Below are 114540 nucleotides of genomic sequence, written 5' to 3' on the forward strand. Positions count from 1 at the left end.
CATCTGCATGGTGAAGGGAATCAGGCTCCAGAAGCCGTCGCCGAAGGCATTGACGGTGACGGCGGGCGTGGCGCCGAAGGCCAGGGCGGCGGCGGCGACCAGGATCACGCCGAGCGCGGCGAACACCCACGCATCGGGAAACCAGCGCTCGGCCCAGGCGGAGCTGCGCAGGGCCGCGCGGGCCAGTGCACCTTCGTTCGCATTTTGCATCGACGTTTCTCCCCGCGATGACGTAAGCCCCTCTCCCTCCCGGAGAGGGGTTGGGGTGAGGGTACGGCCGGAGCGCAAGGGTGAAGTGCACCGCTCCGCCCGCACCCTCATCCGGCTGCCGCCACCTTCTCCCGGTGGGAGAAGGGTTCAACCGTGAAGATTGAGGCCAGATCCAAACGTGGGGATGGTGGATGAGTGCTGGAGCAGCGGCAATACGATCTTCGTCGTCAACCCTTCGCGCGCTGCTTGAACAGCGTGATGATCGCCACGCCGAGCAGGATCACCGCCATGCCGGCGATGTCGTAGGGGCCGACATGCTCGCCGGCCAGCAGCACGCCGAACAGCACCGCCACCGGCGGGTTCACATAGGCGTAGCTGGTGGCCACCGCCGGGCGGGCGTGCTTGAGCACGTAGAGATAGGCGCTGAAGGCGATCAGTGAACCGAACAGCACCAGGTAGCCGACGGCGAGCGTGGCGTGCAGGGTCGGATGCGCCGGCAGCCGCTCGCCGGTGCCGAAGCCGACCAGCAGCAGGGCCACGCTGGCGCAGAGCATCTGCGCGGCGGTATTCATCGGGCCGGCGGGCATGTCCTGGCGCTTGCTCCAGATCGAGCCGAAGGCCCAGCTGGCCGCGGCCACGATCAGCGCGATGGCACCGATGCGCGAGGCCGACAGGCTGCTGCCCAGGTTGAGCACCACCACGCCGGCGAAGCCGATCACCAGGCCCAGTGCCTCGCGTCCGGACGGCCATTGCCCGTACATGCCCGAGAACAGCGCGGCGAACAGCGGCATGCTGGCCACCGCCACCGCGGCGATGCCCGAGCTCACGCTCTGCTCGGCGAAGCAGACCAGGCCGTTGCCGAAGCCCAGCAGCAGCACGCCGGTGACGGCGGCGTTGCGCCACTGGCGTGTGCTGGGCATGGCCACGCCGCGCAGGCGCAGGAAGCCGAACAGCAGCACGCCGGCAAACAGGAAGCGGATGCCGGCGAGCAGGAACGGCGGATAGCTTCCCAGCGCGTAGCGGATGCCGAGGTAGGTGGAACCCCAGATGATGTACAGCGCGAACAGCGCGAGCGGAATCATCACGCGCGTGTCGGTGAACGGGCCTTGCGCCGCGCGGGCGGCGTTGGAGACGGACTGATCGGTCATGGCGGGGATGGCGCGAGAGGGTGGGCGCGACGGCTAGTCTGGCGATCCAGCAAGATAATGCGCTGTCAGGACGGCGAGTAGCGAGCGGTTTGCAAGGCTACCTTGAGGCGCGATCAAGCCGGGCGCGGATCGGCCCGTTTTAAGCTCAGGCCGAAGCCCGCCGCCGCTCGCGCGCCAGCAGCTCGCGCTTGCGCTCCACGCCCCAGCGCCAGCCGCCGATCGAGCCGTCCTCGCGCACCACGCGGTGGCAGGGCACGATCAGCGCCACGCGGTTGTTGCCGCAGGCCTGGCCTACCGCGCGGGCGGCCTTCGGGATGCCCAGTTCCGCGGCGATTTCGCCATAGCTGCGCGTGCTGCCGGCGGGAATGCGGGTGAGGGCGTCCCACACCCGCCACTGGAAGGCGGTGGCGGCGACGTCCAGCGGCGGCAGTGCCGGTGCGGCGGCGTCGGTCCAGCCCAGTTCCGCGGCGATGCGTGCGATCACCGCGTCCAGCCATTCCTCGCGGCCGGCGTCGACTCGCTCGAGTTCCGCCTGGGGGAATTCCCCGCGCAGCCGCTGTTCCAGCTCGCCATCGTCGTCGCCCAGCGTCACCGAGCAGATGCCGCGCGCGGTGGTCGCCACCAGCAGGCGGCCCAGCGGCGTGTCGGTGGTGGTGTAACGGATGCTGGCGCCCAGACCGCCGGCGCGGTAGCTGGCGGGGGTCATGCCGAGCAGGCGGTTGCTGTGCTCGTAGACGCGGCTGCCGGAGCCGAAGCCGGCGTCGTAGACCGCGTCGGTGACCGCCGCGCCGTCGCGCAACGACGCCTTGAACTGGCCGAAGCGCCGGGCGCGGTGGTACTCGGCCGGGCTCATGCCGTAGCGGCGGCGGAAGGCGCGCTGCAGATAGGTGGGGCTGAGTCCGGCGGCCTCGGCCAGGACCTCGAGGCTGGGTGCCTGCTCGGCGCGCTCGATCAGCGCGCGGGCGCGTTCGAGCGCGGCTTCGGTGCCTTGGCGATGATTCATCGGAACGGTGCGGATGTCCATGCCATCAGGCTAGCCATCCGGTGCGGGCGGGACTATCCGCTTCTTGCGCGACCATGCTCGGCAGGCGCGGGCTCGGCAGGCGGGGCTCAGTGGGCCGCGTGATGGTGGGTCTGGTGCAGCACCACGAACTCGCCTTCCAGGACCTCCGGCTGGCGCGCGTCCATGCCGGCGCGCGCGGCACCGGCCGAGGCATTACTCTTTCGGGTCCAGTGGCGCAGGGCCAGCCATACGCCGCCGCCGACCAGCAGCACGCCGGCCACGACCAGACCGAACACCAGCAGCACGCCCACCAGCGCCACGCCGACTAGCAGCGACAGGGCACGGACCAGCGGGTGGCGGGAACGACGCGGAGACGGCAGCGTGAAGCGCATGTGTTAAAAATCCGTGTGGTAAAATCAATGACTTACGCGCGTAACGATGGGGCTTTCACGCCCGAGAGACAAGTGCCGATGGATACAACCGCCCCCGCCCCGCCGCTCTGCCGCCTGGACGACATCCCCGATGGCGAGGCGATCGCCGTGGACGCCGCGCTGCCGGAAGGGGAGGAAAGCCTGATCGTGATCCGCCGCGACGGCGTGGCGCACGCCTATCTCAATATCTGCCCGCATGCGGGACGGCGGCTCGACTGGGCGCCGGGCAAGTTCCTGGTCAAGGACGGCGTGCTGGTCTGCGCCGCGCACGGCGCCAGCTTCAACACCGGCGACGGGCTGTGCATCGGCGGGCCTTGCCGCGGCGAGCACCTGCACGCGGTGGCGGTGGCGGTGGTGGACGGCGAAGTTCGCCTGGACTGACTCAGCGGAACATCAGGTTGATCGCCACCAGGGTGATCAGCAGCACCATCGCGGTCAGCGGCAGGCCCACGCGCAGGAAATCCTTGCCGCGGTAGCCGCCGGGGCCGGCCACCATCATCAGGGCGGGATGGCCGGAACTGAGCAGGAAGGTGTTGGACGAGGACACCGCCACGATCAGCGCATACGCCGACGGATTGCCGCCGGTGGCCACCGCCACGCTGATCGCGATGGGCACCATCATCACGGTCGCGCCGACATTGGACATCACCTGCGAGAACAGCAGGGTGAGGATCGCCAGCGACAGCTGCAGCACATAGGGCGAGGCATTGCCCAAGTGCTGCAGCACTTCCTGCGCCAGCCACGCGGCGGTGCCGGTGGCGTCCATCGACCAGCCCAGCGGGATCAGGCAGGCGGTGACGAAGATGGTCTTCCAGTTGATCGCCTTGTAGGCCTCGTCCATGTTCAGCACGCCGGTGAGCAGCATGCCGATGGCGCCGGTCATCATTGCCACCGACAGGTCCAGGTGGGTGAACAGGGCCAGACACTTGGCCAGCACGAAGAAGCCCACCGCCTGCCAGATCTTGCCGGGGCGCTGTTCTTCCTTCGGGATGTCGGTGACCACCACCAGGTCCTTGTCCTCGCTGGCCAGCGCCAAGTCGCGCCAGCTGCTGTGCAGCACCAGGGTGTCGCCGGCGCGCAGGCTGACCGCGCGCACGTCGTCACGGAACACCTGGTCGCCGCGGTTCACCGCCAGCACCGAGATGCCATGGCGCTTGCGCAGGCGCAGCTCGCCCACGGTCTGCTTGATGAAGCGCGAGCTGGGCGGGATCACCGCCTCGGAAATACCGGCGCGGCTGGGATTGAACAGCTCGCCCAGCTGGCGCATGCGCGGCGACAGCTTGCACAGCTGGTTGTTGGCGAACTGTCCGAGCTGCTCGCGCGGACCGAGCACGCCCAGCACCGAACCCACCCAGATCACATGGTCCACCGGTGGCGCCATGCGCGCCTCGGTGCCGCTCTTGATCGCCAGGATCAGCGGCGCGCCGTACAGCTGCTCGACCTCGCCGATGCTCATGCCGACCAGCGGGCTCTCCGCGGTGACGGTGAGCTCGGCGGTCTCGCCGCCGATGCCGTAGGTGTCGGCGAAGTAGCTCTCGGTGCGGCCCGGCGTCACTTTCAAGCGCTCGTCCTCGCGCTCGGGCAGCAGCCTGGACGTGAACAGATAGAAGAACAGCACGCCGAACAGCGCCAGCGCGAGGCCGATCGGGGTCACGCTGAACAGGCCGAACTTCGGGATGGTATGCGCGCCCGGCGGCAGGTTGGCGTTCGCGCTCGCGATCAGGTCGTTGAGCACGATCAGCGGCGAGTTGGCGATCAGCGTGGTGTTGGTGGCGGTAAGGATGCAGAACGCCATCGGCAGCAGCAGGCGCGACAGCGGCACGCCGGTGCGCGCGGCCAGGCGGCTGGTCACCGGGATCATCAGCGCTGCCAGCGCCTGGCTGGGAATCACCGCGCTGAACAGGCTGGTGACCAGGTTGATCACCACGCCCAGGCGCGATTCCACGCCGCGCGCCATGCGCATCACGAAGTTGGCGGTCAGGCCGAGCACGCCGGCGCGGTCGAGCCCCGCGCCCATGATCATGATCGCGATGATGGCGATCACCGCGTTGCCGGCGAAGCCGTTGAACACGCGGTCGGAGGGGATCAGGCCGGTCAGGCCGATCACCACCACCACCAGCAGCGCCACCATGTCGGCGCGGATCCACTCCAGCACCAGCATCAGCATGGTGAAGCCCACCAGCCCGAGCACCAGGATCATTTCGGGGGTGAGCGAGAGTCCCACTAGCTGGCTTCCTGTCGGACCAGAGGGCGAGGGTGGATGGAGTTGGGCAGTGCCTGCATCACGCTGCGAAGACTCGTCCCTGTTTTTAGCAGGCCGGCTCTGGTCGGCTTGCTTTGGTCGGCGAGTATAGGCGTTGCGGCTGCTGCACTGGTGAATCGGAGCCGTCCCTGGGGGTGGGCCGCGTGCTAGACACGGCGATACAGCAGATCCCACACGCCATGGCCCAGCTTCAGGCCGCGCCGCTCGAAGTGGGTCTCGATGCGCCACGCCGGCTTCTCGGCGTACTGGCCGGGGCCGATGTCGTTGCGCCAGTCGGGGGCGGCCTCCATCACGTCGAGCATGTATTCGGCATAGGGCTGCCAGTCGGTGGCCAGGTGCAGCAGGCCGCCCGGAGCCATGCGCGAGGCGAGCAGGGCGACGAACGGCGCCTGCACGATGCGGCGCTTGTTGTGGCGCTTCTTGTGCCAGGGATCGGGGAACCAGATGCGCGCCTCGGCCAGCGTGCCGGGGGCGATCTCGTGTTCCAGCACTTCCACCGCGTCGTGCTTGTACAGCCGCACATTGGCCGCGTCGCGCGCGGCCAGCGCATTCATCAGGCGTCCCACGCCCGGGCCGTGCACCTCGATGCCGAGGTAGTCGCGCGCCTGATCGTGCTCGCTGGCCCAGGCCAGCGCCTCGCCGTTGCCGAAGCCGATCTCCATCACCAGCGGCGCGCTGCGGCCGAAGCGCGCGGCGTAGTCCTGCACGCTGCCGCTGTAGTCGATGCCGAAGCGCGCCCAGTGTTCGTCGAAGGCGCGCTGCTGCGCCGGCGTCATGCGGCCCTCGCGCAGCACGAAGCTGCGGATGCGGCGCAGGTACGGGGCGGTGTCGTCGTCGGTGCGGTCGCTCATGCGGGGCCTGGCTCTCGATGAAAGGGCGCCCGGTCGGTGACCGGGCGCCCCAGGGGTGTGACAGCGGCGGAGCGTTCGCCCCGCCGGAGCTCAGCCGATCGTGCCGTCGATCGGGCTCGACGCCGAGGCGTAGCGCTTGCGCGGGATGCGGCCGGCGCGGAAGGCGGCGCGGCCGGCTTCGATCGCCAGCTTCATCGCGTGCGCCATCAGCACCGGATCGCGGGCGCCGGCGATGGCGGTGTTCATCAGCACGCCGTCACAGCCCAGTTCCATCGCGATGGCCGCGTCCGAGGCGGTGCCGACGCCGGCGTCGACGATGATCGGCACCTTGGCCTGCTCGATGATCTCCAGCAGGTTGTAGCGGTTCTGGATCCCCAGACCCGAGCCGATCGGCGCGGCCAGCGGCATCACCGCCACGCAGCCGATCTGTTCCAGGCGCCGGGCCAGGATCGGGTCGTCGCTGGTGTAGACCATCACGTCGAAACCGTCGGCGACCAGGGTCTCGGCGGCCTTGAGGGTTTCCACCACGTCGGGGAATAGGGTGCGCTCGTCGCCGAGCACTTCCAGCTTCACCAGCTTGTGGCCGTCCAGCAGCTCGCGCGCCAGCTTGCAGGTGCGCACCGCGTCGACCGCGTTATAGCAGCCGGCGGTATTGGGCAGCAGGGTGAATTCGTCCGGCGGCAGCGCGTCGAGCAGGCTGGGCTGGCTGGCGTCCTGGCCGATGTTTACGCGGCGGATCGCCACGGTCACGATCTCCGCGCCGGCGGCCTGGCTGGCGCGGCGGGTCTCGTCGAAATCCTTGTACTTGCCGGTGCCGGTGAGCAGGCGCGAGCCGTAGCTCTTGCCGGCAATGATCAAGGGATCGGCGACGTCGTGGGTCTTGGTGTTCATGGGGTCTCGAGGGCGCGGGGAGAGGGGCGGGGCATCAGCCGCCGCCGATGGCGTGCACAATCTCCACCTGGTCGCCCTCGGCGAGGACCCAGCGGATGTGCATGCTGCGGGGGACGATTTCGCGGTTCACTTCCACCGCCACGCGGCGGTCGCCGTAGCCGGCTTCCTGCAGCAGTTGGGCGACGGTGATGGCGTTGGCGCAGTCGCGTGGGCTGCCATTGAGCATGATCTGCATCGCGGCATTGTAGCCGCTGCGACGGCGATGCCCAAAAAGAGAGCCCGGCGTGTGCCGGGCTCGTGGGCGATCAGTTCTGGTGCTCGTCCTTGCCGCGCGGCGGCCGGTGCTCGCCGCCGCGGTTCTGGTTCTGGGCCGGCTGCGGGCGGGCCTGTTCGCGCTGCTGCGGCGGCTGCGCCTGCGGCGGGTTGGGCCGCTCGTAGGCCGGGCGGGCCTCGCGCAGGCTGGGCTGCGGCATCGGTTCGGCCCGCTGCGGCGGCGCGCGCTCGATCCGCTGCTGCTGCACGGGTTCGCTGCGCTCCTGGCGGAACGCGGGCTGCTGCTGCGGCTGGGGCTGCGGCGCCTGGCGGAACTCGCGCTGGGCGGGGTTCTCCTGAGCTGGCTGGCGCTGGACCTGGCGCTCGTCCTGGCGGTTCAGCGGCTGGTCGAAGCGCGACGGGCGCGAATCGGCGGGCGCGGCGCCGGGCTCGTCGCGGCGGTTGAAGCGCGGCGCGTCGGGCAGATTGCGCGGCTGCGGCGTGGCTTGCGGCTGGGCCTGCGCCTGGCGGGCGCGGTCCTGCTCGGGGCTGGTCACATAGCTGACGCCGGGGCGCGGATTGTTGTTGAGCCGGTTGTCAGGTCGGCTGTTATCAGGCCGGCTGTTATCAGGCGTGTCGTCGCTGCGGATCGGCTGCCCGCCGTCGCGGCGGTTCTGCCACGCGGCGCGGTCGCCGGCGTCGGGATGGGCGAAGCGGGCCGACGGCAGTTCATTCGGGCGCAGGTCGGGGCGCGCGTTCGGCGGATTCGCGCCGTTGTCCGGGCGGCCGGTATCCGGGCGGTTGTTGGCCTCGAAGCGGCGCGGCGCGTTGTCGGCGGGCGCCGCGTTGTTGTCCGCACGACTGCCGACCGGCGGCAGGCGCGCCGGCACGGTGGCGGCGGTATCGCGCCCTGGCATCGGACGGCCCGGGCCGGCGCTGCCGAGCACGCGCACGTTCGACGGCTGCGCCGCCGGCATGCCCGGACGCTGGCCTAGGCGGTTCGGCCGCACATCGTCGGCCACCGGACGCCCCGCTGCATTGACCGGCGGCGCGCGGCGCGCGACCACCTCGCGCTGGAAGCCGGCCGCCGGCAGCGGACGGGCATTGGCCGGGCGCGGCGGCGCGAAGCTGGCGCGGCTCGGCTGGATCGCCACGCCACGGGTCAGCACCGGCGCCGCGGCGAACTGGCGCGGGTCGCCCTGCACCAGGTTGCGCCGCACGTTCTGCGCGCTGGCGAAGCTGCGGCCCGGCACCGCGCTGAAGGCGTGCGGCGCGCCGCGGTTGGCGTAGGCGACGTTCGGCGCCGGGCGCCCGTTGCGGAAATAGTTGTACTGGTTGTTGATGTTGTTGATCACCGTGGTGCGGTTGACGTTGCGCACATAGATATTGGTGACGTTGACGTTGGTGTAGTAATGCCGGCTGGCGCGATACCAGGGGTTGTAGACCTCGCGCGGGCCCAGCGGGAACCAGCCCACCGGCGCACCGCCGCCAATGCCGATCGACACGCTCCAGTTGCCGCCGCCGACGAAGGCGACCAGCGCCGGCGCATATACCGGGCGTACCGCGACCGGGCCGGGGACCCAGCCCCAGCGGCGGCCGACATAGGCCCAGCGGCCGTAATGGAACGGGGCGAAGCCCCACGGCGCGTCGTCGACCCAGGTCCAGCCCCAAGGCGCGACCCAGGCCCAGTGGCCGTCGCGGTACGGCGCCCAGTCCACTGCCACGTTCGACGGGTACCACACCGCGCCGTAGTCGGGGTCGGTCTGCCAGTCGCCGTGATCGTCCAGGTCCTGGTAGCCGACCACCTCGTCGGAGACGTAGCGCCGGCTCGGCGAGTTCGCATAGCGCTGGTCGCGCTGGTAGCACCAGTCGTCGAAGGCGTCGCCGCGGTCGCCGATGTCTTCCAGCGAAACCTGGTTCAACGCGGAATCGGCGATGACGTAGCGCGTGCCCGCGTTGACCCGGCGCTGCGCGTTGTTCTCGCCGTACAAGGTCGCCTGGCCACGGAACACGGTGACGTCGGTGGTGCGGCCGTCGCGGTCGATGTCGACGCGGAAGGTGCCCGGCTGGTCGATCACCAGTGCCGCGGTGGGCGTGTCGATCTCGTAGCTCTCGCCTTCGCCGACATTGCGCACGGTCAGGTTGAGCGTGCCCTGGGTCAGTTCGACCTGGGTCACCTGGTCGTTCAGATCGAGCAGGCCGAAGTCGGTGTTCTGCGCCATGCGCAGAGTGCCGCCGCCGAGTTCCAGTTCGGCGCGGCCGTCCGCGCCGGTGGACAGGCGGTCGCCGCTGGTGAGCGGGCGGTTGAGGCTGGCGTCGCTCCAGTCCTGCGTGCCCGACGGGAGCAGTCCCAGATCGCCGGATTGATAGGAAAGCCTCGCCACGCGCGAAGGCGGATCGCCGGCGTCGCTGTCGGGCTGTTGCGACTGGGCCTGGACCAGGCCCGCCGCGCACCACAACAGCGCCGCGGCGAGCAACGGCCAGGCGCGTGTCGTGAATCGGTAGGGAAGACGCATGACGTTCTCCAGAGCGTTGCGCATCGATGACATCCGTAAAAACGCATGAGTGGACCGGACGCCGACGGCCGGATTATGTGCATGCCTCCACCGGCGCCGTGCGCAAGGAAAACGTTCATTTGGCCGGGCGATTCAGCCGGCCGCCATGTGCGGTTCACGGCGCGTTAGGACGAGGCGGCCGCAGGCCCGTCGCCGGGTTGTTCCCAAGCGCGCGGCTCCCGGTTACCATCCGCGGCGATGCGGGTGTAGCTCAATGGTAGAGCTGTAGCTTCCCAAGCTACTGACGAGGGTTCGATTCCCTTCACCCGCTCCATTGCCGCCCTCGCCCCACCGAGCCCCTCTCCCGAATCAGCGCGCTGAAGATGGCGGATGTGATCACACTCGGCTGGCGGGAGCGCCTGGCACTGCCGGACCTCGGCATTCACTCGCTCAAGGCCAAGCTCGATACCGGTGCGCGCAGCAGCGCGCTGCACGTCGAGGATCTCGATGTATTCGAACGCGACGGCGCCACCTGGCTGCGCTTCGTCGTGCGCACCGGTCGTGGCCATCGCGTGGGCCGGGTGTGCGAGGCGCCGGCGCACGATCGCCGCGTGGTCACCGATACCGGCGGCCGGCGTACCGAGCGCTGGTTCATCCGCACCGGCCTGCTGCTGGCCGGGCGCAGTTTCAGCGTCGACGTCAACCTGACCGATCGGCGGCATATGCTGTTCCCCATGTTGCTGGGACGCACGGCGCTGCAGGGGCGCTTCGCGGTGGACCCGGCCCTCTCCTACACCCAGCCGCGCCATCCCCTCGCGGCCACGGATGTCCCATGAAGATCGCCATCCTCTCCCGCAACGCCCGCCTGTATTCCACCCAGCGCCTGGTCGAGGTGGCGCGCGAGCGCGGCCACGTCGTGCGCGTGCTCGACCCGCTGCGCTGTTACGTGCGCATCGCGCCGGGCGACGTGGCGATCCGCTACAAGGGCAAGCCGCTGAAGGACATCGATGCGGTGATCCCGCGCATCGGCACCACCAGCACCTTCTACGGCACGGCGGTGCTGCGCCAGCTGGAGATGATGGGCGTGTACACGCCCAATCCCTCCGACGCCGTGCTGCGTGCGCGCGACAAGCTGCGCGCGCTGCAGATCCTCGCCTCGCAGGGGCTGGACATGCCGGTGACGGTGTTCGGCGACAACCCGGACGACACCGCCGACGTGCTGGCCATGCTGGGCGACCCGCCGCATGTCATCAAGCTCAACGAAGGCAGCCAGGGTACCGGCGTGGTGCTGGCGGAAAAGCGCAGCGCCTCGCAGAGTGTGATCGAGGCCTTCCGCGGCCTGTACGCCAACTTCCTGGTGCAGGAATTCATCGGCGAGGCGAACGGCAGCGACCTGCGCTGCTTCGTGGTCGGCGGTAAGGTGGTGGCGGCGATGCAGCGCGACGCCAGCCCCGGCGACTTCCGCGCCAACCTGCACCGCGGCGGCAGCGCGCAGTCGGCCACGCTCAGCACGGAAGAGCGGCAGATCTCGATCCGCGCGGCCAAGGCGCTGGGCCTGGGGATCGCCGGCGTGGACCTGCTGCGCTCCAGGCGCGGTCCGTTGATTCTCGAAGTGAATGCGTCGCCGGGCCTGGAAGGCATCGAGGCGGCCACCGGCGTCGACGTTTCCGGCCACATCATCAAGCATCTCGAACAACATGCGCGGAAGTGACGGCGCGAAGTGACGCTTTGTCGGTGCCACGCTGAACGGTTAACGATGGCGTGAGTACGGGTTAACCACACCGTAACTCCGCCGCCCCTATAAAGGTCCCACTGCAATTTGCTCGGCACTTCAACCGCTATGGTCTAGTGACAGCAGATTTCGGTATCGGGGCAGTAGCTTGGGCCCGGATGGAGCGGCTTCCCGCCGCGCCTCCGGGCCTTTTCTTTTGGGCGGTCCGCGCGGTCGCCGAAGGAATTCAGCCTGCTGCCGGCCTCGCGCCCACCTTCCCCGGCGCAAATTGTTAAGCTTGCCGCCATGGCCGGCTCCAGCCGGCGGCGACACGGAGTGGCGTATGCGCGTACTGGTCATCGAAGACAACAGCGATATCGCAACGAATATCGGCGATTACCTGGAAGATCGCGGCCATGTGGTCGACTTCGCCGGCGACGGCGTGACCGGGCTGCATCTGGCGGTAGTGAACGAATTCGACGTGATCGTGCTGGACCTGACCCTGCCCGGCATGGACGGCCTGGACGTGGCGCGCAAGCTGCGCCACGAGGCGCACAAGCAGACCCCGGTGCTGATGCTGACCGCGCGCGATGCGCTGGAGCAGAAGCTCACCGGCTTCGAGTCCGGCGCCGACGACTACATGACCAAGCCGTTTGCCCTGCAGGAACTGGCCGCGCGCCTGGAAGTGCTCGCGCGCCGCGGCAAGGGTCCGCAGAGCCGCGTGCTGAAGGTGGCCGACCTCACCTACAACCTCGACACGCTCACCGTCACCCGCGACAGCAAGTCGATCCAGCTCAACCCGATCGGCCTGAAGCTGCTGCAGGCGTTGATGGAGGCCAGCCCGTCGGTGGTGACGCGGCAGGATCTTGAGCAGCGCGTATGGGGCGAGGAACTGCCCGACAGCGACAGCCTGCGCGTGCACATCCACGGCCTGCGCGCGGCGATCGACAAACCTTTTGACAAGCCGCTGATCCATACGCGGCACGGTATCGGATATCGCATGGTCGACCCGGATGCGGTCCAGACGTAAGCTGCGTTTTCGCCTGGTCGTTTCCTTCGCGCTGTTCGGTTTCGGGCTGAGTGCGCTGTTTGCTTTCGCGGCGCTCAATATCCGCTCCCGTGTCGAGGACCAGCTGGTCAACAGCAGTCTGCTCGACGACGCCAAATGGGCCAATCAACAGGCGCACGCGGGCGTGCCCAGCGGGTCGCGCCTGCTGACGGGCAGCGTGCTCAGCGACCGCACGATCTACAAGGCCCCGCTGTCCTGGCAGAACCTGCCCACCGGCGTGCATGACATCAACGAGCCGGGCGACGACGGCCAGATGCATCACTACAAGCTCGCGGTCTACCGCGAGAACGGCATCATCAGCTTCATTCGCTACGACGTATCCCGCGAGGAACTGGGCAAGCGCCAGCTGGTGACCAGCGTCGTCGCGGCGGTGTTCCTGTTCGGCCTGATCTCGCTGGCGCTGGGCCTGTGGCTCTCGCGCAAGGTACTCAAGCCGGTCAGCGAACTGGCGCAGCGCCTGCGCGAGTTCCGCAAGAACGGCAAGGTCGAGGCGCTGGCCCCGCATTTCGCCGACGACGAAGTGGGCGAGCTGGCGCTGGCGTTGGACGAATACGCCAACCGCCTCACCTCGATGGTCGAGCGCGATCGCGAATTCAATTCCGATGTGAGTCACGAGCTGCGCACGCCGCTGGCGGTGATCGCCAGCACCACCGAACTGCTGCAGGGCTCGCCGGATCTCACCGACAAGCTGCGCGAGCGCCTGAAACGCATCGAGCGCGCCTCGCGCCAGGCCACCGAGCTGATCGAGGCGTTGCTGCTGCTGTCGCGCGCCGAGCGCCGCGGCCCCACGCGTGGCGAGACCACCGACGTGGCCAAGGTCGCCGCCGACGTGATCGAGAGCCAGCGTCCGCAGATGCGCGACAAGCCGCTCCATGTGGAGCTGGTGGTGAACGGAGCGCTGAGCATCAACGCGCCGGGCTCGGTGTTGTCGGTGGCGCTGACCAACCTGATCGGCAACGCGATCAAGTACACGCTCGAAGGCCAGGTCACGGTGAGGGTCGAAAAGGACCGCATCGACGTGATCGACACCGGCCCCGGCATCAAGCCGGAAGATGCCGAGCGCCTGTTCCAGCGCGGCGTGCGCGGCGAAGGCGCCGGCGGCAGCGGTGCGGGGCTGGGCCTGGCCATCGTGCGGCGCCTGTGCGAGCTGTACGGCTGGGATGTGTCGATGCGGCCGCGGCCGGATACCAACGGCGCCATCGCCAGCATCGTGTTTCAGTAAAGCGGCATGGCGTGACTATTTATAAGTCACGCCCGGCTAATTCACATTAGTGAATTGACGGCTATTTCATGGCCTGCCTGTTAATGCGGATTGATAATCGATGTAGTTGACGCGATTTTCATGCACTTGCAATTTAGTGCATTAATCCGGGTTGCCGTTGACAAATCCTTCGCTATTAATTTCTCAGTTTTTCGGCCACGCCTTGCTGCGCCGCACAAGCTGTGATCCAAAGCACATTTCTCCCAGTGGACAAGCTCCCGTTCAGGCATGGACACTCCAAGCCGGGAATGGGGTAGGGGATTAGTCTTAGCGTATTTTCCATACGCCATGCGGAATTCCTCATGCCGTTGCCGGGCGTCATCCCGCAGACCAGTCGTGGTTAATGGCCGCACCTGAAGGCATCGGTGCGGGTAGCGGTCTGCGCACAACAAAACAGCGTCACGCGGCATTTTGAAACATGGCCTGTCATGGCCGTGGCGGTCTGATTCGGCCGTAATTATCGGTGCTTTCAAATGCATTACCCGGCCAATCGGGCCGGTTAATGGTTTTCGCGAATGCAACGTGATGCGTGCGGCCATGACGGCCGCCAGGGGAATGCGATGACTGACGTGCGCGACGACGTATTGCTGCCGTTGACGACGGCCCAGCGCGGCCTGTGGATGAACCACAAGATCGGTGGCGACGGCGCCATCATGAATATCGCCGAGGCGGTGGATATTCACGGGCCGGTCGACCCGCCGCTGTTCCGCCAGGCCTTGTATCGGCTGGTCTACGAGGCGCAGATGATGCGCGCCAACGTGATCGAGCGCGACGGCAAGCCGCTGCTGGCGATCCGCCAGGTCTACGGCGGCCAGTTCCCCTATTTCGACATGAGCGGCGAAGCCGATCCGCGCGCGGCGGCCGAGGCCTGGATGCAGGAGGAGTACTCGCGCAATCCGCATCTCGAACACGATCCGCTGTGGGTCAGTGTGCTGTTCAAGCTCGCCGCCGATCACTACATCTGGTATCAGCGCGCGCATCACATCGTGCTGGACGGCCACGGCGGCGGCCTGCTCGCGCGGCGCCTGGCCGAGCTGTACACGGCGCTGGTGCGCGGCGAAGAGCCGCCGCCCTGCGCATTCACGCCCGCCGCCACCGCCATTACGCTGGAAAACGCCTACCGCGAATCCGACCGCTTCCGTCGCGACCGCGACTACTGGAAGGAGTTGCTCGCCGGCCTGCCCGAAGCCGTCACGCTGTCACGCCGCCAGCATCGTCCTGGCCTGGCCGACCGCCTGTGCCGCAGCACGGCGTATCTGTCGGCGGAAACCTCGCGCCGGCTCGGCGAACTGGGCAAGGCCACCGGCGCCAGCCTGCCGCAGGTGCTGATCGGCCTGGTGGCTGCCTACTATCACCGCGTCACTGGCGCGGACGACCTGGTGATCGGCATGCCGGTGACCGCGCGGCTCAATGCCGACGCGCGCCAGATGCCGGGCATCTTCGTCAATGTTGTGCCGATCCGCCTGCGCTTCGCGGCGGACCTGACGCCCGGCGAATTGTTCGAACAGGTCGCGCGCGCGGTGCGGCAGACGCTGCGCCACCAGCAGTATCGCTATGAAGACATGCGCCGCGACCTTGGCCTGGTCGGGCAGGGACGCAGCCTGGCCTGGCTGGGCGTCAATATCGAGCCGTTCGACTATCAGCTCGATTTCGCCGGCGCGGGTACGTCCTCGCACAACATGTCCAACAGTTCAGCCGAAGATCTGATGATCTTCGTCTACGACCGCGGCACCGACGCCGGCCTGCGCATCGATCTCGACGCCAATCCGCTGTTGTACGACATGCCCGAACTGGACGAGCACCGCCGCCGGCTGTGCCGCCTGATCGAAGGCGTGCTGGTCCAGCCGGAAGCGCGCCTGCAGGACCTCGACCTGCTCGGCGAGGAGGAGCGTCAGCGCGTGCTGGTGAACTGGAACGAGACCGCCGCCGCACTCGATCCGCGCAGCCTGCCGGCGCTGGTCGCGCACCAGGCCGCGCTGCGACCCGACGCGCCCGCGGTCATCCATGGAGACACCGTGCTGAGCTATCGCGAACTGCACCGGCGCAGCGTGGCGCAGGCACGGCAGCTGCTGGCCGATGGCGTCGCACCCGGCGATATCGTTGCGGTGGCGTTGCCGCGCAGCGAACAGCTGCTGGTGGTGTTGCTGGCGATCATGCGCAGCGGCGCGACCTATCTGCCGATCGATCCGGACGGTCCGGCCGAACGCACCGCGCTGCTGCTGGACGATGCCGCGCCGATCGCACTGATCGCCACCCGCGCGATCCACGACCGCCTGCCCATGGGCGGCGGCCTGCAGCTGTTGCCGGAGCAGTTCGACGCGGCGGTGCTGGAGTCGACGCAGGAGCCGGACCTGAGCCGCCCCGACGGCGTCGCCTACGTGCTGTACACCTCCGGCTCGACCGGCCGGCCGAAGGGCGTGGAAGTGACGCACGCCAATCTGGCCAATTTCCTGCAGGGCATGGCGCGCCTGCTGGAGCCCGCGCCGGGCCAGCGCTACCTCGCGGTCACCACGGTGATCTTCGACATCGCCGGGCTGGAGCTGTACCTGCCGCTCACCGCCGGCGCCTGCGTGGTGATGGCCGGCAGCGGCGCCGCGCAGCAGCCGCTGGAGCTGGCGCGGCTGATCCGCGACAGCGGCGTGACGCATGCGCAGGCAACGCCTTCGCTGTGGCGCATCCTGCTGGCCGGCGCGGAAACGCGCTTGGAAAACGTGCATGCACTGGTCGGTGGCGAGGCGCTGGGGGCGGAACTGGCCGCGCGGCTCAAAGCCGCCGCGGCGCGCGTGACGCAGTTCTATGGCCCCACTGAAACCACGGTGTGGTCCACCGCCTACGAGCTCGAGGAAATCGGCGCCGGCATCCCGCCGATCGGCCGTCCCATCCTCAATACCCGCCTGTACGTGCTCGACGCCGCGCGGCGCCCGGTGGTGACTGGTGCGACCGGCGAGCTGTACATCGGCGGCGCCGGCGTGGCGAAGGGTTATCTGCATCGCCCGCAATTGACCGAGGAGCGCTTCCTGCCCGATCCCTTCGCCGCCGACGGCAGCCGCATGTACGCCACCGGCGACCTGGTGCGCTGGCGCGACGACGGCCTGCTCGAATTCGTCGGGCGCGCCGACAGCCAGGTGAAGATTCGCGGGCATCGCGTCGAGCTGGGCGAGATCGAGAACCTGCTGACCCAGCACGCCGCGATCGCCGCGGCGGCGGTGACCGCGACGCGCGACGGCCACGGCAACATGGCGCTGGCCGCCTATGTCGTACCGCGCGACGTCGATGCGCTCGATCCCGACCAGTTGCGCGTCTTCCTCAGCCGCCGCCTGCCGGAGCCCGCGCTGCCGTCCAGCTTCACCGTGCTCGATGCGCTGCCGCTCACGCCCAACGGCAAGCTCGATCGGCGCGCGCTGCCGGAGCCGGACCGCGTCGCTCGCGCCGCCTTCGTCGAGCCCGGCACGCCGGTCGAGCGCAAGCTGGCCGAGCTGTGGCAGCGCCTGCTGCGCATCGAGCGCGTCGGTCTGCACGACAACTTCTTCGAGCTGGGCGGCGATTCGCTGACCGCGGCGGAGATGGCCGTCGGCTTTCCCGCGGAGTTCGGCGTGGAGCTGCCGCTGGGCAGCCTGTTCGAAGCGCCCACGGTGGCCAACCTGGCCGCCTTCGTCGAGCGGAGCGGCGGCGAGAGCGACGACCCGCTGGGCGAAGTGCTGGCGCTGCGCGCACCGCCGCGGCTGCGCGAGGTCGGCAAGGAGGCGCCGCGGCCGCTGTTCTGCATCCACCCGATGATGGGCCTGAGCCTGGGCTTCACGGCGCTGCTGCGGCATCTGGACCCGACGGTGCCGGTGTACGGCCTGCAGTCGCGCGGTCTGCGCGGCGATATGCGGCTGCCCGGCAGCATCGAGGAGATCGCCACCGATTACCTGGCGCAGATCCGCCGCATCCAGCCGGAAGGACCCTACCGCCTGGCCGGCCGTTCGATGGGCGGGCTGATCGGCCACGCCATCGCCGAGCAACTGCTGGCGATGGGCGAGCGGGTGGAACTGCTGGCGATGATCGACAGTTACCTGTTCACCGCCGGCGAGCGCTCGCGTCCGCGCGAGGAAGCCAAGGAAGTGCGCGCCGCGCTGAGCTTCCTCGGACTGCACCAGCATGTGGGCGAGCACGCGCCGCAGACACTGAAGGAGCTGGCCTCGCTGCTGCTGCACAGCTACAACGCGCGCTCGATCCCGCTGGTGCAGGAGATCATCAAGAGCCATCCGCAGTTCATCGAGCACCTGTTCGCGGTGATGCGCAACAACCTGGAGCTGGCGCGCCAGTACACGCCGCGCCGGATCAACCTGGACCTGCTGTTCTTCCAGGCCACCGAACGCGAAGGCAGCCTGGACGGCATCCTCGACCACCGCCCGTCCGCATGGCGGCCCTTCATCGGCTGGCGCATCGAGGTGCACGAGCTGGCCTGCCACCACGAAGCGGTGCTCGATGCGGCGCCGGCGGAGAAGATCGGCAGCGTGCTGCGGCACCGCCTGTCCGACATCCCCGACGAGCGCATGCTGTCCGCGCCGCTGGCGCCGCAGCCGGGGCTGGCCGCGGCATGAGCGCCAGGCCGATCGTCATCTTCACCATCGGCACCCAGGGCGACGTGCGGCCCTGCGTGGCACTGGGACAGGGGCTGCGCCGCGCGGGCTATCCGGTGCGCATCGCCACCAGCGGCAACTTCGCGCCGCTGGTGCGCGAGGCGGGACTGGAGTTCTTTCCGCTCACCGCCGATTTCCAGGCCATGCTGGAGGCCGACCGCAGCATCGCCGAGCAGGGCCTCAACCTGCGCGCGATGGCGCGCATTTTCCGCCAGCGCTATGCGCAATGGGCCGAGCACTGGGCGGAGGAGGGCATGGCGGCGAGCGCAGGCGCCGGCCTGCTGATCGGCGTGAGCAACAGCACCTTGCTGGCCAAGGCGCTGGCGGAAAAACGCGGCGTGCCGTTCGCCATCGCGCGCCTGCAGCCGCTGACGCCCTCGCGCCTGCAGCCGCCGATGGTGCTGAGCGGTTCGCGCGACCGCCTGCCCGGCCCGCTCAGCCTGGCCGCGCACCACCTGCTGTGGCTGCTGGTGTGGCATGTGATGCGCCCGGCGATCAACGACATCGTGCGGCCGCGGCTGGGCTTGCCGCGCTATCCGTGGCATGGCCCCTACCTCGGGCGCCATGCGCTGGAGGCGAAGGTGCTCAACGGTTTCAGTGGGCAGGTGCTGGCGCGGCCGGCGGACTGGCCGGACAGCTCGCAGCTCACCGGCTACTGGTTCTTCGATCCGCCGGCGTGGACGCCGCCGGCCGGGCTGGCCGATTTCCTCGCGGCGGGACCGAAGCCGGTCTATATCGGTTTCGGCAGCATGGTCAGCAGCAGCGCCGCCGAGTTCACCCGCATCGTGCTGGACGGCGTGCGCAAGAGCGGCCGCCGCGCGGTGCTCGCGGCTGGCTGGGGCGGCCTGGAGCTCGACGAAGGCGCGCTCGACGAACAGATCTATGGCTTGCGCCAAGCGCCGCACGACTGGCTGTTTCCGCGCATGGCCGGCGCCGTGCACCATGGCGGCGCGGGCACCACCGCGGCGGCGGTGCGCGCGGGCATTCCTTCGGCCGTCGTGCCGTTCTACGGCGACCAGCCGTTCTGGGCGCGCTGCCTGCAGCGCCGCGGCGTGGCGCCGCCGGCGCTGGACCGCCGCCGGCTCGATGCGGATGCGCTGGCCGCGGCGTTGATCGCCATGCAGCAACCGCAGATGCTGCGCGAGGCGGACGCGCTGGGCCGGGCGATCCGCGCCGAGGACGGCGTGGGTGAAGCCGTGCGGCTGCTGCGGTACTGGGGCCTGCTGGAGCAGCCGGACAGCGTCGAGATCGCCGAGCAGCCGCAGCGGAGCGTGGCATGAGCGCGCGCCGCCCCTTCGCCCTGTTCGAGCGCGGCATGTACCTGGATGGGCAGCGTGCCGTCGCCTTCGTGCTGCCCGCGACATTGGCCGGCACGCTCGACGAGCCGCGCCTGCGCCTGGCGCTGGATCGCGTGCAGGCCAGGCATGCGGTGCTGCAGTCGCTGGTCGAGCATGCCGCCGATGGGCATCCGTGGTTCGTGCAACAGGAAGCACCGCCGCCGATCGCGCTGCGCATCGTCGAGCGCCAGGGCGAGGACGATTGGCAGGAGCAGGCGCGGCTGGAATGCGAGCGCCTGTTCGACGGCGCGCGCGAGCCGCTGGTCCGGCTGGTGTGGCTGCGCGGCCACGGACGCAGCGACCTGCTGTTGAGCTGCCACCACTGCATCTGCGACGGGCTTTCGGCGGTCGGCCTGCTGCGCGACATCCTCACCGTCTGCGGCCGCCCCGACGCGCGGCTCGGGCCGCGTTTCGAATTGCAAGGCGGCGCAGACGTCGTGCCGCCCGAGGCGAAGCGCAACCGCTGGCTGCAGCGGCGCGCGCAGCTGAAGGCGGCACTGTTCAAGGGGTTCATCCGGCTGCAGCGGATCGGCCCGCCGGTGAGCTACGGCGCGGCGTATACCCTGCGCTGGTCGATCGAGCCGGCGGCGGTGCAGGCCCTGGTCCGCCGCGCCAAGGACGAGGACGTCGGCGTATTCGCGGCGCTGTGCACCGCCTTCATGCTCGCCTGCTGGTCGGTGCGTGGAGTGCGTGGCGTGGACAAGTTCGTCGCGCCGGTCGATGCGCGCCGCTATCTGCCGTCGCTGCAGGGCGGCGCGTTGTTCACCATGGCGCCGACCGTGCGGCTCGGCTTCGGCGGCCGCAAGCCGCGCGCCGCGGATTTCTGGGGCCTGGCGCACGCGTTGCAGGCCGACATGCGCCGCCAGGTCGATCGCCTCGCGCCTGCCGTCTACGAGCAGCTGCTGGGCCTGGAACGGCTGCATCCGCTGTTCGACCGGCTGATCGCGTTCTCGCGTTCGCGGCCTGCCGGTCGTGGCGTATCGCTGTCGTACCTGGGGCGGCTGGACGATTCCTCGCGCGACGAGGGCGGCCTCCGCCTGGAAGCGATCCACGCGCCTTCGGCCATGCTCGAGCCGACGCCGGCGAGCCTGATCACGATCGTCGGTTTCGCCGAGCGGCTGGACCTGGCCTTCATTTCCGATGAGAGCTCGCTGCCGGGCGTGCAGGCGGCGCAGATCCGCCAGCTGGCGATGGAACTGCTGCAGGCGGCCAGCGCGCTGCCGGCCTTGGCCACATCCGCGCCCGGTTCCGCTTCCTTGCCTGTGGAGAGCGTATGAAAAGCTATGGCGTGATCTTCGTGCTCTACCACCCCAACGAAGCGTTCCTGCGCAATCTCGGCAAAGCGGCGGCCGCAGGGCAGAATGTAGTTGCGGTCGACAACTCGCCGCAGCCGGACGCGGTGCTGTACGACGCGCTGCAGCGCCAGGGCTGCACGGTGCTGCACAACGCCAACCGCGGCGGCCTCGCCGGCGCCTACAACCGCGGTGCGGAACGGCTGCTCGAACGCGGCTGCGAGGTGATCTTCCTGCTCGACCAGGACTCCGACATTGGCGAAGACTTTTTCGCGGCGATGATGCAGGCCTGCGAGCGCGAACCAGGCGAGGCCTTCGTGCTGGGCCCGAAGATCTACGAGATCAACCTGGAAAAGTTCATGCCGGTGCTGCCGCCGGGACCGCGCTGGCCCAAGCCGCAGAAGATGCGCGAGCCCACTGAAGGCGTGTTCGATACCTTGTTCGTGATCTCCTCCGGCTCGGCGATCTCGGCGCAGGCGTACCGGCGGCTGGGCGCGTTCCGCGAGGACTACTTCATCGAGTACATCGACATCGAGTACGGCCTGCGCGCCAACAGCCAGGGCATTCCGGTGCGCATGAACGCGGCGGTGCAGATGCGCCAGACCACCGGCCAGATCGAGCGCCACGGCCGCCTGTTCACCACCAACCATGCGGCGTGGCGGCGCTACTACGGCGCACGCAACGGCGTGTTCACCCTGCGCCTGTATCGCCGTCGGTGGGCGCTGCACTGGTTCGGCGGGCTGCTTGCGCTGCACCAGGCCTTCAACGTGCTGCTGTTCGAGCCGCAGAAACTGCGCAAGGTACTGGCGGTGGCCTGCGGCTATGTCGACGGGCGGCGGGGACGGCTGGGCACGTTCGAAAGCCTGCATCCGCGCCTCGCCGCGTTCTGCAAGAAGGAGCCGGCGCAGCGCGGTGCGCTCGGCGCGGCGCCGGTCGCCACGGAATCCAGCTCATGATGCGCAAGCTCACCACCATCGAGCAGCTGATCGACGGCAACATCACTTATCGCCTGACCCTCGACGGCTCCTTGTCGATCGAACGCCTGCGCGCGGCGCTCGATCGCGTGCAGCGCAAGCATCCGGCGCTGCGCATGCTGCTGCGCGAGGAAAGCGACGGCCTGTACTACGCGCTGGACGCGGCCGGCCCGGTGCCGTTGCGCGTCGCCATCTGCACCTCGGAGCAGGTGCTGGCCGGCGAGATCGCGCGCGAGGAAGCGGCCGCCTTCGCTCCCGACGAGCCATTGCTGCGCGTAGCGTGGTTGCGCACCGGTCGCGGTGGCGTGCTGCTGATCACCACGGTGCATCGCATCTGCGACGGCATGAGCATCCTGACCCTGGCGCGGGAGCTGCTGGCCGCCACGCATCGGGAGACGCCGCTGCTGCCGTACGCCCCGATCAGCCCGCTGGACATCGCAGGGCCGCCGGGCGGTCCGGGTGAAGGCAAGCGCCGCATGATCGCAGCGGTGATCAACGGGCTGGTCAGCCTGATCCCGGCTTCGCGCCGGCCGCTGCGGCATGACAGCCTGTGGCGCGAGTGGCACGTCGACGCGGGCCTGACCGCCGTGCTGAAACATCGCTGCCGGGCGGAGCAGGTGTCGATGCATGCGGCCTTGCTGGCGATCCTCGACCAGGCCCTGCAGGCGGCGCTCGGCAAGCAGGCGCCGACGCGCATCGACAATCCGTTCGACGCGCGGCGCGGCCGGCTGGCCCAGCTCAAGGACGACATGCTGTTCTTCGGCGGCGGCAGCTTCAAGATCGAGGTGGGCCGCGAGCGCGGCGGCGACCTGTGGGAGCGGGCGCGCGATATCTATCGGGAGATGAGCGGGAAGATCGAGCAGGAGCTGCAAGATATTCCCGGCAAGTATCGCTTCTGCGAGATGCTCAGGCCGCCTTCGGAGGGCAAGCTGCGTTCGATCGTGCGGCTGGGCGATGCATTGAGCCGCAACGGCAACTGGAACCAGTTTTCCTTCTCCAACCTGGGCCCGATCGAGTTGCTCGACGCGGATGCGCCATTCCGGTTGGAGGACTTCACGCTGTCGGTGCGCTCGTTCGGCATCCGTCCGCTGGGTCTCATCGCCTTCGCGCTGCACGGGCGGCTGCGCTTCGTGTTCATGGGCGAGGAGCAGTGCATGAGCACGGCGCAGGTCGATGCGCTGGAGCGGGTGTTCATCGGGTTGCTGCGGGAGCAGGCGACGCAGCGCAGGCGCGAGGTCGAACCGGAGGTGGCGTTGGCGGCGGATTGAAGATTGCCGTTGTTTCCCCTGCGCCGGAATGACGGGTGAAAGGGTGTGGCAGGAGCGAGGCACGTTGGGGTTCGCTGTGCTCACCCCAACCTACGTCGGCTGTCGCCGGATCAGACCGGCTCCAGCCAACCCCACTGGTCATTGGTCTTGCCGTTGAACAGCCCAAAAAACAGCTCCTGCATCCGGCGCGTCACGCGGCCGGCCTTGCCCGAGCCGATCTTCTTGCCGTCGACCGAGCGGATCGGGGTGATTTCCGCGGCGGTGCCGCACATCAGCAGCTCGTCGCACAGATACAGGTACTCGCGCGGGATGTCGCGCTCGATCACCTCGATGCCGTCCTCGCGTGCCAGCGTGATCAGCGTGTGGCGGGTGATGCCGGTGAGGATCGAGGCGCTGGCCGGCGTGGTGTGCAGCACGCCGTCGAAGACCAGGAACAGGTTCTCGCCCGCGCCTTCGCTGAGCAGGCCGGTATTGGCCAGCGCGATGCCTTCGCCGAAGCCCAGGCGGCGCGCTTCGCGCGCGATCAGCTGGCCGGAAAGATAATTGCCGCCGGCCTTGGCGCCGGCCGGAATGGTGTTCGGCGCGAAGCGCTGCCAGCTCGACACGCAGGCGTCGATGCCGCTTTCCAGCGCCTCCGGCCCGAGGTACGGACCCATCGGCCACGCGGCCACCGCCACGTCGATCGGCGTTTCCGCCGACAGGCCGAAGCCGCCGAGGCCGCGGTAGGCGACCGGGCGCAGATAGGCGGCGCCCAGGCCGTTCTGCTTGATCACGTCGCGGCAGGCGGCGGCGATCTGGTCCTGCGAATAGGGCAGCACCATGTCGTAGATCTTGGCCGACTGGTACAGGCGCTTGAGATGGTCGGTCAGCCGGAAGATCGCGGCGCCGTCGGGCGTGGCGTAGCTGCGGATCCCCTCGAACACCGACGAGCCGTAATGCAGCGCATGCGACATCACATGCGTGGTGGCCTCGCGCCAGGGCTTGATCTGGCCGTTCTGCCAGATCCATTCGGGATACTGCTGCGCCATGTCGATTCTCCGAAAAATGAGCGACATGATAACCGCTGCGGGGCGGGCTCATCTTTCAGCCGGCTTGCACCTGTTCAAGCGCCCGTTCGAATGCGCTCGCCGGCGGCGGCTCAACCGGCGCTGCGCAGCCACAGGCAGCCGGAGCGGCGCACGATGTCGAAGCGCGTTTCCCGCGGCACACCGCTGCCGTCGTCGGCGGCGGTATGCACCACCAGCTGGTGTTCCGGCGGCGCGGCGGGATGCTCGGCGGGCGCTGCGTCGGGATCGGCGGCGGCCTGGTCTGCCGCGTTCTGTTCGCCGAAATCCAGCAGCGGGCGCTTCATCAGCGCGCTCAGCGTGCGGATATCGGCGACCACCGCGTTGCGCCCGGCGCCTTCCCACAGCATCAGGCCGGCGAGGCGGTTGGGATCGCGCGTGGCGAACGCGTCGGTGACGCTCTGGCGCAGTTCGGCGACGGTGGAGGCGCACAGGATCGGCGGCGGTGCCGACGGCGGCGTATTGGGTGCGGGAGCGGTCGTGGATTTGGGAGCCGCCTGCACCGGCGTGGCTTTCAGCGCGGCGCAGGGCTGGTCGGTGAACAGCGGCGTGCCGTCGGGGCCGATGCAGCGATGCACGCCCTCCTGCGCGGTGGCGGGAGCGGGCAGCAGCCAGCAGGAAACGAGCAGTGCGGAAGCAACAATGAAGAGACGCATGCCGCGCAGGATAACCCGCGCGGCCTGACTGGAAGTTCGAATCCGCGCTTGATCGATACGCGCTTAGATCGACAGGCGCTCCAGCACCGCCTGCGTCGCCTTGGCGCGGTTGAGCGTGTAGAAGTGCAGCCCCGGCGCGCCGCCGTCGAGCAGGCGCTGGCACAGCTGCGCGACGACGTCGGCGGCCAGTTCGCGGATCGCTTCGGCATCGTCGCCGTGCGCCTGCATGCGCTTGGCGATCCAGCGCGGGATCTCCGCGCCGCAGGCATCGGAGAAGCGCTTGAGCTGCGAGAAATTGCCGATCGGCATGATGCCCGGCACCACCGGCACTTCCACGCCCAGGCGGCGCACGTCGTCCAGGAAGCGGAAGTACGCATCCGCGTTGTAGAAATACTGGGTGATCGCGCCGTCGGCGCCGGCATCGACCTTGGCCTTGAAGTGCTGCAGGTCGGCCAGCGCATCGTCGGCCTGCGGATGCGTTTCCGGATAGGCCGCCACTTCGATATGGAAATGCCGGCCGCTGTGCTGGCGAATGAAACTGACCAGTTCGGCGGCGTAGCGGAAGTCGCCGGGCGAAGCCATGCCCGAGGGCAGGTCGCCGCGCAGCGCGACGAGGCGGCGGTAGCCGGCGGCGCGATAGCCGTCCAGCAGTTCGGCGATCTCGGCGCGGGTGCCACCCATGCAGGACAGGTGCGGCGCCACGTCCAGGCCGTGCTCGCGATGCAGGCGGGCCACCGTCTCGCCGGTGTAGCTGAGCGTCGAGCCGCCGGCGCCGAAGGTCACCGAGACGTAGTCCGGTCCGCGGCCCTTGAGCAGCCGGGCGGTGCGGTCGAGTTGTTCGCGCTGTTCGTCGGTCTTGGGCGGGAAGAATTCGAAGCTGATGGCCGGCATCGCGGGGCTCTCGATGAGGAATGCGGGCGATTATATATCTCTTGGTCGCGATGAAGCGATATATGTGAATCAATCTTCCAGGATGAAGTCCTTCTCCCTCCGGGAGAAGGTGGCGGCAGCCGGATGAGGGTACGGGCGGAGTGAGGTGCCGCACTCTGCCCGTACCCTCACCCCAACCCCTCTCCCGGTGGGAGAGGGGCTAATGCCAAGGCACAAAAAAGCGCGCGGTTCGCACCGCGCGCTTTTCGTTGCAGCTGGACCGCCGCTCAGTAGCGGTAGTGGTCCGGCTTGTACGGGCCTTCCACCGGCACGCCGATGTAGGCGGCCTGGTCCGGGGTGAGCTTGGTCAGCTTCACGCCGATCTGCTCCAGGTGCAGGCGGGCGACTTCCTCGTCCAGCTGCTTGGGCAGGCGGTACACGGTCTTCTGGTAGACGTCCTTGTTCTTCCACAGGTCGATCTGCGCCAGCGTCTGGTTGGAGAAGCTGTTGGACATCACGAAGCTCGGATGGCCGTGCGCGCAGCCGAGGTTCACCAGGCGGCCTTCGGCCAGCATGTAGATGCTGTTGCCCGTCTTGGCGAAGGTGTAGCGGTCGACCTGCGGCTTGATGGTCTCGCGCGACACGTCCTTGGCGCCGTTCAGGCGGTCGATCTGGATCTCGTTGTCGAAGTGGCCGATGTTGCACACCAGGGCGTTGTTCTTCATCGCCGCCATGTGCTCCAGCGTGATGATGTCCTTGTTGCCGGTGGTGGTGACGTAGATGTCGGCCATGCCGAGCGTGTCTTCCACGGTGGTGACCTGGAAGCCTTCCATCGCCGCCTGCAGGGCGTTGATCGGGTCGATCTCGGTGACGATCACGCGCGCGCCGAAGCCCTTCAGCGAGTGCGCGCAGCCCTTGCCCACGTCGCCGTAGCCGCATACCACGGCGACCTTGCCGGCGACCATCAGGTCGGTGGCGCGCTTGATGCCGTCGGCCAGCGACTCGCGGCAGCCGTACAGGTTGTCGAACTTGCTCTTGGTGACCGAGTCGTTGACGTTGATCGCCGGCACCAGCAGCTTGCCGGCTTCCATCATCTGGTACAGGCGGTGCACGCCGGTGGTGGTCTCCTCGGAGACGCCCTTCCAGTCGGCCGCGACCTTCTTCCAGAAGCCGGGACGCTCCTTGGCGGTGCGCTTGAGCAGGTCCTTGATCACCTGTTCCTCATGGTTGCCGCTGGGCGTGTTGACCCAGTCGTCGCCGTTCTCCATGTCCAGACCCTTGTGGATCAGCAGGGTGGCGTCGCCGCCGTCGTCGACGATCAGCTCCGGACCTTGCATACCGGGGTGGGTGAGCATGTCCAGCGTGCAGTCCCAGTACTCCTCCAGCGTCTCGCCCTTCCAGGCGAACACCGGGATGCCGGCGGCGGCGATCGCCGCGGCGCAGTCGTCCTGGGTCGAGAAGATGTTGCAGGAGGCCCAGCGCACCGAGGCGCCCAGGGTGCTCAGGGTCTCGATCAGGACCGCGGTTTCCTTGGTCATGTGCAGCGAACCGGACAGGCGCACGCCCTTGAGCGGCTGCTCCTTGGCGTAGCGGGCGCGGATCTGCATCAGGCCGGGCATTTCCTCTTCCGCCATGCGGATGCGGCGGCGGCCCAGTTCGGCGAGGGCGATGTCGCGGACCTTGAAGTCCTGGCCGGCGGCTTCTTTGCTGACTGCGTTCATGGTGTGGCTCCGGAAGTTTGTGCGGCAGGAATGCCGCATCGGTTGACCGGGCGCCGTTTGACAATGAAAACCGCCGAGCCTGGCCGGACTTGCGCGGACCTCACCTTGGGTGGGATCGGCACAGCCACGGTCGCAGCGCCCCTCGACGGGAGCTTGCAAGTATAGCGGCTGAGGCGTTCGGGATTCGTCAGGCAAGGCATCCGCAGCGGCCTGAACCGTGACGGATGGCCTAGGCCCGGCCGGCGCCGGGCGGCTAAGGTCGCAAAATTCTTCGAACAGGGATCGTCTGCCCATGAACCGTCCGCTCCGGCGCCTCGCCCTCGTTGGCTTCCTGCTGGCCGCCTTGCCGCTGGCCACCTCCGCCCGCACTCCGCAGGCCGCGCCGGCGCCGGCCGCGGCCACCGGCGGTTATCGGCTGCCGCCCGCGCCCTTGCAGGCCCTGGTCGACGCGCCGCGCCCGCCGCAGCTGTCGATCAGCCCGCACCGCGACCTGCTGGCGCTGATCCAGAGCCCGGCGCTGCCCGGCATCGACGTGGTGGCGCAGCCGGAGCTGAAGCTCGCCGGCCTGCGCATCAACCCGCGCACTTACGCGCAAAGCAAGTTCTCCTTCGGCACCGACCTGTGGCTGCAGGACGTCGCCAGCGGCAAGGAACTGCGCCTGCAGGGCCTGCCCGCGCCGCTGTCGATCGCCACCACCAGCTGGTCGCCGGACCAGCGCTACCTGGCCTTCAACCAGGTGGACGCGAAGTCTGGCCGCAACGAACTATGGGTCGTGGACGTGGCTGCGCGCAGCGCGCGCCGCCTCACCGGGATGCCGCTCAATACCGTGGCCGGCCGCGGCTATCGCTGGCTGTCCGACAGCCAGCGCCTGCTGGTGCAGCTGCGGCCGGAGGGGCAGGGCGACGCGCCGGCCGGCGGCGGCATTCCGACCGGCCCGAACGCGCAGGAAACCAAGGCCGGTGGCGGCGTGAAGGCGACCCCCACTTACCAGGACCTGCTGCACAACGAGGACGATGCGCGCCTGCTGGAGCACTACCTGCGCGCGCAGGCCGCCCTGGTCGACCTGGACGGCAAGGTGACGAAGCTCGGCGAGCCCGCGCTCACCCTGTCGCTGGCGCCTTCGCCGGACAGCCGCTATGTGTTGCGCGAGCGGGTCGAGCGGCCGTTCTCCTACACGGTGCCGGTGGAGAACTTCCCGCGCCGCATCGAGGTGCTGGATCTCGACGGCAAGCCGGTCAAGGAGATCGCCCGCCAGCCGCTGGTCGATGGCCTGCCCACCGGCAACGACGCGGTGCGCACCGGCGTGCGCGACATCGACTGGCGCGGCGACGCACCGGCCACCCTGGTCTGGGCGGAGGCGCAGGATGGCGGCGATCCGGCGCGCCAGGCCGAGGTGCGCGACCTGGTGAAGATGCAGGCGGCCCCGTTCGCGCAGGAGCCCGTGGTGCTGGCGAAGCTCGCCAGCCGCTATGCCGGCGCCTATTGGGGCAATGGCGAGCTGGCGCTGGTCGAAGAGTTCTGGTGGAAGACGCGCAAGGTGAAGGAATGGCGCGTGGCGCCGGACCATCCCGAGCTGGCGCCGAAGCTGCTGCGCGAAGGCTCTTCCGAGGATCGCTACAAGGATCCGGGCCTGCCGGCCACCGCCATCGACGAACGCGGCGAGCAGCGCCTGCTGGTGGCCGCCGACGGGCATGGCATCTTCCGGCTCGGCAAGGGTGCTTCGCCGGAAGGCGATCGTCCGTTCGTCGACAAGGTCGACCTCGACAGCGGCAAGAGCGAGCGCCTGTTCCATTCGCAGGCGCCGTACTACGAAGCGCCGCAGGTGCTGCTCGATGCCGAAGGGCGGCGTGCGCTGACCTCGCGCGAATCGCCCACCGAAACGCCGAATTTCTATGTACGCGAACTGGCTTCCGCCGCCGCGCCGCGTGCACTCACGCATTTCCCGCATCCCACGCCGCAGCTCAAGGACGTGAAGAAGGAGCAGATCCGCTACAAGCGCAAGGACGGCGTCGAGCTCACCGCCACGCTCTACCTGCCGCCGCACTACGACCCGAAGCAGGACGGCCCGCGCCCGATGCTGATGTGGGCCTATCCGACCGAGTTCAAATCGGCCGATGCGGCGGGGCAGGTCACCGACTCGCCGTACCGTTTCAACCGCATCAGCTACTGGGGGCCGCAGGCCTTCCTGGCGATGGGCTATACGGTGCTGGACGATTTCTCCGTGCCGATCGTGGGCGAAGGCAGCAAGGAACCGAACGACACCTACGTGCCGCAGCTGGTCGCCAGCGCCGAGGCGGCGGTGGACGAAGTGGTGCGCCGCGGCGTGGCCGAGCGCGGGCGCATTGCGGTGGGCGGCCATTCCTACGGCGCCTTCATGACCGCCAACCTGCTCGCGCATACGCGGCTGTTCCAGGCCGGCATCGCGCGCAGCGGTGCGTACAACCGCAGCTTGACGCCGTTCGGCTTCCAATCGGAGGAGCGCAATTACTGGCAGGCGCAGGACGTGTACAACACGATGTCGCCGTTCAACTACGCCGACCACATCAAGGACGCGCTGCTGCTGATCCACGGCGAGCAGGACAACAACTCCGGCACCTTCCCGATCCAGAGCGAGCGCCTGTACGCGGCGGTGAAGGGCCTGGGCGGCACCGCGCGGCTGGTGCTGCTGCCAAACGAAGCGCATGCCTATCGGGCGCGCGAATCGATCATGCAGATGCTGGCGGAGTCGAACGATTGGCTGGAGCGGTATCTGAAACAGCCCGCACATTGAGAGCCAGGCAACGGCGTAGGTTGGGGTGAGCGCAGCGAACCCCAACAGACCTTACGCCCGAACGCCACGTTGGGGTTCGCTGCGCTCACCCCAACCTACGCCGGCTTATTCGTTTCACACGCAACTTTACGAGCTCATGCGGCGCTGCACAAAAAGCCGTTCGTTCGGGGTAGTCTTGGACGTCCAGACATCCGCCGACGTAGCTCCGATGACCCAGCCGCGCAGTCCCGAGTTCGCTCCCCACGATGCCCCCCTGCGCGAAGACGTCCGCCGCCTCGGCACCCTGGTCGGCAACATGCTGGCCGAGCAGGTGGCGCCGGCCTTCCTGGATGAAGTCGAGCGCGTGCGCACCGCGGCCATCGCGCGCCGCCATGAAGGCGCGCCGCTGGCGTTGCTGGCCGAACTGCTGACCGGCGTCGAGACCGCGCATGCCGAGGCGCTGGCGCGCGCCTTCGCCACCTATTTCCAGGCGGTCAACATCGCCGAGCGCGTGCATCGCATCCGCCGCCGCCGCGACTACCAGCGCGAGGATCGCGCGCCGCAGCCCGAATCGCTGCTCGATGCGCTGGGCCGCCTGAAGGAGCAGGGCGTCGGCGCGGGCGAGCTGCTGGAATGGCTGGCGCGGCTGCGGGTGGAACCGGTGTTCACCGCGCATCCGACCGAGGCGATGCGCCGCTCGCTGCTGGAGAAGGAACAGGCGATCGTGCGCGCGCTGATCGACAACTTCGATCCCAGCCGCACGCCGCAGGAACGCAAGGAGGACGACGACCGCATCTTCATGGCGCTGTCGTCCGCCTGGCAGACCGCGGAAGCCTCGCCGGTGCGGCCCAGCGTGCAGGACGAGCACCATCACGTCGGCTTTTACCTGGCCAATCCGATCTACCGCATCGTGCCCGCGTTGTACGAATCGCTGGGCGATGCCCTGCAGCAGGTCTACGGCGTGGCGGTGGCGCTGCCGCGCGTGCTGTCGTTCGCCACCTGGGTGGGCGGCGACATGGACGGCAATCCCAATGTCGGCGCGGATACCATCGCGGCCAGCCTGTCCACGCAGCGCGCGCATGTGCTGGAGCATTACATCGACGACATCGCCGGCCTCGCGCGCCTGCTCAGCCAGACCGAGGGGCGGATCGGCGTCGACGACGGCCTGGCCAGGCGCCTTGCCGATTATCGCCAGCGTTTTCCCGAAGCCGCCGCGCAGGTACGCCCGCGCCATGCGGACATGCCGTACCGCGCCTTCCTCGCCGTGGTTCAGGCGCGCCTGCAGGCCACGCATGATGACGACCATCCGGAAGCCTATGCCTCGCCGCAGGATCTGCTGGCCGATCTGCAGCTGATCGCCGACAGCCTGATCGATCACCGCGGCCTGCATGCCGGCGCCTACGCGGTGCAGCGACTGATCTGGCGCGTGCGCAGCTTCGGCTTCCATCTGGCGCGGCTGGATGTGCGGCAGGATTCGCGCGTGCATGACGATGCGCTGGCCGCGTTGTTCGGCGAGGCGGAGTGGCCGGAGCGCGATGAAGCGTCACGCGCGGCGGCATTGCAGCCGTATGCAAGCGGCGAGCGTTCCTTTGCCGACAGCGACGATGCGGGTGCGCAATCGCTGAAGGCGGTGTTCGCCACCATGCGCGATGCGCGCAAGCGCTACGGCAGCGACGCGGTGGGCCTGTACATCATCAGCATGGCGCGCTCCGCCGCCGACGTGCTCGCGGTGCTGGCGCTGGCGCGGCATGGCGGTCTGGTCGCGGATGCGGACCGCGTGCCGCTGGACGTGGCGCCGCTGTTCGAGACCGTGGACGACCTGGCCAATGCGCCGGCGACCTTGCGCGCCCTGTTCGATGACCCGGTCTACCGTGCCCATCTCGAACAACGCGGCGGCCGCCAGTGGGTGATGCTGGGCTATTCGGACAGCGGCAAGGACGGCGGCACGCTCGCTTCGCGCTGGGGCCTGCAGCGTGCGCAGGTGGAACTGCTGGAGGTGGCGAACTCGGCCGGCGTGCGTCTGTCCTTCTTCCACGGCCGCGGCGGCTCGGCCAGCCGCGGCGGCGCGCGCATCGCGCCGGCGCTGATGTCCTCGCCGCGCGGCTCGGTGGCCGGCGTGCTGCGCGTGACCGAGCAGGGCGAGGTGATCCATCGCAAGTACGGCATCCGCGCGCTGGCGCTGCGCAACCTGGAGCAGACGGTGGGCGCGGTGCTGCGCGCCAGCCTGCGTCCGCGCGAGCAGGACGAGCGCGAGGCGGTGTGGCGCGAGCGCATGGGCCAGCTGGCGGCGGCGAGCCGCAAGACCTATCGCGCCTTCATCGATCGCGACGGTTTCATCGAGTATTTCCGCAGTGCCACGCCGATCGACGTGATCGAGCGCATGACCCTGGGCTCGCGTCCCGCGCGCCGCCGCAGCATGCGCGGCGTGCAGGACCTGCGCGCGATCCCATGGGTATTCGCCTGGACCCAGTGCCGCTCGATCATCACCGGCTGGTACGGGTTGGGTGCCGCGCTGGAGCAGGGCGCGCAGGCTTATGGCGAGGAGGCGCTGGCGGAGATGGCGCGCGACTGGCCGTTCTTCGCCAACATGCTGGACGACGTGGAAATGGTGCTGGCCAAGAGCGACCTGGATATCGCCGAGGCGTTCTCGCGCCTGGCGGGCGACCTGCACGAACCGTTCTTCGCGCTGATCCGCGAGGAATTCGAGCGCACCACGCGCTGGGTGCTGCGTTTGAAGGGCGCCAACGAACTGCTGCGCGATGCGCCGAAGCTGAAGGTGTCGATCCGCCTGCGCAATCCCTATATCGATCCGATGAGCCTGCTGCAGGTGGACCTGCTGCGGCGCTGGCGCGCGGGCGGCAGCGAGGACGATGCGCTGCTGCGGGCGCTGGTGGCCTGCGTCAACGGCGTGTCGCAGGGCTTGCAGAACACCGGTTGAAAGGCCCGCCGGGAGCTTGCGCAAGTTCTTGCGTGATGGCTAGGCTGGTTACTTTTCCGCTGCGAGCTTGTTTCCCCATGCACGATTCCTCGTCCCGTCCCCGCCTCGGTCCGCTGCCCTGGCTGATCTTCGGCTCCCGCTGGCTGCAGCTGCCGCTGTACCTGGGCCTGATCGCGGCGCAGTGCGTCTACGTATTCCTGTTCGCCAAGGAGCTGTGGCACCTGATCCACAAGGCACCCTCGCTGGGCGAGCAGGAGATCATGCTGATCGTGCTCGGCCTGATCGACGTGGTGATGATTTCCAACCTGCTGGTGATGGTGATCGTCGGCGGCTACGAGACCTTCGTGTCGCGGCTGCGCCTGGAGAATCATCCCGACCAGCCGGAGTGGCTGTCGCACGTGAATGCCTCGGTGCTGAAGGTGAAGCTGGCGATGGCGATCATCGGCATCTCCTCGATCCACCTGCTGAAGACGTTCATCGCCGCCGGTGCGCTGACCGGGCTGCCGTTCTGCTCGGCCGAGATGCTGGCCAGCATTGCGGAGAACGGTCCCGGCAACGCCTTGAAGTGCGCCGCGCTCACCCCGGTAGGCGTGATGTGGCAGACCATCATCCACCTGGTATTCATCGTGTCGGCGATCGGCATCGCGTGGACCGACCGGTTGATGCAGAGCGCCAAGCGCGAAGAGCACTGAACAAACGCCCGGCGCAGGTTGGGGTGAGCCGCAGGCGAACCCCAACGTTGCGAGGCGTGTGCCTGTTGGGGTTCGCCTGCGGCTCACCCCAACCTACGTCGGCTTGGGCTCAGCCTTCCAGCTCGGCCCAGCGCGCGTAAGCCACCTCGAGCTCCGTTTGAATCTTCGCCAGCGCATCGTTATGCCGCTGGATCGCCGCGTTGTCCTGCTGATAGAACTGCGGCTGGTTCATCGCCGCCGAACGCTCGGCCACTTCCGTCTCCAGCTGCTCGATCCGCGCCGGCAGCTGCTCCAGCTCGCGCTGGTCCTTGTAGCTGAGCTTGCGTTTGGGTTTTTCCGCTTCCGGCGCGCGCGGCGTCCCGGCGGGCGTCGCGGGAGTGGGCGCTACTTCGATCGCACGCGCCGCCGGCCGCTGCCGCAACCAGTCGCTGTAGCCGCCGACGTAGTCGCCGACCCTGCCTTCGCCCTCCAGCACCAGCGTGCTGCTGACCACGTTGTCGAGGAACTCGCGGTCGTGCGAGACCAGCAGCAGGGTGCCCTGGTACTCGGTGAGCAGCTCTTCCAGCAGCTCCAGCGTTTCCACGTCCAGGTCGTTGGTCGGTTCGTCCATCACCAGCAGGTTGGACGGCTGCGCGAACAGCTTGGCCAGCAGCAGGCGGTTGCGCTCGCCGCCGGAGAGGCGGGTGATCGGCGCGCGGGCGCGCTCGGGCGAGAACAGGAAGTCCTGCAGGTAGCCGATGATGTGCTTGCGCTGGCCGTTGAGCTCGATGTATTCGCGCCCTTCGGCGACGTTGTCCAGCGCATTGAGTGCGTCGTTGAGCTGGGTGCGGTGCTGGTCGAAGTAGGCGATCTGCAGGCCGGTGCCGAGCATCACCTCGCCGCGCTGCGGCTGCAGTTCGCCGAGCAGAATCTTCAGCAGGGTGCTCTTGCCGGCGCCGTTCGGGCCGACGATGCCGACGCGGTCGCCGCGCATGATCACCGTGTCGAGGCTGTCGATCAGCACGCGGCCGCCGTAGGCCTGGTGTACGCCGCGCGTCTCGATCACCTTCTTGCCCGAGGCCTGCGCATTGGCCAGGGTGATCCTGGCATTGCCGCCCAGCTCGCGCCGCTCAGCGCGCTCGCGGCGCAGCGCCTTCAGCGCGCGCACGCGGCCTTCGTTGCGGGTCCGGCGGGCCTTGATGCCCTGCCGGATCCACACTTCTTCCTGGGCCAGCTTCTTGTCGAACAGCGCATTGGCCTGCGCCTCGGCGTGCAGGCGTTCCTCGCGGCGGCGCAGGTAGTTGTCGTAGTCGCCGGGCCAGCTGGTGAGCTGGCCGCGGTCGATCTCCACGATGCGCGTGGCCAGCGAGCGCAGGAAGGAGCGGTCGTGGGTGATGAAGATCAGGCTGCCGGCGAAGGACTTGAGGAAGCCTTCCAGCCAGCCGATCGCTTCGATGTCCAGGTGGTTGGTCGGCTCGTCCAGCAGCAGCACGTCCGGCTTGCGCACCAGCGCCTGGGCCAGCAGCACGCGGCGCTTCATGCCGCCGGAGAGCGCGGCGAAGTCGGTGTCGGACGGCAATTCCAGGCGCAGCAGCACCTCGTTGACGCGACGGTCGAGGTCCCAGCCGTGGCGTGCCTCGATCTGGGCCTGCACGTCGCCCAGCGCGTCGAAGTCATGCTCGGCCAGCAGGTGGTGGTAGCGCGCCAGCAACTGGCCGAGGTCGCCCAGCCCCGCGGCGACCACGTCGAATACGCTGCCGGCGGTGTCCTGCGGCACTTCCTGCGCCATGCGCGCGACGACCGTGCCCGCCTGCAGGCGCAGCTCGCCGTCGTCCGGCTTCAGGTCGCCGGCAATCAGCTTGAGCAGGGTGGATTTGCCTTCGCCGTTGCGGCCGACGATGCATACGCGCTCGTTCGCCTCGATCGACAGATCGACGTGTTCGAGCAGGAGAGGGCCGCCGACGCTGAAGTCGACACGCTGGAGTTGGATCAGGGACATCCGCCTATTGTAGCCGTTGCGCGGCTGCCCCAACGAAAACGGGCCGCTCGCGCGGCCCGTTTCCTCAAGCGAACGCGAAGGTCCGCTTACTTCAGCTTGGCATCGGCGCGCAGCGCCTCGGCCTTGTCCGTCTTCTCCCAGGAGAAGGCGGTGTAGGTCTTGCCGTCCGGGCCCTTCACTTCGTACGGCGAGCGGCCGAAGTGACCGTAGCTGGCGGTCTGCTGGTACATCGGATGGATCAGGTCCAGCATCTTGATGATGCCGTACGGGCGCAGGTCGAAATGCTTGCGGATCAGCTTCTCGATCTTGTCGTCCGCGATCTTGCCGGTGCCGAAGGTGGTCACCGAGATCGAAGTCGGCTCGGCCACGCCGATGGCGTAGGAGACCTGCACTTCGCAGCGGTCGGCGATGCCGGCGGCCACGATGTTCTTGGCCACGTAGCGCGCCGCGTAGGCGGCCGAGCGGTCCACCTTGGACGGATCCTTGCCGGAGAACGCGCCGCCGCCGTGACGGGCCCAGCCGCCGTAGGTGTCGACGATGATCTTGCGGCCGGTCAGGCCGCAGTCGCCCACCGGGCCGCCGATCACGAACTTGCCGGTCGGGTTGATGTGGAACTTGGTGCCCTTGTGCAGCAGCTTGGCCGGCAGCACGGGCTTGAGGATGTGCTCGCGCACGGCCTCGACCAGGTCCTTCTGCTTGACGTCCGGATCGTGCTGGGTCGACAGCACCACGGCGTCGATGGCGGTCGCCACGCCGTCTTCGTAGCGCAGGGTGACCTGGCTCTTCGCGTCCGGGCGCAGCCACGGCAGCGGGGAGTTCTTCTTCTTGCGGACCTTGGCCTGCTGCTCGACCAGGCGGTGCGAGTAGTAGATCGCCGCCGGCATGAAGTCCTTGGTCTCGTTGGTGGCGTAGCCGAACATCAAGCCCTGGTCGCCCGCGCCCTGTTCTTCCGGCTTCTTGCGGTCCACGCCCTGGTTGATGTCCGGCGACTGCTTGCCGATCAGGTTGAGCACGCCGCAGGTCTCGCCGTCGAAGCCCACCTCGGAGGAGTCATAGCCGATGTCCACGATCACCTTGCGGGTGAGCGCTTCCAGGTCGATCCAGGCGCTGGTGGTGATCTCGCCGGCCACGATGGCCACGCCGGTCTTCACCATGGTCTCGCAGGCCACGCGCGCACGCGGATCCTGGGCCAGGATGGCATCGAGGACGGCGTCGGAAATCTGGTCGGCGACCTTGTCCGGATGGCCTTCGGAAACCGATTCGGAGGTGAACAGGAAGTTGCTCATCGCGGGTTATATCCTTCCTTACGGATAAAGAGATGAAAGAGGGTGCGGCATGATACATGCCGGTCCCCGGTTTTGCAGCTACAGCATGGCCCGCCCAGGTGACGATTTCATGCCGATTCAGCCGTTTGGACGGCCATCGGGCCGTTTGCCGCGGCGTTCCGGCGCACCCGGAAGGCGCCCTGAAAGCGGGCAAGAATAGCTCAGACGGGTCGCGCCGGCGGGCGGGATGGGGGGGAACAGCGGGCGGAACGGGGGTAAAGCGCCATGCTCGCGCTCGGTCGACAGCTTCACGACGCCAATCACAGTATGCGGACGTTCCTGCGACAGGCAGCCGTCAGGGCGCGGTCATCGGCATAGACTCGCGCTCCGCGACAGGGGGAAGCCGGGCTCAGGCCACGGAGTTCGCCATGCCGCTTACGATCCGCCAGCGCACGCTTTGCCGCCGCCTCTTCGTCCCCGCCGCGCTCTGCCTCGCCTTCGCCGCGCAGGCCGGCACCGATTGGGTCACCACCGCCACGCCGCAGGCGCTGATTCCTCCACCCGTGCCCGGCTGCGAATACGCCGGCAGCAACGCCTGGTCCATCAACAGCGCGTTCTACGGCAACGAGTTCTATGGCGGCACCGCCCCGTACTGCGTCGATGCCAGCGGGCTGGCGCCGCTGGATCCGAACAAGCCGCTGCATCTGGTGATTTCGCTCAAGCTGCGGCATCTGCCTCAACTGCAGAGCTTCCTGCACGACGTGACCCAGCCAGGCAGCGCCGTTTACGGGCAGTACCTCAGCCGCGCGCAGTTCCAGCAGACCTATGCGCCGACCCCGGCGCAGGCGCTGGCGGTGGCGGCTTATCTGCTGAAAAACGGCTTCACTCACATCCAGGTGGCGCCGAACCGCCTGCTGGTCGCCGCGGACGGCACCGTGGGCCAGGCCAGCAAAGCGTTCAACACCACGATGATGCAGTGGAAGCTCTACGGATCGAGCGGCTATGGCAGTGCCAGCCCTGTACAGGTGCCCGCCCTGCTGGGCGATATCGTGGACGTCGTGCAGGGCCTGCCGGGCCTGGGCTGGGGCAGCAAGTACCACGCGGCGCTGCTGCCGCCCTCGACGCCGGTGGCCGGCAATGGCTATAGCCCGGTCGACTACGCCACCATCTACAACGCCACCGGCGTCGGCCCCGGCACCGCCACGCCGGTAGCGGTCATCGCCCAGGGCGACATGAGCCAGACCATCAGCGACCTCAAGGTCTTCACCGCCAACCATCAGTTGCACACCGTGCCGACCGCAGTCGTGGCGACCGGCGCCGCGCCGCTGGGCGAGGGCAGTGCGCACGACGAGAGCCAGGCCATCGTCGGTGCGGCCGGCGGACTGGCCAGTCTGAGCTTCTATGCAATGCCGAACGCCGGCAACGCGCCGACCACCGCCGACCTCACCTGGGCCTACAACCGCGCGGTCGCGGACGACACCGCCAAGCTCATCCAGAGTTCCTGGATGGTGGACGAGGCGATGGCCTACCTCAGCGGCGCGCAGCAGCAGGACGATGCGATCTTCATGGCGGCACAGGCGCAGGGGCAGGTGTTCATCGCGCCGATCGGCGAGGCCAACCAGGTGAACTGGCAGATCAACGATGTCTATCAGTTCCCGCCCGAGCCGGCGACGTCGCCCTATGTGGTCGCCATAGGCGGATCGCAGGTGAGCACGGACAGCGCCAGGCAGTGGATGGGTGAAACGCTGTGGTCCGAACAGTCGACGCTCGATAGCCCCGCCAACATGGCATACGACTACTGGTACACCAACGGGGGCTACAGCCTGCACGAACCGGTGCCGCCATGGCAGGCGGCGCAGGCGCTCACAGTCAGGCCCACGCCCAACCAGCCGGTGCAGTTGCCGACGACGCAGCGCTACGTGCCGGACCTGGCGTTCGACGCGCATATGGCCATTCCCGGCAACTGGCCCAGTCCCGATACTCCTGCCGGCCCCACCAATGGCGCACGCATCATCGTCGGCGGCATGGAGCACCACCTGTACAACGGCACCGAACTGGCATCCGCGGTCTTCACCGGACTGTTTGCGCGCGTCGAATCGGCGCATGGCAATGCGCTGGGCCTGCCGACGCCGCAGATGTATGCGAACTTTGCCAAGGACCGCACGCCGCTGCACGATTTCAGCGCTCCGGCCGAGGCGCCCTACAACTATCTGTGTCCGACCCCGAGCTGGAACACCTGCTCAGGCTGGGGCAGCCTCGACATCGGCAAATTCAACGCCTATGTGACGCAGTACTGGGGCCTGTAGGCGGTGCAGGCATAATCGGCCGGCGAATCCGCGGAAAACCGACGAGGTGATGACAGTGCGATCGTTCAGAAGCGCGATGGTGTGGCTGATATGGCTGCTCCTGGCGGTATCGACCGCGGCGGGCGCGGAGGATGCAGGCCCGGCGCAATGGCGCAGCGCCATGGATGCCTTCGCCGCCCAGGATCAGGCGCAGGCCCCGCCGCAGCATGCCGTCCTGTTCATCGGCAGCTCCTCGATCAACTTCTGGCATTCGCTGGCCGAGGATTTCCCCGGCGTGCCGGTGATCAACCGCGGCTTCGGCGGCTCGGCGATCGAGGACAGCACCTATTACGCCGACCGCATCGTCACGCCCTACCACCCGCGCCTGATCGTGATGTACGCCGGCGACAACGACATCTACGAGGGGCATTCGGCGCAACAGGTCGCTGACGACTTCAAGGCCTTCGTGGCGCGCGTGCGCAAGGACCTGCCGGCGGTGCCGGTGGTGTACATCTCGATCAAGCCCAGCGTGGCGCGCTGGTCGCTGTGGCCGGCCATGCGCGAGGCGAACGGGCTGATCCGCGATTGGGCGGCGACGCAGCACGGGGTGCGCTTCGTCGATATCGCGCCGCCGATGCTGGACGCCGAGGGCAAGCCGCGCGCCGAGCTGTTTCGCGACGATGGGCTGCATATGAAGCCGGCCGGCTATGCGCTGTGGATCGAGGCGCTGCGGCCGGTGCTGGCTGCGTATGGCTTCAAGGTGGCGCAGCCGGCATCCGCTGCGCCCTGACCGGCGCAGGTTGGGGTGAGCCGCAGGCGAACCCCAACGCTGCGATGCGCATGAGGGTGACGATGTTGGGGTTGTCACCCCAACCTACGCGGCGAGCTCCAGTCCACTCTCCAGCGCCTGGAAATAGTCGCGCGTCAGCCGCAGCTGGTCCTGCGCGCTTTCCGCGCGGTTGACCACGTCGCGGAAGGCGGCGTTTTCCGGGCGATCCTTGGCATACCAGCCCAGGTGCTTGCGCGCGATGCGCACGCCGGACTGCTCGCCGTAGAAGGCGTACAGGTGTTCCAGGTGGGCGAGCAGGATGGCCGCGACCTCGGCGGGGCCCGGTTCGGGCAGGCGTTCGCCGGTGGCGAGGTAGTGCGCGATCTCGCGGAAGATCCACGGCCGGCCCTGCGCGCCGCGGCCGACCATCACGGCGTCGGCGCCGGTGGCATCGAGCACGTGTTTTGCCTGCTCGGGCGTGGTGACGTCGCCGTTGGCGAATACCGGCATGCGTACCGCCGCCTTCACCGCCGCGATAGTGTCGTACTCCGCCTCGCCTTCGTACTTGTCGGCGCGGGTGCGGCCGTGCACCGCCAGCGCGGCGATGCCGGCGTCCTCGGCGATGCGCGCGATCGCCAACGCATTTTTGTTCTGCCGATCCCAGCCGGTGCGGATTTTCAGCGTGACCGGCACATCGACCGCATCCACTACGGCCTTGACGATGCGCGCGACCAGCGGCTCGTCCTGCAGCAGGGCGGAGCCGGACCACACATTGCACACCTTCTTGGCCGGGCAGCCCATGTTGATGTCGACGATCTGCGCGCCATGGTCGGCGTTGTAGCGCGCCGCCTCGGCCAGCATGGCGGGGTCGTAGCCGGCGATCTGCACGCTCACCGGTTCGGGCTCGCCGGCGTGGTCCATGCGCCGCAGCGACTTGCGCGTCTGCCACAGGCGCGGGTCGGCGGTGGTCATCTCGGACACGGCCAGGCCCGCGCCCAGCCGTTTGCACAGCAGGCGGAACGGCTTGTCGGTGACCCCCGCCATGGGCGCGAGCACCACGGGCGGGTCGATGCGGTAGGGGCCGATCTGCATCCGGCGATTTTAGCCCGGAGCGGCCCCCGCGGTCAGAAATCCACCGAGGCCTGCACGAAGAACGTGCGCGGTTGGCCTACATAGAGGCCGTTGTTGTTGTCGGTGGAGCGGGTGAAGTAGCGCCGGTCGAACAGGTTCTTCACGCCCACGCCGAGCTTCAGGTAGGACAGCGCGGGGCCGAAACGGTACTCGCCGCGCAGGTTCCAGCTGGTCCAGCCGGGGATGTCGCCGTAGTCCCCGGCGGGCGTGCCGACGGTGATGTACGGCGACGGCCTGGCCGGATCGAAGCTGGGCGAGCCGGGCGCGTGCTGGCGCGACTGGCTGAACGCATCGAGGTTCACTGTCCATGGGCCGCGCTCGTAGCGCACGCCGAGGTTGGCGGTGCGGCGCGAGTAGAACGGCAGGTCGCGGCCGGCGAACGAGCCGTAGTCGTAGCTGGCCTTGGTGTAAGTGAAGGTGCCCCACAGGGTGAGGCCGCGCAGGTTCGGAGCGAACGCGCCGGCATCCAGGTGGGCGGCGGTTTCCAGGCCCTTGTGGGTGGTGGCGCCGAGGTTGGTCCAGCCGTCGTGCGAATCGGCCACGCCGGGAATCTTGCCGACCAGCTGCAGCTCATGGTCGAAGTTGATGCGGAACACGGTGGCTTCCGCGCCCCAGGCGCCATCGTCGTAGCGCGTGCCGGCTTCGTAGGTACGCGCCGTCTCCGGCGCGAGGCCGCTGGCGAACTGGCTGTCGGCGTTCTTCTGGCCGATCTGGAAATACTGCAGGCTGCCGAACGAGGTTTCGGCGTTGGCGTAGAGCTTCCAGCGCTCGGACAGGTGATAGATCACGTTGAGCGAGGGCAGCGGCTTGGAATACTTCTCGCGGCGGAAGGTCGGGCCTTTCACGATCACCGTGGCGTCGGGCAGCGCGCGCCACCAGGTGTTGATGCGCTCGTAGCGCAGGCCGGGCGTGATGGTCCAGTGGCCGGCGTTGATGGTGTCGTCGAGGTACAGCGCGTGCGCCTCGGTGCCGCCGACGTTGTTGCCGCTGCGCACGTAGGGGCCGTTGTAGGGATTGCTGTCGAACGGCGTGTAATAGAGCGGCGAGTCGTACTTGTTGTTGCGCAGGGTGCGCTCGTGCATCGCCTCGTTGAGATAGCGATAGCCGACGCCGATCTCGTGGGTCCAGCCGCCGAGATCGAACAGCTGCGAATAGCGCGGCTCGATCGCGAAAGTGTGGTAGTTGCGCGGATAGGCGTTGAGCTGGTGCGTGTAGATGCCGGTCTTCGCGTTCTGCGTGATGGTTTCGATATGGCTGCCGCGGAAGCTGTCGGTGTAATAGGTCTGCACCTCGAAGCTGCGGCGGTCGTCGATGTGGCTGTACTTCAGCACGGCGTCCTTGCGCAGGCCGCGGAAATCGTCGAACGGGCGGCGCGACTGGAACGGGGCGGCGTCGTAGTCGGCCTGGCTGAGGCCACCGGGCATGCCGGCCTGACCGCGGTAGTAGTGCAGGCTGCCGCTGAGCGTGTCGGTGTCGCTGAAGCGGTAGCGCGACTTCAGCAGCACATCGTCGATGTTGGTGTTGTTCTGGTGCTCGCGGTAGCCCGGGCCCTTGGTGCCGGAGTAGAGCAGGGCGATGCCCAGCCCCTGTGCGGTGGTGCCGCCGACGAAGGCGTTGCTCTGCGTCTGGATGCCGCCGTGTTCGCCGCCTTGCAGCATCACGCCGGCGCTGCCGCCGAAGTTCTCGGGAATCTCGCGCGTGACGAAATTGACGATGCCGCCCACGTTCTGCGGCCCGAAGCGCACCGAGCCGCCGCCGCGCACTACGTCCACCGCTTCGAGATTGGCCACCGCCATCGGCATCATCGAGACCTGCGGCTGGCCGTACGGCGCCACCGCCACCGGCACGCCGTCGAGCAGGATGGTCGAGCGCGGCGACAGGCGCGCGGTCAGGCCGCGCACGCCGACGTTCAGCGATACATCGCTGCCGCCGGTGCCGTTGCTTTCCTGGATCTGCACGCCGGGAATGCGGCGCAGGATGTCGCGCACCTGGGCCGGCGCCGCCTCGACCATCTGCTCGCGGCGGATGGTGGTGCGCGCGCCTGGGTGGTTCTGCACATCCCGCGCGGCGGCATCGCCCAGCCAGTCGCCGGTGACGCGCACGGCGGCCAGATCCTTGGCCTGCTTCTGGTCGGCGGTGGTGTCTTCGGCGTGGACGGAAGCAGCGCCGGCCAGCAGGGCCAGGGCGATGGTGCGGGAGAAGCGAAGCATGGGCAGGTGCGGCCGGGGAAAAGCGCGCATCTTAAATGAGAATAATTCTCACCACAAATTCCTGCGACCGGTTCGTAGGTTGAGGTGAGCCACAGGCGAACCCCAACATCGCGTCACTTGGAAAGGTCCGTTGGGGTTCGCCTGCGGCTCACCCCAACCTGCGCAGGCGCTTCAGTGCGCCGCGCGCACCGCCGCCGCCGCCTTCGGATCGTGCTTGTGCTTGAACAGGAACACGAACAGCACCGCCACGATCAGCGAATACAGCGAGAAGGTGATCCAGATGCCGTGCCAGTTCTTGCTGCCATCGGCCTGGGTGAAGAAGGCATCGATCATCCAGCCGCTCACCGAGCTGCCCAGCACCGCGCCGATGCCATTGGTCATCAGCATGAACAGGCCCTGCGCGCTGGCGCGGATCGACGGGTCGGCCTGGCCTTCCACGAACAGCGAGCCGGAGATGTTGAAGAAGTCGAAGGCCATGCCATACACGATGCACGACAGCACGATCATCCACAGCCCGGCGCCCGGGTCCCCATAGGCGAACAGGCCGAAGCGCAGCGTCCACGCCAGCATGCTGATCAGCATCACCGTCTTGATGCCGAAGCGCTTGAGGAAGAATGGAATCGCCAGGATGAACAGCGTTTCCGAAATCTGCGAGATGGACATGATGATCGCCGGATAGCGCACGGCGATCAGGTTCTTGTACGGCTCCATCGCGGCGAAGTCGTGCAGGAAGGTATCGCCGTAGGCATTGGTCAGCTGCAGCGCCGCGCCCAGCAGCATGGCGAACATGAAGAAGATCGCCATCTGCGTATTGCGCAGCAGCGCGAACGAGGTCAGCCCGAGCGTATCGAGCAGCGACTGCTGCTCCTTGCGCTCGAAGCGCGGCGGGCACTTGGGCAGGGTGAACGCGTACAGGCCCAGCAGCAGCGCGGCGGCGCCGGCCACGTGGAACTGGCCCGCGGTGGTCTCCAGGTGCAGCAGGCTTACCGTCCACAGCGCGGCGATGAAACCCACCGTGCCCCATACGCGGATGGGCGGAAACACGGTGACGATGTCCTCGCCGCTGCTCTTGAGCGCGTTGTACGCCACCGCGATCGAAAGCGAGATGGTCGGCATGTAGAACATCATGTTCAGCAGCATCACCCAGAACATCAGCCCGGGCGAATCGATGGCAGGCACCACGAACAGCATGATCGCGCCGCCGATATGCATCAGGCCGAGCAGCTTCTCGGCGTTGATCCACTTGTCGGCGATCACGCCGGCGATCGAGGGCATGAACAGCGAGGCGATGCCCATGGTGGAAAAGATCGCGCCGAACTGCGTGCCGGGCCAATGCTTGTTCTGGAACCAGTACGCCCCGATGGTCAGCAGCCACGACCCCCATACGAAATACTGCAGGAAGTACATGATGACGAGGCGGAGTTTGATGCTCATCGGGCTTTATCGGTCCTGGTGATTCGTTAATATCGCTGAGCGGTCCGCCGGGCGCACGGCGGGCGGGGCAGCCAGCGGTGCTGGCGCTGCCCGTACGGCGAGCTCGGTGATCCCCCGCGGGTGGCCTGGGACGGGTTTCGACCTGGCCAAACGTCCGTCAGCGTAGGGAATCGTCTTAGCCGGGACAAGTTGCGCAGCGGCAAAGAATCCCTGTCCTTTCCCTCTCGGGAGCGACCCATGACCCTGTTTCTGACGATCGCCTTGATCCAGCTGATTGCCCTGGCCAGTCCCGGCCCCGATTTCTTCTTCGTTTCGCAGACCGCCGTGAGCCGCTCGCGCCGCCAGGCCATGTTCGGCGTCATCGGCATCACCCTGGGCGCGCTGGTGTGGTCGGCACTGGCTCTGCTGGGTCTGCAGATCCTGCTGCACCGGCTGGCCTGGCTGTCGCAGCTGATCGCGGTGGCCGGCGGTCTCTACCTGGCCTGGATGGGCGTGAAGATGCTGCGCGGCGCCTGGCAGATGCCCGCCGGCGGCGCCACCCAGGCCGTGGTGGTGGAGCGCAGCGACTTCGCCGCGCTGCGCGCCGGCCTGCTCACCAACCTGGCCAACCCCAAGGCGCTGGTCTACTTCGGCTCGGTGTTCTCGGCCTTCGTCGGCGACGGCGTCGGCGCTGCGGCACGCTGGGGCCTGTGGGGCCTGATCATCGCCGAGACCTTCCTGTGGTTCTCGCTGGTGGCCGCCTTCTTCGCCCTGCCGGCGATGCGCCGCGGCTACCTGCGGCTGACGCGCTGGATCGACGGCTTCGCCGGCGCGGTGTTCGTGCTGTTCGGGCTGCACCTGATCCTGCGCGGGACGGGCAACCGTTCGGCCTGAGCGGCCCCGTAGGTTGGGGTGAGCACAGCGAACCCCAACGCGGCCCTATCCACGTGCGGTGACGTTGGGGTTCGCTGCGCTCACCCCAACCTACGCCTCCGGCATGGCCGGGGCCGCGGCGTCGCTGCGCATCGCATGGCGCTTGCATAGGAACCACACGGCGCCGAGCGGGAAGGAGATGCTCAGCAGCCAGGGGGTGTAGCCGCTCTGGAAAGCCGAGGCGCTGAGCAGCTGGAAGGAGATCAGCCGGAAGCCGACGTCGCCGGTATTCCAGTTCATGCTCAGCGAGACGAAGCCGACCAGCGTGAACAGCGCCCACAGCCCTTTGCGCTTGAGGTTCGGCGTGCGCAGGCAGACCACGAAGGCGTACACGCAGAAGAACGGCACCGCGATCACCAGCGCGAGGAAGAGCCACTGCCCGGCGCCCTTGCCCGCGAGCGAGAAAGCGCTCATCGCCTCCAGCGAGCGAGTCTGCGACTGCGCGTGGAAGCCCAGCACCTGCAGCCCATCCTGATTCCGTTCCAGGAACATGTTGGCCAGCACCCACGAGTCGGTGTACTCGTACTCGTAGGTGAGGTTGTACTTCGTCGTGGTAGGACCGCCATTGAAGGCCATGGACGAGGTATTGGTGCCAACCACCTTGACCGACTTGGGCTTGCCGGCCGGAAACAGCTTGCCTACGTCGGCGAGCTTCTGATCGATATCCGGCATGGCGCGCAGGGAGGGAGCCAGCGCGGCCTTCACGCTGTCGTAGTGGCCTTCGCGCAGATCGGTGAACAACTTCTGCGCGTAGGCCGACTCCGTTTTCGGGGTCAGCTTGTCGATCAGTTCCTGCTGGTTGCAGGCGAGCAGCAGAAGGCTGGCGCAGGCCAGCAACAGAAGCCGAAACCGTTTCATGCTCATTCCCCCGTGCGGTGGTCGGAGCCTAGCAGTACGTCGCGTCGCGCCGACAGTGTGCCGTCAGGGCAATAACTTGCGGGGATTGAGGATGCCATCCGGATCGAAGGCCGCCTTCACGCCGCGCATCAATCCCAGCGTTTCGGGCTGCAGCGCCAGCGGCATGAACTCGCGCTTGACCAGGCCGATGCCGTGCTCGCCGGACAGCGTGCCGTCCAGTCGGATCACCAGCGCGAACACCTCGGCCAGGCAGGCATGGGCGCGCTCGCGCTCGGCCTCGTCGCGCGGCAGCAGGTTCACGTGCAGGTTGCCGTTGCCGGCGTGGCCGAAGCTGACGATCAGCACGTCGTGCTTCGCCGCCAGCGCCTTGATGCCGTCGACCAGCTCGGGCAGGCGGCTGACCGGCACCACCACGTCCTCGTTGATCTTGTTCGGCGAGATGGTGCGCTGCGCGGGCGACAGCGCCTTGCGCGCGGACCACAGCGCCTGCGTTTCCTCGGCGCTCTGCGCCACCTGCAGGCTTTCCAGGCCGTCGCCGCGGGCGGCGCGCGAGACCGCCTCGACCGCGCCGGCCAGCGTGTCCGGCTCGCCGTCCACTTCGATCATCAGCATGGCGCCGGCCACCGGCACGCTGTCGCCGCCGTGGTCGCGTGCCAGTTTCAACGCCACATCGTCGATGAACTCCAGCGCGCAGGGCGTCACCGGCTGCGCCATGATGCGCGCCACCGCACGGGCGGCGGCGCTGACGTCGCGGTAGGTGGCGCGCAGCGTGCGCAGGCCGCTGGGCTTCGGCGTGAGCTTGAGCGTGGCTTCGGTGATCAGGGCCAGCGTGCCTTCCGAGCCGATCAGCAGGCGGGTAAGGTCGTAGCCGGTGGAACCCTTGCTGGTATAGGTGCCGCAGCGGAAGCCCACGCCGGTGCCGGCGACGGCGCGCAGCCCCAGGGTGTTCTCGCGCGGGCTGCCGTATTTCACCGTGCGCGGGCCGGCCGAATTGCAGGCCAGGTTGCCGCCGATGCTGCACCAGGGCGAGGAGGTCGGATCGGGCGGCCAGAAGAAACCATGCGGCTTCAAGGCCTGCTGCAGGTCGCCGTTGAGCACGCCCGGCTCCACCACCGCCAGGCGGTTGTCCGGATCGATGCGCAGGATGCGGTTCATCCGCTCGAAGCTGGCCACCACGCCGCCGTCCACCGGCACCGTGGCGCCGGTGGTATTGGTACCGCGGCCGCGCGCGACCAGCGGCACGCGGTGTTCGCGGCAGGCGCGTACCAGCGCTTCGGTCTGCTCGTGCGAGGTGGGAAACACCACGGCATCGGGCAGCGCGTTGCGACGGGAGTTGTCGTAGGCATAGGCCAGTCGCTCGGCTTCGCCCAGCGACAGGGCGTCGCCGGCGAAGCTGGCGTGCAGGGCTTCGAGCAGGGCGGTGGGCAGCGTCATGCGCCAAGTCTAGCGCCGCCGCCGCCCGGGTCCGACAGCTGCGAGCCTCAGATCTTCAAGGTGGGAATGTCGACCTTGGGCAGCAGGCGCGAGGTGAAGTAGCTGTCCTTGTAGTAGCGGATCTTCTCGCACATCACCGGATGCGGGATGCCTTCGTACAGGAACACTTCCTTGTCCGCGCCCATCGCCTTCAGTTCCTGCGGCAGCATCAGCGCGCGGCGCTCCTCGGACTCGCTGCGCGAACGGTCGCCGCCCTTGCCGCGGGTGACGTTTTCCTTGCGCACGGTGGTGTAGCCGAGCATCTCGGAGTAGTCGTTGGCGTCCTGCTGCTCGCGCGGCGCGTAGACGATCTGCAGCGCGTGGTTGGTGATCAGCGTGCGCGCCACTTCCCTGCCGTAGGTGGCGTCGAGCTGGGCCACGCTCTGGATGATCGGCAGCAGGCGGATGTTGTAGCCGGCCATGTACGACACGGCGGAGGAGATGATGTCGACCTTGCCGATCGAGGTGAACTCGTCCATCAGCAGCAGGCACTGGTGCTTGAGCGCCTTGTTGTTCTGCGGCAGCTCCTTGGTGTTCTGGTTGATCAGCTGGCTGAAGAACAGGTTCACGATCAGCCGGCTCTCGGCCAGCTTGTTGGGCTGGATGCCGATATAGATGGTCATGCGCTTCTTGCGCACGTCGGTGAGCAGGAAGTCGTCGTCGCCGGTGGCCGCGTCCAGCACCGGATTGATCCAGGCGTTGAGCGGTTCCTTGAAGGTGCCCAGGATCGAGGCGAAGGTCTCGTTCGCCTGCGACAGCAGGTTGGCGAAGGCCGACTGCGCATTGCCGCTGAGGAACGGCTGCTGCGACATCCACTGGTACAGGTGGCGCAGGTCGGTGCCGTCGCCGGAGGACAGGCGATATACCGCGCCCAGCGTCGGCTTGTCGCGCAGCACCAGGGGCAGGCCCTTCTGCTCGTCGTGTTCCCACTTCTCGCACAGGTACAGGGTGAAGGCCATGAAGGCGTTGCGCGCCTGGCTCACCCAGAACTTCTGGTCGTCGGCGCCGTCCGGATACAGCATCGCGGCGATGCTCATCAGGTCGGAGACGCGGAAGGACGGGTCCTTGGACACGTAGCTCAGCGGATTCCAGCGATGCGAGCGGCGGTCTTCGGCGAACGGATTGAACAGGTAGATCTCATGGCCCTGGCTGGCGCGCCAGCCGGAGGTGAGTTCGTAGTTTTCCTGCTTGATATCCAGCACCACCATGGATTCCTGGTAGTCCAGCAGGTTGGGAATCACCACGCCCACGCCCTTGCCCGAGCGGGTCGGCGCGGCCAGGATCACGAACTGCTGGCCGCCCAGGCGCACCAGGTCGCCCCGGTACTTGCCGACCAGGATGCCGTTGGCCTGCGCCTTGAACATGCCGGCCTTGCGCAGGTCGCCGCCGTGGGCGAAGCGCGCGTCGCCGTGCATGGACGGCTTGTGCGTCCTGGCGATGAAATAGAACACCACCATCCACAGCACCACCGGGATGCCGAAGCCGATATAGCCCGCCGCCTTGATGCGGCCGGCATAGGCCTGGTAGTCCGGCAGGCCCAGCGCCATCACGTACTGGTAGTAGGTGTTCCAGGACAGCGGCACCTCGACCTTGAGCAGCAGCCGTACCAGCCAGCCGGAAAAGAACGCGCCGCCGACCAGGGCGACCAGCAGCAGGCCGGCGGCCCAAAACCATTTCGTCTTGCTCATGAGAACCTGACTCGCATCCGATGCTCCGAAGCAGGGTGCTTCGGCCCCTGTTTTCTCGTCTTGCCTGGCCCGGCGGTGTAGTGCGCTGCCTGTGTACGGCGACGCTCCTCCCGACCGTCATCCGCCCTAGTGTATCCGCCCCAGTGTAAATGGGTTTCGGTGACAGGCCGGGTGATCGTCTTCGCGTCCACGGCACGAAGCGCTTCAGGCGCCCAGGGCGGGCGCCTGGCCCGGCTGGACGTCCCGCGGCGGCCCCGCCTGCGCCGCCTGCTGCTGCGCCGCGGCCTGCTGCCACTGCGCGCTGCTGCGTTCGAGCGGCGTGTTCACTGCCTCCTGCGTCGGCATCTCGGCCATGCGCTTGAACGGCGAGCTCAGGTCGCCCTGCACCGCATAGGCGCGGCTGCCGTCCTCGCTGAGCACCACGTGGTCGATCCGCTCTAGCCCTGCCTTACGCGCCGCTACCGCCAGGGAACCGGCGAAGTTGTCGCTCTGCTGGTCGGAGGCGCGCTGGCGCGAGGCGTCCAGCGCATGCACCGCGCCGCGCGCCTGCTGGAACAGGGCGTGGTCGGGATGGCCGGGCTGGTCGAGCTGGGGCGCGGCGTCCGCCTTGGCGTGATGCCATTCGCTCGGATGGGTGAGGGTATGGATGGCGTGGGAGGCCCGATCGCCGAAGGCCTCCAGCTTTTCCTCCACCTCGTGCACCGCGTGGCTGACCGCATTGCCGATCGCGTGCGCACCCTCGGCAACCTTCTCGCCAACCTCGTGGGCCACCATCTCCACGCCGTGCACGAAGGCCCGCGGCACCTCCCACGGCGCCGACAGCACGGTGCGGATGTCGCGCACGTCCTCGCGGTAGCGGTCGATCATGCCCTTGTGTTCCTGGTACAGGGCCGCGTTCTCGGGACTGACGATGGAATGGCCGAGCAGCTTGTTGTCCGGTACGAAGTTGTCGATCGCGTGCGCGCCGAAATCGGTGGCCTTGATCGGGTTGCGCGGGCTCAGCGGGCCGCTGTCGTCGCGGTAGCCGGCCTTGCTCAAGGTGTCGATGTCCTGCGGCGCGGCGTAGATACGCACCTCGCCGAAATGCGGGCTGGCCGCGCTGACGATGTCGCCGGCGCGGATATGGTCGATCACCTGGTGGCCGCCTTCGGGCAGGCCGTACAGCAGGCCCGCGGCGCCGTAGGCGTTGAAGGTCTCGCCCTTGAGGTTCATCCGCGCGGCGGTGAGCTCGGCCAGGGTGCCGCCCAGCGAATGGCCGGTGACGGTGACGTCACACGGGACGCCCAGCTGTTCCGACTGCTGGCGCGCCTTCTCCATCACCCGCTGGGTGAACGCGGTGGCGTCGGGCGCCTGCGCGTTGAGGCCGGTCAGCACCATGCCGGCGTCGGTGCCGCCGTCCTGCAGCAGCTCGCGGTCGAACTCGGAGCCGCGGTGGGCGATCACGATCGCGCCGGTGTCCAGGCGCTGGTAGGCCGTGCCCTGATAGCCGGTGTGCGGATCGTCGGTGTGGTCGAAGATGCGGTATTTGACGCCGCCCAGTTCCACCGTCTGGCCGGTCTGGCGGTCCTGGTAGGCGTCGCGCGCGAGCAGGGCGTAGTCGGTCGTGCCGATCTTCGTGCTGTCCGTACTCATGGGGCCGTCTCCCTGGCCGTCAGCGTCATCGAGAAGATGTCGGTGCGCGTGGTGGGCTTGAACAGCGCGCGGTTGGGCGTGCCGAAGGCGGTGCGCTCATCGCTGCTGTTGAAGTATTCGCTGCGCACGAAATAGGTGGGCACCGGCTTCTGCGCCAGCAGCTCACGCGAATCCATGGCCGGCGAGAATTCCACGCCCTTGATCCTGAGCGTGGCCCAGGCGGTGTTGACCGCCCAGTGGCACACGCCCATGCCGTAGTAGTCCTCGTCCTGCAGCAGGTCGACGTAGAGCGTGCCCTTGTACTCGTGGTCGCTGACGCGGACGAAGTCGATGGCGACGTTCTGCTCCGGCGTCAGCGTGGCGCCGCTGACCGGCGTGGCCGGTACGCAGCGTTCGTTCTGCACCTTGTAGTGCACCGTGCCGGCGATCGAATCGAACGGACCCGGCGCGCCTTCGATGCTGAGGGTCAGCTCGTAGCGCTTCTGCGGGTGCGGGTTCTGCTTGATCTGTGGAGTCTTCATGGGTGAGCCGAAAGCGAAGGTGGAGATGAGCGCCAGGAGCACGGCAACCGCTCGTACCGGCGCGACGGTAACCGCCGCCGCGCATGGTCGCGGCGGCGATGGCATGACGGCACCCATGCTCAGTGCAGGGTGACGGTGAACGGCAGGTGCTTGTCCGGATCGGCCAGGCGGAAGTACTCGCCGCTGACCGCCACGCCGCCCTTGCCAGCCAGGTGGAACGCGTCCTCGCCCTTGTCGACCCAGGCCGAGGTGGCATCGGCGACGCCGGGCATGTTCACCTCGCGGCTGGCGGTGGGGTTGCCGGTGGCGGCATCCAGCTCGAGCACCCGCAGCAGGGTCTGCGACGTCGACTGCGCGGGCTGGGTGTCGGCCTGCAGCAGCACGTAGACGGTGCCGCCCTTGTGCAGGCAGTGCGTGGCGCGGCCCTGCACGGTATGCGTGGGCAGCTCCAGCGCGCGCGTCCACAGCACCCGGTTGGCGCCGGTGTCCTCGACGTAGACGAACGGCTTCTGGTTCGTGCCGTCTTCGTCGGCGACCGCGCCGACCACGCATTGCCGGTTGTCGCCGGCCGGTTCGGCAGCGTAGGAGGAAAAGCCCTGCGGTACGGCGGCGGCCGGCGCCGCCGTCGCAGCCGGTGCTTCCTTGGGTGTTGCATCCTTGGGTTCCGTACCGACGGCAGCGGCGCCCTGGGCCAGGCACAACAGCATCAGCGGAAGGGCGAATCCAATCCTGGTTCTGATCGACATGGCATGTCTCTGCGGAAGGAGCCGGGCCTGCCCGCATCGCGGACAGGCCCGGGCGTTGCCGGTTAGACCGAAACGCTGGGACCCGTCTGCACGGGCGCCGGTTGCTGCTTCTGCTGCTGGTGCTGCTGCTGGTTCTGCGCCTGCGTCGCCGTGGCCTGTTCCAGCGCCGCGGTGCTCTTCTCCAGCGGCGTGTTGACCGCCTGCGCGGTATCGACCTCGGCGGTGCGCTTGAACGGCGAGTTCAGATCGCCCTGCACGGCATAGGTGCGCTTGGCGTCGTCGCTGAGCACCGCATGGTCGATGCGCTGCAGGCCTTCCTCGCGTGCGCGCACCGCCAGCGAACCGGCCAGCTGGCCGCTCTGGTGGTTCGGCTCGCGCTGGTGCGCGGCGTCCAGCCGGTGCACCGCATCCAGCGCCTGCTTGTACAGGCCGTTCTCGGGATGCGCCGGGTTGTCCAGGCGCATCGGCGCCGGGGTGTGCCCCGCCTCGTGCTGGCCCAGGGCCAGTTGCTTGTGCAGCGCCCTGGTGGTTTCCGGGCCGACCACGCCGTCAGGCTTCAGTCCGTGTTCTTTCTGGAAGGAGCGCAAGGCGTCGTCCGTCTTCGGACCGAAATGGCCGTCCGCATGCAAAGGCGCTTCGCGGCTGGGATAGCCGAGCCTGGCCAGCTCGTTCTGCAGGCTCATGACGTCGCCGCCGCGCGCTCCCTTATGCAGGTATTCCTCGTGGCCGTGCGGCTGTTCCTTGCGCGGCGTGGCGGCGGTGTTGTCGTGCGGGCGGGCGGCCGCAGGCCCCGTCGCGGCGGGAAGATCCGCCTGGCCGCCGTGCACCGGCGCGTGCGTGCGGAACTCCGGCTTCGCGCGCAGCGCCCCGACGATATGGAAATCGCCGCCGTTCCAGTAGCTGCCTTCGCCGCGGGCCGTGGTAAGCGCGGGGCCGGTGCTGACCTGCGAGCCGTAGAACTCGATATTCCCCTTCGGGTCGTAGCCCTTGAAGATGCCGACGTGCCGGCCGTGCGAGCTGTTGAACATCAGGATGTCGCCCGGCTGCAGCGAACCCGGCGTCTTGCTCGCCTCGGCGGCGGGGACGACGTCGAAATGCTTTTGCGCGTAAGCCGTGGTCTGGTTGCCGGTAAACAGCTTGCTGGTGTCGAACGGCGCGTCGCCGACGTCATAGCCGGCGTTCTTCAGTCCGCGCCATACCAGCGAGGAACAGTCCACGCCGCGGAAGCCGTCGCCGTCCAGATCCTGTTCGGTGCGGCTGGGATCGGTGTGGCGATTGCCTACCTTGTTGTTGAGGGAAAGATCGCCGCGGCCGTATTCGTACTGACGGCCTTCCAGCGCAAAATGGTGATAAGCCTCATCCAGGATTTCGCGACCCATAGATCCTCCGAGTGGTCGTTAGAGAAAAGGCTGCTCAAAGTCCGTTGGAAAACTCTTCTACCGCGGAAACGCTGACCCACCCGGCCGCACAATCGACGAAGCGGCCATGCTCCAGGCGGCACTGCCCCGTGGGAGCCGTGCCGGACCAGTCCACGGCCGGCAGGCCGCGTGCACCGCAGATCTCCCGGTCTTTGCAGGCGGGGATGGACTCCGGCGGGATCGCCGTGACGTACAGCCAGAGCCGCTCGCCGACTTGCTTGCGAGCATCGGCCGCGATGCAGACGAACTGCCCCTCCCGCAGCTTCGCGACGGGCGAAGCCGGGAAAGGCGCAAAGCTGGTCTGCAACAGCACCGCGGCATCGCCATCGGCATGCACCAGGCCGTAAAAGCCATCGGCACCGCATCCCTCAGGATAGACGGCGATCCGGTACTCGCCCGCCACGCACTCCGGCGCCCAGTCCTTGCGCTGCTGCGTGCAAGCGACGCCGGGAATCGCGGTGACCGGCCGCAGCTGCGATGAGTCGACCGGCAGCCCTGGCTTGGCGGCCGCGGTCGTCGTCGCAACGGCAGGGGCCGCCACCGGGTTGTCCGCCTTGCCGGCGACGGCTGCGGTCGCAGCCTTGCCGGGAGCGGTCGCGCCGGACGGCACCGGCAACTGGCCGTCCGGCGCCGGATTGCCGCATGCCACGAGCAACAGGCAGGGCAGCAGGCGAAGGAGCGGTTTGATGCTGGCCATGACGGTGATTCCTTGAGATCGGTTCGTGCGGTGGTGTGCCCGGCGACAGGAGCGAATGTCGACGCGGGCGGGCGGTGCGGCTTGGAACGGGGCCGCGGGAGAAAAGGTTTCAGGGACTTTGCGCAGATACATGTGACCGGGGCGGTGCGTATGCCGCCGCCCCGGGCCTTGCTGCTTACCTCTGCGGTGCCGCCTGAGCCTGCGTCTCCTGCGCCTTCTGGTTTGCGTTGGCCGCGGTCTGCTGCTGGCCCGCCTGGGCCAGTTCGCGGCTGCTTTGTTCCAGCGAGGTGTTGACCGCCTGCTGCGTGGGCACCTCCGCCATCTTCTTGAGCGGGGAGTTCAGATCGCCCTGCACGGCGTAGAGGCGGCTGCCGTCCTCGCTCATCACCACGTGATCGATGCGGGTGAGACCGGCGCGCTGCGCGGCGACGGCGAGGGAGCCGGCCACGTTCTGGCTGATCTGGTCCGGCGTGCGCTGGCGGTCGGCGTCGATCTTGTGCACGCCGTCGAGCGCCTGCTTGAACACGCCGTGCGCGGGATGCTCCGCATCGCCCAGGTGCTGGCCGCCGCGCTGGGCCTGCAGCTTCAGCTCGCGGTCGAGCGCGGCCTGCGTCTGCGGGCCGACCTGGCCGTCGGGCTTCAGCCCGTGGTCCTGCTGGAAGGCCTTGACCTTGGCTTCGGTCTGCGGACCGAACTGCTTGTCCGTGTGCAGGTCGTAGCCGAGTTTGTTGAGCTCCCCCTGCAGCTTGCCGACGGCTTCGCCGTGCGCGCCTTCCTTGAGCACGCCGGGCTTGTTGCTATCGCGTGCCGGTTCCGGCGCGTGCTGGCCGGGCGCGCGCTTCATCAGCTGGTCCAGCCCATCGCGGTTGCGCGTGATGTCGTGCAGGTAGTCGTAGTTGCTGGTGCCGTTGCTGTCGCGCATCACGCGGCCGCCGGTGGCCGCGGCGACGGCGCCGCCGTAGCCGGCGATGTGGCGCGCCTTGAGGAAGCCGGCGATCTTCTCGGGCTTGTCGTCCTCGTGCAGCACGCCGTTCTTGACGGCCTGGTGGTAGGCCTTGCCGCTGTTGATGCGGAACGCGTCGTCCTGCAGCTCGGCGGAGCCCTTGTACTTGTCGAGGCTCAGGCCGTGCTTCCAGTTGGAAGGATCGTTGAGGAACTCGGTCATGTGGCCCTTGGAGGCCCACGCCCATTCGCTGCGGTAGCCCTTCATGGCTTCCTGCAGCTTGTCCTTGTCGACGTAGCCCGCGTCCGCGAGCCAGCCGGCGCCGGCCTGGTAGCGGCCGACATAGCCTTGCTTGTTGGTCACGCTGAGATTGCCGCCGCTGCTTTCCGTCATGACGACGGAAGCGACCAGTCGGCGGGTCATCGCGTCGTCCAGACCGGCGATGTTGCCCTGGTGGTATGCCTGCGCAGTGGCCACTGCGTGCTCTCGTCTATCAGCCATTGCTTACTCCTTAGTGGATGACGATGCTGGTTGAGTTGTAGGTGGAGGTTTTACGTCTCCTTACAGCGCATGGCCTCCATCCGCTGCGCCGGCTTGCTCCGGTAAAACACGAAGGTGGTGCTGCCCGGGCCCTGGTTGCCGCCGTCGTCGTCGATGAAAGCCTCGGCGAAGACGGGCGCCGCACTGGCCCCGAGCGTGATCTGGTAGAAGGCGTTCTTCTGCGTGTTGGCGGCAGTGGTGCCGAAATCCAGCTCGCACGAGCCGCCGATGGACTTGATCGCGGCATCGCCGCCGAGCTGGTGCTGCAGGATCTCCTGGAGGTTCTCGCTGGGATAGAACTTCACCAGCGCGATCGACTGCACCGCATTCGCGTCGCCGTTGAGCGTGACGCCGACATTGCCTTCGTTGTCCTGTTTGGTGCCTGCATCCTCGCCCGTCTTGCCATCCGGCACGTCGACCATGCCGAAGCCCGCCAGCAGCAGGTTGCCGCTGCGGTAGTGCGACATGTCCGGACCGGTGCCGTCGGGATTCTCCAGCGGCCTGGCGTCGCGCCACTGCACGCCGGGCACGGCGTCGAACGCCGGCCAGGCCGGCGCATGGGCCGCGGAGAACACGCCGAGAAGGTTCTGCAGGGGAGACATGGCACTCTTTCCTTGAGTTGCGGCGGCGGCCTGCGCCGCTGGAGCGGAAGCCGCCGCTGCCGGAGCCTTCGCCGACGATGCGGCGGCAGGATCGGCGGATTGCGATGAGCCACACGCGCTCAGCGAAGCCAGCAGCGCGAGCAGGAGAATCTTCCGTGGGCTCATGGAACGAGGGGTCCTTTCATGCTGGCCGTCGAGGGATTTCACCTGCTGCGGCGGCGTAAGGCAAGTGCAAGGTATGTGCGGAACTGCCCGAAATTCACCGCCCACCTGCAATGCAGGTGGGCGGAGTCGGCATCAGTTTCAGTTCGTGTCAGTCGAAGCTGCGTCGCCGCCGGCCTCAGCCACCTTGGGCGCGCTGCCCAGGTTGCTCGCGCTGCCGCCGCCGATGAAGGCCTGCGGGCAGACGGTGGCGTAAAGCCCCGCGGACACCGGGTTGAAGCAATACGGATTGGTCACCGTGAACGCGCCCGTCATCGGGCTGATCGGCGCCCAGCAATCCGTCGGCACGCCGATGGTGCAGAACAGGTACGGGTTATTGCCGTAGTACGGAATCGGCATGTAGAAACCCTGCGCGGCCGCGGTGGAACTGGCGGCCATCAGGAGGACGAGCAGGAGTGATTTCTTCATGGGCATTCCTTCGCGGCTGTAGATAAATCTTGGGTTCTGGTACTAGAGACGGGTAGCGCTTGCGACGCGTGGAGCGCTCAGTCAATTGACGATTGCTATTGTCGATTTAAGACAGGTGATTCCGAAGCTTGCTTCGTTTCCGCCGGTATATGCGAATAGAGTTACCGGACCAATTTAGGTTGACTGCATTGTGTGTAGATCACTTTGCAAGCCGCGTCTCCGCATTGCGCGAGCGCTGCCTGCTCAGATTCAGGTATCGTGTTGCGACTGGCTGCTCCAAATACTGTGTCGTTCGCGGCAAGAGCTACGCATCCGTTGGCATATGAGGCAATGATTTGGCACTGCGTGGCGCCTTGATCCAGGCAGTTTTTCATCGCGATCTGCTCAGCCTCTTTCTTGCTGGCCTTATCGCGCGAAGCGCCCGAGAACCTCGTCACTTGCGCATCCACGGCAACGGCGCCCCAGCGGGAGACCCAGGTGACGCTAGGTGCGGGCTGCGCCGCACCACCTTGGTTGTAGCCCGGTATGGGCCGGCAAGAGCTGACGCCCTGTCCTCCTTCGGGAATCATGCCGGGAGGGCAGCCTTGTTCCGCATGAAGCACGGCACTAAAGCTCAACAAGCAAAGCAATAAGGTGAGCAGGAGTTTCATGCTCATGTTTCTCTTGTAGGTACAGAAGTTTTAACCTGGTCGGCGGATGCCGTTACAGGTGCGCCAGGTGTCCGCACGCCCAGGCCAGGGGGTGGGGGCGATTGGCCGATCCTCTGATCTCCCATACTGTTATGCGTCGGCCTCGGCGCATAAGACCCTGCCGGCTGCCCACCTTCTCCCGGCCTGGTATTCGCACCACCCATCGCGGAATACGTCAGGGCGTTGCCCATCGTGCCCTGGAAGAACATCGCAGCCATCGGCGGCACGCTCACGATCAGCACGGTCATCAGCAGGCCGATGCCGCCTTGCTGCATGGCCAGGCTGGACAAGCCTTCGGCAGGCTGGCCGGTGAGGCTATTGATCATGTTGGCCGCCCATAGCGCCTCGGCGACGCTCAGGCACAGGCGCATGGCAATCGCCGTGACCACCGAAAGCATTGCCATCGAGAACAGGGTGCCTAGGCCATACATCAACCATTTTCGGAACAGTTCCTTGGTTTGCTCGAAGATCAGGCACAGGATGAACAGTGGTCCCAAACCGATGAACAGCGCCATAGCGAACTGATAGAGCAGCAGCATGGCGCCGGCGGTCATCGGTGGGCTGGCGGTGCCGAAGGTCGCCATCAGCTCGGCCCTGCCTTTTTCCGACGCCATTTCGATGTCGGTGGGGTTCACCCTGATGATGTCGATCGCGGACAGGGCCAGCTGGGTCTTGGCCAGGTTCTTGTCGATCATGTCATCCGGCGAACTGGCGCTGCCGGTGAAGATGAAGTTGATGTGCTTGCCCAGGTCCGTGGTGAGCAGTTCCTGGATATCGTTGCCGGCGACGGCGAGGGATGTCGCTACCGACACGATGAACACGATCTTCGCCATGTTCGCGACCAGGGCCATCATCGGCTCCTTGGTCTGGCCGGTGACCATGCGATAGCCCTGAATCATGATCCACAGGGTGACCAGGATGACCGCGAAGGTCGACACCCAGAGCGACATGCGCCCTAGGACGTCCTCCTGGAAATGGGCGATCTGGCTCTTCAGATAGCTGTTGACCAGCGTGAAGAAAATATAGTCGCCAGTAGTTGCTGCAGGCATAGCACCCAGTTCCTTAGGTTCGTGTCGCGAATAGCTTCAATGCGGAATGGCTCAGTTGCCGCTGTTGAGTTCGTCGAAGGCGAGCTTCAGCGTGCCGGCCTGGACGATGGTACCCAACAGCGTGCTCTTGCCCTTCATGGCCGACTGGCCGAGCTGGGCCTGCTGGTTCTGCAGATACTGGATCATCTGGTCGTCGGCCTGGACCTGCACCTGCCACAGCCGGATTTCGGCTTCCATGCTGGCCTGGCCGCGCACGATATTGGCCTGCGCGCCGGCGAGCGCGCCCTGGCTGCTGCCGACCATCTGGGAGATCTGCTCGAACTGCTGCATGTAGCCGCCGTAGACGGTATTGATGCGGTTGAGCATGTCCACGGTGACGTTGTACTGGTGGTTGCGCCGCATCACGATCTGCTGGCAGATCTTGAGCTGGCTGTCCGCCACCGAGTCGGTGAAGCTAGGCATGGCCAGGGACACCAGGGAGGAAATACTGGGCACGCCATCCTTGGATGACGGGCATGCGTCCGCCACGCCGTCGGTCAGATTGACCCTCTCGTACGTGGTGTTCAGGGTCAGTACGCTGCTGAAGCTCATGCTCTGCAGCGAAATCAGCTGCTGCGCGTAATGCTGCAGTACTGCCTGATACTGCGCGATCTCCTTCGCGTACTGCCCCACGGTAGTGGCGAAGTTGGCCGCATCCTGCGCAATGTGCGAGGGATCGACCACCACCCACTGGGCCTGCGCCTGGTTGGCGAACAGTCCGACGAGCGAGGCCAGGCCGAAAGCGACGGCGGCCGGGAGCTTGAGCAGACGGGGAGTGTGCTTTTGCTTGGTCATGGCACGGTATCCGTAGTCGAGGGTTGGGGTCAGCCGGCCGCGGTGCGGCGGGGGGTGGTCTGGTTGCCGGCGGGCGAGCTGGGCTTGCCCTTGCCGCTGCCCTTGCGGCGGTCGTAGAAGGTGGGCAGCCACTGGTCGGGCTTGAGGTCGCCGGCCGGAACGCCGGCGGCGTTGGCGTGCTCGGCGAGCACCTGGTGCATGATTTCGATGTTGTCGGTGGAGGCGGAGATCACCGCCAGCGCATCGTCCAGGCCGCGCAGGTTGAGCTGGCACACCGACGAGGCATGGCCCTGCTTGACCAGGAAGCAGCGCGAGCGCTCGTCCAGCCCCACCACTACCTGGTATTCCGCTTCCGTCAGCTTCAGGCCGTTGATGTAGTCGTCGCGGCTGGCGTTCGGGTTGGGCAGCAGGATCATGGTGGCGGTCTGCTCGATCAGCGCCGCGGAGATGTCGCTGGCCAGCGCGTCCTCGGGACTCTGCGTGGCGAAGATGCCCATGCCGTTCTGCTTACGGATGGTCTTCTGCTTGTTCTTGGCGAATTCCTTCAGGCCGCCCTTGCCGTCCAGGATCTTCCAGAACTCGTCCATCACGTAGATCAGGCGGCGGCCGTCGATCAGCGACTCCAGGCGGTGCAGCAGGTAGTTGATCACCGGTGAGCGCACTTCGGGGTTGTCGATGATGTCGGTGTAGTCGAAGCCGATGATGTTGGCTTTCTGCAGGTCGATGGTGTCGACCGGGTTGTCGAACACCCAGCCCAGCGAGTTGCCGGCGGTCCACTTGCGCATGCGCACGAACAGGCCGTCGTCGCCCATGTTGGGCAGGCTCTTCTGGAAGTTGGTCATGGTGCGCAGGTGCATCGGCGTGTCGAGGATGGCCTCGACCGCGCGGAAGATGTCGTCCTCCTCGCGCGAGCTGTACACACTCTTGCCGGCCAGCACCTTGATCAGGTCGGACAGGAACTGCACGTTGGCTTCGTTGTTCTCGCACTGGAACGGATTGAAGCCGGTGGGCTGGCCGTTCTCCAGGGCGAGATAGTTGCCGCCGCAGGCGCGCACGAAGATCTCCGCGCCCTTGTCCTTGTCGAAGAAGAAAATGGTCGGCGCGGGCTTGAGCTTCTGCACCTGGCTGAGCAGGAAGTTGATCAGCGCGGTCTTACCCGTACCGGACTTGCCGATCACCATGGTGTTGGCGATCGCCTTCTCGCCCAGCGAATTCTCGCCCGGGTGGGTGGCGTGGAAGTTGAAGTAGTACGGCTGGCCGTTGGTGGTCTGCAGGGTGGTGACGCAGTCGCCCCAGGGGTTGTTCTCCTTCTTGCCCAGCGCGAAGTTGTGCAGCGGGGACAGGCCCAGGAAATTCAGCGAGCTGACGTTGGCCAGGCGGGTGCGGAACTTCCAGTTGGCGGGGAACTGCGAGTAGTAGGAGGAGGTGACCGCCAGGTCTTCCTTGATCGAGACGAAGCCGGCGTTGGACAGCTCCGCGCGGGTGGCGGCGATCTGCTGCGACAGCTGCTCGTGCGTGGCCGCGTAGATGGTCATCATGAAGTGGTACTCGCCCAGCACGAAGTTGCCGGAGGCGAGCTGGTCCATGGCCTGGTCCATCTCGACGATCTGGCTCACCGCCTTGTCGCCGGAGGAGATCATCATGCCCTTGGTGCGCTCCAGCGCCTTGAGCGCGTCCTGGCGGCCCATCGGGCTGAACGAGTGGGTGACCACGTATTCGAAGTCGAGGTACTTCAGGCCGTTGAGGATGCCCGGATAGGTGCCGTCCGGATATTCCTTGATGTTGAGCACGGCGCCGAAGTGATTGACGCCGGTGGGCGTGGTGATCACGAAGTCGCCGGTCTTGGCGGAGAAGCGCTGCTTGCTCACCGGCAGGTAGCGGTACACCGGCGCCTGCAGCACCGGCACCGGCTCGTCGATGCGGTTGAGCAGGTAGCCGAAGAATTCCAGCGGCTCGGAGAACACGATGCCGTTGCTGGCCTCGTACATGCCCAGGCGGGTGGGCGAGTACTCCTTGAGCACGGCCTCGACGTTGCCGGCCAGCTCCAGGATGGTGGCGACCGCCTGCTGCTGCTCGGCTTCCAGCTGGCTGACGTTCTCCGACTTCTCGGCGAAGCGCTTGCCGCTCACCACCGGGCGGTAGATCAGGGTCAGGTACAGCTCGTTCTGCATCAGCTTCTGCGCGGACAGCGCGCCGTAGTAGGCGTCCGACAGGCCCTGGTTGAAGGTGTGCTCGAAGCGGCTGTTGTTGACCAGCTTGCGGCGGCGGCGCACGTCGTGGACCCAGAAGGCCACGTTGACGAAGTCGGGCGCGCGCAGCGTCTGCAGCATGCGGTTGAAGGTGTTGTGCCGGTGCTCGAGCTCCCATTCCTCGCGTCCGACGAAGGGCAGGCCCTCCAGCCGCCACACGAGCATGAAGTCGCCGCCCGTGGTCTTGAGCACGGTCGGGGATACATGGGTGGACAGTGGCAGGAATTCGCTGATGGGTGCGTCTGACGTGAACATGGCTCAATGACCGGTGAGGTGTCGAAAAGGCCGCCCTCGGCGAAGTCTTCGCCGAGGGGCCCTTGTGTTACTTGTTTTTGTGATCCCGATAGGCATTGGGGGTGAACACCCACATGCCTTCGTTCTGCTGCAGATTGCGCACCCGGGTCCGGAACTGCAGGCGCAGGCCCAGCAATCGGAAGATCAGCTCATCGCGACGCGCCATCTGGCGCATCACCATGACGATCGGCGGGATGATCGCCAGCAGCAGCATGTTGCCGGAGTACATCGCCAGCAACAGGCCGCTGCCCGCCCCGATGAAGAAGGGCACGTACGGCACGCCCATGAACATGGGCGGGCGCGTGCAGCCCCGGAAGAGCGCGTTCTTATGCATAGTGCTGCAGGATGTGCAGCACCGCGGCGCTGCAGGTGTTGCCGGTGTCGCCGATCAGCATCTTGGCGATCTGGGCCGCCGCGCCGATCAGCACGCCGCCGATCAGGATCGGAGCCACGTCGCCGATGCGCTTGTGGGCGAACGCGATCTGGTAGCCGGAGAAGATCACGGCGATGGTCACCACGGCGATCGAAGCCATGTTGAGCAGGCCGTTGACGTTCTTGAAGAAGCCGCAGACCTTGGTATCGGTGCCGGCGAAGTCCTGGGCGAAGGCCAGGTCGGGCATGGCGATGGTCGCGACAAGGACCAAGCCCATGATCATCATGGCGATCATGTTCTTGTTGGTCATGGTGGTCGGGATGGAGAGCTTGTTTGCCATTGGACGGTTCCTTCTTGGCGGTTCGATAAAGTGGGCTTCAGCCCCTGGGCTTCAACTGCAGTACGACGGTCGTCCCGGCCTTGGCCGAGCTTGCTGGCGGCCCGAAGGCCTTCGCGGCAGGCCAGGCGAACCCGCGCACGAATGAGTGGAGCCGCGCCCGTGCGGGCGGCGTCTCGCGAAAGTCAGAAAACGAAGGCGGCATCTTGGCCTCCCTGGCGCAGATCGGCCCGGTCGGAGCCCGGCGCCCGGTTCGCATTGCCGCCGGCCACGCCCGCCTGGGCAGCGGCAGGTGCAGCGGCGGCGGCTTGCGGCGCGCGATCGTTGGGCCCGCGCACCACCGGCGTGAACACGCCATCGTCGGGTGCCGCGGGCTTGGCGCCATTGCCCGCCGGCGCGCCGCCGACGATGCCGGCCATGATCGGCTGGTTGTCGTCCTGGTCGCTGCCCTGCTGCTGCGCTGCACTCTGCTGCGGCATCGCCTGCTGCATGGTCTGCGCAAAATTCGGATTGGCTACGCCCTGCGGTGCGGCCTGGCCGTTGGCCGGCATGCCCTGCGGCATCGCCTGGCTGCCCGCCGGCTGCATGCCCAGGCGCCCGGCGAGCGCGTTGACGGCGGCACTGGCGGCGGTATCGATCGCCACGCTGCGCAGCGCCACCCGATAGGACGCATCGTCGATCTGCGTGTTGACCACCGGGGCGACCCGGCGGCCGACGTTCTGCGGCTGGCCCTGCACCTGCAGCGGGATGGCCTGGGCCGCCGGCGCGCTGTTGCTGGCCAGGCGGATGCCGCGGCCCATCGAGTCGAAGATCTTCTGGACGTAGCCGTCGCGGTAGCCGGTGGTGAAATTGCCGGAGTAGTAGCAGCTGAAGGCCTTGCCCCAGTCTCCGCCCGCGCTGGCGTAGCAGCCGGCGAGGATGCGCGAGCCGGCTTCGAGGTTGCCGCAGGTCGAGAAGGCCTTCTCGAAGGTGTCCAGCCCGTACTTGCCGAAATTGGCGCGGTTGACCTGGGACAGGCCCACCGAATAGTTGTAGCCCTTGCTCTCCAGCATCTGGACCGTGGCGATCGCTTCGTCGAGGTTCTGCGGCTGGCGCATCAGCTGGCCGCCCACCACGCCGATGGCGTAGGGGTTGGAGCTCGACTCGACGTTGACGACGTGCTGCATCACCTGCGCCGGTACGGCGAGGTTCTGGCAGGCCATCATTTCCAGTCCGGTCAGCATGGTCGGTTCCCGCGCTCCTGGTCGCTTACGCCGCCGCGAACTGGCGGGCAGGGTTGAAGTCGATGCCGGTGATGTAGCGACGGCCGGCGTGCGCCTTGATGTGCACCACGATGTCGATGGTCATCTGCAGCAGGCGCTTGATGGTCGAGAACTCCAGTCCCGAACCTTCGGCGGAGGCCTTCACCATCAGCGCCAGCTGGTCCCAGGTCTGTTCCGGGCTGCCGGCGTGGCAGCTGGTGATGGAGCCCGGATGGCCCGAGGCGCAGTTGCGGATGAAGTAGAACGATTCGTCGCCGCGCAGCTCGGCCAGGATGATGCGGTCCGGCTTCATGCGCAGACAGGCTTCCATGCAGCTCTTCGCGGTGACGTTGCTGGTGCTCTGGCCGCCCTTGGAATAGAGCAGGTGCACCACGTTGGGCTGGTCGAGGAACAGCTCGCGGGCGTCCTCGATGCTGACCAGCCGCTCGTGGTGCGGGATGTGGTGCACCAGCGACTTCATGAAGGTGGTCTTGCCGCTGCCGGTGGCGCCGGAGACCACGATGTTCTTCTTGTACAGCACCGCCTGGCGGAAGAAGTCCGCGTAGCGGCGCTGCGTACGCAGGTCGAGCAGCTCCTGGTCCTGGCTGCTGACACCGTGCGCGTCCTCGATGATCTCGCTGAAGAAGCCGTCGTCGTGGTACTGCGCCAGCGTCTTGGTCTGCTTGGACGGCAGGCGGATGGTGATCGAGACCTTGCCGGCCTCGACCGCCGGCGGGATCACGAACTGCGCGCGCTGCCCGGTAGGGAAGGTGAGCGACACCACGGGGTCGGCATCGGTGATGCGCTGCCCCGTGTTGCTCTCGTTGACGACGGCGGTGCAGAACTGGCGCGCGCGGTCGAAGGTCAGCGACGGGATTTCCATCCGCTGCCATCCGCCCCGGCTCTCCAGGTACAGCTCGCCCGGCTTGTTGATACAGATTTCCGTGACCTCGGGCGAGGCCATGAACTCCTTGATGCCCAGCACTTCGTACTGGTACTCGAGGAATTCGTTGGAAACCTGGGCGAGTGCGCCGTCATCCATACCGGTTTATCTCGTTCCTCAGAGACGGGCGACCACGCTGCTGAAATCCACGTCCTTGGCGACGTAGACGTACAGCACCGTACCCTGGTTGATGGTCACCGTCGGCTGCCGGTTGGCGGCTTCGCGCACGGCCTGGTTGGCCAGCATCTGGATGGTGGCGGCGGTGTTGCTCTCGAACGGCGACTGCGTCACCACGCCGTTGCTGACCGTGGTCTGGCGCGGGCCGTGTTCGGCGGCTTCGTACTTGAACGCATCGCTGAGCAGGCTGATCAGCAGGGCCGCGCCGATGCGGCTGGGCCAATGCGCGTCGTACTGGCCGGGATGGCCGGAGCTGCCGAGGTTGTCCATGCCCGGGCTGGACATGTTCACGTCGATGCCGTTCGGGGTGAGGATGCGGTCCCAGATCACCGCGATGCGCGGGCCGCGCGGCACGGACTGGTACTTGCCCAGCACCTTCGAACCCTTCGGCAGCAGCAGCTTGTGGCCGTTGAACGAGTACACCGGCTCGGTGACGATGCAGGTGGTGAAGCCCGGGAAGTCGCTGATGATGCGCGTCTCGAGCACGCAGCGGATGTAGGTGCCGCGCTGCATCAGCGTGTCGGGGTTGCGCATGGTCTGCGCGTTGGCGTTCTTGTCCAGCGAATTGAAGCCGAAGTCCGGACGGTTCGGATCGCCCTGCGCCTGCTGCGGCTGGTTCGGATTGCCCGCACCCGGCATGCCGGGCAGGTAGGGGTTCGCCGGCGCGGTCGGATTGCCCTGGCTGTCCACGGCCTGCGCCGCGGAATTGCCCACCATCATGCGGCGCTCGAGCAGGGTCGGGCCGCGCGGGCCTTCCTCGCGCTTGGGCTGCGGCAGCATCGGATTGGGCGGCGGCAGCGGCGCCTGGGTCAACTGGATCGGCTCGGCCTGGCGCTGCGGCGGCGGAGGCGGCAGCGGGATCGGCCTGGGCGCGTCCGGCACGGTGACGGTTTCCTCGCGCGCTTTCTTCGGCGCGTCGTGACGCGAGGTCACGCCGTTCACCAGCCAGAACGCGAGCACCACCAGCAGCGCCAGGATGCCGCCCATGAAGCCGAGCGCGCGGCGGTTCATGCGCTTGAGGTCATTGGAGCGCAGCTGCGGCGCATTGGCGTCCAGGTCGGGGACGGACTGCTGCTGCTGGTAATTGGAGTGATAGGGATTGCTCGACAACGGCTCGCCGCTGCCTTGCGGATTGTCCTGCGGCGCGCCCTGGCCGCTGCCCTCATAAGGATTGTTCGAGCTCACTTTTTGGTGTTCCTTCGCAGGCCTACGACGTTGTCGCCGTGACGGATGACCAGGTACGGATAGGTGCCGTGCACGATGATGGTGTTGCCCTCGACGGTGGTGTTCACCAGCGAGTCCTCGCCATGCTCACGCTCGCGCATGTACACGGCGGGAAAGTCGCCCGTCGGAAACTGCGCCATGTCGGGCAGCTTGATGTAGGTGAAGTGCGCGTCGTCGTAGACATTGACCGGGATCAGCCAGGGCGACTTCTTGCCTTGCCGCGTGGCGTAGTCGTAGTCGAAGTTGTAGACACGGTCCTTGTGCAGTTCCGAGCTCTGCTGCGGTACGGCCGAGGTCTTGATGGCCTCGTCCGCGAAGCTGGTATCCGCCGGATAATTGAACGTGATGCGGTACTGCACGCCGGCACGCTTGGCCTGGTCCAGCGCCTTCCAGTCCGTCGCCACCACCTTCAGCTCGAAGATGTACGAATGCGTCTCCGTGCGGATCATCAGGTTGGTGTCGACGTCGACGTTCTTCGGCTTGAGATAGAACACGTTGTCGCGGCGCGACAGTTCCCAGCCGTTGGCGAAGCCCGTGCTGTAGTCGAGGATCTTCTCGTTCGGGCTCAGCTCGATCTGCGTGGTGATGCCCAGCGCGGTGCGCACCTGGTAGATGCGGTCAGGCTGGTACTCGTACTGCTGCACCACCTGCGCGTGCGCGTGGGGCGCAAGACCCATGGCGGCCATGCAGATGGCGCCAGCCAGGGCTAGTTTCCTCGTTCGGTTCATCGACGGCCGACTCCATTCGCGGTGTTACGGGCGGGCGCGGGCGCTGCGGGCGCCGGTGCCGTGGTCCTGGGGGCTTCGCGCTCCGGAATGGGCGCTTGCGGCATCGGCGCGGTACGCAGGCCCTCGTCGGCAGCCGGTGCAGCGCCTGGCTGCACGGTCATGGTGCCTTCGGGCTGCGCAGCGGGCTGCTGGGCGACGGGCTCGGCGTTTGGATCGGCCGCGGCCGGTGCGACCGGGGATTCTTCCGGCGGCGCCGTGGCGTAGTCGCTGTCCACGCGGTAGCTGGTGACCTGGAAGCCGAGCGGGTTCTCGATGCGGTACTGGTCGTCCATCTTCAGGTTCGACTTGTAGGCGAACTCGATGGTGGCGATCTTGCTGTCGAGCGGCTGGGTGGCGCCGGTCTGCTTGGTGTAGATGCTGCGCTGGAAGCGCACGGTGGCGCCGGTGGGCGTGCGGCCTTCGCCGCCGCCGATCAGCACGATGCTGAGGATCTTCACGCGGATCGCGCGCTCGCGGCCGTAGATCTTGTACGGGCTGCTCGGGTTGTTGGCCGCGTGCAGCATGCGGAAGGCCTGGGCCACGTCCGGCGAGGACATCACCAGCACCGTGCCCCAGTCGCGCAGCGTCATGGTGGCGACGTCGAACGACTCGCGCGCCAGCACGAAGTGCGCGACGTTGCTGCGGTTGATCGCCTCGCTGGTGCTGATCTGACGGTTGGTGAAATCGTCCGTCAGGCGCGCCACGGTGGCGGTGCCGGTGTAGGCGTCGGCCATCACCATGTACGGCACCTTCTCCTTCAGCGGCAGCATGTAGAAATAGCCGCCCGCCAGGATCAGCGACATGACCAAGGAGGAACCTGCGACCCACCAGGCGCGGCGTTCGCTGCGCTTGGCCAGGTCGGCGACGGTCACTTCGAAATTGACCGACTTGGCCACGGCCTCGTCGATCTTCTTGCTGGATGTGCGCTTCAGCATCGGCCCAAACCCGTTCCGGAATTCACGACTTTTCCCCTGTGGTTACTTCGCGCCCGGCGCCGCCGGCGCCGGGCTGCTGCTCGGTGCGTCGGCCGGCGCGTCGGCGACCGGTACGCTCGTCGCCTGCACCAGGATCTGGCGCTCGTCCGAGCTGACCGACACGTTCTGCGCGGCATAGATGGACGACAGCTCGGCCGTGGCCGCATGGATGTCGTTGGTGTGCAGTTCGGAGGCGCGCTTGTAGAGCGTGTAGTCCGACGGCAGCTGGTAGGACAGCTGCATGCCGGTGTCGCGCGCCCAGCGCGTGAGCATGTTCTTGAGCGTCTCGTCCATCGGCGAGGCGTAGAACGTGTAGCCCTTGGCCAGCGGAATCTCGGTGGGAGCGTCCTGGAAGCGGTTCACCGCTTTCCAGGAGCCGCCGAAGTCCTTGGCGGGCGAGGTGCCGCATCCGGTCAGTGCCAGGGTGGCGAGTAGCGAAGCGCCCAGCAGGGCCCGTTTGAAGAAATCCATTTTCACGTCGTACCCACTAAGTTGTAAGGAAAACAGCCGAAGTCGAGGCGGTAAACCGTTCGCCGCACGGACACGCGCCCGAAACAGGGGCATGCCGATGACACCGGCACGGGCCGGCGGCGCCAGATTCAAGGCAAGCGAAGAAGCGTCGGTGCGCGAGAACGCGCCGGAATCCTTGACGGTCCGGTGCGGAGGCAGGCGGTGGAGCCGCCGTTTTTTTTCCCCTGTCGCGCTACGGCGATGGCGGGCGACGCGAGCGCCCGCGAAGTGAAGTGCATCGATTCCATTCAGACTCCCTGTCTAGTCTGGCTTCTTGCGACCGTCCCTTAAAAACCCCTGCATGCGGGCGGTTAAATATGCGGCCTACACACGTTCTCCAAGTAAACCGCACATGAAACATCCGGGGCCAGACCCCGAGCGGCGGATTGTGACGCAGTGCGCCTAAATTTGCCAACACGATGTGTAGGTACGGCTTTTGCTTGGTGTTTGAAACATTGTCGCAAACAAGACATAAAACAGTGGCTTGGGCATTTGGACGTCTAAACGTCCGGCCTTAACAAGCGGCCTTGTGCAGTGCGTTTTCGGGCCAATTCTGAAGATTTGTCAACCGGCCTGAAAGGCGTCGCGCCACCAGGACATGCGCGCACCCTCGACCGGTCCGTCATAGCAGACCACGTCGAAGCGACAGGGGCGCTGCGCATGGCGCGGGTGGGCGGCCAACCACAGCTGGGCGGCGCTGATCAGTCGGGCCTGCTTGGCGGCGGTGACGGAGCTGGCCGCATCGCCATGGGTGGCGCGCACGCGGTGGCGCACCTCGACGAAGACCACGGTGTCGCCGTGGCGCATCACCAGATCGAGTTCGCCATGGCGCGTGTTGAAGTTGCGCGCGAGCAGCGACAGCCCGGCCTGCTGCAGGGCGTCGCATGCGCGTTGCTCGAACAGCGCTCCCGCGACCCGCATCGGGCAGGCCTGGTCAGCCCTGGCTGGGCGGCTGCTCGGTGCCGGCCGGCGGCGTCTGCGGCGGGGCGCTGTCCATCTGCAGGCTGCCGCTGAGCGGGTGCGCCAGGCCGTCCTGGAACTTCGCCCACACCAGCACGCGGCGCACGCGCCCGAACTGGTCCGCGGTGAGCTGGCCACTGGCGCCAGGCAGGTAGCTGCCGGTGTGCTCGCGCAGCCAGTCGACGTAGGGGATCAGGTTCCATGCGTCCATGCCAAAGGCGAACAGCCGCGCCGCGGGGCCGCGCGCGCTGGGCAGCTGCGCGGCGATCTCGCCGTGGTCGGGCAGGCCCGGCTGGGCGTCGAACAGCCACGGCGCGTCGCAGAATTCGACGCCTTCCAGGTCATGGTTGGCGCCGGCATCGTCCACGCCCGCATACACGTGCGAGGTGGCGAACACCGGCAGGCTCACCCGCGCCAGCCGCAGCTGGGGCAGCAGCAGGCGGGCCTGTTGCGGGCGCATGCTGATGAACACGCCGGCGTCGTCGCCGGCATTGGCGGCATTGAGCCCGGCGATCAGCGAGGCGTAGTTGACGCCGCTGCCATTGAGCGTGGCCATGGCGGCGACCTTGCCGCCGCGCGCTTCCAGTTCTGCCTTGAAGGCGTTGGCGGCGCGCTGGCCGTAGTCCTCGCCGGTCACCACCACATAGGCGGTGTGCAGGCCGCGCTCGACCATGTGGTCCGCCGCCTGCGCGCCCTCGGTTTCCGGCAGCAGGCCGAACTCGGCGACGCCGCCGGCCGGCAGGCTCTTGTCGTCGGGATGATTGAGCGCGAGCAGCTGCACCGGCAGCTGGGCCTGGCCAAACAGCGCGGACACCTCGCTGCGGGTGAGCGGGCCGACCACCAGCCTGGCGCCGTCGGCGACCGCCTGCTGGTAGGCCTTGACCGCGCCGGCCGGCGTGCCGCCGCTGTCGTAGACCTTGACCGGCGGACGCGGCGCCTTGTTGCGCGCCGCATCGGCATAGGCGGCGAAGAAGCCTTCGCGGATCGCCGCGCCGGCCGCCGCGAAGCTGCCGCTGGCCGGCAGCAGCAGGGCCACGCGCTCGGGCATCTTGTAGCCCTCGCGCACATTGGCGTCCTGCCCCGGAATCATGGTGCCGACCTGCTGCTCCAGTGCCGGTTGCGGCCGCGCCACGGCAACGCCGAGCTGGCTCAGCGCCTCGTTGATCCACGGCAGCATGCGATCGCCCTGCTGCATGGCGCCGGCGCGCTGCTTGAGCGGCTCGACGCCGAGCTTGCCGAGCTGCGAGAGGATCTGCTTGCGGTTCTGCGTCTGGTCCAGGCCGCTGAGGCGATCGTCCATCTCGACGCGGCTGCGCGCGGCGCCCCACGGGTCACCGGTGGCGTCCATCGCCTTCGCGCGCAGTTCCAGCTGGCGCAGCTGCAGGCTCGCCGGCACGGCGACGCCGGGCTGGGTGGTCAGCTGCAGCGCGCGCTGCGGGTTGTTCTGGCTCAGCGCGAACTCGGCCTGCAGCAGGTCCAGCCGCACGGGTTCGTCGCCGGTCAGGCGCTGGCGCTTGATGGTGGGAAGAAACGATGCAGCCTGCTCGAGGCGGCCTTCCTGCCGGTACGCCTCGGCGGCCAGCAGGCGGTAATGATCGGCGGCGCCGGTCGAACTCTGGGCGAGCGCCAGGTAGGCCTGCGCGGCCTGGTCGAAGTGGCCGTCGCGCGCCATCGCGGCAGCGCTCTCCTCGGCGGAGACTTCCGCGGGAGTACGCGTCACGCTCGGCGGCACGCAGCCGGCGAGCGCCAGCGAGATCATCAGGCCGAGGCCTGTGGCGCGAATCAGGCGCATGGAAACGTCCTTGGGATCTGTCGACACGAAGAGCAATTGGGCGATCATAGCCGATCGTGTTGACGGCTTATGTCAGGGGAGTGCCATCCATGTCTCAGGTTCAGCCCGGCTGCTTGTGGGTGGTTGCCACGCCGATCGGTCATCGCGACGACATCTCCGCACGCGCCGTCGAGATCCTGCGCGCGGTCGCCGTGATTGCTTGCGAAGACACGCGGCACAGCCGGCCGCTGCTCGTGCATCACAACATCGGCACGCCGCTCACCGCGCTGCACGAGCACAACGAGCGCGAGGCGGTGGATGCGCTGGTGCGGCGTCTGCAGGGCGGCGAATCGGTGGCCTTGATTTCCGATGCGGGCACGCCGCTGGTCAGCGATCCCGGCTTCCGCCTGGTGCGCGCCGCGCGCGCTGCCGGCGTCCGCTGCACGCCGGTACCGGGCGCCTGTGCGGCGATCGCGGCGCTGTCGGTGGCCGGCCTGCCCAGCGACCGTTTCGTGTTCGAGGGTTTCCTGCCGCCCAAGTCGGCGGCGCGCCGCGCGCGCCTGCAGGAGCTGGCCGGGGAAGGGCGCACGCTTATCTTCTATGAGTCCTCGCATCGCGTCGCCGAAAGCCTGGCCGACATGCGCGATGTCCTCGGCGAAGCGCGCGAGGCGGTACTGGCGCGCGAGTTGACCAAGCTGTTCGAGACCGTGCTCGGCGAACCGCTGGCCGCGCTGGCCGCGCGCGTGGCGACCGATCCGGACCAGCAGCGCGGCGAATGCGTGCTGCTGGTGCACGGCCGCGGCGACGACGCCGATGCGCGCGTGGCGGAAGGCCGCCGCGTATTCGCCATCCTGCGCGAGGAAATGCCGCCGACCCGGGCGGCCAAGCTGGCCGCGTCCATCACCGGTGCGTCGCGCCGCGCTTTATATGAGGGCGGCGACTGAGGCGGTTCGGTTACAATGCGTGGCGGAGTCGGCCGGACAGTCGCGATACGCGCAAGCGCATCGAGGAAAGTCCGGGCTCCACAGGGCAGAGTGCCAGGTAACGCCTGGGCGGCGCGAGCCGACGGAAAGTGCAACAGAGAACAAACCGCCGAACGGCATCTTCGATGCGCGTGGTAAGGGTGAAACGGTGCGGTAAGAGCGCACCGCGCGCGGGGCCAACGCCGCGTGGCACGGCAAACCCCACTCGGAGCAAGACCAAATAGGGGAACGATAACGCGGCCCGCGTTGTTCCCGGGTAGGTTGCTGGAGCCTGGCGGCGACGCCAGGCCGAGAGGAATGACTGTCGCGCCGCAAGGCGTACAGAACCCGGCTTACAGGCCGACTCCGCCTCTTTCTTCCCATCGCATGGACCCGCCGGCCGATCGCCCGGCGGGTCCGGCGTGGGATTTCCTGGAACGGATGCCGGGCATGAACGGTGGTTCATGCCGCAGGCCCCTGCGCCCGGCGCAGGACTGCGAAATGGTTCGCAGGTTTTTCCAAAAAATCCTAGCCATTCAAATACCTCTGGGTATTTCCTAAGAAAAGGCTGGAATTACTGCCACACCACCGCCTTTCTCATTGATTCACAAGCAAAAATCCCTTGACAGTCTCAGGGGGCGAGACTATCGTGGGTTCCCGTGTGAAATCGTGGGAATTCGTGGGAGTTACCTAGACCGTGTTCCAGGGCGAAACCGCCATCACCGTTGACGACAAGGGCCGCCTGGCCATCCCGACTGCCTATCGGGACCAGGTCGCGGACGCGTGCGGCAATCGCCTGGTGATCACCTACAACCCCTTCGAGCCGGGCAGCCTGTGGCTGTTCCCGTATGCGGAGTGGGAGCAGGTGCGCGACCAGGTCAACGCCCTGCCCAAGGTCAAGGCGGCCCATCGCGACATGCAGATGAAGCTGGTCGGTGCCGCGGCCATCGTCGAACCGGATTCCGCCGCACGCATCCTGCTGCCGGCGAGCCAGCGCACGGCGGCGGGCATCGAGAAGAAGGCAGTCCTGCTGGGCATGGGCAACAAGTTCGAGCTTTGGAGCGAACAGGCCCACCTGGCCAAGATCCGCCAGACCATCGGCGAAGACGACATCACAGAAGAAATGGCGGACCTGCGCCTGTAACCGGCCTTAAGTGGCGGCGTAGCGCAGTACTTGGGACGGGAGCGGGAGTGCGGCATGGCCGAGCAAGTGTTGCGGCACATCCCGGTGATGCTGGGTGAAGCAGTGGAGGGTCTCGCCGTGCGGGCTGGCGGGCGTTATCTGGATGGCACCTTCGGACGCGGCGGTCACGCCCGCGCCGTGCTGTCGCGCCTGGGTCCCGATGGCCGCCTGCTGCTGATGGACCGCGACCCCACCGCCATCGCCACCGCCCAGGCCGAATTCGCCGCCGATCCGCGCGTATCGATCCGCCACGCCAATTTCTCCAGCCTGGCCGACTGGGACGAGACCGCCGCCGGCCTCGACGGCGTGCTGCTGGACCTGGGCGTGTCCTCGCCGCAGCTCGACGAAGCCGCGCGCGGCTTCAGCTTCATGGCCGATGCCCCGCTCGACATGCGCATGGACCCGACCCAGGGCGAGAGCGCGGCGGATTTCCTCGCCCGCGCCGACGAGCGCGAGATCGCCGACGTGCTGTGGATCCATGGCGAGGAGCGCTTCAGCCGCAAGATCGCCCGCGCCATCGTGCAGGACCGCGCCGAGCGGCCGCTGACCCGCACCGGCGAGCTGGCCGCGCTGATCGAGCGCGTGGTCGGCCGCCGCGAGCCGGGCAAGCATCCGGCCACGCGCAGCTTCCAGGCGCTGCGCATCCAGGTGAACGGCGAGCTGGATTCGCTCAAGCAGGGGCTGGAGTCGGCGCTGGACCGCCTCAACGTGGGCGGCCGCCTGTCCGTCATCAGCTTTCATTCGCTGGAAGACCGCGCGGTGAAGCTGTTCATCCGCGACCACTCCGGCCGCGTGCAGGGCAGCCGCCGCGGTCCGCCGGTGGCCGCGGCGCCCGCGCGCCTGGCCGCGGTGGGCAAGGCGCAGTTCCCGTCCGATGCGGAACTGGCCGCGAATCCGCGCGCCCGCTCGGCGGTGCTGCGCGTGGCGGAGAAACTCCTATGAGGGGCGGCGGATGAAGGTGATCGGCACCATCTTCCTGCTGCTCCTGCTCGGCGCCACGCTGGCCAGCGCGGTCGGCGTGGTGTGGACGCGCCACCAGAGCCGCGTGCTGTTCGTCGAGCTCAGCCGCCTGCAGAACCAGCGCGATGACCTCAACATCGAATACGGCAAGCTGGAACTGGAGCAGGCCACCTGGGCCGAGCCGCGCCGCGTCGACAGCGAGGCGCGCCAGAAGCTCGGCATGCTCAATCCCAAGCCGCAAGACATCCAGCTGGTGCGTCGATGAACATGCGCCCCCGCTTCCCGACCCAGCCCACCGCCCGCCGCCGCCAGCATGGTCCCAGTCCCCGCCGCCGCATGATCGTGGTGGTGGCGGTGCTGTCGCTGGCTTCGCTGGGCCTGGTCGCGCGCGCGTTCGACCTGCAGGTGGTGCGCAAGGAGTTCTACCAGAGCCAGGGCGATGCGCGCTTCCTGCGCGAGGTGCCGATCGCGGTCTCGCGCGGCACCATCTTCGATCGCAACGGCGAGCCGCTGGCGGTGTCGACGCCGGTGATGTCGATCTGGGCCAATCCGTCCGAAGTGCTGGAAAGCGAAGACCGCCTGCCGCAGCTGGCCAAGGCGATCGGCATGGACACGGGTGAGCTCAAGCAGTACCTGATGCAGCGCTCCGAGCGCGAGTTCGTCTACCTGCGCCGCCAGATGCGCCCGGACGCGGCGCAGGCCGTGCTGGATCTGGGCATTCCCGGCGTCAACGGCCAGCGCGAATACCGCCGCTACTACCCGTCGGGCGAAGTCACCTCGCACATCCTGGGCTTCACCAATATCGACGATCACGGCCAGGAAGGCCTGGAACTGGCCTTCGACGACTGGCTGGCCGGCAAGCCGGGCGCCAAGCGCGTGATCCGCGACCGCATGGGCCACATCGTGGAGGACGTGGAGCAGGTGCGCGCGCCGCAGCCGGGCCGCAACCTCACGCTGAGCATCGACCGCCGCATCCAGTTCCTCGCCTACAACGAGCTGAAGAACACGCTGGAGCAGTCGCAGGCCGATTCCGGCTCGATGGTGATCATCGACGTCACCACCGGCGAGGTGCTGGCGATGGTCAACCTGCCCACCTACAACCCCAACGCCCTGCGCAGCAGCACGCCGTCGCAGCGGCGCAACCGTTCGATGACCGACGTGGTGGAACCGGGTTCCACCATCAAGCCGGTGGTCATGGCCGCGGCCCTGTCCAGCGGCAAATACACGCCGAACGGCCCGCTGGTCGACACCGGCAACGGTCACTTCTATTACATGACCCATGACATCCGCGACACGCATGCCTACGGCATGCTGTCGCCCACCGGCGTGATCCAGAAGTCCAGCAACATCGGCGCAGCCAAGATCGCGATGACGCTGGACACCAGCCTGCTCTACGACACCTACCGCGCCTTCGGCCTCGGCAGCAGCACCAACAGCGGCTTTCCCGGCGAGGCTTCCGGTTACCTGAAGGTGGGCCGCGACTGGCGTCCGCTGGAAAAGGCCATCATGGCCTACGGCTACGGCCTCAACGTCACCGCCCTGCAGCTGGCCAATGTCTACGCCACCATCGGCGACGGCGGCCTGATGCACGAGCCGTCGTTCGTCAAGGGCGCGGCCGGCGACAGCAAGCAGATCATCGCGCCGGAAATCGCGCGCAAGCTGGTCACGATGCTCGAATCCACTACCCAGCCCGGCGGCACCGCCGCGCCGTATGCGTGGATTGCCAACTACGCGGTGGCGGGCAAGACCGGCACCGCGCACAAGGCCAGCGGCGGCTCCTATCTGAAGAACAACTACAGCGCCGCCTTCGCCGGCATCGTGCCGGCCAGCAATCCGCGCATGGCCGCGGTGGTGGTGATCGACGATCCGAAGAAGGGCAGCTACTACGGCGGCCTGGTGTCCGCGCCGGTGTTCGCCAAGGTGATGGACGGCGCGCTGCGCCTGCTCGACGTGCCGCCGGACAATATCGGCCGCTGGTATGTCGGCGGTCCGTTGCAGGGCAATAACGGACTGGTCGGCAGCAAGCCGCCGGACGCGCCGGTGGTCGAGGACGCCCCGGTCGAGGGAGCGACCCCATGAACCAGCGCCTGGACCAGCTGCTCCACGGTATCGCCGACGCCCAAGGTGCCGGCGATATCGTCGTTTCGGGACTGGCGCTCGACTCGCGCCGTGTGCGCGCGGGCGACGCGTTCTTCGCGCTGCGTGGCACGCGCGGCCACGGCATCGAATTCGCCGCCGGCGCGGTCGCGCAGGGCGCGCGCGTGGTGCTGGCCGAAGCGCCGGCAACTTCGGCGACGACGCTCGGCGTGCCGGTGATCTGGATCGACCGCCTGCACACGCAGGTCGGCGAGATCGCCGCGCGCTACTACGGCCGTCCGTCGCAGGCGCTGCAGGTAGTGGGCGTCACCGGCACCAACGGCAAGACCTCCACCGTGCAGCTGATCGCGCAGGCGCTGCATCACCTGGGCCACAGCCCGGCCACCATCGGCACGCTCGGCGCCGGCCTGCATGGCCAGGTCGAGGAAGGCGAACGCACCACGCCCGACGCCATCCACGTGCAGGAGCTGCTCGCCTCGTTCCGCACGCAGGGCGCGACGCACGTGGCGATGGAGGTGTCCTCGCATGCGCTGGAGCAGGGCCGCGTCGGCGCGGTGGCGTTCGGCACGGCGGTGTTCACCAACCTCACGCGCGATCACCTGGATTACCACGGCAGCATGGAGGCCTACGGCGACGCCAAGGCCAAGCTGTTCGCCTGGCCGACGCTGACCCATGCGGCGATCAACGTGGACGACGCGTTCGGACGCGAACTGCTGCACCGCACGCCCGGACACGTGCGCAAGCTGCGCGTGAGCGCGGCCGGAGATCTCGCCTCGGACATCCGCGCAAGCAACATCCTCACCTCGGCCGAAGGCCTGCGTTTCGAGCTGCATACGCCATGGGGTTCGCGCCCCGTGCAGACCCACCTGATCGGCCGCTTCAACGTCGACAACCTGCTCGCCGTGGTAGCGGTGCTGGGCGCACTGGGCGAATCGTTCGAGCGCATCGTCGAGGCGGTCTCCGCGCTGCATCCGGTCAACGGCCGCATGAGCCGGCTCGGCGGCCACCATGGCCAGCCGCTGGTGGTGGTCGACTACGCGCACACGCCGGACGCGCTGGAGCAGTCGCTGCACGCGGTGCGTGCGCATTGCGAAGGCCGCTTGATCTGCGTATTCGGCTGCGGCGGCGAGCGCGATGCCGGCAAGCGTCCGCTGATGGGTGCGATCGCCGAGCGGCTGGCCGATATCGCGATCATCACCGACGACAACCCGCGCGGCGAAGACGGCGATGCCATCGTGGCGCAGATCGTGGCGGGCCTCATGCACCCGGAGCGGGCACACGTGCAGCGCAACCGCGCACTGGCCATCACCGAGGCCCTGCACCTGGCCAAGCCCGGCGACGTGGTGCTGATCGCCGGCAAAGGCCACGAAACCTACCAGGAGGGCGCGCACGGCAAGCGCCCGTTCGACGATCTTGCAGTCGCTCGTGCTGCATTGGAGCTGCACGCATGATGCGCCTGTCCGCCATCGCCCTGTGGACCCGCGGGCACCTGCACGGTGCCGACGTGGAAGTCCTGGGCGTGGGCATCGATACCCGCAAGATCCGTCCCGGCGACCTGTTCGTCGCGATCAAGGGCGAGCACGCGGACGGCCACGACTTCCTGGCGCAGGCCGCTGCCGCCGGCGCCGTGGCAGCGCTGGTCGAGCGCCGCGTCGATGCGCCGATCGCACAAGTCGTGGTCAATGACACGCAGCTGGCGCTGGGCGACCTGGCCAGCGCGGTGCGCGCGCAGAGCAATGTGCGCGTGGTCGGCATCACCGGTTCCAACGGCAAGACCACGGTGAAGACCCTGGTCGCCTCGATCCTGTCGCGCCATGGCCGCACCCACGTCAACGCCGGCAACTACAACAACGAGCTGGGCCTGCCGCTGACCCTGCTGGCGATGCCGCAGGACACCGAGTACGCCGTGCTGGAAATGGGCGCGGGCAAGCCCGGCGACATCGCCTATCTCGCCGCCATCGCGCGGCCGGACATCGGCATCGTCAACACGGTGGCGCCGGCGCACCTGGAGCGCATGGGCAGCGTGGAAGGCGTGGCCGAGACCAAGGGCGCGCTGTACCAGTCGCTGCCCGCCGACGGCGTGGCGGTGATCAATGCCGACGACGCCTTCGCCAAGTTCTTCGAGGGCCTGGCCAATGGCCGCCGCCAGTTGTGCTTCGGCCTGGATCACCCGGCCGAGGTGGTGGCGGAAATCCTGGAGCAGCGCGTCGACGGTTCGCGCTTCGTGCTCGCCACGCCGGTCGGCGACGCCGAGGTGAAGCTGCCGCTGGCCGGCCGCCACAACATCGCCAACGCGCTGGCCGCGGCATCGCTCGCGCTGGCGCTCGAAGTGCCGCTGGCCACCATCGTCGAAGGACTGGAGCAGGTGCCCGGCGTCGCCGGCCGCCTGAAGCTGGAGCGCATGCCCGGCGACTGGACCCTGATCGACGACAGCTACAACGCCAACCCCGGTTCGGTCGGCGCCGCTATCGACACGCTGGCCCTGGCCGCGGGCGAACGCTGGCTGGTGCTGGGCGACATGGCCGAACTGGGCCCTGACGCCAAGGCCCTGCATGCGGGCATCGGCGCGCGGGCACGCGAGCGCGGCATCGAGCGGCTGTTCGCGGTCGGTCCGCTCGGCGCCGCCACCGTGGCCGCGTTCGGCACCAACGGCGAGCACTTTCCCGACCGGGCCGCGCTGGTCGCGTCGCTCAAGCAACACCTGCACGGCGGCGTCACCTGCCTGGTCAAGGGCTCGCGTTCGGCGGGCATGGAACAGGTCGTGGCCGCGCTCCGCAACAACTCATCGAAGGAGGGCGCATCCGATGCTGCTTGAACTCGCAGACTGGATGGCCCGCCACTTCACGGCGCTGCATCTGTTCCAGTACATCACCTTCCGCACCATCATGGCCTCGCTCACCGCGCTGGCGATGTCGCTGCTGTTCGGCCCCGGCCTGATCCGCAAGCTGGCCGAGCTGAAGGCGGGGCAGGTGGTGCGCAAGGACGGCCCGCAGACGCATCTGTCCAAGGCCGGCACGCCGACCATGGGCGGCGTGATGATCCTGCTGGCGGTAGCCATCGCCACCTTGCTGTGGGCCGATCTGCACAACCGCTACGTGTGGGTGGTGCTGGCGGTGCTGCTCAGCTTCGGCGTGATCGGCTTCTACGACGACTACAAGAAGCTGGTGCTGAAGGACAGCCGCGGCCTGGCCTCGCGCTGGAAGTATTTCTGGCAGTCGGTGTTCGGCCTGATCGCCGCGCTGTTCCTGTACTTCACCGCGCCGACCACGCCGGCGCCCTGCGCGCGCCCGGTGCCGGCGGTGGTGCAGCACGTGGAGACCACCGCGACCGCGCTGGATACCCGCCTGAGCATCGAGCCGGCGGCTGCGCCGGTGTGCATCAAGGAAGTGGCCGAGACCGCGCTGTTCGTGCCGCTGTTCAAGCAGGTGGCGGTGCCGCTGGGCCTGTTCTTCGTGGTGCTGACCTATTTCATGATCGTGGGCTTCTCCAATGCGGTGAACCTCACCGACGGATTGGACGGCCTGGCGATCATGCCCACCGTGCTGGTATCCGGCGCGCTCGGTGTGTTCGCCTACCTCGCCGGCAACCGCGTGTTCTCCGAATACCTGGGGATCCCCTCGATTCCCGGCGCGGGCGAGCTGGCCATCATCTGCGGCGCGCTGTCGGGCGCGGGCCTGGGCTTCCTGTGGTTCAACACTTATCCCGCCCAGGTATTCATGGGCGACGTCGGCGCGCTGGCGATCGGCGCGGCGCTGGCCGCGATCGCGGTGATCGTGCGCCAGGAGATCGTGCTGCTGATCATGGGCGGCGTGTTCGTGATGGAAACCGTGTCGGTGATGCTGCAGGTGGCGAGCTTCAAGCTCACCGGCAAGCGCATCTTCCGCATGGCGCCGATCCACCATCATTTTGAATTGAAGGGCTGGCCCGAGCCGCGGGTGATCGTGCGCTTCTGGATCATCAGCGTCGTGCTGGTGCTGATCGGCCTTGCCACGTTGAAGGTGCGGTGATGAGAGCCGGGAATAGGGAATTGGGAATAGAGAATAGGAAGAGCGCGCAGGTGCGAGCACCGCGTGTGGTCGTGCGTGCTGTTTCCGATTCCCTATTCCCTATTCCCTATTTTCCCGCTGCGGAGCAGCGAAATGTTTGACGCCACCCAGGCCAGACGCCGACAGGGACCGCAGGGCAGGTTCGACCTGCCGCTGCTGGTCGCGCTCGTCGGCCTGGCCTGCGTCGGGCTGGTGATGATCACCTCCAGCTCGATCGCGGTGGCGGACAGCCAGCACCTGGGCGCGTTCTATTTCCTCAAGAAGCACCTGATGTTCCTGGGGCTGGGCATGGTGCTGGCCGGCGTGGCCATGCGCACCGAGCTGAAGGTGCTGGAGAAGAACAGCTTCCTGCTGTTGCTGCTGGCCTTCATCCTGCTGCTGGCGGTGTTCCTGCCGTTCCTGGGCATGCGCCTCAACGGCGCGCGGCGCTGGCTCAACCTGATCGTCACCAGCTTCCAGCCGGTCGAAGCGGTGAAGCTGATCTTGGTGGTGTACATCGCCAGCTATCTGGTGCGTCACCGCGAGGGCGTGGAGACACGCTTCCTGGGTCTGCTCAAGCCGATCATGGTGGCCGGCCTGATGGTCGTGCTGCTGCTGCTGCAGCCGGACTTCGGCTCGGCGATGCTGGTGATCTCGGTGACCATCGCGATGGTATGGCTGGGCGGTGCGCGGCCGATCTTCCTGTTCGGCATGGGCCTGCCGCTGATGCCGCTGCTGGCGATCGCGGCGACCAGCGAAAGCTACCGCATGAAGCGCCTGACCTCGTTCATGGATCCGTGGAAGGATCCGTTCAACGACGGCTTCCAGCTGACCCAGTCGCTGATGGCGATCGGCCGCGGCGAGTGGACCGGCGTGGGCCTGGGTTCGAGCGTGCTGAAGCTGTCGTACCTGCCGGAAGCGCATACCGACTTCATTTTCGCGGTGATCTCCGAGGAGCTCGGCCTGGCCGGCATCCTCGGCGTGATGAGCCTGTTCGCGCTGACCGTCGGGCGCGGCCTGTACCTGGGCCTGAAGGGCGTGGAGCTGGGCCAGCGCTTCGCCGGCTACGTGGCCTTCGGCGTTTCGCTGATGATCGGCCTGCAGACCATGGTCTCGATCGGCGTGAACCTCGGCGCGCTGCCGACCAAGGGCCTGACCCTGCCGCTGATCAGCTACGGCGGTTCGTCGATGGTGCTGACCTGCGCCATGGCCGGCGTGCTGCTGCGCGCCACCTATGAGATCAACCGCGCGATCGACGCGCGCCAGATGGCGACGCGCATGCCGGCGCTGGCGGTGGCCGATGCGAACGCGGCCGCCGCGACGGCGCGCGAGGCGGTGAGCGCATGAGCGCGAGCAACGCACCCGTGCTGATCATGGCCGGCGGCACCGGCGGCCACATCTTCCCCGGCCTGGCCGTGGCCGAGACGCTGCGCGCGCAGGGCGTGCCGGTGGTGTGGCTGGGCGCGGACGGCGGCATGGAAACCAAGGTGGTGCCGGCGCACGGCGTGCCGCTGCGCACGGTGCCGGTCGGCGGCCTGCGCGGCAAGGGCCTGAGGACGCGCCTGCTGGCGCCGCTGATGCTGGCGCGCGCGCTGCTCGCCTCGCTGCGCGTGGTGGGTGCGGTGAAGCCGCGCAGCGTGCTGTCGATGGGCGGCTACGTGGCCGGCCCCGGCGGCATCGCCGCGTGGCTGCTGCGCAAGCCGCTGCTGGTGCACGAACAGAATGGCGTGGCCGGTTTCACCAACCGCAAGCTGGCGGCACACGCCGCGCGCGTGCTGGTCGGCTTCAGCGATGTGCTGCCGGGCGGCGAGTGGGTCGGCAATCCGGTGCGCGCGACCATCGCCGCGCTGCCGGCGCCCGACCTGCGCATGGCCGGGCGCACAGGCAAGCCGCGCCTGCTGGTGCTGGGCGGCAGCCTCGGCGCACGCGCGCTGAATCTCGCCTTGCCGCAGGCGCTGGCGCAGTTGCCGCTCGAGCGCCGGCCGGAAGTGCTGCACCAGTGCGGCAACCGCGGTCTCGACGAAGCGCGCGCTGCCTATGCGCAAGCCGGCGTCGATGCGCAGATCGTGTCCTTCATCGAAGACATGGCCGGCGCCTATGCCTGGGCCGACCTGGCCGTGTGCCGGGCCGGCGCCCTGACCGTGGCCGAGCTCACCGCCGCCGGTCTCGGCGCGGTGCTCGTGCCTTTCCCTCATGCGGTGGATGACCACCAGACCCGCAATGCCGAGGCCCTGGTGGCCGCCGGCGCGGCCGAAGTCGTACAGGAACGAGATTTGGACGTACAGCAGTTTGCCCGGCGCCTGGATGCGCTGTTGAACGAGCGCGCGCGCACGCTGGCCATGGCCGTGGCCGCGCGCACCCTGGCCAAGCCCGACGCGGCCGCGGCGATCGCCCGCGCCTGCCTGGAGGTGCGCGCATGACGCCGCGCCGCCTGCTGGCCCACGAAGACCTGATGACCACGTTCCGCCGCGTGCATTTCATCGGCATCGGCGGCGTGGGCATGAGCGGCATCGCCGAGGTGCTGCACAACCTCGGCTATGCGGTGTCCGGTTCCGACAAGTCGAACTCGTCGACCGCGCAGCGCCTCGCCGCGCTGGGCATCGTGGTGCACGTCGGCCATGCCGCCGAACACATCGGCGACGCCGACGTGGTGGTCACCTCCAGCGCGATCCGCCAGGACAACCCCGAGCTGGTCGCCGCCCGCGCCGCGCGCATCCCGGTGGTGCCGCGCGCGGAGATGCTGGGCGAGCTGATGCGCTTCCGCCGCGGCATCGCCATCGCCGGCACGCATGGCAAGACCACCACCACCAGCCTCACCGCCAGCGTGCTGGCCGAGGCCAACTACGACCCGACCTTCGTGATCGGTGGCCAGCTCAACGCGGCCGGCGCGAATGCGCGCCTGGGCACCGGCCAGTACATCGTGGCGGAAGCCGACGAGTCGGACGGCTCGTTCCTGATGCTGTCGCCGGTGGTGGCCGCGGTCACCAATATCGATGCCGACCACCTGGAGAACTACCAGGGCGACTTCGCGCTGGTGAAGAAGGCCTTCGCCGACTTCCTGCATCGCCTGCCGTTCTACGGGCTGGCCGTGCTGTGCGTGGACGATCCGGAAGTGGCCGCGTTGGCCAAGAGCACCCCGCGCCGCGTGATGACCTATGGCATCGACTCGGCCGACGCCGACGTGCGCGCCAGCAACATGACGCAGCATGGCTTCGAGATGCACTTCGACCTGTGGCTGCCCGGCCGTAACGAAGCACTGCACGTCAAGCTCAATCTGCCCGGCCGCCACAACGTGCTCAACGCGCTGGCCGCCGCCACCATCGGCTGGCAGCTGGGCGTGGAAGCCGAATCGATCGCCCGCGCGCTGCAGCAGTTCGAGGGCGTCGGCCGCCGCTTCCATCGCCGCGGCGAGATCGCGCTCGACAAAGGCACGGCGCTGCTGGTCGACGACTACGGCCACCATCCGCGCGAGCTGGCCGCGGTGTTCGCCGCCGTGCGCGGCGGCTGGCCGGAGCGCCGCCTGGTCGCGGCGTTCCAGCCGCATCGCTACAGCCGCACGCGCGATCTGCTCGATGACTTCGCCAACGTGCTGAGCGACGTCGACGTGCTGGTGCTCACCGACGTGTATCCGGCCGGCGAGGCGCCGATCGCCGGCGCCGACGGCCGCGCGCTGGCCCGCGCCGTGCGCGCGCGCGGCAAGGTCGATCCGGTGCTGGTCGAGCATCCGCGCGAGCTGAAAGAGACCCTGCCGGCGCTGCTGCGCGACGGCGACCTGTTGCTGCTGCTCGGCGCCGGCGATATCGGCGCGGCGGCGGTGGAGCTGGCTACGGCCGGCAACCTGAGGAGCAAGAAGTGAGCGCGCCCAAGAAGATCACTGACCCCGCCCAGTTCGGTCGCGTCGCCGTGGTGATGGGCGGCAGCTCGGCCGAGCGCGAGGTCTCGCTCAATTCCGGCGACGGCGTGCTGAAGGCACTGCGTGCGCGCGGCGTCGATGCCGAGGCGATCGACGGCATCCCCGCGCTGCTCGATGCGGTGCGTGCCGGCCACTTCGCGCGCGTGTTCAACATCCTGCACGGCGGCGGCGGCGAGAACGGCGAGCTGCAGGGCGCGCTGCAGTCGCTGCGCATTCCGTTCACGGGTTCCGGCGTGCTCGGCTCCGCGCTGTCGCTGGACAAGATCCGCGCCAAGCTGGTGTGGCAGGCGCTGGGCTTGCCGACGCCGCGCTTCAAGGCGCTGCCGCGCGGCGCGGACGTGCACGCCGCGGCGCGCGAGATCGGCTTCCCGCTGATCGTGAAGCCGGCCTGGGAAGGTTCCAGCGTGGGCGTCACCCGCGTGTTCGACGAGCAGGACCTGGATGCCGCGGTGGAACTGGCGCAGCGCTATCCGGGCGACCTGCTGATGGAAACGCTGATCGAAGGCGGCGAATTCACCGTCGGCATCCTCGGCCGCGAGGTGCTGCCCACCATCAAGATCGTGCCCAAGGGCGAGTACTACGACTACAACGCCAAGTACATCGCCGAGGACACCCAGTACATCTGCCCCGGCCTGGAAGGCGCGGCCGAGCGCGAGATGCAGGAACTGGCGCTGCGCGCGTTCGACGCGCTGGCCTGCGGCGGCTGGGGCCGCGTCGACGTGATGCGCGACCGCGATGGCCGCAACTGGCTGCTGGAGGTGAACACCGCCCCCGGCATGACGTCGCACTCGCTGGTGCCCAAGGCGGCCAAGGTGGTCGGCATCGACTACCAGACGCTGTGCTGGCGCGTGCTCGAAACGAGTTTCCGGGAGGACGTGTGAGGGGAGCCATTCGCCTCGTTGCCTGGTGTCTGGCCATCGCGCTCGTGGCGCTGCCGATCGTCGGCGTGCTGCGCGGATGGTTCGCGGCCAATCGCTGGCCGGTGACCCAGCTGACGGTGCAGGCCGAGTTCAAGCACGTCAGCGCGGACGCCATCCGCGCCACCGTGCTGCCGCGCCTGGGCAAGGGCTTCTTCGCGCTGGACCTGGACGCGGTGCAGAAGGCCGTGGCCGCGCTGCCGTGGGTGGAATCGGTCGAGGCGCGCAAGCGCTGGCCGGACACCCTGATTCTGCGCATCTACGAACGCCAGCCCTTCGCGCGCTGGAACGACAAGCAGCTGATCAGCCGCCAGGGCCTGGTGTTCGACGCGCCCGGCGCCGACGGCTTCGACAACCTGCCCGAGCTGCGCGGTCCGGACGCGCGCCTGGCCGAGGTGGTCAGCTTCTACGCCGAGACGCAGCGCGCGTTCGGCAGCATGCATCTGAAGATCAGCGGCGTGTCGCTCACCGAGCGCGGCAGCTGGAGCCTCACCACCTCGAACGGCGCGCAGATCGTGCTCGGCGACCGCGACCAGGCCGGCCGCCGGCTGCGCCGCTTCCTCGACGTCTACCCCCAATTGATGGCGAACCGCCCGGACGGTTTCGCCTATGCCGATCTTCGCTATACCAACGGATTCGCCGTGCGCTGGCCGCAGACGCAAGTACCGGCCGCCGTCACCACCAAAGGCACGCCCAGCACATGAAAACCCGCAACGACAAGCAACTGGTCGTCGGCCTCGACATCGGCACCTCCAAGGTGGTGGCGATCGTGGGCGAGTACGAGCCGGGCGAGCCGATCGAAGTGATCGGCATCGGCACGCATGTGTCGCGCGGGCTCAAGCGCGGCTCGGTGGTGGACATCGAATCGACCGTGCACTCGATCCAGCGCGCGGTGGAAGAGGCCGAGCTGATGGCCGGCTGCGATATCCGCTCGGTCTACGCCTCGATCTCCGGCAGCCACCTGGAAACCAAGAACTCGCACGGCACCGCCGCCATCCGCGACCGCGAAGTGACCCCCGGCGACCTGGAACAGGTGCTCGAGGCGGCCAGCGCGGTGGCGATCCCGGCCGACCGCAAGGTTCTCTATAAGGAGTCGCAGGAGTACCGCATCGACGGCCAGGACGGCATCCGCTCGCCGGTGGGCATGAGCGGCGTGCGCCTGGAGGCGAGCGTGCACCTGGTCACCGGCGCGGCCGCGGCGGTGCAGAACATCAGCAAGTGCATCCAGCGCTGCGGCCTGACCGTGGACGAGCTGGTGCCGTCCTCGGTGGCCAGCGCCAAGTCGGTGCTGACCGACGACGAGCGCGAGCTGGGCGTGTGCCTGGTCGACATCGGCGCCGGCACCACCGACATCGCCATCTATACGCAGGGCTCGATCCGCTACACCAAGTCGCTGCCGGTCGGCGGCGACCAGGTCACCAACGACATCGCCTACGGCGTGCACACGCCGACCGCGCATGCCGAGGAGATCAAGATCAAGTACGCCTGCGCGCTGGCCCAGCTGGCGCACGCCGAGGAAACCATCCAGGTGCCCAGCGTGGGCGACCGCCCGCCGCGCCGGCTGGCCCGCCAGTCGCTCGCGCAGAGCGTGCAGGCGCGCTACGAGGAAATCTTCGAGATGGTGCAGGACGAGCTGCGCCGCTCCGGCTACGAGAGCCTGGTCGCGGCCGGCGTGGTGCTTACCGGCGGCGCTTCCCGCATGGAAGGCGCGCTGGAGCTGGCCGAGGAGATCTTCCACAAGATGGTGCGCATCGGCGTGCCGCAGCACGTCAGCGGCCTGGGCGAAGTGGTGTCCAACCCGATGCATTCCACCGGCGTCGGCCTGCTGCTGCACGGCGCGCGTGCCGGCGGCATGCGCGCGGGCGGTTCCACCGGCGGCAGCGTGGGCGGGCTGGTCGAGCGCCTGCGCGGCTGGCTGGCGAAGAATTTCTGAGTTTGGAGTTCTGGCGGCGCAGGAGGCGCAGCCACGGGCGACGGGAAGTCGCCCACCACCTGAGGGACCGCAAGGAGCGGAACCCGCGGGTTACAACGACAACGAAAGCTCTACGGAGGACGGGAAATGTTTGAACTGGTCGAAAAACTCGCACCTAACGCAGTCATCAAGGTCATTGGCGTCGGCGGTGGCGGCGGCAATGCCGTGGCTCACATGCTGGGCGCCAACATCGAGGGCGTGGAATTCGTCGTGGCGAACACCGATTCGCAGGCGATGAAGAGCTGCGGTTCGCGCACCCACCTGCAGCTCGGCGCCAATGTCACCAAGGGCCTGGGCGCAGGCGCCAACCCCGAAGTCGGCCGCCAGGCCGCCCTGGAAGACCGCGAGCGCATCGAGGAAATGCTCGAAGGCGCGGACATGGTCTTCATCACCGCCGGCATGGGCGGCGGCACCGGCACCGGCGCGGCTCCCGTGGTGGCGCAGCTGGCCAAGGAAAAGGGCATCCTGACCGTGGCCGTGGTCACCAAGCCGTTCCCCTTCGAAGGCCGCCGCCGCATGCAGGTGGCGATGAAGGGCATCGAGGACCTGTCCCAGCACGTCGACTCGCTGATCACCGTGCCGAACGAGAAGCTGCTGTCGGTGCTCGGCCGCGAGGTCACCCTGTTGAACGCCTTCAAGGCCGCCAACGACGTGCTGCTGGGCGCGGTGCAGGGCATCGCCGACCTGATCACGGCCCCCGGCCTGATCAACGTCGACTTCGCCGACGTGCGCACCGTGATGTCCGAGATGGGCATGGCGATGATGGGCTCGGGCACCGCCCGCGGCGACGACCGCGCGCAGGCCGCCGCCGAGGCCGCCATCAACAACCCGCTGCTGGAAGACGTCAACCTCAACGGCGCCTGCGGCATCCTGGTCAACGTCACCGCCGGTCCGAACCTGACCATGCGCGAGTTCGACGAGATCGGCCGCGTGATCCACGACTTCGCCAGCGAAGACGCGACCGTGGTGATCGGCACCTCGCTCGATCCGGAAATGCAGGACGACGTCCGCGTCACCGTGGTGGCCACCGGCCTGAACCGCGCCGCGGCCGTGCGCCAGCCGCAGCGCTCGCAGGTGACCCAGCAGGTGGAGATGCGCCAGCGGCCGCGCCCGGTCGTGCTGCGCACCGGCACCGGCAACGAAGTGGTGGATTACGCCCAGCCCGACGTGGTGGCCAGCCGTGGCGACGCCGCGCCGGCCAAGGGCGCGGATCCGAGCTTCGATTACCTGGACATTCCGGCCTTCCTGCGCCGCCAGGCCGATTGAGAGGCCATTTGAGAAAAAAATGTTCAAAAAGGAGTGAACAAACGTCAGATTGACTTGTCAGTCACATTACGTGCCTTGCGGCTGCTGCAAAGTTTGCCGCTTGTGCGTTCTCCCGCCCCTGGCGGGGGAGTGTGCTGACGCCGGTCTGCGTGCTCCTGGAGGAACATGACAAGACTGTGCGTCCGGGATGACGCACGACTTGACCGGAGCGTTTCCGCCTCGGCCCGGTCCGACGCCCCGCCACCGGACTCCCGTCCCGGTGCGGGGCGTTGTGTCGATCCTAACTGGTTGACGGAATTGAGGTATTTCGCTGTCTCGCGCACCCTTGGCTTTTCACAAGGATGAAAAAGGCATGAAAGCGTGAACAGACTGTACGGGCTGGTTTGCTTTTTCAGTGGTTAAGACTGTGTTAGCATCCGTCTCCTGTTGGCTGCTGCCCCTTAGTAGGTACCAAAAAAATGATCAAGCAGCGTACGCTCAAGAACATCATCCGGGCCACCGGCGTCGGTCTGCATACCGGCGACAAGGTCTACATGACGCTCCGCCCCGCCGCGCCTAACACCGGCATCGTGTTCCGCCGCACGGATCTCAATCCGCCGGTCGACATCGCCGCGCGTCCGGACAATGTCGGCGATACGCGCCTGTCGACCACCCTGGTCAACGGCGACGTGCGCGTTTCCACCGTGGAACATCTGCTCTCGGCGATGGCCGGCCTCGGTATCGACAACGCTTACGTCGACCTGTCGGCGCCGGAAGTGCCGATCATGGACGGCAGCGCCGGTCCCTTCGTGTTCCTGCTGCAGTCGGCCGGCATCGAAGAGCAGAACGTCGCCAAGCGCTTCATCCGCATCAAGAAGCCGATCAAGGTGCAGGACGGCGACAAGTGGGCCAGCTTCGAGCCTTTCGAAGGCTTCAAGGTCGGCTTCTCGATCGAGTTCAACCACCCGATCATCAGCAAGCGCACCTCCAAGGCGGAGATCGATTTCTCCACCACTTCGTTCGTGAAGGAAGTGAGTCGCGCGCGCACCTTCGGCTTCATGCGCGACATCGAGATGCTGCGCGAACACAACCTCGCACTCGGCGGCTCGATGGACAACGCCGTGGTGCTGGACGACTACCGCGTGCTCAACGAAGACGGCCTCCGCTACGAGGACGAATTCGTCAAGCACAAGATTCTGGACGCCATCGGCGACCTGTACCTGCTGGGCCACAGCCTGATCGGCGCCTACTACGCGCACAAGTCCGGCCATGAGCTCAACAACAAGCTGCTGCGCACGCTGATGGCCGACGCCACCGCGTGGGAAGAAGTCAGCTACCAGGACGACCCGGCGACCGCTCCGATCTCCTACGCGCATCCCGCCCAGGCGATCTGAAGCACTCGCCTCCGGGCGAAGCTGAACAAACTGAACGGCCGCGTCTTCAGGGACGCGGCCGTTTGTTTTGTGATATACCTCGCCCCTTGGTCCTGGCACGACTCACGTATTCGGGATGTCAACGTCTTCCGTGACCGTGGAGCCATGCTATAAACCCGCCACTGCCGATCGGGCATGCGGGCGAACTGGCCGCTGGCGATAGCAGGATGACTTGTCTGAACAGGGGCGGCGAGTCGGACTCAGCCCCCCGGTTTCCGGGAATCAGAAGTTTCGGCGATGGACGCCAGCTCGAGGAACAGACGCTGCAATTCGGTGTCTGTTAGCGAGATCGCTGCGGCCTTTAGATGGTCTGCGGCGGCGGGCGAAAGCGGTTTTGTCCGATCCGGCACGGTTTCGGCCGGCGGAAGGGGGGCCACTTTCACGGTGAGGTATCCGGCGCGCACGCCAATGGCATGCGCGGCAGCGAGGATTTGCGTCTGCATAAGACGAAGCCTCGATGCCACCGCCGGCGAAGGAGCCAGGAATACAAGACGGCCGTCGCGCAGGTTGGCGAATCTCACCTGCTCGCGGATTGGTGACGGCAGCGTCTGGCGCAGCGCACGATCCAACGCCTCCAGCTCACTGGCCTTGCGGGCCAGCTTAGCGAAAGGGCCACATTCGGTGAGGGGTTTCGGTCCTGAGCCGGTGCGGCGGGGAGCGTTGGGAACGTCGCGCTGCATGGGTGCCGACATCTTCGACGTGGAAAAACATGCAAATCATACTCGTCTCACGCACCAAGCGGGTGCCGAAAACCTTCGATCTGGCCGACCGGCGCTTGCGCTATCGGCTGGCCGCAACGGCTCTCGCAGCGGTGCTGGCGCTCGCCGGTGTCGGCGCCACCGTGGCCTTGGCCGTCGCCAGTCCGCGTGATCGCGCCCTGGCCGAGATCACCCAGCTGCACCAGCAGGTGGCCAAGCAGAATGGCCAGCTGGTCGACGTCCGCAAGGACGCGCAGCGCGACATCGACGCGCTCGCCGCCAAGCTCGGCCAGCTGCAGGCCCAGTCGACCCGCCTGAACGCCCTGGGCGAACGCCTGGCGCAGATGGGCAAGCTCGACAGCAACGAATTCAACTTCGACGAACAGCCCGCGGTCGGCGGCGTCGAGGACGCCAACGACAGCGCCTACGCGCTTCCGCAGGCGCTGGACACCGGCATCGACCAGCTGGCCAGCCGTTTCGACAGCCAGCAGGCGCAGCTCTCCGCCCTGCAGAGCCTGCTGCTCGATGCCAAGATCGAATCGAATCTCAAGCCCACCGGCATGCCGGTCGACGGCTATATCTCCTCGTATTTCGGCGGCCGCCCCGATCCGTTCAGCGGCCACGCCGCGTACCACACGGGCCTGGACATCTCCACGCCGACCGGCACACCGGTGCGTGCGGTGGCCGAAGGCATGGTCACCTTCGCCGGTATCCGCAGCGGCTACGGCGACGTGATCGAGATCGACCACGGCAACGGCTACATGACCCGCTACGCCCACAACAGCACGCTGGTGGTCCGCCCCGGGCAGCGCGTGCATGTCGGCGACGTGATCGCCAAGGCCGGTTCGACCGGGCGCTCCACCGGTTCGCACGTGCATTTCGAGGTCTGGTACAAGGGCAACGTGGTCAATCCGCTCGCCTACGTGCGCAATCACCGCTGACGCGCCGCGTCGAAGCCGCCGTCGCCGACGGCGGCGCTCCGGGATGCTCGAGGCCACGGCCTCTTGAAACGCCCCCACGGAGCCGCCACACAAGCCACCGGGAAGGATGACGGGGTTTGCCGCAAGAGGTTGCGGCCACGACGGGCCGCCGGCTGGGGAAAATCCGGCCCGGGTTTCGTTTGAGCCGCTTTCGTTTGGGATCGTCCGGCGACCCTAGTATCATCAATCCTTTCGTCCCGCCCTCCCGCTTGCGGCGGGCGTCTACGCCTCCTGCAGATCCGGAAGATCGATGCTCAATCGCGCCCTGACCAGCCTTTTCGGTAGCCGCAACGAACGCGTGCTGCGACAGCTTTCCAAGTCTGTCGCCCGCATCAACGCGCTCGAGCCCGAGTTCGAAAAGTTGAGCGACGCCGCGCTGCGCGCGAAGACCGACGAGTTCAAGCAGCGCATCGCCGCTGGCGAGTCGCTGGACAAGCTGCTGCCCGAGGCCTTCGCCGTGGTGCGCGAAGGCGCCAAGCGCGTGCTCGGCATGCGCCACTACGACGTGCAGATGATCGGCGGCATGGTGCTGCATTCGGGCCGCATCGCCGAAATGCGCACGGGCGAGGGCAAGACCCTGGTCGGCACCCTGCCGGTGTACCTCAATGCGCTGGAAGGCAAGGGCGTGCATGTGGTCACGGTGAACGACTACCTGGCCCGCCGCGACTCGGCCCAGATGGGCAAGCTGTACAACTTCCTCGGCCTGTCGGTGGGCGTGGTGTGGCCGGGGATGAACCACGCCGACAAGGGCGAGGCCTACGCCGCGGACATCACCTACGGCACCAACAACGAGTTCGGCTTCGACTACCTGCGCGACAACATGGCGTCGAGCAAGGAGCAGCGCTACCAGCGCGGCCTGAACTACGCCATCGTCGACGAAGTGGACTCGATCCTGATCGACGAGGCCCGTACCCCGCTGATCATTTCCGGCCCGGCCGAGGATTCCCCGCAGCTCTACATCGCGGTGAACAAGATCGTGCCGAAGATGATCCGCCAGGAGAAGGAAGACGCCGCCGGCGATTACTGGGTCGACGAGAAGCAGAAGCAGGTGCACCTGTCCGAAGAGGGCATGTCGCACGCCGAGGAGCTGCTGCAGGCCGCCGGCGTGATCGACGGCGAGACCGGCCTGTACGACTCCAAGAACCTGGCCGTGGTGCATCACCTCAATGCGGCGCTGCGCGCGAACGCCATCTATCACCGCGACGTGGACTACATCGTCCGCGACGGCGAGGTGGTGATCGTCGACGAATTCACCGGCCGCACGCTGGTGGGCCGCCGCTGGTCGGACGGCCTGCACCAGGCGGTGGAAGCGAAGGAAGGCGTGCCGATCCAGCGCGAGAACCAGACGCTGGCGACCATCACCTTCCAGAACCTGTTCCGCATGTACAAGAAGCTGGCCGGCATGACCGGCACGGCGGACACCGAAGCGTACGAGTTCCAGCAGATCTACGGCCTGGAAGTGGTGGTCATTCCCACCCACAAGCCGATGATCCGCAAGGACAACCCGGACATGGTCTTCCTCGGCCAGCAGGCCAAGTACGACGCCGTGATCGAGGACATCGTCGACTGCCACAAGCGCCGCCAGCCGGTGCTGGTCGGCACCACCTCGATCGAGGTGTCGGAGCTGCTGTCCAAGCTGCTCAACAAGGCCAAGATCCCGCACGAGGTGCTCAACGCCAAGCAGCATGAGCGCGAGGCGCACATCGTGGCCCAGGCCGGCGCGCCGGGCTCGGTGACGATCGCCACCAACATGGCCGGCCGCGGCACCGACATCGTGCTGGGCGGCAGCCTGGAGGCGGCCGTGGCCGCGCTGCCGGAAACCGCCACCGACGCCGATCGCGCCAAGATCAAGAGCGAGTGGAAGAAGAAGCACGAGCAGGTGCTGGAAGCCGGCGGCCTGCACATCGTCGGCACCGAGCGCCACGAATCCCGCCGCATCGACAACCAGCTGCGCGGCCGTTCGGGCCGTCAGGGCGACCCGGGCTCCTCGCGCTTCTACCTGTCGCTGGAGGACAACCTCCTGCGCATCTTCGCCGGCGACTGGGTCGGCCGCTGGATGCGCATGTTCGGCATGAAGGAAAATGAGGCGCTGGAAGACCGCATGGTCAGCCGCCAGATCGAGAAGGCGCAGCGCAAGGTCGAGCAGCACAACTTCGACATCCGCAAGCACCTGCTGGAGTTCGACGACGTCGCCAACGACCAGCGCAAGGTGATCTACGCGCAGCGCGACGAACTGCTGGAAACCGACAGCATCGCCGACACCGTCGCCGACATCCGCGACGACGTGGTCACCGGCGTGGTGCGCCGCTACGTGCCGCACGACAGCATCGACGACCAGTGGGACCTGCCGGCGCTGGACCGCGAACTGGAAAGCGAATTCGGCCTGTCGGTCGACGTGAAGCACTGGGTCGAGAAGCAGCACGAAGTCGACGCCGGCATGATCCTCGAGCATGTGCGCGAGGCGGTCGAGAACCTGTTCAAGTCCAAGGAACAGCAGATCGGCGCCGACACCATGCGCCAGCTCGAGAAGCACATCATGCTCAGCGTGCTGGACAACGCCTGGAAGGAGCACCTGGCCAGCATGGATTACCTGCGCCAGGGCATCTACCTGCGCGGCTATGCGCAGAAGCAGCCGAAGCAGGAGTTCAAGCGCGAGTCGTTCGAACTGTTTTCCAGCATGCTCGACCGCATCAAGGTCGAAGTGATCCAGATGCTGGCGCGCATCCGCATCCGCAGCGAAGAAGAAGTCGCCGCGATGGAAGCCGAGCAGCAGCGCATGGCCGAGCGCCTGGCCAAGCAGATGCATGCCAGCGGTGGCGGTGCGCCTGTCGGGGCGCTCGGCGCTGATCCGGAAGCGGTGGCTGCGGGCAGCCTCAGCGCGGCGGCCGCGGGCAACGAGGGTCCGAAGGTCGGTCGCAACGACCCTTGCCCCTGCGGCTCGGGCAAGAAGTTCAAGCATTGCCATGGCCAGCTGAGCTGAGGCTCGGCGGGACGGGTACGAAAAAGGCGGCCAGTGGCCGCCTTTTTCTTGCGATGCGTCCGGCTCAGTCCTCGCCCGGCATCCGCTTGCGATGCGGTTCGGCGTCCACCGTGATGTACTGCGGCTCCTCGCTGTCCAGCCGCAGCGCGGTGAGCTTGCCGCCCCACACGCAACCGGTATCGATGGCGTAGATGCCCAGGCCCGCGAAGCGGCCCAGCGCCGACCAGTGGCCGCATACGATGCGCGTCTCGCGGCGCTTCATGCCGGGCACTTCGAACCACGGATACATGCCGGGCTTCTGCGTGCCCGGCACGTCCTTGCTCTCGAAATCGATGCGCCCCTGGATGTCGCAGTAGCGCATGCGGGTGAAGGTGTTGATCGAGGCACGCATGCGCTCGATGCCCTGCAGCCGGCTCGACCATGCTGCCGGGCGGTTGCCGAACAGGTTCTTCAGGATGCGCCCGTGGCGTGGGCTCGACAGCTCGCGCTCCACTTCCTGCGCCGAGCGCAGCGCCTGCCGCAGCGTCCAGATCGGCGCCAGCCCGGCATGGACCATGGTCCAGCCCAGCGCCTCGTCGTGGTGCATGAGCTTCTGCGAGCGCATCCATTCGAACAGCACCGGCGCGTCGTCCGCGAACAGCACTTCGCGCAGCTCGGGATTGACCTTGGACTGCGCCTCGGGCCGGCGCTGCGCGATGGCCAGCAGGCTGAGGTCGTGGTTGCCGAGCGTAAGCACGACCTGCTCGCGCAGGCCATGGATCAGGCGCAGGGTTTCCAGCGACTGCCCGCCGCGGTTGACCAGGTCGCCGCAGAACCACAGGCGGTCGCTGGCCGGGTCGAAGCGCAGCTTGTCCAGCAGGCGTTGCAGTTCGGGGAGGCAGCCCTGCACGTCGCCGATCGCATACGTAGCCATCAGTGCAGCGTACGCGGAATGGAGAGCGTGAAGGGCGCGATCGGGGCTTCGAAATGCGTGCCGTCGTCGGCCAGCATCTGGTAGCTGCCCTGCATGATGCCCACCGCCGTTTCCAGCACGGCGCCGGAGGTGTACTCGTAGTCGTCGCCGGGACGCATCCACGGCTGCTCGCCGACCACGCCCTCGCCGCGCACCTCTTCCACCTTGCCGTTGGCGTCGGTGATCACCCAGTGGCGGGCGATCAGGCGCGCGGGCACGTCGCCCGCATTGTGCAGCGTGACGGTGTAGGCGAAGACGTAGCGGTTGTCGCCGGGCTTGGATTGATCGGGGACGAAGCGTGTTTCGACCTGCACGTCGATCGTGTAGGAAGCTTTCTCGTTCATGGCGGGATTGTAAGGCTTGCCGACACGCATGGAGCAAGCCTGACCGCGCACGCCTGAACCGGGCATGCCCGCCGGGCCATGCTCGCCGGTGCTGTCACGCCTGGGTTGGCACCTTGGCGAGGCGGACGAAATCCAGCGGCGCCAGGGTTTCGGCGCGCGCCTTGGGGTCGATGCCCGCCGCTTCGATCGCCGCGGCGTCCATCAGCTGGCGCAGCGCATTGCCCAGGGTCTTGCGCCGCTGCGCGAAGGCCGCCTTGACGATCGCGTGCACGCGCTCCGGATCGGCGTCGTGGCGCTGCTCCGCCGGCAGCGGCAGCAGGCGCACCACGGCCGAGTCCACCTTCGGCGGCGGACGGAACGCGCCGGGCGGCACGGTGAACAGCGGCTCGACCCGGCAGGCCAGCTGCAGCATCACGGATAGACGTCCATACACCTTGCTGCCGGGCTCGGCCGCCATGCGGTCGACCACTTCCTTCTGCAGCATGAAGTGCATGTCGCGGATCGCCGCGGCGTGGTCCACGCAGTGGAACAGGATCGGGCTGGAAATGTAGTAGGGCAGGTTGCCGGCGATGCGCAGCCGTTCGGCGCCGAGCTCGCGCGCCAGCGCGGTGAAATCCACCTTCAGCACGTCCGAGTGGACGATGCGCAGCTCGCCCACCGCGGCGGCGCGCGCCTGCAGGTCGGGGATCAGGTCGGTATCCAGTTCGATCGCGGTGAGCTTGCCGGCCGCGGCGAGCAGGGGCAGGGTGAGCGCGCCTTCGCCGGGGCCGATTTCCACCACGACGTCCTCGGGCTTGGGCGAAATCGAGCTGACGATGCGCTCGATGTAGCGCTTCTCGTGGAGGAAGTGTTGGCCGAAGCTTTTCTTGGGACGGGCGTTCATGACATTCCGGGAAACGGGCTCAGCCGCGCGTAGCACGGCGCGCGGACAGCTCGAGCGCCATGCGGGCCGCGGCGATCAGGCTGGAAGGATCGGCGCGGCCGCTGCCGGCCAGGTCCAGCGCCGTGCCGTGGTCCACCGAGGTGCGGATGAAGGGCAGGCCGAGCGTGAGGTTGACGGTGCGGTCGAAGGCCTCGCTCTTGAGCACCGGCAGGGCCTGGTCGTGGTACATCGCCAGCACCGCGTCGTAGCCGGCGCGCTGCGCTGGCACGAAGGCGGTGTCGGCGGGCAGCGGACCGAGCAGGTGCAGGCCTTCGGCGCGCAGCGCCTCCAGCACCGGCACGATGGTGTCGATCTCCTCGCGCCCCAGGTGCCCGCTTTCGCCGGCGTGCGGATTGAGCCCCAGCACGGCGATGCGCGGCGCGGCGAAGCCGAACTTGTCGCGCAGCTCGGCATGCACGATGCGCAGCGTGCGGGTGAGGCCGTCGGCGGTGATCGCCGCCGGTACCGCGGCCAGCGGCAGGTGCGTGGTGGCCAGGGCCACGCGCAGTTCCGGGCTGGCCAGCATCATCACCACGTCGCTGCGGCTGCGCTCGGCGAAGAATTCGGTGTGCCCGCTGAAGCGGATGCCAAGACCATCATTCATGGACGACTTCTGCAGCGGCGCGGTGACCACGGCGTCGTAGCGGCCGCTCATGCAGCCGTCGGCGGCTTCGGCCAGGGTGGTGAGCACGTGGGCGGCGTTGCGCGGATCCGGCCGGCCGGGCTGTTCTTCGGCGGCGAGCGGGATGTGCCGCACGCGCAGCGTCCCGGCCGCACGCGCGGCGAGCGGAGCGCCATCGTCGTCGATCAGTTCGATCGCGGTGCCGCAGCGTGCGGCGGCGCGTTCGAGCAGGCCGCGGTCGGCGACCGCAATGAAATTGGCCGCCAGCGGAGTGGCGGCCAATCGGATCAGCAGTTCGGGGCCGACGCCCGCCGGTTCGCCAGCGGTGACGGCGAGCCGGGGTAGCGCGACCGCGTTCAAGGCATCCCTCAGGACGACTTGCCCGGCTCGGGCTCGCGCAGTTCCGGCACCAGGATGTTGACGTAGGCGCTGGAGCGCATCTCGCGCAGGAAGTCCTCGTAGGCCTGCTCGGCCTTGCGGTTGCCGATGGCCTGGCGGGCCTGGTCGCGCGCGATCTGGTCGGTCAGGTCGCTCTGGCGCACGCCCAGGCGCTGCAGGATGTGCCAGCCGGCTTCGCTCTGGAACGGCTTGGACACTTCGTTGTCCTTCAGGTCGTTGATCTGCTGGCCGATCACCGAGCCCCAGGCCTGCTGCGGGAACCAGCCCATGTCGCCGCCGTTGTTGGCGGTGGTGTTGTCCTTGGACTCGTCCTTGGCCAGCTTGGCGAAGTCCTCGTGCTTGTTGACGATGCGGCTGTAGAGATCTTCAGCCTTCTGGCGGGCCTGCTCCGGCGTCACGATCTCGCTGGGCTTGATCAGGATCTGGCGGGCGTGGAATTCCGGCACCACCTGGCGGCTGGGCGCGCGCTGCGCGATCAGCTTGATGATGTGGAAGCCGGTCGGGCCGCGCATGGCCGAGCTGACGTCGCCCACCTTCATGCCGCCGACCGCGTCGGCGAAGGCCGGCGGCACTTCGTCCATGCGGCGCCAGCCGAGGTCGCCGCCCTCGAGCGCGTCCTGGGCGTCGGAATAGCGGATCGCCGCGGCGTTGAAATCCATGCCGCCGTGGATGGCGTTGATGGCGTCCTCGGCCTTCTTCTGCGCGGTCTGGATCGCCGCGGCGTCGCCGCCGGACGGCACGCTGATCTGGATGTGCGCCAGATGGATCTCGCCGGCCTTGTAGGTCGGGCTGGCCAGCAGGTTGTTGATCTCGCTGTCGGTGACGTTGACCGAGTCGCGCACCACGCTCTCGTGCAGGCGCTGGGCGATCAGCTGCTCGCGCAGCTGCTGGCGGAACGCGGCGAAGCTGGAGCCTTCCTGTTCCACCGCGGCGCGCAGCTGCTCGGCCGACATCTTGTTCTGCTGGGCCACGGCGCCCACGGCCTGGTCGACGTCGGCGTCGGAGACGCGGATGCCCTGGTCGTCGGCCTTCTGCACCTGCAGCTTCATCAGGACCAGGCGGTCCAGCACCTGGCGCTGCAGCACGTCCATCGGCGGCAATTGCCCAGGCTGGCTGGCGTACTGCTGCTGCACCGAACGCACGGCGTCATTGAGCTCGCTCTGCAGGATCACGCCGTCGTCCACCACGGCCACGATGCGGTCCAGCGGCTGGTTGGACTGGGCCTGCGGCAGCAGCTGGGCATGGGCGGGAACGACGGCCGCGGTGGCGACCGCGAGCAGGAACAACGCGAGAGGCTGTTTCATTTACGTTGGGACCTTCAATCGCCTCAGGCGGCGACCGGGAAGTTATTGATAGCCAAGGATACCACGCCGCAGCACCCCTTCCGTCTGGCCGTTGAAGGCGCCCAGACCCTTGAACTGCAGTTCGAACATGATGGCGTTGTTGGCGCTGGCGTTGGCGGTGGCGAAGTTGTAGGTGTTGACGTAATGGCGTCCCACCACGCGGACCGCGACGCAGCAGCTGTCGTACTCGACGCCCGCCAGCGCTTCCACCGTCCGCTTCTCCATCACCGAATACGTCCAGCGGCCGACCAGGCGCCAGCGTTCGGAGATCGGGTAGACCGCGGAGGCGTCGTATTGTTCCAGCAGGCCGCGGCGGTAGCGGTAGGAGAAGTTGACGATGCCGTCCGTGCCGATCCGGCGCTGGATGCTCACCGCCGCCAGGTCGGTGCTGCGGCCGACGAAATAGGGCTTGCCGGTGATGTCGGTGCCGCCCTGCTGGCGCTTGTGCGGGTCCCACTGGTACTGGGTGCTCACGCGCCAGTCGTCGTCCAGCTGCATGTTCAGCTGGGCCACGTAGTTGGAGCCGGACCAGTCGGTCGGCGTGCCGGTGGTGTTGTTGCTGTTGGGCAGCTGCACGCGCTGCTGGTTGAAGTAGCGGATCTGGCCGATGCTGGCCGACAGGCGCTCCACGCCGTTGTCGTCGAGCAGGCGGGTGGTCAGCGCCGCGGTCAGGTTATTGGCGTTCATCTGGCGGTCCGCGCCGGAATACTGGTTCGGCGAGAACAGCTGCCAGTAGTCGAACGACATCAGGTTGGTGTCGAACAGCGGCAGGTTGTTCTGGTTGCGGTACGGCACGTACAGGTAGTACAGCCGCGGCTCCAGGGTCTGCGTATAGCCCTTGCCGAACAGCGTGGTGAGGCGGTCGAACACCAGGCCGGTGTCCAGGCTGGTGATCGGCACCGAGCGGCTCGGCGAGCTGCTGGTGAACGGCGTGGTCGTGCCGGTGGCCAGCGGCGTGTAATAGCCGTAGCGGTCGTAGCCGCCGCTCAGGTCGTACGTGGTGTAGCGGTAGGCCACCTTCGGCCGCACGAACCAGGCGGCGCCGCGGAAATCGGCGGCCAGGTAGGGGTACAGGTCCAGGCGGTTGCCTTCGACCACGTCGTCCTTGCGGAACGCCACGGCCTCGGTGCTGGCGCCGAATTCCAGCCACTTCTGCAGCGGCAGGTTGACGTTGAAGGTCGCGCGCGGCCAGCGCTTGTACTGCACCGAGGAGTCGGGCAGCGAGGGGTCGACGTTCTGGTAGCTGTCCGCGCCGAACGAGGCGTTCCACCAGTTGCCGCCGCCGACCACGTAGGCGCTGGAGGTCAGCGTGCCGATCGCCGAGGTGTACAGGTCGTTGCCGAAGTCGCGCAGGTAATTGCGGTCGGAGGCGCGGTTGATGCTGGTGGTGAAGGTCCACGGGCCGACCAGGTGCGACTGGTCGTTGAACTTCACCAGGTAGCGGTCGTCGCCCTTGGTCTGCTCCACGCTGTCCGGGTCGTTGTCGCCGCGGTCATTGTGCAGGTATTCGATGTTCAGCTGGCCGGTGGTGCCGGGAATCAGGTTCAGATAGCGGAACTCGCCGGCCAGCATCAGGCCGCGCGAGGTGTAGATGCGCGGCTCCAGCGTGGCGTCGTAGTTCGGCGCCAGGTTGAGGTAATACGGCGCGCCCAGCATGAAGCCGGAGCGGTTGGAATTGCTGAAGGTCGGATACAGGAAGCCGCTCTTGCGCCGGTCGTCCACCGGGAAGGTGAAGTAGGGCAGGTACAGGAACGGCACGTTGGCGAAGCGCATGGTGGCGCCATGCGCCGTGCCCACGCCGGTTTCCTTGTCGATGCGCAGGTCCTTCGAGCGCACTTCCCACAGATGATGGCCGACGTCGCAGGTGGAATAGCTGACGCGGGTGTAGTGGGTGCGCTGCGCGTCCAGCATCTGGCCCTGCTGGGCCACGCCGTTGCCGCGCGAGGTGAGCATCTGGTAGCGCACGGTGTCGGCCACGCCCGTGCTCGAGTCGGTGTTGCCGCGGATGTGCTCGGCGTTCAACAGCTGGCCGGCTTCCTGGTAGCGCACATTGCCGCGCGCGTCGTAGTCGGTGCTGTCGCTGTTGTAGTCGGCGGTGTCCGACTGCAGCTTCTGGTCGGCGCGCTGGATGTTCACCCGGCCCTGCAGGTGATAGACCGTCTGGTCGGAGCTGTCGACCTGCTCGGCATAGACCTCGGTGTTGGCCGTGTCGCGCCCGGTGGTGTCCTTGGGCAGCGTGGGATCGTAGAACTCCAGCAGAGCGTTCGGGCGGCACATCGTGTAGTTCAGCTCACGCGGCTTGCAGTGGAACGAGCCGAGCGGGCAGGACGCGGTCCCGGTCTGGCCGGCGCTTTCCTGGGTGCCGGTGCCCTGGGTCCCGTCGGAGGTCGACTGGGCTTCGGCCTGGCCGCCCATCAGGGCAAGGGCCGCGGCGACCGCCAGCAGGCGGCGCGGGGGCAGGTGGCGCGAGGTCGGCTTGGGCGTCACGATGGCGGTCTGCTGGTTTCGGAAAGGTCGTTAAGCTAGCAGAAAGACCCCATATACGGCAGGCGAGACCCCTTAGAGCCTGTTCAATGTCTCCGCGTAGCCCGCGCCGGCTCTGGTTGCTCGCCAGACAAGGAAGAGTGAGGGAGCGTATGTCGATACGTGACCGAGCGATGACGCAGGATGGCGGGCAACCAGAGCCGGCCCTCCGGGTTGCCGTTGGGCGGCCGCTTGGCGGCCACTCAACGGCAACGCGGGCTACGCGGAGACATTGAACAGGCTCTCAACCCCGTACGAGGATTCAGCATGAGCGAGACCAAGCTGACCAAGACCGATGCCGAGTGGCGCGCCGAGCTCACCCCCGAGCAGTACGCCGTCTGCCGCTGTTCCGCCACCGAGCGCCCGTTCACCGGCAAGTGGTACGAGCACAAGGCCGCCGGCACCTATGTCTGCGCCGCCTGCCACGCCGCCCTGTTCGGCTCCGAGGCCAAGTACGACTCCGGCTCCGGCTGGCCGAGCTACTACCAGCCGGTCGCGCCGGGCGCGGTGATCGAGCACGCGGACGACAGCCACGGCATGCAACGCATCGAGGTGCGCTGCGCCCAGTGCGATTCGCACCTGGGCCACGTCTTCCCCGACGGCCCGCGGCCGACCGGCCTGCGCTACTGCATCAATTCGGTGGCGCTGGATTTCGAGCCGGCCGGCTCGTCAGCGCAGCCGTAAGAAGTCAGGCCATCAACTCGGCGACGTGCGCGCCGACGCTGGCCGCCAGCGCCTGGAGGTCGTAGCCGCCCTCCAGCGTGGATACCAGGCGGTCCGCGGCGTGCGCGTGTGCCAGGTCGACCAGGCGGCCGGTGATCCAGGCGTAGTCCTCGGTGTCCAGGCGCAGTTGCGCCAGCGGGTCGGCGCGGTGGGCGTCGAAGCCGGCCGAGATCAGCACCAGCTGCGGCTTGAACGCGTAGAGCCTGGGCAGCAGCGCGCCTTCCCACAGCTCGCGGAACTCCTGCGAACCGTCGCCCGCCGCCAGCGTCGCATTGACGATATTGCCCGCGCCGCGCTCGTCCTCGCGCCCCGTCTCCGGATACAGCGGCGACTGGTGGCTGGAGACGAACAGCACGCGCGGGTCGCGCTCGAAGATGTCCTGCGTGCCGTTGCCGTGGTGCACGTCGAAATCGGCGATGGCGATGCGCTTGAGGCCATGCTCGGCGATCGCATGCGCGGCGGCCACGGCGACGTTGTTGAACAGGCAGAAGCCCATCGCCTGGGTCCGCGTGGCGTGGTGCCCCGGCGGACGCACCGCGCAGAACGCGCGCCCGCCGCCGGCCATGGCCAGGTCCACCGCGGCGACCAGGGCGCCGGCCGCGCGCAGGGCGGCTTCGGCGGAGCCGGGCGACATCAGCGTGTCCTCGTCCAGCCGCACCGTGCCTCCGGCCGGGGCGATGGCGAGGATGCTGTCGACGTGGTCGGCACCATGCACGCGCAGCAGCTGCTCGCGGGTGGCGCGCGGCGCTTCAATGCGGTCCAGCGCGGCGAAGCGGTCGTGGTCCAGCGCACGCAACACGCTGCGCAGGCGCGAGGGGGACTCGGGATGGCCCTCGCCCGGGTCGTGCTGCAGGCAGGCCGGGTGGGTGTAGAGCCGCAGCATGAGGCTCAGCTGGCCGCGGGCTTGCGGCGGCGTTCGTGCTGCCACAGCACTTCGCCGTGGCCGCCGGCGCGCGCCAGCACGCGGCAGATCACGAACAGCAGGTCGGACAGGCGGTTGAGATAGCGCTGCGCCTGCGGCCGCACGTCCTCGACGCGGGCCAGTGCGATCACCTCGCGCTCGGCGCGGCGGCACACGGTGCGCGCCAGGTGGCAGCAGGAGGCGGCCATGCCGCCGCCGGGCAGGATGAAATCCTTCAGCGCGGGCAGCGGCTCGTTGAAGCCGTCCAGTACCTGCTCCAGGCGGTCGATGTCGCCGTCGTCGATCATCGCCATGCCGGGAATGCACAGCTCGCCGCCGAGATCGAACAGGTCGTGCTGCACCTGGGTCAGCGTCTCGCGGACGTCGTCGCCCACGCCGTCGGCGGCCAGCACCATGCCGATGGCGCTGTTGAGCTCGTCCACGGTGCCGTAGGCGGCCACGCGCAGCGAATCCTTCGGCACGCGCGAACCGTCGCCGAGGCCGGTGCTGCCGTCGTCGCCGGTGCGCGTGTAGATCTTGGAGAGGCGGTTGCCCACGCGACCGCTCAGTGCGTCAGCTTGGTCGAATCCGCGTGGCCCAGCGTGCGGCCGAGCTGGGTGGCCAGCGCGTGCACCACCAGGCCCAGGCCCACCCACAGCGCGGTGGTTTCCAGGAAGAACAGGTACCAGTCGCCCAGGTTGGCGAACCAGGCCGCGAAGCTGCGCGGCTGCGGCACGGTGGCGCTCAGCCAGTAGTAGCTGCCGTTGGACAGCACATAGCAGGCCGCCCAGCCGGCCAGCATCGCGCCCGCCGCCAGGCCCAGGCCGCGCAGGTTCAGGCCCGGCTTGCGCGCGGCCAGCCAGCTGCCGCCCATCCACAGGCCGAAGTACGAGGGCACCAGGAACCAGTAGGCCGCCGAGACGCAGTAGTGCTGCCAGAAATCCATGCCCTGGCCGGTGATCACGAAGTAATCCGCCAGTACCGCCAGCGCCATCAGCAGCGGGAAGGCCCAGCGCGCCGAGCCGCGCAGCCAGAAGCCGGCCAGGAAGAACACGCCCCAGGAGGCGTCCCACACGTCGTGGTGCAGGATCGAGATGTGCACGCGGGTGGCGGCCATGACCAGGGCGAGGGCCGCGAAAATGCCGAGGCGCTGGGATTGCGTCGTAGCCATGAGCTGCTCCAAAGAAAGTGTCGCGAGAAAATGCAGACGCGAAGTCTATCGCAAAGGGCCCGGCCCCGATGATCTGCGCCCTTTCCAGGCTGGGTCCTTCTCCCTCCGGGAGCACGCGGGGAGCGCACAGGGATGTGCGCGGTTCTGAGGAGCGAGGAAGGTGCCGGCAGGCGGATGAGGGTTCGGGCGGAGCGATGCGCATCATTCCGCCCCATACCTCACCCATCCCTCTGCCGGAGGGATGAGGAGTTCAGGCCGCGCTACCTCGTGGCCATTTTCGCCACCGAGATCCGATAGCCCAGCGCGTATCATGCGGGCCCATGACGTCCCCAGCCCCCATGCCCCATCCGACTTCCTCCAATCCCCCCGTGCTCATCGTCGGCGGCGGCCTGGTCGGCGCCAGCCTGGCCATCGCGCTGGACGTGGCGGGCGTCGATGCCGTCATGGTCGAGGCCGCCGCGCCGCGCGCGGACGCCCAGCCCAGCTACGACGAGCGCAACCTCGCGCTGTCCCGCGCCACGGTCAACGGCCTGGAGGCGATCGGCGTGTGGCGGCATGCAGCCGCGCTGGCGACGCCGATCCGGCATATCCATGTCAGCCGCAGCGGGGATTTCGGCAGCGTCCGCCTCGATGCGCAGCGCGAGGGCGTCGATGCGCTGGGCTGGACCTTGCCGGCGCGCGAGTTCGGCAACGCCCTGCTACGCCGCCTGGACGAGTGCCGGCGCCTGCGCCGCCTCGCCCCGGCCCGGCTGGAAGCGCTGGAGCCGCTCGCCGAGGGCTGGCGCGCCCGCGTGAGCACGGCCGATGGCGTGCAGGAGATCGATGCGGCGCTGCTGGTCGGCGCCGACGGCACGGCGTCCTATGTGCGCGATCGCCTGGGCATCGAGGCCGATACCTACGACTACCGCCAGTCCCTGTTCGTCTGCACCGTGACGCCCGAGCGCCCGCACGCGAACCGTGCCTACGAACGTTTTGCCGATAACGGTCCGGTGGCCCTGCTGCCGCTGGCCGAGCGTCGCTGCGGCCTGGTCCTCACCGTGCCGACGGCAGAGGCCGACGCGATCGCCGCGCTGGACGACGACGGTTTCCTGGCCTTCGCGCAGCAGCGCTTCGGCTGGCGCCTGGGCCGCCTGTCGCGGCCGGGCAAGCGCCATCCCTATCCGATCAAGCGCGTGGCGGCGGGGCGGTTGACCGGCCCGCGCGCGGTGCTGGTCGGCAATGCCGCGCAGACGGTGCATCCGATCGGCGCGCAGGGTTTCAACCTGGGCCTGCGCGATGCGCTGACCCTGGCCGAGCTGGTCGCCGCCGCGCCGGATCCCGGCGCGCCGGCGTTGCTGGAGGAGTACGCCGCGCGCCGCGCGCCGGACCGCGAGGGCACCATGAACATGAGCCACGGCCTGGTGCAACTGGCCTGCCTGCCGCAGCCGCTGCTCGGCCCGTTGCGCTCGCTGGCCCTGCTGGCCTGCGACCGCGTGCCGCCGCTGCGCGGCCTGCTGGCGCGCAAGGGCATGGGCTTCCGTGCGGAGCCGCCGCGGGCGGTGCTGGAGCGTCTGCCATGAGCCAGCTGTCAGTGCGCGGCGAAGCGCGCCGCCGCGGTCCCGCGCTGGACGTCGCCGTGGTCGGCGGCGGCATGGTGGGCGCCGCCGCCGCGCTGGCGCTGGCGAAAGCCGGCTTCGCCACCGCGCTGCTCGAAGCGCGCGAACCGGCGCCGTGGTCGGCCGAACAGGAAGTCGACCTGCGCGTGGTCGGCCTGGCGCCGTCCTCGATCGCATTGCTCGACCAGCTCGGCGTGTGGGCCTCGATCCGCGAGGCGCGCTCGGGCCCGTACGCCCATATGCATGTGTGGGACGCCGAAAGCGGCGCCTCGATCCACTTCGATGCGGCCAACGAAGGGCGCGACCTGCTCGGCCATATCGTCGAGAACAACCTGGTGCAGTGGCGCTTGTGGCTGGCGCTGGAAGCGGCCGGCGTGCAGCGTCTGTGCCCGGCCGAGGTGAAGGGTTTCGAGGCGCAGGACGACCGCATCCAGCTCGACCTCGCCGACGGCCAGTCGATCGGCGCGCGCCTGCTGGTCGCCGCCGACGGCGCCGGCTCGCCGCTGCGCAAGCTGGCCGGCATCGAGACGCGCGGCCGCGATTACGCGCAGCGCGCGGTGGTCGCGCACGTGCGCACCGAGCGGCCGCACCAGGGCACGGCGTGGCAGCGTTTTCTTCCCGATGGTCCGCTGGCCCTGTTGCCGCTGGCCGATGGGCGCAGTTCCGTGGTGTGGTCGCTGCCCGACGATGAAGCGAAACGCGTGCTCGCGCTTGACGACGACGCCTTCCTGGCGGCACTCGGCGTGGCCAGCGATTTCCGTCTCGGCCGCATCGTCGGCAGCACGCCGCGCGCGGCGTTCCCGCTCAAGCTGCAGCTTGCCACCACCTACCAGGCCGAGCGCTTCGTGCTGCTTGGCGACGCCGCGCACGCGGTGCATCCGCTGGCGGGGCAGGGCGTCAACCTCGGCCTGCGCGACGTGGCGGAGCTGCGCGACACGCTCCTCGCCGCGCGCGAGGCCGGACGCGACATCGCCGCCGCCCACGTGCTGCGCCGCTACGCGCGCCGCCGGCGCAGCGCCGACACGCTGGACGCGCTGGGCTTCGACGCGCTGGCGCGCATCTACGGCTGGCGCGCCTCGCCGCTGGTCGCCGCGCGCGGCCTGGGCGTGCGCCTGGTCGATCGCATCGGCCCGCTGAAGCGCCGGCTGGCGGAGCATGCCGCCGGGCGCTGATGCGCCTTCATCGCAAGCTTTCCCCCGTACATCGCAAGGAGTGGATCATGCGTATTGCACGACTCGGTTGCCTGCTGTTGCTGTCCGGCCTGGCCTTCGCCGCACAGGCGAAAATGGTGCACAAGCCGGTGGAGTGGACGCTGGATGGAACCAGGTTCCGCAGCGTGCTGGTGTACGACGATGCAGTGAGCGCCAAGCGCCCCGCGCTGGTGATGGTGCCGAACTGGTACGGCGTCAACGACCTGGCGCTGACCAAGGCCGAAGGCATCGCCGGCAAGGACTACGTGGTCCTGGTCACCGACATGTACGGCGCCACCACGCGCCCCAAGAACGACCAGGAAGCGCAGGCCGCGGTGAAGCCGCTGTACGGCGACCGCTCGCTGATGCGCAAGCGCGTGTCCTATGCGCTGGACCAGTTGAAGGCGCAGGCCAAGGACGCGCCGATCGACCTGTCCAGGCTGGCCGCGATCGGCTTCTGCTTCGGCGGTTCCGCCGTGCTGGACCTGGCGCGCGCCGGCGCCGACGTGGCCGCGGTGGTGTCGTTCCACGGCGGCCTGGCGACCGACAATCCCGACTTGGCCAAACAGATCAAGGCCCGCGTGCTGGTGTTCAACGGCGCCGACGACAAGGGCACCATGCCCGACGCCGACAAGTTCATGGACGAGATGCGCGGCAGCAAGGCGGACTGGCAGTTCGTGGTGCTGGGCAATGCGGTGCATTGCTTTACCGAGACGGACCAGCATCGGGAAGGTTGCGCGTATGACGAGCGGGCGGCGAAGCGCAGCTATCGGATGATGGGGGACTGGTTGCGCGGGGCGTTTACCAACACGCCTTGATTACCGACGTAGGTTGGGGTGAGCCGCAGGCGAACCCCAACGATGCGATACGCATGAAGGTGCCGATGTTGGGGTTCGCCTGCGGCTCACCCCAACCTACGCCGGCAAATGCGCTGGCCGGTCAGAAGCTCCGCTGCACCGAATAATCCGCCAGCGTCGCCAGCGCATCCCGGTACGACGACGGCGGCAGCGCCTCCAGCGCCGCACGCGCCGCGTTGGCATGCACCACCGCCCGCTCATGCGTGCGGTCCAGCGCGCCCGAATCGCGGATCGCCGCGATGATCCGCTCCAGCGAATCCAGCCCGCCATGCTCGATGGCGTGGCGCAGCGACTGCACCTGCTCGGGATCGGCCTTCTGCATCGCATAGATCAGCGGCAGCGTCGGCTTGCCCTCGGCGAGGTCGTCGCCGATGTTCTTGCCCAGCGTGTCCGAATCGCTGACGTAGTCCAGCAGGTCGTCGGCGATCTGGAAGGCGTAGCCCAGCTCCATGCCGTAGCGGCGCAGCGCGGCGATCTGCGCTTCCGGCAGGCCGCCCAGCACGCCGCCCAGTTCGGTGGCGGCGGCGAACAGCACCGCGGTCTTGCGCTCGATCACCGCCAGGTAGGCGGCTTCGTCCACGTCGGCATTGCCGATGTTGAGCAGCTGCAGAACCTCGCCTTCGGCGATGGTGTTGGTGGTATTGGCCAGGATGCGCATCACGCGCATGTCGTCCAGTTCCACCATCAGCTGGAACGAGCGCGAGTACAGGAAGTCGCCGACCAGCACGCTGGCGGCATTGCCCCACAGCGCATTGGCGGTCTTGCGGCCGCGGCGCAGGTCGGACTCGTCGACCACGTCGTCGTGCAGCAGGGTCGAGGTGTGGATGAACTCGATCACCGCCGCCAGCTTGATATGTTCCTCGCCGCGGTAGCCGGCGGCCCCGGCGGCCAGCACGTGCAGCATCGGGCGCAGGCGCTTGCCGCCGCCGGCAATGATGTGGTCTGCGATCTGGTTGATCAGCACCACGTCGGAGGACAGGCGATGGCGGATCAGGCCGTCCACCCGCTTCATGTCGTCGTCGGCCAGCGCGCGCACGTCGGCGAAATCGGTCGGGCGGAAGGCGGTGGCGGGCATCGTGGTCATGGCGGGATCGCGGCTTCGTAGCGATCGATTATAGGGGGTGGCCGCGCGGTTTCGCCCCTGGGCCGGCCGGTTGCCGCCGGCGACCCGCACTGTTTCCCTTCCGGGACGTTTGCAAACGGCCCGCCGCGCCCCAATCATCGGCGCATTCGAACCGGCCGCGAGCCGGGTATCCCGGGGTGCCGACGATGGCCCAAGAAATCATTGCCCTGCTGGCCGAATACGGCCTGGTGCTGGTGTTCCTCAACGTGCTGGTGGAGCAGGCCGGCGCGCCGGTGCCGGCGGTGCCGACCCTGGTGGTGGCCGGCGCCCTGGCCGCCAACGGGCAGCTGCCCCTGCTCGGCGTGGTGGGGCTGGCCCTGCTGGGCTGCCTGCTCAGCGACCTGGCCTGGTACTGGGCCGGGCGCCGCTACGGCGCGGGGGTGATGCGCACGCTGTGCCGCATCTCGCTGTCGCCCGATTCCTGCGTAAAGCAGTCCGAGCTGCGCTTCCAGCGCTGGCGCGGGCAAGTGCTGCTGGTGGCCAAGTTCGTGCCGGGCCTGTCCACGGTGGCGCCGCCGCTGGTCGGCGCGCTGGGGCTGCGGCCGGCGGTGTTCCTGCTGATGGACGGCCTGGGCTCGCTGTTGTGGCTGGGCCTGTCGGTGGGCCTGGGCTACGCGCTGGCGCCGCAGATCGACAAGGTGCTGGTGGCGCTGGGCAATGCCGGCACCATCGCCCTGGAAGTGGTCGGCAGCCTGCTGGCGCTGTACATCCTGCTGAAGTGGTGGCAGCGCCACCGCCTGATCGTCACCCTGCGCATGGCCCGCATCACCGTGGACGAACTCAAGCGCGCCATCGACGAGGGCCTGGGCCCGGTGCTGGTCGACGTGCGCTCGCCGGCTTCGCGCCTGATCGATACGCGGGTGATCCCCGGCGCCCTGCTGGCCGACGTGGCCGGCATCGACCGCGTCGTGCACGACGTGCCGCTGGACGCCGAGCTGGTCATCTACTGCAGTTGCCCCAACGAGGCCTCCGCCGCCGTCGCCGCCAAGAACCTGATGCAGCAGGGATATCGCCGGGTGCGCCCGCTGCTGGGCGGGCTGGATGCCTGGGAGGCGGCCGGGTTCACGATCCTGCGGCTGCCCGCGGAAGGCGCCGAGGGCGAAACCGGCAACCTGCCTACGCAGCACGCCGCCTGAGGCCTACGCGGGGAAACGGACCCCGTCGCTGCGCATGAGACCCGTCGATAGGTATCATGTCCGGCCATATCAACCCCGACCGTACCCAACCTCATTTACGGCCGGCCAACCGAGGAAACACATCCATGGCACGTGGCGTCAACAAAGTCATCCTGATCGGCAATCTCGGCGCGGATCCGGAGACCCGCTACACCAGCAGCGGCACCGCGATCACCAGCCTGCGCATCGCCACCTCCGAACAGTGGACCGACAAGCAGAGCGGCGAGCGCCAGGAGCGCACCGAGTGGCACCGCGTGAAGCTGTTCGGCAAGCTCGCCGAGATCGCCGGCGAATACCTCAAGAAGGGACGCCAGGTCTACATCGAAGGCTCGCTGCGCACCGACAAGTACACCGACAAGGACGGCATCGAGCGCTTCAGCACCGATATCGTCGCCAACGACATGCAGATGATCGGCGGCGCCGGTGGTGAAGGCGGCGGTGGCGGTGGCGGCAACTTCCAGCGCGCGCAGGGCGGTGGCGGCGGTCAGCGCCAGGGCGGCGGTGGCGGCGGCTACGGCAATCGCGGCGGCGGTGGCGGTGGCAACGACTTCGGCGGTGGCGGCGGTGGCGGCAACCGTGGCGGCAACGACTACGGCTCGCGCCAGCCGGCTCCGCCGGTGGAAAACAACAGCTTCGACGATGACGATATTCCGTTCTAAACGAATGTTGCATCCATTTGTATCAAACCCCGATTTTTTCGGGGTTTTTTTTGCATTCCGTTCGTAGAGTAGCCGTGCTGGTGCCGGGCGCAGTCACGGCACGGGCTGGAGGTGGTTCTTCCTCGAAAAGCCCGAATGCGTTTGCGTCACGGGCGGATGCGAGCAGGGGACTACATCGACTTACTCGCATAGAAGGGCGATGCAATGATCAAGAAGATTTCGAAGGAAGAGGCAAGCAAGATCGTGGGCGGCATTCGTGCTTGTCAGAGTTCCGATCCCAACGCGAATCGGAAATGCGAGAACGAAAACCGCAGGGAAATGGCCAAGACGCCTCAGCCGCATTAAGTCGCAAGCGCCGGGTCGAAGCGATCCGCTTCGACCTGGTTCTCCGGCAGAGGCAGATGGAATGAGGCTTTTGTATGCACTGGAGCGATCGGATCTCGTAGCCAGGGCAGCGCTTGGATCGGTCAAGGATCTTTTCGTACTGAATCTGCACAGGGCGACTGCGGCAATCGCCCAACAATTCTGGCGGCGAGTGCCCTATCGATACGTCGGATACGTCGCTAGCCTCGTTCCGTCATGGAACTCATTCATTGCTGCGTTGAACCCGACGTCGGCGCACGACGATGTGGCGCAGACCCATGCAACGTTCCTGCTCGGCGAAAAAATGCACCGGCGTCACGACGAGAGGCTCTGGGCTCGAAAGAAATGCCTGGAGAAATCCGGCTACCACGGCGAGCCCGGTTTGATCGCGCACATTCGAGACTGCGGACAGACGCTGCGGGATTACGTGGCAGCGACCTGCCCGGGGCGGCCGCTTATCTTCGCGCCCCTGCATACGGTTTCGGATCGCATCGCGGCTGCGGTTTGCTCACTGGGTCCGGCCGGGCGCGCCACCGTGGTCTCGGCCTATGCCGCCGACGCTTTAGGCAAGGACGAAATGCATAGCGTCGCGCTCCTCGGAACCAAGCTGGATCGGTTGATGGTCGCGGACCTGAAGGCTGCGGAATTCCGGCGCCGCATCAAGGCCGTCAGCGAAGGACGATCCCATCTCGTTGTCTTCCCGGATGCGCTTCCTGAATTTACCAGCGCCATGGCAGGGCGCCCCATGCGCACCAGGAAGATCGACATCTTCAAACGACCTGGCCGATTGCATGCCGGCCTGGAAGTGCTTTCCAAGGCATCCAAGGCGGTCGTTGTCTACTTTGCGCTCTACGAAGCCAGGGGATGTCTGCGCATCGACGTCCTGGGGAGCCTCAACTGGGATGGCATTGCATCGTCCGGGGCATCCATGATCGAAGAGGGGATACGCAGGCACTGGCGGTTCTGGCTGCTCTGGCGATGCAGGTCGCTGTTCTACATGAATCCAGAGAGTCCATGAATAACGCTGGCCGCCGTATCAATCCCTATCGCGAAGTCATCTTCCAAGGCGACGCTCCGGAATGCGGGCTGGCTTGTATCGCGATGTATGCCCGGCTCATGGGCCGGCCGGCCGATATCGACCAATTGCGCGATAAACATCGGGTTCGCGCCGAAGGATTATCGCTGCAAGATCTGGTGTCGATCCTGGACGGCTTGGGCCTGGAGACCGTGCCGGTCCAGTTCGACGAAGATTCGGCCGACGCGTTGCCGCTGCCGGCGATTGTCCACTACGGCGGCAATCACTTCGTGCTGGCGAGTGAGCGCGCCGGACGCTTCGTTCGCATACTCAATCCAGCCACGGGGGCCTCGATCATCCGCGCCCGCGCCTTGACCTTCCGTTCGGCCGGTTACGCCTTGATCAGCGAAACGGAAACGACCCCGATGCGCGATCCGGTCCGGGAGCATATCTGTTCCCCCAGCCTTTTCGATGCCATCAATAAAAGGTCGTGCCGGCTGTTTGCTGCCATCTCTCTCCTGCTGACGAGCATGGCATTCGCCGTGCCGGCGTTGATCCAAGGGATATGGGGCCGCCATTTTGAGAGATGGGGAATCTCCGATTCGCAGACACTCGGAGTCCTCGCGACGCTTTTCTTCATGACGTGGCTGGTGGAATGCTGGTTTTCGCGCGCGCTGCCTGATTTTGCAGCCTCGACCGCGACCTGGCGCATGCCAGGCATCTTCAAGAACCTCATGGTGCGTCCCCTGGCCTTTTTTGAGTTGAGATCGCCCGGTCAATTGCATCAACGATTCATGGCCGCGGACCGGGTGTTGAGAGAGCACGCCGTTACGAGGATCGAGCAATTCGTCGCGCTGATCTTCTTCGCCCTGTCCGTATTGCTGCTGTTCGTCGTCAGCAAGCCCTTGGCTTGTGTCAGCGTTGCCGCCTTTTCCGCCCTGGGCGTGACAGCCGCGGTTTTCGGACAGCGCCGGGCTGGCCTGGTGCGGCATATGGAGGAGTGCTACGCCGAGAAAAGCGAATTCGTGCTGGAGTCCATGGCGGCCAGCCACACGATCAGGACGGGTGAGTTGGCCGATCAGCGGAGCAGGCGATTCGCGGTACTCAACTTGAAGGCTATCCGGGGTGACGTTGCGCTCAAGGCGTCCGACCGGAGATATGGCGCCGCACTTGGCCTGATCGCGAATCTGGAACTGATCGGGCTCTTCGCGGCAGGAAAGTCGCTTGGCAATCTTTCCTATGGGACCATCCTGACCTACGCCTTCCTGCGGATGATCGCCATGAGTGCGGCATCGCGCTTCAGCCTGGCGCTGATCAAGGCGAAGAGCGAAAAGGTCATCGACAAAATGGCACAAGAGCTGGTCGGCAGACCGCCTCGGCCCGAGGGGTCGGATGAAACTCCG

96 protein-coding genes, 1 tRNA gene, 1 other RNA gene and 1 riboswitch (1 of these 99 only partly in view) are annotated in these 114540 nt (G+C 67.7%); of the genes, 44 read left to right on the forward strand and 54 right to left on the reverse strand.

Annotated elements, in window-relative coordinates:
- The 4 genes from BM172_RS14895 to BM172_RS14910 form a co-directional block, all read right to left on the reverse strand.
- On the reverse strand, positions 1-210 hold a 210-nt coding region (locus tag BM172_RS14895; RefSeq protein WP_177218821.1), incomplete at its 3' end, for a TIGR00366 family protein.
- 227 nt (positions 211-437) lie between these two features.
- The gene (yedA, locus tag BM172_RS14900; RefSeq protein WP_026633778.1) at positions 438-1358 is read right to left on the reverse strand and encodes a drug/metabolite exporter YedA; all 921 of its coding nucleotides are present in this window, start codon (positions 1356-1358) and stop codon (positions 438-440) included.
- 145 nt (positions 1359-1503) lie between these two features.
- Positions 1504-2361, reverse strand: a complete 858-nt coding sequence (locus tag BM172_RS14905; protein WP_090423600.1) for a bifunctional transcriptional activator/DNA repair enzyme AdaA — start codon at positions 2359-2361, stop codon at positions 1504-1506.
- A 107-nt stretch (positions 2362-2468) separates the two neighbouring features.
- Positions 2469-2753, reverse strand: a complete 285-nt coding sequence (locus BM172_RS14910) for a hypothetical protein (protein WP_026633776.1) — start codon at positions 2751-2753, stop codon at positions 2469-2471.
- Positions 2754-2831: 78 nt separating this feature from the next.
- Here BM172_RS14910 and BM172_RS14915 point away from each other — a divergent pair, with 78 nt between their 5' ends.
- Positions 2832-3173 (forward strand): Rieske (2Fe-2S) protein, encoded by a 342-nt coding sequence (locus BM172_RS14915; RefSeq protein ID WP_026633775.1) that lies wholly within the window; start codon positions 2832-2834, stop codon positions 3171-3173.
- A gap of 1 nt (position 3174) precedes the next feature.
- Here BM172_RS14915 and BM172_RS14920 read toward each other — a convergent pair whose 3' ends face one another.
- The 5 genes from BM172_RS14920 to BM172_RS14940 all read right to left on the reverse strand — a co-directional run bounded on the left by BM172_RS14920 (position 3175) and on the right by BM172_RS14940 (position 9565).
- Positions 3175-4992 carry an SLC13 family permease gene (locus tag BM172_RS14920; protein WP_035322407.1) on the reverse strand — a complete coding sequence of 606 codons (1818 nt, stop codon included), beginning with the start codon at positions 4990-4992 and terminating at the stop codon, positions 3175-3177.
- A gap of 209 nt (positions 4993-5201) precedes the next feature.
- The gene (gene trmB / locus BM172_RS14925) at positions 5202-5906 is read right to left on the reverse strand and encodes a tRNA (guanosine(46)-N7)-methyltransferase TrmB (protein ID WP_026633773.1); all 705 of its coding nucleotides are present in this window, start codon (positions 5904-5906) and stop codon (positions 5202-5204) included.
- Positions 5907-5996: 90 nt separating this feature from the next.
- A complete protein-coding gene (locus tag BM172_RS14930; RefSeq protein WP_035322404.1) occupies positions 5997-6797 on the reverse strand; it encodes a thiazole synthase in 801 nt (266 codons plus the stop codon).
- A gap of 34 nt (positions 6798-6831) precedes the next feature.
- On the reverse strand, positions 6832-7032 hold the full coding sequence (gene thiS, locus BM172_RS14935; RefSeq protein ID WP_026633771.1) for a sulfur carrier protein ThiS: 201 nt from the start codon (positions 7030-7032) through the stop codon (positions 6832-6834).
- 70 nt (positions 7033-7102) lie between these two features.
- Positions 7103-9565, reverse strand: a complete 2463-nt coding sequence (locus BM172_RS14940) for a FecR family protein (RefSeq protein WP_081805049.1) — start codon at positions 9563-9565, stop codon at positions 7103-7105.
- A gap of 239 nt (positions 9566-9804) precedes the next feature.
- On the opposite strand from BM172_RS14940, the gene BM172_RS14945 reads away from it, so the two are divergent.
- The 10 genes from BM172_RS14945 to BM172_RS14990 all read left to right on the forward strand — a co-directional run bounded on the left by BM172_RS14945 (position 9805) and on the right by BM172_RS14990 (position 23081).
- Positions 9805-9878, forward strand: a tRNA-Gly gene (locus BM172_RS14945).
- Between the two features lie 49 nt (positions 9879-9927).
- Entirely contained in the window at positions 9928-10380 is a 453-nt protein-coding gene (locus tag BM172_RS14950; RefSeq protein ID WP_026633770.1) for an ATP-dependent zinc protease family protein, read from the forward strand.
- Positions 10377-11255 (forward strand): 30S ribosomal protein S6--L-glutamate ligase, encoded by an 879-nt coding sequence (gene rimK, locus BM172_RS14955; RefSeq protein ID WP_026633769.1) that lies wholly within the window; start codon positions 10377-10379, stop codon positions 11253-11255. Before BM172_RS14950 ends, rimK begins: the two co-directional genes overlap by 4 nt.
- A 343-nt stretch (positions 11256-11598) precedes the next feature.
- Complete coding sequence (locus BM172_RS14960; protein ID WP_026633768.1) at positions 11599-12285, forward strand: response regulator transcription factor; 687 nt, start codon at positions 11599-11601, stop codon at positions 12283-12285.
- The gene (locus BM172_RS14965) at positions 12269-13546 is read left to right on the forward strand and encodes a sensor histidine kinase (protein WP_026633767.1); all 1278 of its coding nucleotides are present in this window, start codon (positions 12269-12271) and stop codon (positions 13544-13546) included. The genes BM172_RS14960 and BM172_RS14965 overlap by 17 nt, the downstream gene beginning before the upstream one ends.
- Positions 13547-14145: 599 nt before the next feature.
- Entirely contained in the window at positions 14146-18171 is a 4026-nt protein-coding gene (locus BM172_RS14970; protein WP_051548347.1) for a non-ribosomal peptide synthetase, read from the forward strand.
- Positions 18168-19490 carry a glycosyltransferase gene (locus tag BM172_RS14975; protein ID WP_026634076.1) on the forward strand — a complete coding sequence of 441 codons (1323 nt, stop codon included), beginning with the start codon at positions 18168-18170 and terminating at the stop codon, positions 19488-19490. The genes BM172_RS14970 and BM172_RS14975 overlap by 4 nt, the downstream gene beginning before the upstream one ends.
- The gene (locus BM172_RS14980; protein WP_026633766.1) at positions 19487-20824 is read left to right on the forward strand and encodes a condensation domain-containing protein; all 1338 of its coding nucleotides are present in this window, start codon (positions 19487-19489) and stop codon (positions 20822-20824) included. Before BM172_RS14975 ends, BM172_RS14980 begins: the two co-directional genes overlap by 4 nt.
- The gene (locus BM172_RS14985) at positions 20821-21795 is read left to right on the forward strand and encodes a glycosyltransferase family 2 protein (protein WP_026633765.1); all 975 of its coding nucleotides are present in this window, start codon (positions 20821-20823) and stop codon (positions 21793-21795) included. The genes BM172_RS14980 and BM172_RS14985 overlap by 4 nt, the downstream gene beginning before the upstream one ends.
- Positions 21792-23081, forward strand: coding sequence for a condensation domain-containing protein (locus BM172_RS14990; RefSeq protein ID WP_026633764.1), 1290 nt, complete (start codon positions 21792-21794; stop codon positions 23079-23081). The genes BM172_RS14985 and BM172_RS14990 overlap by 4 nt, the downstream gene beginning before the upstream one ends.
- A gap of 110 nt (positions 23082-23191) precedes the next feature.
- On the opposite strand, the gene BM172_RS14995 is transcribed toward BM172_RS14990, so the two are convergent.
- The 4 genes from BM172_RS14995 to ahcY form a co-directional block, all read right to left on the reverse strand.
- Complete coding sequence (locus BM172_RS14995) at positions 23192-24109, reverse strand: branched-chain amino acid transaminase (protein WP_026633763.1); 918 nt, start codon at positions 24107-24109, stop codon at positions 23192-23194.
- Between the two features lie 110 nt (positions 24110-24219).
- Positions 24220-24801 (reverse strand): DUF4124 domain-containing protein, encoded by a 582-nt coding sequence (locus BM172_RS15000; RefSeq protein ID WP_051548346.1) that lies wholly within the window; start codon positions 24799-24801, stop codon positions 24220-24222.
- Positions 24802-24864: 63 nt separating this feature from the next.
- Positions 24865-25692: a methylenetetrahydrofolate reductase [NAD(P)H] gene (gene metF / locus BM172_RS15005; RefSeq protein ID WP_026633761.1), complete on the reverse strand. Its 828-nt coding sequence runs from the start codon at positions 25690-25692 to the stop codon at positions 24865-24867.
- A 266-nt stretch (positions 25693-25958) separates the two neighbouring features.
- Positions 25959-27392, reverse strand: coding sequence for an adenosylhomocysteinase (gene ahcY / locus BM172_RS15010; protein WP_026633760.1), 1434 nt, complete (start codon positions 27390-27392; stop codon positions 25959-25961).
- Between the two features lie 41 nt (positions 27393-27433).
- Positions 27434-27542: riboswitch (S-adenosyl-L-homocysteine riboswitch) on the reverse strand.
- A 142-nt stretch (positions 27543-27684) separates the two neighbouring features.
- On the opposite strand from ahcY, the gene BM172_RS15015 reads away from it, so the two are divergent.
- From BM172_RS15015 to BM172_RS15025, 3 genes are all read left to right on the forward strand, one after another.
- Positions 27685-30162 (forward strand): S9 family peptidase, encoded by a 2478-nt coding sequence (locus BM172_RS15015; protein WP_035322400.1) that lies wholly within the window; start codon positions 27685-27687, stop codon positions 30160-30162.
- Positions 30163-30370: 208 nt separating this feature from the next.
- Positions 30371-33079, forward strand: a complete 2709-nt coding sequence (ppc, locus tag BM172_RS15020; protein WP_026633758.1) for a phosphoenolpyruvate carboxylase — start codon at positions 30371-30373, stop codon at positions 33077-33079.
- 77 nt (positions 33080-33156) lie between these two features.
- Complete coding sequence (locus BM172_RS15025; RefSeq protein WP_026633757.1) at positions 33157-33771, forward strand: TIGR00645 family protein; 615 nt, start codon at positions 33157-33159, stop codon at positions 33769-33771.
- A gap of 109 nt (positions 33772-33880) precedes the next feature.
- Here BM172_RS15025 and BM172_RS15030 read toward each other — a convergent pair whose 3' ends face one another.
- Positions 33881-35749 carry an ATP-binding cassette domain-containing protein gene (locus tag BM172_RS15030; RefSeq protein ID WP_026633756.1) on the reverse strand — a complete coding sequence of 623 codons (1869 nt, stop codon included), beginning with the start codon at positions 35747-35749 and terminating at the stop codon, positions 33881-33883.
- A gap of 86 nt (positions 35750-35835) precedes the next feature.
- On the reverse strand, positions 35836-37035 hold the full coding sequence (gene metK / locus BM172_RS15035) for a methionine adenosyltransferase (RefSeq protein ID WP_026633755.1): 1200 nt from the start codon (positions 37033-37035) through the stop codon (positions 35836-35838).
- Positions 37036-37442: 407 nt separating this feature from the next.
- Here metK and BM172_RS15040 point away from each other — a divergent pair, with 407 nt between their 5' ends.
- Positions 37443-39320, forward strand: coding sequence for a S53 family peptidase (locus tag BM172_RS15040; protein WP_026633754.1), 1878 nt, complete (start codon positions 37443-37445; stop codon positions 39318-39320).
- Between the two features lie 49 nt (positions 39321-39369).
- Entirely contained in the window at positions 39370-40089 is a 720-nt protein-coding gene (locus BM172_RS15045) for an SGNH/GDSL hydrolase family protein (protein WP_026633753.1), read from the forward strand.
- Positions 40090-40173: 84 nt separating this feature from the next.
- Here BM172_RS15045 and dusB read toward each other — a convergent pair whose 3' ends face one another.
- The 3 genes from dusB to BM172_RS15060 form a co-directional block, all read right to left on the reverse strand.
- Entirely contained in the window at positions 40174-41160 is a 987-nt protein-coding gene (dusB, locus tag BM172_RS15050; RefSeq protein ID WP_026633752.1) for a tRNA dihydrouridine synthase DusB, read from the reverse strand.
- Between the two features lie 32 nt (positions 41161-41192).
- Positions 41193-43409, reverse strand: a complete 2217-nt coding sequence (locus tag BM172_RS15055; protein ID WP_035322544.1) for a TonB-dependent receptor family protein — start codon at positions 43407-43409, stop codon at positions 41193-41195.
- A gap of 171 nt (positions 43410-43580) precedes the next feature.
- A complete protein-coding gene (locus tag BM172_RS15060; RefSeq protein WP_026633750.1) occupies positions 43581-44843 on the reverse strand; it encodes a nucleoside permease in 1263 nt (420 codons plus the stop codon).
- Between the two features lie 237 nt (positions 44844-45080).
- Here BM172_RS15060 and BM172_RS15065 point away from each other — a divergent pair, with 237 nt between their 5' ends.
- A complete protein-coding gene (locus tag BM172_RS15065) occupies positions 45081-45716 on the forward strand; it encodes a homoserine/threonine efflux transporter (RefSeq protein WP_026633749.1) in 636 nt (211 codons plus the stop codon).
- Between the two features lie 90 nt (positions 45717-45806).
- Here BM172_RS15065 and BM172_RS15070 read toward each other — a convergent pair whose 3' ends face one another.
- From BM172_RS15070 to BM172_RS15190, 25 genes are all read right to left on the reverse strand, one after another.
- Positions 45807-46613 (reverse strand): hypothetical protein, encoded by an 807-nt coding sequence (locus BM172_RS15070; protein ID WP_090423597.1) that lies wholly within the window; start codon positions 46611-46613, stop codon positions 45807-45809.
- A 63-nt stretch (positions 46614-46676) separates the two neighbouring features.
- On the reverse strand, positions 46677-48047 hold the full coding sequence (locus BM172_RS15075; RefSeq protein WP_026633747.1) for an FAD-binding oxidoreductase: 1371 nt from the start codon (positions 48045-48047) through the stop codon (positions 46677-46679).
- 47 nt (positions 48048-48094) lie between these two features.
- Complete coding sequence (locus BM172_RS15080) at positions 48095-49774, reverse strand: type IV secretory system conjugative DNA transfer family protein (protein ID WP_026633746.1); 1680 nt, start codon at positions 49772-49774, stop codon at positions 48095-48097.
- A gap of 204 nt (positions 49775-49978) precedes the next feature.
- The gene (locus BM172_RS15085; RefSeq protein WP_051548344.1) at positions 49979-51406 is read right to left on the reverse strand and encodes an XVIPCD domain-containing protein; all 1428 of its coding nucleotides are present in this window, start codon (positions 51404-51406) and stop codon (positions 49979-49981) included.
- Positions 51403-51927: a hypothetical protein gene (locus tag BM172_RS15090; RefSeq protein WP_143096537.1), complete on the reverse strand. Its 525-nt coding sequence runs from the start codon at positions 51925-51927 to the stop codon at positions 51403-51405. The genes BM172_RS15085 and BM172_RS15090 overlap by 4 nt, the downstream gene beginning before the upstream one ends.
- A 119-nt stretch (positions 51928-52046) precedes the next feature.
- Positions 52047-52673, reverse strand: a complete 627-nt coding sequence (locus BM172_RS15095) for an NHL repeat-containing protein (RefSeq protein WP_143096538.1) — start codon at positions 52671-52673, stop codon at positions 52047-52049.
- A 62-nt stretch (positions 52674-52735) separates the two neighbouring features.
- Entirely contained in the window at positions 52736-54052 is a 1317-nt protein-coding gene (locus tag BM172_RS15100; protein WP_051548342.1) for an XVIPCD domain-containing protein, read from the reverse strand.
- Positions 54053-54086: 34 nt separating this feature from the next.
- On the reverse strand, positions 54087-54788 hold the full coding sequence (locus tag BM172_RS15105) for a hypothetical protein (RefSeq protein WP_026633744.1): 702 nt from the start codon (positions 54786-54788) through the stop codon (positions 54087-54089).
- Between the two features lie 175 nt (positions 54789-54963).
- Positions 54964-56232 carry a peptidoglycan-binding domain-containing protein gene (locus tag BM172_RS15110; RefSeq protein WP_231504122.1) on the reverse strand — a complete coding sequence of 423 codons (1269 nt, stop codon included), beginning with the start codon at positions 56230-56232 and terminating at the stop codon, positions 54964-54966.
- A 50-nt stretch (positions 56233-56282) separates the two neighbouring features.
- Positions 56283-56873, reverse strand: a complete 591-nt coding sequence (locus BM172_RS22555; RefSeq protein ID WP_051548340.1) for a hypothetical protein — start codon at positions 56871-56873, stop codon at positions 56283-56285.
- A gap of 303 nt (positions 56874-57176) precedes the next feature.
- Positions 57177-57503 carry a hypothetical protein gene (locus BM172_RS15120; protein ID WP_026633742.1) on the reverse strand — a complete coding sequence of 109 codons (327 nt, stop codon included), beginning with the start codon at positions 57501-57503 and terminating at the stop codon, positions 57177-57179.
- A gap of 161 nt (positions 57504-57664) precedes the next feature.
- Positions 57665-58153 (reverse strand): DUF4189 domain-containing protein, encoded by a 489-nt coding sequence (locus BM172_RS15125; protein WP_177218822.1) that lies wholly within the window; start codon positions 58151-58153, stop codon positions 57665-57667.
- Positions 58154-58155: 2 nt separating this feature from the next.
- A complete protein-coding gene (locus BM172_RS15130) occupies positions 58156-59241 on the reverse strand; it encodes a TrbL/VirB6 family protein (RefSeq protein WP_035322396.1) in 1086 nt (361 codons plus the stop codon).
- A 51-nt stretch (positions 59242-59292) separates the two neighbouring features.
- On the reverse strand, positions 59293-60075 hold the full coding sequence (locus tag BM172_RS15135) for a DUF4141 domain-containing protein (RefSeq protein ID WP_026633741.1): 783 nt from the start codon (positions 60073-60075) through the stop codon (positions 59293-59295).
- Positions 60076-60104: 29 nt separating this feature from the next.
- Positions 60105-62579, reverse strand: coding sequence for a VirB4 family type IV secretion/conjugal transfer ATPase (locus tag BM172_RS15140; protein WP_026633740.1), 2475 nt, complete (start codon positions 62577-62579; stop codon positions 60105-60107).
- Between the two features lie 67 nt (positions 62580-62646).
- Positions 62647-62952, reverse strand: coding sequence for a VirB3 family type IV secretion system protein (locus BM172_RS15145; protein WP_081805017.1), 306 nt, complete (start codon positions 62950-62952; stop codon positions 62647-62649).
- Positions 62945-63331 (reverse strand): TrbC/VirB2 family protein, encoded by a 387-nt coding sequence (locus BM172_RS15150; RefSeq protein ID WP_428844771.1) that lies wholly within the window; start codon positions 63329-63331, stop codon positions 62945-62947. Before BM172_RS15150 ends, BM172_RS15145 begins: the two co-directional genes overlap by 8 nt.
- 182 nt (positions 63332-63513) lie before the next feature.
- The gene (locus BM172_RS15155) at positions 63514-64551 is read right to left on the reverse strand and encodes a lytic transglycosylase domain-containing protein (RefSeq protein WP_081805016.1); all 1038 of its coding nucleotides are present in this window, start codon (positions 64549-64551) and stop codon (positions 63514-63516) included.
- A gap of 25 nt (positions 64552-64576) precedes the next feature.
- Positions 64577-65611, reverse strand: coding sequence for a P-type DNA transfer ATPase VirB11 (virB11, locus tag BM172_RS15160; RefSeq protein ID WP_026633737.1), 1035 nt, complete (start codon positions 65609-65611; stop codon positions 64577-64579).
- Between the two features lie 18 nt (positions 65612-65629).
- On the reverse strand, positions 65630-66874 hold the full coding sequence (locus BM172_RS15165; protein WP_026633736.1) for a TrbI/VirB10 family protein: 1245 nt from the start codon (positions 66872-66874) through the stop codon (positions 65630-65632).
- The gene (locus tag BM172_RS15170) at positions 66871-67641 is read right to left on the reverse strand and encodes a TrbG/VirB9 family P-type conjugative transfer protein (RefSeq protein ID WP_026633735.1); all 771 of its coding nucleotides are present in this window, start codon (positions 67639-67641) and stop codon (positions 66871-66873) included. Before BM172_RS15170 ends, BM172_RS15165 begins: the two co-directional genes overlap by 4 nt.
- On the reverse strand, positions 67638-68615 hold the full coding sequence (locus BM172_RS15175) for a VirB8 family type IV secretion system protein (RefSeq protein WP_035322394.1): 978 nt from the start codon (positions 68613-68615) through the stop codon (positions 67638-67640). Before BM172_RS15175 ends, BM172_RS15170 begins: the two co-directional genes overlap by 4 nt.
- Positions 68616-68657: 42 nt before the next feature.
- Positions 68658-69125: a TcpQ domain-containing protein gene (locus BM172_RS15180; RefSeq protein WP_035322393.1), complete on the reverse strand. Its 468-nt coding sequence runs from the start codon at positions 69123-69125 to the stop codon at positions 68658-68660.
- Between the two features lie 603 nt (positions 69126-69728).
- Positions 69729-70085: a YraN family protein gene (locus BM172_RS15185; RefSeq protein ID WP_026633733.1), complete on the reverse strand. Its 357-nt coding sequence runs from the start codon at positions 70083-70085 to the stop codon at positions 69729-69731.
- Between the two features lie 13 nt (positions 70086-70098).
- The gene (locus BM172_RS15190; protein WP_026633732.1) at positions 70099-71916 is read right to left on the reverse strand and encodes a penicillin-binding protein activator; all 1818 of its coding nucleotides are present in this window, start codon (positions 71914-71916) and stop codon (positions 70099-70101) included.
- Positions 71917-72005: 89 nt separating this feature from the next.
- Between BM172_RS15190 and rsmI the strand changes: the two genes are divergently transcribed.
- From rsmI to lpxC, 17 genes are all read left to right on the forward strand, one after another.
- Positions 72006-72839 (forward strand): 16S rRNA (cytidine(1402)-2'-O)-methyltransferase, encoded by an 834-nt coding sequence (rsmI, locus tag BM172_RS15195; RefSeq protein ID WP_026633731.1) that lies wholly within the window; start codon positions 72006-72008, stop codon positions 72837-72839.
- Positions 72840-72863: 24 nt separating this feature from the next.
- Positions 72864-73229, forward strand: an RNA gene (gene rnpB / locus BM172_RS15200) — RNase P RNA component class A.
- 325 nt (positions 73230-73554) lie between these two features.
- Positions 73555-74001: a division/cell wall cluster transcriptional repressor MraZ gene (gene mraZ, locus BM172_RS15205; RefSeq protein ID WP_026633730.1), complete on the forward strand. Its 447-nt coding sequence runs from the start codon at positions 73555-73557 to the stop codon at positions 73999-74001.
- 54 nt (positions 74002-74055) lie between these two features.
- Positions 74056-74982, forward strand: coding sequence for a 16S rRNA (cytosine(1402)-N(4))-methyltransferase RsmH (gene rsmH / locus BM172_RS15210; protein ID WP_026633729.1), 927 nt, complete (start codon positions 74056-74058; stop codon positions 74980-74982).
- Between the two features lie 19 nt (positions 74983-75001).
- Positions 75002-75265 carry a cell division protein FtsL gene (ftsL, locus tag BM172_RS15215; RefSeq protein WP_177218826.1) on the forward strand — a complete coding sequence of 88 codons (264 nt, stop codon included), beginning with the start codon at positions 75002-75004 and terminating at the stop codon, positions 75263-75265.
- Positions 75262-77079, forward strand: coding sequence for a peptidoglycan D,D-transpeptidase FtsI family protein (locus tag BM172_RS15220; protein ID WP_026633727.1), 1818 nt, complete (start codon positions 75262-75264; stop codon positions 77077-77079). Before ftsL ends, BM172_RS15220 begins: the two co-directional genes overlap by 4 nt.
- On the forward strand, positions 77076-78548 hold the full coding sequence (locus tag BM172_RS15225; protein WP_026633726.1) for a UDP-N-acetylmuramoyl-L-alanyl-D-glutamate--2,6-diaminopimelate ligase: 1473 nt from the start codon (positions 77076-77078) through the stop codon (positions 78546-78548). Before BM172_RS15220 ends, BM172_RS15225 begins: the two co-directional genes overlap by 4 nt.
- Positions 78545-79912 carry a UDP-N-acetylmuramoyl-tripeptide--D-alanyl-D-alanine ligase gene (locus BM172_RS15230; RefSeq protein WP_026633725.1) on the forward strand — a complete coding sequence of 456 codons (1368 nt, stop codon included), beginning with the start codon at positions 78545-78547 and terminating at the stop codon, positions 79910-79912. Before BM172_RS15225 ends, BM172_RS15230 begins: the two co-directional genes overlap by 4 nt.
- Entirely contained in the window at positions 79902-81104 is a 1203-nt protein-coding gene (mraY, locus tag BM172_RS15235; protein ID WP_026633724.1) for a phospho-N-acetylmuramoyl-pentapeptide-transferase, read from the forward strand. Before BM172_RS15230 ends, mraY begins: the two co-directional genes overlap by 11 nt.
- 132 nt (positions 81105-81236) lie before the next feature.
- Positions 81237-82469, forward strand: a complete 1233-nt coding sequence (ftsW, locus tag BM172_RS15240) for a putative lipid II flippase FtsW (RefSeq protein ID WP_026633723.1) — start codon at positions 81237-81239, stop codon at positions 82467-82469.
- A complete protein-coding gene (gene murG / locus BM172_RS15245) occupies positions 82466-83542 on the forward strand; it encodes an undecaprenyldiphospho-muramoylpentapeptide beta-N-acetylglucosaminyltransferase (RefSeq protein ID WP_026633722.1) in 1077 nt (358 codons plus the stop codon). Before ftsW ends, murG begins: the two co-directional genes overlap by 4 nt.
- Positions 83539-84978 (forward strand): UDP-N-acetylmuramate--L-alanine ligase, encoded by a 1440-nt coding sequence (gene murC, locus BM172_RS15250; protein ID WP_026633721.1) that lies wholly within the window; start codon positions 83539-83541, stop codon positions 84976-84978. Before murG ends, murC begins: the two co-directional genes overlap by 4 nt.
- Positions 84975-85916 carry a D-alanine--D-alanine ligase gene (locus tag BM172_RS15255; protein ID WP_026633720.1) on the forward strand — a complete coding sequence of 314 codons (942 nt, stop codon included), beginning with the start codon at positions 84975-84977 and terminating at the stop codon, positions 85914-85916. The genes murC and BM172_RS15255 overlap by 4 nt, the downstream gene beginning before the upstream one ends.
- Complete coding sequence (locus BM172_RS15260; protein WP_026633719.1) at positions 85913-86656, forward strand: cell division protein FtsQ/DivIB; 744 nt, start codon at positions 85913-85915, stop codon at positions 86654-86656. Before BM172_RS15255 ends, BM172_RS15260 begins: the two co-directional genes overlap by 4 nt.
- A complete protein-coding gene (ftsA, locus tag BM172_RS15265) occupies positions 86653-87885 on the forward strand; it encodes a cell division protein FtsA (protein WP_026633718.1) in 1233 nt (410 codons plus the stop codon). The genes BM172_RS15260 and ftsA overlap by 4 nt, the downstream gene beginning before the upstream one ends.
- 126 nt (positions 87886-88011) lie before the next feature.
- Positions 88012-89190 carry a cell division protein FtsZ gene (gene ftsZ, locus BM172_RS15270; RefSeq protein ID WP_026633717.1) on the forward strand — a complete coding sequence of 393 codons (1179 nt, stop codon included), beginning with the start codon at positions 88012-88014 and terminating at the stop codon, positions 89188-89190.
- Between the two features lie 458 nt (positions 89191-89648).
- Positions 89649-90563: a UDP-3-O-acyl-N-acetylglucosamine deacetylase gene (gene lpxC / locus BM172_RS15275; protein ID WP_026633716.1), complete on the forward strand. Its 915-nt coding sequence runs from the start codon at positions 89649-89651 to the stop codon at positions 90561-90563.
- A gap of 239 nt (positions 90564-90802) precedes the next feature.
- Here the strand turns inward: lpxC and BM172_RS15280 are convergent, their stop codons facing one another.
- Positions 90803-91282, reverse strand: coding sequence for a DciA family protein (locus BM172_RS15280; protein WP_026633715.1), 480 nt, complete (start codon positions 91280-91282; stop codon positions 90803-90805).
- A gap of 29 nt (positions 91283-91311) precedes the next feature.
- Between BM172_RS15280 and BM172_RS15285 the strand changes: the two genes are divergently transcribed.
- Both BM172_RS15285 and secA read left to right on the forward strand, forming a co-directional pair.
- Complete coding sequence (locus BM172_RS15285) at positions 91312-92241, forward strand: M23 family metallopeptidase (protein ID WP_026633714.1); 930 nt, start codon at positions 91312-91314, stop codon at positions 92239-92241.
- Positions 92242-92530: 289 nt separating this feature from the next.
- Complete coding sequence (secA, locus tag BM172_RS15290) at positions 92531-95260, forward strand: preprotein translocase subunit SecA (protein WP_026633713.1); 2730 nt, start codon at positions 92531-92533, stop codon at positions 95258-95260.
- A 64-nt stretch (positions 95261-95324) separates the two neighbouring features.
- Here secA and BM172_RS15295 read toward each other — a convergent pair whose 3' ends face one another.
- The 6 genes from BM172_RS15295 to BM172_RS15320 all read right to left on the reverse strand — a co-directional run bounded on the left by BM172_RS15295 (position 95325) and on the right by BM172_RS15320 (position 102329).
- Entirely contained in the window at positions 95325-96173 is an 849-nt protein-coding gene (locus BM172_RS15295) for a symmetrical bis(5'-nucleosyl)-tetraphosphatase (RefSeq protein WP_026633712.1), read from the reverse strand.
- On the reverse strand, positions 96173-96556 hold the full coding sequence (apaG, locus tag BM172_RS15300; RefSeq protein WP_026633711.1) for a Co2+/Mg2+ efflux protein ApaG: 384 nt from the start codon (positions 96554-96556) through the stop codon (positions 96173-96175). Before apaG ends, BM172_RS15295 begins: the two co-directional genes overlap by 1 nt.
- A gap of 94 nt (positions 96557-96650) precedes the next feature.
- On the reverse strand, positions 96651-97439 hold the full coding sequence (gene rsmA, locus BM172_RS15305; protein ID WP_026633710.1) for a 16S rRNA (adenine(1518)-N(6)/adenine(1519)-N(6))-dimethyltransferase RsmA: 789 nt from the start codon (positions 97437-97439) through the stop codon (positions 96651-96653).
- 19 nt (positions 97440-97458) lie between these two features.
- Positions 97459-98460 carry a 4-hydroxythreonine-4-phosphate dehydrogenase PdxA gene (gene pdxA, locus BM172_RS15310; protein ID WP_035322392.1) on the reverse strand — a complete coding sequence of 334 codons (1002 nt, stop codon included), beginning with the start codon at positions 98458-98460 and terminating at the stop codon, positions 97459-97461.
- A gap of 8 nt (positions 98461-98468) precedes the next feature.
- On the reverse strand, positions 98469-99803 hold the full coding sequence (locus tag BM172_RS15315; RefSeq protein ID WP_026633708.1) for a peptidylprolyl isomerase: 1335 nt from the start codon (positions 99801-99803) through the stop codon (positions 98469-98471).
- Positions 99804-99845: 42 nt separating this feature from the next.
- A complete protein-coding gene (locus BM172_RS15320; RefSeq protein WP_026633707.1) occupies positions 99846-102329 on the reverse strand; it encodes an LPS-assembly protein LptD in 2484 nt (827 codons plus the stop codon).
- 303 nt (positions 102330-102632) lie between these two features.
- Here BM172_RS15320 and msrB point away from each other — a divergent pair, with 303 nt between their 5' ends.
- On the forward strand, positions 102633-103049 hold the full coding sequence (msrB, locus tag BM172_RS15325; RefSeq protein ID WP_026633706.1) for a peptide-methionine (R)-S-oxide reductase MsrB: 417 nt from the start codon (positions 102633-102635) through the stop codon (positions 103047-103049).
- Positions 103050-103053: 4 nt separating this feature from the next.
- Here msrB and BM172_RS15330 read toward each other — a convergent pair whose 3' ends face one another.
- The 3 genes from BM172_RS15330 to BM172_RS15340 are packed head-to-tail and all read right to left on the reverse strand — an operon-like array spanning position 103054 to position 105160.
- Complete coding sequence (locus tag BM172_RS15330; protein ID WP_197022830.1) at positions 103054-103968, reverse strand: histone deacetylase family protein; 915 nt, start codon at positions 103966-103968, stop codon at positions 103054-103056.
- 8 nt (positions 103969-103976) lie between these two features.
- Positions 103977-104546 (reverse strand): cob(I)yrinic acid a,c-diamide adenosyltransferase, encoded by a 570-nt coding sequence (locus tag BM172_RS15335; protein WP_026633704.1) that lies wholly within the window; start codon positions 104544-104546, stop codon positions 103977-103979.
- Positions 104547-104554: 8 nt separating this feature from the next.
- Positions 104555-105160, reverse strand: a complete 606-nt coding sequence (locus BM172_RS15340) for a hypothetical protein (protein ID WP_051548339.1) — start codon at positions 105158-105160, stop codon at positions 104555-104557.
- 338 nt (positions 105161-105498) lie between these two features.
- On the opposite strand from BM172_RS15340, the gene ubiH reads away from it, so the two are divergent.
- The 3 genes from ubiH to BM172_RS15355 are packed head-to-tail and all read left to right on the forward strand — an operon-like array spanning position 105499 to position 108763.
- Positions 105499-106719: a 2-octaprenyl-6-methoxyphenyl hydroxylase gene (gene ubiH, locus BM172_RS15345; protein ID WP_035322391.1), complete on the forward strand. Its 1221-nt coding sequence runs from the start codon at positions 105499-105501 to the stop codon at positions 106717-106719.
- On the forward strand, positions 106716-107927 hold the full coding sequence (locus BM172_RS15350; RefSeq protein ID WP_026633701.1) for a UbiH/UbiF/VisC/COQ6 family ubiquinone biosynthesis hydroxylase: 1212 nt from the start codon (positions 106716-106718) through the stop codon (positions 107925-107927). The genes ubiH and BM172_RS15350 overlap by 4 nt, the downstream gene beginning before the upstream one ends.
- Positions 107928-107974: 47 nt before the next feature.
- Positions 107975-108763, forward strand: a complete 789-nt coding sequence (locus BM172_RS15355) for a dienelactone hydrolase family protein (protein ID WP_026633700.1) — start codon at positions 107975-107977, stop codon at positions 108761-108763.
- 121 nt (positions 108764-108884) lie between these two features.
- Here BM172_RS15355 and BM172_RS15360 read toward each other — a convergent pair whose 3' ends face one another.
- Positions 108885-109886, reverse strand: coding sequence for a polyprenyl synthetase family protein (locus tag BM172_RS15360; protein WP_026633699.1), 1002 nt, complete (start codon positions 109884-109886; stop codon positions 108885-108887).
- A gap of 185 nt (positions 109887-110071) precedes the next feature.
- On the opposite strand from BM172_RS15360, the gene BM172_RS15365 reads away from it, so the two are divergent.
- From BM172_RS15365 to BM172_RS15375, 4 genes are all read left to right on the forward strand, one after another.
- A complete protein-coding gene (locus BM172_RS15365; RefSeq protein WP_026633698.1) occupies positions 110072-111061 on the forward strand; it encodes a DedA family protein/thiosulfate sulfurtransferase GlpE in 990 nt (329 codons plus the stop codon).
- A gap of 125 nt (positions 111062-111186) precedes the next feature.
- The gene (gene ssb, locus BM172_RS15370; RefSeq protein WP_026633697.1) at positions 111187-111759 is read left to right on the forward strand and encodes a single-stranded DNA-binding protein; all 573 of its coding nucleotides are present in this window, start codon (positions 111187-111189) and stop codon (positions 111757-111759) included.
- A gap of 406 nt (positions 111760-112165) precedes the next feature.
- The gene (locus BM172_RS22560; protein ID WP_177218823.1) at positions 112166-113140 is read left to right on the forward strand and encodes a hypothetical protein; all 975 of its coding nucleotides are present in this window, start codon (positions 112166-112168) and stop codon (positions 113138-113140) included.
- Positions 113137-114540 carry the 5' portion of an ATP-binding cassette domain-containing protein gene (locus BM172_RS15375; protein ID WP_177218824.1) on the forward strand. 705 nt of this gene lie beyond the right edge of the window, so 1404 of the gene's 2109 nt are visible here — the first part of the coding sequence; the start codon lies at positions 113137-113139; its stop codon lies off the right edge, out of view. Before BM172_RS22560 ends, BM172_RS15375 begins: the two co-directional genes overlap by 4 nt.

The organism is Dyella marensis, from assembly GCF_900112865.1.
GTDB lineage: Bacteria > Pseudomonadota > Gammaproteobacteria > Xanthomonadales > Rhodanobacteraceae > Dyella_D > Dyella_D marensis_A.

Excerpts from the sequence above, each read along its gene's own strand:
- BM172_RS15065 (WP_026633749.1), top strand. The coding sequence starts at position 45,081 with ATGACCCTGTTTCTGACGATCGCCTTGATCCAGCTGATTGCCCTGGCC.
- BM172_RS14990 (WP_026633764.1), top strand. The coding sequence starts at position 21,792 with ATGATGCGCAAGCTCACCACCATCGAGCAGCTGATCGACGGCAACATC.
- BM172_RS15075 (WP_026633747.1), bottom strand. The coding sequence starts at position 48,047 with ATGACGCTGCCCACCGCCCTGCTCGAAGCCCTGCACGCCAGCTTCGCC.
- BM172_RS14980 (WP_026633766.1), top strand. The coding sequence starts at position 19,487 with ATGAGCGCGCGCCGCCCCTTCGCCCTGTTCGAGCGCGGCATGTACCTG.
- BM172_RS15155 (WP_081805016.1), bottom strand. The coding sequence starts at position 64,551 with ATGCTGACCGGACTGGAAATGATGGCCTGCCAGAACCTCGCCGTACCG.
- BM172_RS14915 (WP_026633775.1), top strand. The coding sequence starts at position 2,832 with ATGGATACAACCGCCCCCGCCCCGCCGCTCTGCCGCCTGGACGACATC.
- BM172_RS15355 (WP_026633700.1), top strand. The coding sequence starts at position 107,975 with ATGCGTATTGCACGACTCGGTTGCCTGCTGTTGCTGTCCGGCCTGGCC.
- BM172_RS15085 (WP_051548344.1), bottom strand. The coding sequence starts at position 51,406 with ATGAGTACGGACAGCACGAAGATCGGCACGACCGACTACGCCCTGCTC.
- BM172_RS15315 (WP_026633708.1), bottom strand. The coding sequence starts at position 99,803 with ATGAAACAGCCTCTCGCGTTGTTCCTGCTCGCGGTCGCCACCGCGGCC.
- ssb (WP_026633697.1), top strand. The coding sequence starts at position 111,187 with ATGGCACGTGGCGTCAACAAAGTCATCCTGATCGGCAATCTCGGCGCG.
- BM172_RS15180 (WP_035322393.1), bottom strand. The coding sequence starts at position 69,125 with ATGGATTTCTTCAAACGGGCCCTGCTGGGCGCTTCGCTACTCGCCACC.
- BM172_RS15225 (WP_026633726.1), top strand. The coding sequence starts at position 77,076 with ATGAACCAGCGCCTGGACCAGCTGCTCCACGGTATCGCCGACGCCCAA.
- BM172_RS15340 (WP_051548339.1), bottom strand. The coding sequence starts at position 105,160 with ATGGCTACGACGCAATCCCAGCGCCTCGGCATTTTCGCGGCCCTCGCC.
- lpxC (WP_026633716.1), top strand. The coding sequence starts at position 89,649 with ATGATCAAGCAGCGTACGCTCAAGAACATCATCCGGGCCACCGGCGTC.
- BM172_RS15015 (WP_035322400.1), top strand. The coding sequence starts at position 27,685 with ATGAACCGTCCGCTCCGGCGCCTCGCCCTCGTTGGCTTCCTGCTGGCC.
- BM172_RS15105 (WP_026633744.1), bottom strand. The coding sequence starts at position 54,788 with ATGGCCAGCATCAAACCGCTCCTTCGCCTGCTGCCCTGCCTGTTGCTC.
- BM172_RS15070 (WP_090423597.1), bottom strand. The coding sequence starts at position 46,613 with ATGAAACGGTTTCGGCTTCTGTTGCTGGCCTGCGCCAGCCTTCTGCTG.
- BM172_RS22560 (WP_177218823.1), top strand. The coding sequence starts at position 112,166 with ATGAGGCTTTTGTATGCACTGGAGCGATCGGATCTCGTAGCCAGGGCA.
- BM172_RS15000 (WP_051548346.1), bottom strand. The coding sequence starts at position 24,801 with ATGCGTCTCTTCATTGTTGCTTCCGCACTGCTCGTTTCCTGCTGGCTG.
- BM172_RS15055 (WP_035322544.1), bottom strand. The coding sequence starts at position 43,409 with ATGCTTCGCTTCTCCCGCACCATCGCCCTGGCCCTGCTGGCCGGCGCT.
- BM172_RS14965 (WP_026633767.1), top strand. The coding sequence starts at position 12,269 with ATGCGGTCCAGACGTAAGCTGCGTTTTCGCCTGGTCGTTTCCTTCGCG.
- BM172_RS15185 (WP_026633733.1), bottom strand. The coding sequence starts at position 70,085 with ATGCGGGTCGCGGGAGCGCTGTTCGAGCAACGCGCATGCGACGCCCTG.
- rsmI (WP_026633731.1), top strand. The coding sequence starts at position 72,006 with ATGTCTCAGGTTCAGCCCGGCTGCTTGTGGGTGGTTGCCACGCCGATC.
- BM172_RS15090 (WP_143096537.1), bottom strand. The coding sequence starts at position 51,927 with ATGAAGACTCCACAGATCAAGCAGAACCCGCACCCGCAGAAGCGCTAC.
- BM172_RS15045 (WP_026633753.1), top strand. The coding sequence starts at position 39,370 with ATGACAGTGCGATCGTTCAGAAGCGCGATGGTGTGGCTGATATGGCTG.
- thiS (WP_026633771.1), bottom strand. The coding sequence starts at position 7,032 with ATGCAGATCATGCTCAATGGCAGCCCACGCGACTGCGCCAACGCCATC.
- ftsW (WP_026633723.1), top strand. The coding sequence starts at position 81,237 with ATGTTTGACGCCACCCAGGCCAGACGCCGACAGGGACCGCAGGGCAGG.
- ppc (WP_026633758.1), top strand. The coding sequence starts at position 30,371 with ATGACCCAGCCGCGCAGTCCCGAGTTCGCTCCCCACGATGCCCCCCTG.
- trmB (WP_026633773.1), bottom strand. The coding sequence starts at position 5,906 with ATGAGCGACCGCACCGACGACGACACCGCCCCGTACCTGCGCCGCATC.
- BM172_RS15150 (WP_428844771.1), bottom strand. The coding sequence starts at position 63,331 with ATGGCAAACAAGCTCTCCATCCCGACCACCATGACCAACAAGAACATG.
- BM172_RS14985 (WP_026633765.1), top strand. The coding sequence starts at position 20,821 with ATGAAAAGCTATGGCGTGATCTTCGTGCTCTACCACCCCAACGAAGCG.
- BM172_RS15040 (WP_026633754.1), top strand. The coding sequence starts at position 37,443 with ATGCCGCTTACGATCCGCCAGCGCACGCTTTGCCGCCGCCTCTTCGTC.
- BM172_RS15140 (WP_026633740.1), bottom strand. The coding sequence starts at position 62,579 with ATGTTCACGTCAGACGCACCCATCAGCGAATTCCTGCCACTGTCCACC.
- BM172_RS15130 (WP_035322396.1), bottom strand. The coding sequence starts at position 59,241 with ATGCCTGCAGCAACTACTGGCGACTATATTTTCTTCACGCTGGTCAAC.
- metK (WP_026633755.1), bottom strand. The coding sequence starts at position 37,035 with ATGAGCAACTTCCTGTTCACCTCCGAATCGGTTTCCGAAGGCCATCCG.
- BM172_RS15170 (WP_026633735.1), bottom strand. The coding sequence starts at position 67,641 with ATGAACCGAACGAGGAAACTAGCCCTGGCTGGCGCCATCTGCATGGCC.
- murG (WP_026633722.1), top strand. The coding sequence starts at position 82,466 with ATGAGCGCGAGCAACGCACCCGTGCTGATCATGGCCGGCGGCACCGGC.
- BM172_RS15175 (WP_035322394.1), bottom strand. The coding sequence starts at position 68,615 with ATGCTGAAGCGCACATCCAGCAAGAAGATCGACGAGGCCGTGGCCAAG.
- BM172_RS15280 (WP_026633715.1), bottom strand. The coding sequence starts at position 91,282 with ATGCAGCGCGACGTTCCCAACGCTCCCCGCCGCACCGGCTCAGGACCG.
- BM172_RS14950 (WP_026633770.1), top strand. The coding sequence starts at position 9,928 with ATGGCGGATGTGATCACACTCGGCTGGCGGGAGCGCCTGGCACTGCCG.
- BM172_RS15135 (WP_026633741.1), bottom strand. The coding sequence starts at position 60,075 with ATGACCAAGCAAAAGCACACTCCCCGTCTGCTCAAGCTCCCGGCCGCC.
- dusB (WP_026633752.1), bottom strand. The coding sequence starts at position 41,160 with ATGCAGATCGGCCCCTACCGCATCGACCCGCCCGTGGTGCTCGCGCCC.
- rsmA (WP_026633710.1), bottom strand. The coding sequence starts at position 97,439 with ATGAACGCCCGTCCCAAGAAAAGCTTCGGCCAACACTTCCTCCACGAG.
- BM172_RS15295 (WP_026633712.1), bottom strand. The coding sequence starts at position 96,173 with ATGGCTACGTATGCGATCGGCGACGTGCAGGGCTGCCTCCCCGAACTG.
- BM172_RS15365 (WP_026633698.1), top strand. The coding sequence starts at position 110,072 with ATGGCCCAAGAAATCATTGCCCTGCTGGCCGAATACGGCCTGGTGCTG.
- BM172_RS14930 (WP_035322404.1), bottom strand. The coding sequence starts at position 6,797 with ATGAACACCAAGACCCACGACGTCGCCGATCCCTTGATCATTGCCGGC.
- BM172_RS15145 (WP_081805017.1), bottom strand. The coding sequence starts at position 62,952 with ATGCATAAGAACGCGCTCTTCCGGGGCTGCACGCGCCCGCCCATGTTC.
- BM172_RS15100 (WP_051548342.1), bottom strand. The coding sequence starts at position 54,052 with ATGGGTCGCGAAATCCTGGATGAGGCTTATCACCATTTTGCGCTGGAA.
- secA (WP_026633713.1), top strand. The coding sequence starts at position 92,531 with ATGCTCAATCGCGCCCTGACCAGCCTTTTCGGTAGCCGCAACGAACGC.
- msrB (WP_026633706.1), top strand. The coding sequence starts at position 102,633 with ATGAGCGAGACCAAGCTGACCAAGACCGATGCCGAGTGGCGCGCCGAG.
- BM172_RS15120 (WP_026633742.1), bottom strand. The coding sequence starts at position 57,503 with ATGAAGAAATCACTCCTGCTCGTCCTCCTGATGGCCGCCAGTTCCACC.
- ubiH (WP_035322391.1), top strand. The coding sequence starts at position 105,499 with ATGCCCCATCCGACTTCCTCCAATCCCCCCGTGCTCATCGTCGGCGGC.
- BM172_RS15080 (WP_026633746.1), bottom strand. The coding sequence starts at position 49,774 with ATGAGCAAGACGAAATGGTTTTGGGCCGCCGGCCTGCTGCTGGTCGCC.
- BM172_RS15110 (WP_231504122.1), bottom strand. The coding sequence starts at position 56,232 with ATGGCTGATAGACGAGAGCACGCAGTGGCCACTGCGCAGGCATACCAC.
- ftsA (WP_026633718.1), top strand. The coding sequence starts at position 86,653 with ATGAAAACCCGCAACGACAAGCAACTGGTCGTCGGCCTCGACATCGGC.
- BM172_RS15360 (WP_026633699.1), bottom strand. The coding sequence starts at position 109,886 with ATGACCACGATGCCCGCCACCGCCTTCCGCCCGACCGATTTCGCCGAC.
- murC (WP_026633721.1), top strand. The coding sequence starts at position 83,539 with ATGACGCCGCGCCGCCTGCTGGCCCACGAAGACCTGATGACCACGTTC.
- BM172_RS15095 (WP_143096538.1), bottom strand. The coding sequence starts at position 52,673 with ATGTCGATCAGAACCAGGATTGGATTCGCCCTTCCGCTGATGCTGTTG.
- BM172_RS15125 (WP_177218822.1), bottom strand. The coding sequence starts at position 58,153 with ATGAAACTCCTGCTCACCTTATTGCTTTGCTTGTTGAGCTTTAGTGCC.
- BM172_RS14975 (WP_026634076.1), top strand. The coding sequence starts at position 18,168 with ATGAGCGCCAGGCCGATCGTCATCTTCACCATCGGCACCCAGGGCGAC.
- BM172_RS14910 (WP_026633776.1), bottom strand. The coding sequence starts at position 2,753 with ATGCGCTTCACGCTGCCGTCTCCGCGTCGTTCCCGCCACCCGCTGGTC.
- BM172_RS22555 (WP_051548340.1), bottom strand. The coding sequence starts at position 56,873 with ATGTCTCCCCTGCAGAACCTTCTCGGCGTGTTCTCCGCGGCCCATGCG.
- mraY (WP_026633724.1), top strand. The coding sequence starts at position 79,902 with ATGCTGCTTGAACTCGCAGACTGGATGGCCCGCCACTTCACGGCGCTG.
- BM172_RS15220 (WP_026633727.1), top strand. The coding sequence starts at position 75,262 with ATGAACATGCGCCCCCGCTTCCCGACCCAGCCCACCGCCCGCCGCCGC.
- yedA (WP_026633778.1), bottom strand. The coding sequence starts at position 1,358 with ATGACCGATCAGTCCGTCTCCAACGCCGCCCGCGCGGCGCAAGGCCCG.
- ftsZ (WP_026633717.1), top strand. The coding sequence starts at position 88,012 with ATGTTTGAACTGGTCGAAAAACTCGCACCTAACGCAGTCATCAAGGTC.
- BM172_RS14960 (WP_026633768.1), top strand. The coding sequence starts at position 11,599 with ATGCGCGTACTGGTCATCGAAGACAACAGCGATATCGCAACGAATATC.
- BM172_RS14905 (WP_090423600.1), bottom strand. The coding sequence starts at position 2,361 with ATGAATCATCGCCAAGGCACCGAAGCCGCGCTCGAACGCGCCCGCGCG.
- ahcY (WP_026633760.1), bottom strand. The coding sequence starts at position 27,392 with ATGAACGCAGTCAGCAAAGAAGCCGCCGGCCAGGACTTCAAGGTCCGC.
- BM172_RS15060 (WP_026633750.1), bottom strand. The coding sequence starts at position 44,843 with ATGAGCATCAAACTCCGCCTCGTCATCATGTACTTCCTGCAGTATTTC.
- apaG (WP_026633711.1), bottom strand. The coding sequence starts at position 96,556 with ATGAACGAGAAAGCTTCCTACACGATCGACGTGCAGGTCGAAACACGC.
- BM172_RS15025 (WP_026633757.1), top strand. The coding sequence starts at position 33,157 with ATGCACGATTCCTCGTCCCGTCCCCGCCTCGGTCCGCTGCCCTGGCTG.
- BM172_RS14920 (WP_035322407.1), bottom strand. The coding sequence starts at position 4,992 with ATGATCCTGGTGCTCGGGCTGGTGGGCTTCACCATGCTGATGCTGGTG.
- BM172_RS14970 (WP_051548347.1), top strand. The coding sequence starts at position 14,146 with ATGACTGACGTGCGCGACGACGTATTGCTGCCGTTGACGACGGCCCAG.
- rimK (WP_026633769.1), top strand. The coding sequence starts at position 10,377 with ATGAAGATCGCCATCCTCTCCCGCAACGCCCGCCTGTATTCCACCCAG.
- BM172_RS15190 (WP_026633732.1), bottom strand. The coding sequence starts at position 71,916 with ATGCGCCTGATTCGCGCCACAGGCCTCGGCCTGATGATCTCGCTGGCG.
- virB11 (WP_026633737.1), bottom strand. The coding sequence starts at position 65,611 with ATGGATGACGGCGCACTCGCCCAGGTTTCCAACGAATTCCTCGAGTAC.
- BM172_RS14940 (WP_081805049.1), bottom strand. The coding sequence starts at position 9,565 with ATGCGTCTTCCCTACCGATTCACGACACGCGCCTGGCCGTTGCTCGCC.
- metF (WP_026633761.1), bottom strand. The coding sequence starts at position 25,692 with ATGCCGGCCATCAGCTTCGAATTCTTCCCGCCCAAGACCGACGAACAG.
- BM172_RS15230 (WP_026633725.1), top strand. The coding sequence starts at position 78,545 with ATGATGCGCCTGTCCGCCATCGCCCTGTGGACCCGCGGGCACCTGCAC.
- BM172_RS15285 (WP_026633714.1), top strand. The coding sequence starts at position 91,312 with ATGCAAATCATACTCGTCTCACGCACCAAGCGGGTGCCGAAAACCTTC.
- BM172_RS14995 (WP_026633763.1), bottom strand. The coding sequence starts at position 24,109 with ATGGCGCAGCAGTATCCCGAATGGATCTGGCAGAACGGCCAGATCAAG.
- BM172_RS15350 (WP_026633701.1), top strand. The coding sequence starts at position 106,716 with ATGAGCCAGCTGTCAGTGCGCGGCGAAGCGCGCCGCCGCGGTCCCGCG.
- BM172_RS15030 (WP_026633756.1), bottom strand. The coding sequence starts at position 35,749 with ATGTCCCTGATCCAACTCCAGCGTGTCGACTTCAGCGTCGGCGGCCCT.
- rsmH (WP_026633729.1), top strand. The coding sequence starts at position 74,056 with ATGGCCGAGCAAGTGTTGCGGCACATCCCGGTGATGCTGGGTGAAGCA.